General features: G+C 68.8%; 104 protein-coding genes (1 of these 104 running past the window's edge). 66 read left to right on the top strand and 38 right to left on the bottom strand.

Going from position 1 to position 111665, the window contains the following annotated elements:
* The first annotated feature begins 307 nt into the window (after positions 1-307).
* The gene (locus tag ACFWZ4_RS10430) at positions 308-760 is read left to right on the top strand and encodes a DUF192 domain-containing protein (RefSeq protein ID WP_439704619.1); all 453 of its coding nucleotides are present in this window, start codon (positions 308-310) and stop codon (positions 758-760) included.
* 204 nt (positions 761-964) lie between these two features.
* On the opposite strand, the gene ACFWZ4_RS10435 is transcribed toward ACFWZ4_RS10430, so the two are convergent.
* Positions 965-1159, bottom strand: coding sequence for a rubredoxin (locus tag ACFWZ4_RS10435; RefSeq protein WP_439704620.1), 195 nt, complete (start codon positions 1157-1159; stop codon positions 965-967).
* 89 nt (positions 1160-1248) lie between these two features.
* Between ACFWZ4_RS10435 and thiE the strand changes: the two genes are divergently transcribed.
* Genes thiE through ACFWZ4_RS10450 form a run of 3 tightly spaced genes read left to right on the top strand, consistent with a single transcriptional unit; the run spans position 1249 to position 3598 of the window.
* On the top strand, positions 1249-1887 hold the full coding sequence (thiE, locus tag ACFWZ4_RS10440; protein WP_439704621.1) for a thiamine phosphate synthase: 639 nt from the start codon (positions 1249-1251) through the stop codon (positions 1885-1887).
* Positions 1884-3173 carry a glutamate-1-semialdehyde 2,1-aminomutase gene (gene hemL, locus ACFWZ4_RS10445; RefSeq protein ID WP_439704622.1) on the top strand — a complete coding sequence of 430 codons (1290 nt, stop codon included), beginning with the start codon at positions 1884-1886 and terminating at the stop codon, positions 3171-3173. The genes thiE and hemL overlap by 4 nt, the downstream gene beginning before the upstream one ends.
* Positions 3170-3598, top strand: coding sequence for an HAD-IA family hydrolase (locus ACFWZ4_RS10450; RefSeq protein WP_439704623.1), 429 nt, complete (start codon positions 3170-3172; stop codon positions 3596-3598). Before hemL ends, ACFWZ4_RS10450 begins: the two co-directional genes overlap by 4 nt.
* 6 nt (positions 3599-3604) lie before the next feature.
* Here ACFWZ4_RS10450 and ACFWZ4_RS10455 read toward each other — a convergent pair whose 3' ends face one another.
* Together ACFWZ4_RS10455 and ACFWZ4_RS10460 are read right to left on the bottom strand one after the other, a co-directional pair.
* Entirely contained in the window at positions 3605-4024 is a 420-nt protein-coding gene (locus ACFWZ4_RS10455) for a VOC family protein (RefSeq protein ID WP_439704624.1), read from the bottom strand.
* Complete coding sequence (locus ACFWZ4_RS10460) at positions 4021-5265, bottom strand: acetylornithine/succinylornithine family transaminase (protein ID WP_439704625.1); 1245 nt, start codon at positions 5263-5265, stop codon at positions 4021-4023. The genes ACFWZ4_RS10455 and ACFWZ4_RS10460 overlap by 4 nt, the downstream gene beginning before the upstream one ends.
* Positions 5266-5604: 339 nt before the next feature.
* Between ACFWZ4_RS10460 and ACFWZ4_RS10465 the strand changes: the two genes are divergently transcribed.
* The 6 genes from ACFWZ4_RS10465 (at position 5605) to ACFWZ4_RS10490 (ending at position 10735) form a co-directional block, all read left to right on the top strand.
* Positions 5605-6102, top strand: a complete 498-nt coding sequence (locus ACFWZ4_RS10465; protein WP_439704626.1) for a hypothetical protein — start codon at positions 5605-5607, stop codon at positions 6100-6102.
* 5 nt (positions 6103-6107) lie between these two features.
* Positions 6108-6740 (top strand): hypothetical protein, encoded by a 633-nt coding sequence (locus ACFWZ4_RS10470; RefSeq protein WP_439704627.1) that lies wholly within the window; start codon positions 6108-6110, stop codon positions 6738-6740.
* Positions 6741-6768: 28 nt separating this feature from the next.
* Positions 6769-7764 carry a hypothetical protein gene (locus tag ACFWZ4_RS10475; RefSeq protein WP_439704628.1) on the top strand — a complete coding sequence of 332 codons (996 nt, stop codon included), beginning with the start codon at positions 6769-6771 and terminating at the stop codon, positions 7762-7764.
* A 119-nt stretch (positions 7765-7883) separates the two neighbouring features.
* On the top strand, positions 7884-8585 hold the full coding sequence (locus ACFWZ4_RS10480) for a C39 family peptidase (RefSeq protein ID WP_439704629.1): 702 nt from the start codon (positions 7884-7886) through the stop codon (positions 8583-8585).
* A 13-nt stretch (positions 8586-8598) separates the two neighbouring features.
* The gene (locus ACFWZ4_RS10485; protein WP_439704630.1) at positions 8599-9366 is read left to right on the top strand and encodes a hypothetical protein; all 768 of its coding nucleotides are present in this window, start codon (positions 8599-8601) and stop codon (positions 9364-9366) included.
* Between the two features lie 49 nt (positions 9367-9415).
* On the top strand, positions 9416-10735 hold the full coding sequence (locus ACFWZ4_RS10490) for a hypothetical protein (protein WP_439704631.1): 1320 nt from the start codon (positions 9416-9418) through the stop codon (positions 10733-10735).
* A 40-nt stretch (positions 10736-10775) separates the two neighbouring features.
* Here the strand turns inward: ACFWZ4_RS10490 and ACFWZ4_RS10495 are convergent, their stop codons facing one another.
* Positions 10776-12122 (bottom strand): sigma 54-interacting transcriptional regulator, encoded by a 1347-nt coding sequence (locus tag ACFWZ4_RS10495; RefSeq protein ID WP_439704632.1) that lies wholly within the window; start codon positions 12120-12122, stop codon positions 10776-10778.
* Positions 12123-12267: 145 nt separating this feature from the next.
* Complete coding sequence (locus ACFWZ4_RS10500) at positions 12268-13089, bottom strand: SDR family oxidoreductase (RefSeq protein WP_439704633.1); 822 nt, start codon at positions 13087-13089, stop codon at positions 12268-12270.
* A gap of 130 nt (positions 13090-13219) precedes the next feature.
* On the opposite strand from ACFWZ4_RS10500, the gene ACFWZ4_RS10505 reads away from it, so the two are divergent.
* Both ACFWZ4_RS10505 and ACFWZ4_RS10510 read left to right on the top strand, forming a co-directional pair.
* Positions 13220-14143 (top strand): ABC transporter ATP-binding protein, encoded by a 924-nt coding sequence (locus ACFWZ4_RS10505; protein ID WP_439704634.1) that lies wholly within the window; start codon positions 13220-13222, stop codon positions 14141-14143.
* Positions 14140-15543: a hypothetical protein gene (locus tag ACFWZ4_RS10510; RefSeq protein ID WP_439704635.1), complete on the top strand. Its 1404-nt coding sequence runs from the start codon at positions 14140-14142 to the stop codon at positions 15541-15543. The genes ACFWZ4_RS10505 and ACFWZ4_RS10510 overlap by 4 nt, the downstream gene beginning before the upstream one ends.
* A 124-nt stretch (positions 15544-15667) precedes the next feature.
* On the opposite strand, the gene mpl is transcribed toward ACFWZ4_RS10510, so the two are convergent.
* Entirely contained in the window at positions 15668-17038 is a 1371-nt protein-coding gene (mpl, locus tag ACFWZ4_RS10515) for a UDP-N-acetylmuramate:L-alanyl-gamma-D-glutamyl-meso-diaminopimelate ligase (RefSeq protein WP_439704636.1), read from the bottom strand.
* Between the two features lie 188 nt (positions 17039-17226).
* The gene (locus ACFWZ4_RS10520) at positions 17227-17811 is read right to left on the bottom strand and encodes an adenylate kinase (RefSeq protein ID WP_439704637.1); all 585 of its coding nucleotides are present in this window, start codon (positions 17809-17811) and stop codon (positions 17227-17229) included.
* A gap of 171 nt (positions 17812-17982) precedes the next feature.
* Here ACFWZ4_RS10520 and ACFWZ4_RS10525 point away from each other — a divergent pair, with 171 nt between their 5' ends.
* The 6 genes from ACFWZ4_RS10525 (at position 17983) to ppa (ending at position 25804) form a co-directional block, all read left to right on the top strand.
* Entirely contained in the window at positions 17983-19245 is a 1263-nt protein-coding gene (locus ACFWZ4_RS10525; protein ID WP_439704638.1) for a 6-phosphofructokinase, read from the top strand.
* A 129-nt stretch (positions 19246-19374) separates the two neighbouring features.
* Positions 19375-19686, top strand: a complete 312-nt coding sequence (locus ACFWZ4_RS10530; protein ID WP_439704639.1) for an RcnB family protein — start codon at positions 19375-19377, stop codon at positions 19684-19686.
* Between the two features lie 200 nt (positions 19687-19886).
* Complete coding sequence (locus ACFWZ4_RS10535; protein ID WP_439704930.1) at positions 19887-21923, top strand: sodium-translocating pyrophosphatase; 2037 nt, start codon at positions 19887-19889, stop codon at positions 21921-21923.
* 213 nt (positions 21924-22136) lie between these two features.
* Positions 22137-24248: a prolyl oligopeptidase family serine peptidase gene (locus tag ACFWZ4_RS10540; RefSeq protein ID WP_439704640.1), complete on the top strand. Its 2112-nt coding sequence runs from the start codon at positions 22137-22139 to the stop codon at positions 24246-24248.
* A gap of 49 nt (positions 24249-24297) precedes the next feature.
* A complete protein-coding gene (locus ACFWZ4_RS10545; protein ID WP_439704641.1) occupies positions 24298-25128 on the top strand; it encodes a 2OG-Fe(II) oxygenase in 831 nt (276 codons plus the stop codon).
* 142 nt (positions 25129-25270) lie between these two features.
* The gene (gene ppa, locus ACFWZ4_RS10550) at positions 25271-25804 is read left to right on the top strand and encodes an inorganic diphosphatase (RefSeq protein WP_439704642.1); all 534 of its coding nucleotides are present in this window, start codon (positions 25271-25273) and stop codon (positions 25802-25804) included.
* A gap of 45 nt (positions 25805-25849) precedes the next feature.
* Here the strand turns inward: ppa and ACFWZ4_RS10555 are convergent, their stop codons facing one another.
* Positions 25850-26776 carry a LysR family transcriptional regulator gene (locus tag ACFWZ4_RS10555; protein WP_439704643.1) on the bottom strand — a complete coding sequence of 309 codons (927 nt, stop codon included), beginning with the start codon at positions 26774-26776 and terminating at the stop codon, positions 25850-25852.
* Positions 26777-26913: 137 nt separating this feature from the next.
* Between ACFWZ4_RS10555 and ACFWZ4_RS10560 the strand changes: the two genes are divergently transcribed.
* From ACFWZ4_RS10560 to ACFWZ4_RS10570, 3 genes are read left to right on the top strand one after another with little or no spacing between them, the layout of a single operon-like run.
* On the top strand, positions 26914-27321 hold the full coding sequence (locus tag ACFWZ4_RS10560) for a tautomerase family protein (protein ID WP_439704644.1): 408 nt from the start codon (positions 26914-26916) through the stop codon (positions 27319-27321).
* Positions 27322-27329: 8 nt separating this feature from the next.
* Positions 27330-28394 carry an aldo/keto reductase gene (locus ACFWZ4_RS10565; protein WP_439704931.1) on the top strand — a complete coding sequence of 355 codons (1065 nt, stop codon included), beginning with the start codon at positions 27330-27332 and terminating at the stop codon, positions 28392-28394.
* Positions 28391-29407: a zinc-binding alcohol dehydrogenase family protein gene (locus ACFWZ4_RS10570; protein WP_439704645.1), complete on the top strand. Its 1017-nt coding sequence runs from the start codon at positions 28391-28393 to the stop codon at positions 29405-29407. The genes ACFWZ4_RS10565 and ACFWZ4_RS10570 overlap by 4 nt, the downstream gene beginning before the upstream one ends.
* A gap of 1 nt (position 29408) precedes the next feature.
* On the opposite strand, the gene ACFWZ4_RS10575 is transcribed toward ACFWZ4_RS10570, so the two are convergent.
* Positions 29409-30026 (bottom strand): ferritin-like domain-containing protein, encoded by a 618-nt coding sequence (locus tag ACFWZ4_RS10575; protein WP_439704646.1) that lies wholly within the window; start codon positions 30024-30026, stop codon positions 29409-29411.
* A gap of 161 nt (positions 30027-30187) precedes the next feature.
* The gene (locus ACFWZ4_RS10580) at positions 30188-30838 is read right to left on the bottom strand and encodes a TetR/AcrR family transcriptional regulator (RefSeq protein WP_439704647.1); all 651 of its coding nucleotides are present in this window, start codon (positions 30836-30838) and stop codon (positions 30188-30190) included.
* A gap of 356 nt (positions 30839-31194) precedes the next feature.
* Here ACFWZ4_RS10580 and ACFWZ4_RS10585 point away from each other — a divergent pair, with 356 nt between their 5' ends.
* Both ACFWZ4_RS10585 and ACFWZ4_RS10590 read left to right on the top strand, forming a co-directional pair.
* Positions 31195-31854 (top strand): protein-L-isoaspartate O-methyltransferase family protein, encoded by a 660-nt coding sequence (locus ACFWZ4_RS10585; RefSeq protein ID WP_439704648.1) that lies wholly within the window; start codon positions 31195-31197, stop codon positions 31852-31854.
* Between the two features lie 29 nt (positions 31855-31883).
* Entirely contained in the window at positions 31884-33224 is a 1341-nt protein-coding gene (locus ACFWZ4_RS10590) for a TolC family outer membrane protein (protein WP_439704649.1), read from the top strand.
* A gap of 42 nt (positions 33225-33266) precedes the next feature.
* On the opposite strand, the gene waaA is transcribed toward ACFWZ4_RS10590, so the two are convergent.
* Positions 33267-34505: a lipid IV(A) 3-deoxy-D-manno-octulosonic acid transferase gene (gene waaA / locus ACFWZ4_RS10595; RefSeq protein WP_439704932.1), complete on the bottom strand. Its 1239-nt coding sequence runs from the start codon at positions 34503-34505 to the stop codon at positions 33267-33269.
* 127 nt (positions 34506-34632) lie between these two features.
* Here waaA and lpxL point away from each other — a divergent pair, with 127 nt between their 5' ends.
* Complete coding sequence (lpxL, locus tag ACFWZ4_RS10600; protein WP_439704650.1) at positions 34633-35544, top strand: LpxL/LpxP family Kdo(2)-lipid IV(A) lauroyl/palmitoleoyl acyltransferase; 912 nt, start codon at positions 34633-34635, stop codon at positions 35542-35544.
* Here the strand turns inward: lpxL and ACFWZ4_RS10605 are convergent.
* The 4 genes from ACFWZ4_RS10605 to ACFWZ4_RS10620 form a co-directional block, all read right to left on the bottom strand.
* Positions 35535-36314, bottom strand: coding sequence for a glycosyltransferase family 2 protein (locus ACFWZ4_RS10605; RefSeq protein WP_439704651.1), 780 nt, complete (start codon positions 36312-36314; stop codon positions 35535-35537). The genes lpxL and ACFWZ4_RS10605 overlap by 10 nt on opposite strands.
* On the bottom strand, positions 36307-37578 hold the full coding sequence (locus ACFWZ4_RS10610; protein WP_439704652.1) for an O-antigen ligase family protein: 1272 nt from the start codon (positions 37576-37578) through the stop codon (positions 36307-36309). Before ACFWZ4_RS10610 ends, ACFWZ4_RS10605 begins: the two co-directional genes overlap by 8 nt.
* Before the next feature lie 82 nt (positions 37579-37660).
* A complete protein-coding gene (locus tag ACFWZ4_RS10615) occupies positions 37661-38785 on the bottom strand; it encodes a glycosyltransferase (protein ID WP_439704653.1) in 1125 nt (374 codons plus the stop codon).
* Positions 38786-38872: 87 nt separating this feature from the next.
* Positions 38873-39079 (bottom strand): zinc-finger domain-containing protein, encoded by a 207-nt coding sequence (locus tag ACFWZ4_RS10620; RefSeq protein WP_231321774.1) that lies wholly within the window; start codon positions 39077-39079, stop codon positions 38873-38875.
* 250 nt (positions 39080-39329) lie between these two features.
* Here ACFWZ4_RS10620 and ACFWZ4_RS10625 point away from each other — a divergent pair, with 250 nt between their 5' ends.
* Entirely contained in the window at positions 39330-40592 is a 1263-nt protein-coding gene (locus ACFWZ4_RS10625; protein WP_439704654.1) for a YIP1 family protein, read from the top strand.
* A 122-nt stretch (positions 40593-40714) separates the two neighbouring features.
* Here the strand turns inward: ACFWZ4_RS10625 and ACFWZ4_RS10630 are convergent, their stop codons facing one another.
* Entirely contained in the window at positions 40715-41293 is a 579-nt protein-coding gene (locus tag ACFWZ4_RS10630) for a YceI family protein (protein WP_439704655.1), read from the bottom strand.
* A 19-nt stretch (positions 41294-41312) separates the two neighbouring features.
* Complete coding sequence (locus ACFWZ4_RS10635) at positions 41313-41918, bottom strand: malonic semialdehyde reductase (RefSeq protein WP_439704656.1); 606 nt, start codon at positions 41916-41918, stop codon at positions 41313-41315.
* Between the two features lie 136 nt (positions 41919-42054).
* Between ACFWZ4_RS10635 and ACFWZ4_RS10640 the strand changes: the two genes are divergently transcribed.
* Positions 42055-43020, top strand: coding sequence for a mitochondrial fission ELM1 family protein (locus ACFWZ4_RS10640; protein ID WP_439704657.1), 966 nt, complete (start codon positions 42055-42057; stop codon positions 43018-43020).
* Between the two features lie 436 nt (positions 43021-43456).
* Here the strand turns inward: ACFWZ4_RS10640 and glnE are convergent, their stop codons facing one another.
* Positions 43457-46300, bottom strand: a complete 2844-nt coding sequence (gene glnE / locus ACFWZ4_RS10645) for a bifunctional [glutamate--ammonia ligase]-adenylyl-L-tyrosine phosphorylase/[glutamate--ammonia-ligase] adenylyltransferase (protein WP_439704658.1) — start codon at positions 46298-46300, stop codon at positions 43457-43459.
* A gap of 131 nt (positions 46301-46431) precedes the next feature.
* On the opposite strand from glnE, the gene ACFWZ4_RS10650 reads away from it, so the two are divergent.
* The 3 genes from ACFWZ4_RS10650 (at position 46432) to ACFWZ4_RS10660 (ending at position 49602) form a co-directional block, all read left to right on the top strand.
* Positions 46432-48321 carry an LTA synthase family protein gene (locus ACFWZ4_RS10650; protein WP_439704659.1) on the top strand — a complete coding sequence of 630 codons (1890 nt, stop codon included), beginning with the start codon at positions 46432-46434 and terminating at the stop codon, positions 48319-48321.
* Positions 48322-48502: 181 nt separating this feature from the next.
* The gene (locus ACFWZ4_RS10655; protein WP_439704660.1) at positions 48503-49054 is read left to right on the top strand and encodes a hypothetical protein; all 552 of its coding nucleotides are present in this window, start codon (positions 48503-48505) and stop codon (positions 49052-49054) included.
* Between the two features lie 209 nt (positions 49055-49263).
* Entirely contained in the window at positions 49264-49602 is a 339-nt protein-coding gene (locus ACFWZ4_RS10660) for a hypothetical protein (protein WP_439704661.1), read from the top strand.
* 37 nt (positions 49603-49639) lie between these two features.
* On the opposite strand, the gene ACFWZ4_RS10665 is transcribed toward ACFWZ4_RS10660, so the two are convergent.
* The 3 genes from ACFWZ4_RS10665 to groES form a co-directional block, all read right to left on the bottom strand.
* The gene (locus tag ACFWZ4_RS10665) at positions 49640-51484 is read right to left on the bottom strand and encodes an ABC transporter ATP-binding protein (protein ID WP_439704662.1); all 1845 of its coding nucleotides are present in this window, start codon (positions 51482-51484) and stop codon (positions 49640-49642) included.
* A gap of 517 nt (positions 51485-52001) precedes the next feature.
* The gene (gene groL, locus ACFWZ4_RS10670) at positions 52002-53651 is read right to left on the bottom strand and encodes a chaperonin GroEL (protein WP_439704663.1); all 1650 of its coding nucleotides are present in this window, start codon (positions 53649-53651) and stop codon (positions 52002-52004) included.
* A 59-nt stretch (positions 53652-53710) separates the two neighbouring features.
* Positions 53711-54004, bottom strand: coding sequence for a co-chaperone GroES (groES, locus tag ACFWZ4_RS10675; RefSeq protein WP_231321790.1), 294 nt, complete (start codon positions 54002-54004; stop codon positions 53711-53713).
* Between the two features lie 270 nt (positions 54005-54274).
* Here groES and cutA point away from each other — a divergent pair, with 270 nt between their 5' ends.
* From cutA to purH, 11 genes are all read left to right on the top strand, one after another.
* Positions 54275-54616 carry a divalent-cation tolerance protein CutA gene (gene cutA, locus ACFWZ4_RS10680; RefSeq protein WP_439704664.1) on the top strand — a complete coding sequence of 114 codons (342 nt, stop codon included), beginning with the start codon at positions 54275-54277 and terminating at the stop codon, positions 54614-54616.
* A gap of 66 nt (positions 54617-54682) precedes the next feature.
* Complete coding sequence (locus ACFWZ4_RS10685; RefSeq protein ID WP_439704665.1) at positions 54683-55579, top strand: DMT family transporter; 897 nt, start codon at positions 54683-54685, stop codon at positions 55577-55579.
* Between the two features lie 73 nt (positions 55580-55652).
* Entirely contained in the window at positions 55653-57839 is a 2187-nt protein-coding gene (locus tag ACFWZ4_RS10690) for a protein-disulfide reductase DsbD family protein (protein ID WP_439704666.1), read from the top strand.
* Positions 57840-58109: 270 nt separating this feature from the next.
* A complete protein-coding gene (locus tag ACFWZ4_RS10695) occupies positions 58110-58634 on the top strand; it encodes a TlpA family protein disulfide reductase (RefSeq protein WP_439704667.1) in 525 nt (174 codons plus the stop codon).
* A gap of 221 nt (positions 58635-58855) precedes the next feature.
* A complete protein-coding gene (gene aroQ, locus ACFWZ4_RS10700) occupies positions 58856-59299 on the top strand; it encodes a type II 3-dehydroquinate dehydratase (RefSeq protein ID WP_439704668.1) in 444 nt (147 codons plus the stop codon).
* 59 nt (positions 59300-59358) lie between these two features.
* Positions 59359-59820 carry an acetyl-CoA carboxylase biotin carboxyl carrier protein gene (gene accB / locus ACFWZ4_RS10705; protein WP_439704669.1) on the top strand — a complete coding sequence of 154 codons (462 nt, stop codon included), beginning with the start codon at positions 59359-59361 and terminating at the stop codon, positions 59818-59820.
* A gap of 18 nt (positions 59821-59838) precedes the next feature.
* A complete protein-coding gene (gene accC / locus ACFWZ4_RS10710; protein WP_439704670.1) occupies positions 59839-61206 on the top strand; it encodes an acetyl-CoA carboxylase biotin carboxylase subunit in 1368 nt (455 codons plus the stop codon).
* Between the two features lie 99 nt (positions 61207-61305).
* Positions 61306-62208, top strand: a complete 903-nt coding sequence (gene prmA, locus ACFWZ4_RS10715) for a 50S ribosomal protein L11 methyltransferase (RefSeq protein WP_439704671.1) — start codon at positions 61306-61308, stop codon at positions 62206-62208.
* 129 nt (positions 62209-62337) lie between these two features.
* Entirely contained in the window at positions 62338-63117 is a 780-nt protein-coding gene (locus tag ACFWZ4_RS10720; protein WP_439704672.1) for a zinc-ribbon and DUF3426 domain-containing protein, read from the top strand.
* A 158-nt stretch (positions 63118-63275) separates the two neighbouring features.
* Positions 63276-63566 (top strand): helix-turn-helix domain-containing protein, encoded by a 291-nt coding sequence (locus tag ACFWZ4_RS10725; protein ID WP_439704933.1) that lies wholly within the window; start codon positions 63276-63278, stop codon positions 63564-63566.
* 184 nt (positions 63567-63750) lie between these two features.
* Entirely contained in the window at positions 63751-65355 is a 1605-nt protein-coding gene (gene purH, locus ACFWZ4_RS10730; protein ID WP_439704673.1) for a bifunctional phosphoribosylaminoimidazolecarboxamide formyltransferase/IMP cyclohydrolase, read from the top strand.
* A 123-nt stretch (positions 65356-65478) separates the two neighbouring features.
* Here purH and ACFWZ4_RS10735 read toward each other — a convergent pair whose 3' ends face one another.
* Positions 65479-65763 carry a hypothetical protein gene (locus ACFWZ4_RS10735; protein ID WP_439704674.1) on the bottom strand — a complete coding sequence of 95 codons (285 nt, stop codon included), beginning with the start codon at positions 65761-65763 and terminating at the stop codon, positions 65479-65481.
* Between the two features lie 77 nt (positions 65764-65840).
* On the opposite strand from ACFWZ4_RS10735, the gene ACFWZ4_RS10740 reads away from it, so the two are divergent.
* Positions 65841-66548 (top strand): glutathione S-transferase, encoded by a 708-nt coding sequence (locus ACFWZ4_RS10740; RefSeq protein ID WP_439704675.1) that lies wholly within the window; start codon positions 65841-65843, stop codon positions 66546-66548.
* Between the two features lie 37 nt (positions 66549-66585).
* Here ACFWZ4_RS10740 and ACFWZ4_RS10745 read toward each other — a convergent pair whose 3' ends face one another.
* Positions 66586-67017: an EamA family transporter gene (locus ACFWZ4_RS10745; RefSeq protein WP_439704676.1), complete on the bottom strand. Its 432-nt coding sequence runs from the start codon at positions 67015-67017 to the stop codon at positions 66586-66588.
* 7 nt (positions 67018-67024) lie between these two features.
* Positions 67025-67486, bottom strand: coding sequence for a DUF2782 domain-containing protein (locus ACFWZ4_RS10750; RefSeq protein ID WP_439704677.1), 462 nt, complete (start codon positions 67484-67486; stop codon positions 67025-67027).
* A 96-nt stretch (positions 67487-67582) separates the two neighbouring features.
* On the opposite strand from ACFWZ4_RS10750, the gene polA reads away from it, so the two are divergent.
* From polA to ACFWZ4_RS10765, 3 genes are all read left to right on the top strand, one after another.
* Entirely contained in the window at positions 67583-70309 is a 2727-nt protein-coding gene (gene polA / locus ACFWZ4_RS10755; protein ID WP_439704678.1) for a DNA polymerase I, read from the top strand.
* Between the two features lie 391 nt (positions 70310-70700).
* Positions 70701-70919 (top strand): hypothetical protein, encoded by a 219-nt coding sequence (locus ACFWZ4_RS10760; RefSeq protein ID WP_439704679.1) that lies wholly within the window; start codon positions 70701-70703, stop codon positions 70917-70919.
* Between the two features lie 57 nt (positions 70920-70976).
* Positions 70977-73262, top strand: a complete 2286-nt coding sequence (locus ACFWZ4_RS10765; RefSeq protein WP_439704680.1) for an ATP-dependent DNA helicase — start codon at positions 70977-70979, stop codon at positions 73260-73262.
* Between the two features lie 91 nt (positions 73263-73353).
* Here ACFWZ4_RS10765 and ACFWZ4_RS10770 read toward each other — a convergent pair whose 3' ends face one another.
* The 7 genes from ACFWZ4_RS10770 to ACFWZ4_RS10800 all read right to left on the bottom strand — a co-directional run bounded on the left by ACFWZ4_RS10770 (position 73354) and on the right by ACFWZ4_RS10800 (position 79102).
* The gene (locus ACFWZ4_RS10770) at positions 73354-74637 is read right to left on the bottom strand and encodes a S8 family serine peptidase (RefSeq protein ID WP_439704681.1); all 1284 of its coding nucleotides are present in this window, start codon (positions 74635-74637) and stop codon (positions 73354-73356) included.
* Positions 74634-75251, bottom strand: a complete 618-nt coding sequence (locus ACFWZ4_RS10775; protein WP_439704682.1) for an anti-sigma factor family protein — start codon at positions 75249-75251, stop codon at positions 74634-74636. The genes ACFWZ4_RS10770 and ACFWZ4_RS10775 overlap by 4 nt, the downstream gene beginning before the upstream one ends.
* A complete protein-coding gene (locus ACFWZ4_RS10780; RefSeq protein WP_439704683.1) occupies positions 75248-75832 on the bottom strand; it encodes a sigma-70 family RNA polymerase sigma factor in 585 nt (194 codons plus the stop codon). Before ACFWZ4_RS10780 ends, ACFWZ4_RS10775 begins: the two co-directional genes overlap by 4 nt.
* Before the next feature lie 81 nt (positions 75833-75913).
* On the bottom strand, positions 75914-76621 hold the full coding sequence (locus ACFWZ4_RS10785; protein WP_439704684.1) for a hypothetical protein: 708 nt from the start codon (positions 76619-76621) through the stop codon (positions 75914-75916).
* Between the two features lie 46 nt (positions 76622-76667).
* Positions 76668-77060 carry a c-type cytochrome gene (locus ACFWZ4_RS10790; RefSeq protein ID WP_439704934.1) on the bottom strand — a complete coding sequence of 131 codons (393 nt, stop codon included), beginning with the start codon at positions 77058-77060 and terminating at the stop codon, positions 76668-76670.
* Between the two features lie 55 nt (positions 77061-77115).
* Positions 77116-78447, bottom strand: coding sequence for a cytochrome C (locus tag ACFWZ4_RS10795; RefSeq protein WP_439704685.1), 1332 nt, complete (start codon positions 78445-78447; stop codon positions 77116-77118).
* A gap of 43 nt (positions 78448-78490) precedes the next feature.
* Positions 78491-79102, bottom strand: a complete 612-nt coding sequence (locus tag ACFWZ4_RS10800; protein ID WP_439704686.1) for a cytochrome b — start codon at positions 79100-79102, stop codon at positions 78491-78493.
* A gap of 385 nt (positions 79103-79487) precedes the next feature.
* Here ACFWZ4_RS10800 and ACFWZ4_RS10805 point away from each other — a divergent pair, with 385 nt between their 5' ends.
* The 20 genes from ACFWZ4_RS10805 (at position 79488) to ACFWZ4_RS10900 (ending at position 98621) form a co-directional block, all read left to right on the top strand.
* A complete protein-coding gene (locus tag ACFWZ4_RS10805) occupies positions 79488-79925 on the top strand; it encodes a sugar 3,4-ketoisomerase (RefSeq protein ID WP_439704687.1) in 438 nt (145 codons plus the stop codon).
* The gene (locus ACFWZ4_RS10810; RefSeq protein ID WP_439704688.1) at positions 79910-80575 is read left to right on the top strand and encodes an acetyltransferase; all 666 of its coding nucleotides are present in this window, start codon (positions 79910-79912) and stop codon (positions 80573-80575) included. The genes ACFWZ4_RS10805 and ACFWZ4_RS10810 overlap by 16 nt, the downstream gene beginning before the upstream one ends.
* A gap of 2 nt (positions 80576-80577) precedes the next feature.
* Positions 80578-81531: a hypothetical protein gene (locus ACFWZ4_RS10815; protein ID WP_439704689.1), complete on the top strand. Its 954-nt coding sequence runs from the start codon at positions 80578-80580 to the stop codon at positions 81529-81531.
* On the top strand, positions 81518-82450 hold the full coding sequence (locus ACFWZ4_RS10820; protein ID WP_439704690.1) for a GNAT family N-acetyltransferase: 933 nt from the start codon (positions 81518-81520) through the stop codon (positions 82448-82450). The genes ACFWZ4_RS10815 and ACFWZ4_RS10820 overlap by 14 nt, the downstream gene beginning before the upstream one ends.
* On the top strand, positions 82450-83577 hold the full coding sequence (locus ACFWZ4_RS10825) for a DegT/DnrJ/EryC1/StrS family aminotransferase (RefSeq protein WP_439704691.1): 1128 nt from the start codon (positions 82450-82452) through the stop codon (positions 83575-83577). Before ACFWZ4_RS10820 ends, ACFWZ4_RS10825 begins: the two co-directional genes overlap by 1 nt.
* Positions 83574-84824, top strand: coding sequence for an O-antigen translocase (locus tag ACFWZ4_RS10830; protein ID WP_439704692.1), 1251 nt, complete (start codon positions 83574-83576; stop codon positions 84822-84824). Before ACFWZ4_RS10825 ends, ACFWZ4_RS10830 begins: the two co-directional genes overlap by 4 nt.
* The gene (locus ACFWZ4_RS10835) at positions 84821-85741 is read left to right on the top strand and encodes a glycosyltransferase (RefSeq protein ID WP_439704693.1); all 921 of its coding nucleotides are present in this window, start codon (positions 84821-84823) and stop codon (positions 85739-85741) included. The genes ACFWZ4_RS10830 and ACFWZ4_RS10835 overlap by 4 nt, the downstream gene beginning before the upstream one ends.
* A complete protein-coding gene (locus ACFWZ4_RS10840; RefSeq protein WP_439704694.1) occupies positions 85738-86871 on the top strand; it encodes a hypothetical protein in 1134 nt (377 codons plus the stop codon). Before ACFWZ4_RS10835 ends, ACFWZ4_RS10840 begins: the two co-directional genes overlap by 4 nt.
* A gap of 4 nt (positions 86872-86875) precedes the next feature.
* Entirely contained in the window at positions 86876-87763 is an 888-nt protein-coding gene (locus tag ACFWZ4_RS10845; protein ID WP_439704695.1) for a Wzz/FepE/Etk N-terminal domain-containing protein, read from the top strand.
* Between the two features lie 284 nt (positions 87764-88047).
* On the top strand, positions 88048-88899 hold the full coding sequence (locus tag ACFWZ4_RS10850; RefSeq protein ID WP_439704696.1) for a class I SAM-dependent methyltransferase: 852 nt from the start codon (positions 88048-88050) through the stop codon (positions 88897-88899).
* Between the two features lie 10 nt (positions 88900-88909).
* Positions 88910-90127: an amidohydrolase family protein gene (locus ACFWZ4_RS10855; protein WP_439704697.1), complete on the top strand. Its 1218-nt coding sequence runs from the start codon at positions 88910-88912 to the stop codon at positions 90125-90127.
* Positions 90124-90834, top strand: coding sequence for a class I SAM-dependent methyltransferase (locus ACFWZ4_RS10860; RefSeq protein WP_439704698.1), 711 nt, complete (start codon positions 90124-90126; stop codon positions 90832-90834). The genes ACFWZ4_RS10855 and ACFWZ4_RS10860 overlap by 4 nt, the downstream gene beginning before the upstream one ends.
* A complete protein-coding gene (locus ACFWZ4_RS10865) occupies positions 90831-92342 on the top strand; it encodes a B12-binding domain-containing radical SAM protein (protein WP_439704699.1) in 1512 nt (503 codons plus the stop codon). The genes ACFWZ4_RS10860 and ACFWZ4_RS10865 overlap by 4 nt, the downstream gene beginning before the upstream one ends.
* 2 nt (positions 92343-92344) lie before the next feature.
* A complete protein-coding gene (locus ACFWZ4_RS10870; protein WP_439704700.1) occupies positions 92345-93511 on the top strand; it encodes a glycosyltransferase family 4 protein in 1167 nt (388 codons plus the stop codon).
* On the top strand, positions 93508-94632 hold the full coding sequence (locus ACFWZ4_RS10875; protein WP_439704701.1) for a glycosyltransferase family 4 protein: 1125 nt from the start codon (positions 93508-93510) through the stop codon (positions 94630-94632). The genes ACFWZ4_RS10870 and ACFWZ4_RS10875 overlap by 4 nt, the downstream gene beginning before the upstream one ends.
* A 265-nt stretch (positions 94633-94897) precedes the next feature.
* Entirely contained in the window at positions 94898-95713 is an 816-nt protein-coding gene (locus tag ACFWZ4_RS10880) for an Abi-alpha family protein (protein WP_439704702.1), read from the top strand.
* 75 nt (positions 95714-95788) lie between these two features.
* Positions 95789-96529, top strand: coding sequence for a hypothetical protein (locus ACFWZ4_RS10885; protein WP_439704703.1), 741 nt, complete (start codon positions 95789-95791; stop codon positions 96527-96529).
* Between the two features lie 95 nt (positions 96530-96624).
* On the top strand, positions 96625-97017 hold the full coding sequence (locus ACFWZ4_RS10890; protein WP_439704704.1) for a GFA family protein: 393 nt from the start codon (positions 96625-96627) through the stop codon (positions 97015-97017).
* Positions 97018-97106: 89 nt separating this feature from the next.
* The gene (locus tag ACFWZ4_RS10895) at positions 97107-98063 is read left to right on the top strand and encodes an alpha/beta hydrolase (RefSeq protein WP_439704705.1); all 957 of its coding nucleotides are present in this window, start codon (positions 97107-97109) and stop codon (positions 98061-98063) included.
* 57 nt (positions 98064-98120) lie between these two features.
* Positions 98121-98621: a hypothetical protein gene (locus ACFWZ4_RS10900; protein ID WP_439704706.1), complete on the top strand. Its 501-nt coding sequence runs from the start codon at positions 98121-98123 to the stop codon at positions 98619-98621.
* A gap of 27 nt (positions 98622-98648) precedes the next feature.
* On the opposite strand, the gene mddA is transcribed toward ACFWZ4_RS10900, so the two are convergent.
* From mddA to ACFWZ4_RS10930, 6 genes are all read right to left on the bottom strand, one after another.
* On the bottom strand, positions 98649-99455 hold the full coding sequence (gene mddA, locus ACFWZ4_RS10905) for a methanethiol S-methyltransferase (protein WP_439704707.1): 807 nt from the start codon (positions 99453-99455) through the stop codon (positions 98649-98651).
* Between the two features lie 89 nt (positions 99456-99544).
* Positions 99545-100975 (bottom strand): hypothetical protein, encoded by a 1431-nt coding sequence (locus ACFWZ4_RS10910; RefSeq protein WP_439704708.1) that lies wholly within the window; start codon positions 100973-100975, stop codon positions 99545-99547.
* A 243-nt stretch (positions 100976-101218) separates the two neighbouring features.
* Positions 101219-104035 carry a protein kinase domain-containing protein gene (locus ACFWZ4_RS10915; protein ID WP_439704709.1) on the bottom strand — a complete coding sequence of 939 codons (2817 nt, stop codon included), beginning with the start codon at positions 104033-104035 and terminating at the stop codon, positions 101219-101221.
* A 142-nt stretch (positions 104036-104177) separates the two neighbouring features.
* Entirely contained in the window at positions 104178-104702 is a 525-nt protein-coding gene (locus ACFWZ4_RS10920; protein WP_439704710.1) for an ECF-type sigma factor, read from the bottom strand.
* Positions 104703-104933: 231 nt separating this feature from the next.
* Positions 104934-106154: a nucleotidyltransferase family protein gene (locus ACFWZ4_RS10925; protein ID WP_439704711.1), complete on the bottom strand. Its 1221-nt coding sequence runs from the start codon at positions 106152-106154 to the stop codon at positions 104934-104936.
* Positions 106147-107622: a B12-binding domain-containing radical SAM protein gene (locus ACFWZ4_RS10930; protein ID WP_439704712.1), complete on the bottom strand. Its 1476-nt coding sequence runs from the start codon at positions 107620-107622 to the stop codon at positions 106147-106149. The genes ACFWZ4_RS10925 and ACFWZ4_RS10930 overlap by 8 nt, the downstream gene beginning before the upstream one ends.
* A 302-nt stretch (positions 107623-107924) precedes the next feature.
* Here ACFWZ4_RS10930 and ACFWZ4_RS10935 point away from each other — a divergent pair, with 302 nt between their 5' ends.
* Positions 107925-109007, top strand: coding sequence for a serine kinase (locus tag ACFWZ4_RS10935; RefSeq protein WP_439704713.1), 1083 nt, complete (start codon positions 107925-107927; stop codon positions 109005-109007).
* 77 nt (positions 109008-109084) lie between these two features.
* Complete coding sequence (locus ACFWZ4_RS10940; RefSeq protein ID WP_439704935.1) at positions 109085-110830, top strand: ATP-binding cassette domain-containing protein; 1746 nt, start codon at positions 109085-109087, stop codon at positions 110828-110830.
* Between the two features lie 151 nt (positions 110831-110981).
* Here the strand turns inward: ACFWZ4_RS10940 and ACFWZ4_RS10945 are convergent, their stop codons facing one another.
* Positions 110982-111665, bottom strand: the 3' portion of a protein-coding gene (locus tag ACFWZ4_RS10945; protein WP_439704714.1) for a heme biosynthesis HemY N-terminal domain-containing protein. Its footprint extends 573 nt past the window's final position; only the last 684 of its 1257 coding nucleotides appear in the window; the start codon falls outside the window, past its right edge; its stop codon occupies positions 110982-110984.

The following is a 111665-nucleotide window of genomic DNA, read 5'->3' on the forward strand; positions in this document are numbered from 1 at the left end:
ACACAAGTCACCTGCGCACACTGTCAAAGATCAATCACTTGCGACTCTTTCTTTAGAATCGCCCCGAGACGTTTCGTCCCGGGTGAGCCGCCCATTCTACATTCCTTTCTCGGTCCGTCAACACCCTGTGAGAAGAAATTTCATCGCAAGGGAGGGGAGAACTCTTCGCGAGGGCGGCCTCGTCGAAGGGGCGAGAATCATAGCGCCGCAGGATGATCCTGTGAAGGGGGCGTGGACCTTTTTTTGGCTCTGTTGGGGTGCGGTTCAAACGCTACACTCCGGAGCTCACTCTCGACGGATCTGAGCGATGAAACGATTGTCCCTTGTGTTCCTGCTGGTGTCCGCTGCCGGCTGCGTGGGCGCCATGCCGAAGACATCGACGCCAGCGGTGGAACTGCATGGGCATCACTTCACCACCGAACTCGCAACCAACGAAGCCAGCCGCGAACACGGCCTGATGATGCGCACGGAGCTGGCGCCCGACCACAGCATGCTGTTCGTCTTCCCGGACACGCAGCCACGCTGGTTCTGGATGAAGAACACGCTCATCCCGCTGGACATCCTGTACTTCGATGCCGACCGCAAGCTGGTATCGATGCAGCTGGACGTGCCGCCGTGCGAGGTCGACCCCTGCCCAAGTTATCCGAGCGATACGCCAGCGCGCTATGTGCTCGAGCTGCCTGCGGGGACGGCGCGACGCATCGGTGTGGAGTCAGGCGACGAACTGAAGGTCGAAGGCGACATCGGCCCGGTGCGCTGATCGGCGCCCCGCTGGCAGGGCAGTCCCACCTGATAGGGGATTAGCCGCGACGGGTCGAGCCGCTCCAGCACGGCCCAGTCGTCCTCGAACGGAATGAACTGTTTCATGGATGTCTCCTGTGCCTGGTACGGAGACATGAAAGCAGACGGCCCGGTCCGCACGATGACGGAACCGGGCCGTTTGATGACAGGCGCGAGGCGCGCGTCAGTCGATCTCGACCATCTCGAAGTCGTCCTTGGTCGCGCCGCAATCAGGGCACGTCCAGGTGTCGGGCACGTCTTCCCAGCGCGTGCCGGGCTCGATGCCTTCCTCGGGCACGCCTAGCGCCTCGTCGTAGATGAAGCCGCACACCACGCACATCCATTTGCGCGTCGCGGGGGGTTGGGCGTCGGTGCTCATCGGATCGTGTCTTCGTCTGCAGTTGAATGGGTCATTCTCGCAACTCCCCCGCCCGAGCGAAAGCGCGGCGACCTGAAAGAAGGACTTCCATGCCCCATCTCCCTTTGAATGGCTTGTACGCGATCACGGATGGTCCGCGTAGCGACCTGATGCAGGCCGCCCGGGAAGCGCTTGCCGGCGGCGTACGGCTGCTGCAGTACCGCGACCTTGGCGATGACCACGCGCGCCGCCATGCCGAAGCCCATGCGCTCAAGCGCCTGTGCGACGAGCAGGGCGTGCCGCTGCTTATCAACGGCGACGCCACGCTGGCGCAGGCGGTCGGCGCCGCTGGCGTACATCTGGGCGAGACTGCCGAAGACTTGGCCAGCGCGCGCGAACGGCTCGGTGGACAGGCGATCATCGGCGTGTCGTGCTTCGATTCGCTCGAACGAGCACGAGGGATGGTCTCGGCAGGCGCCAACTACGTTTCCTTCGGCGCTTTTTTCCCGTCGTCGACGTTGCCGCATGCGCGCATGGCGCCACTGGAATTGCTGAGGCAGAGCGCCGCACTGGGCGTGCCGCGGGTGGCGATCGGCGGCATCACGCCCGAGAATGGCGCGGCCCTGGTCGAGGCCGGCGCCGACTACCTCGCGGCCATCTCGGCCGTGTTCGGTGCCACCGACGTGCGCGCGGCCGCGCGCCGCCTGGCCGACCTCTACCGTTCCCCTTCCAGCGAGTCCCATCCATGACCACCAACCATGAACTTTTCCAGCGTGCGCAGCGGCTGATGCCCGGCGGGGTCAACTCGCCGGTGCGCGCGTTCAAATCGGTCGGCGGCGAGCCCTTCTTCACCGCGCGCGCCGACGGGGCTTACCTGTGGGACGTGGAAGGCACGCGCTACATCGACTACGTGGGCTCGTGGGGCCCGATGATCGTCGGTCACAACCACGCGCACGTACGCGGAGCCGTCGAGCGCGCCGTGCGCGATGGCCTGTCGTTCGGCACGCCTTCCCCGGCCGAGGTGACCATGGCCGAGACGATCACGCGCCTGGTGCCTTCGGTGGAAATGGTGCGCATGGTCAACTCTGGCACCGAGGCGACGATGTCGGCCGTCCGGGTGGCGCGCGGTGCGACCGGGCGCAACAAGATCGTGAAGTTCGAAGGCTGCTACCACGGCCATGGCGACAGCTTTCTCGTCAAGGCCGGCTCCGGCGCACTGACCTTCGGCGTGCCAACCTCGCCTGGCGTGCCCAAGGTGGCCGCCGACCTGACGCTCACCCTGCCCTACAACGACCTGCCGGCGGCCGAAGCCCTGTTCGCCGAACAGGGGGCCGACATCGCCGGCCTGATCATCGAACCGGTCGCCGGCAACATGAATTGCATCCCGCCGACGGAAGGCTATCTCAAGGGCCTGCGCGACCTGTGCACGCGCCACGGCGCGCTGCTGATCTTCGACGAGGTGATGACCGGCTTCCGCGTGGCGTTGGGTGGTGCGCAGGCGCACTACGACGTGACGCCGGACCTCACCACCTTCGGCAAGGTGATCGGCGGCGGCATGCCTGTCGGCGCCTACGGCGGCCGGCGCGATCTGATGGAACAGGTTGCGCCAGCCGGCCCCATCTACCAGGCCGGCACGCTCTCGGGCAATCCGGTCGCCATGGCGGCAGGCCTGGCGATGCTGGAACTGATTCAGGCCCCGGGCTTCTACGACGCACTCGCCGCACGCACGCGGCTGCTCTGCGACGGCCTGCAGGCGGTGGCGGACGCCGAAGGGGTGCCATTCACCACCAACCGGGTTGGCGGCATGTTCGGGCTGTTCTTCACGGGCGACAGGGTGACAAGCTACGCACAGGCCACGGCGGCCGACACGGCGCTGTTCAACCGGTTCTTCCATGGCATGTTGAAGCGCGGCGTTTACCTGGCGCCGAGCGCGTTCGAGGCGGGGTTCCTGTCCAGCGCGCACAGCGAGCAGGACATTGCCGACACGCTTGAGGCCGCCCGCGGCGCGCTGCGCGAGGCCAGGCAACAGGCGTGAGTGCAGCCATCCGTTGCGATCGCGACGTCGATGCGGACACCTGGGTCGATGCACGCCACACGGCGACCCGGGTCCGGCCACCCATGCTTGAACTGGCCGGCCGGCTCCGCGATCGCGGCGTCGCGGTGGCCTTGCTGAGCAACAACAGCATGCTTATGGCCGAACGCTGGCCAGATATCGTGCCGGGCCTGTTCCCGCTGTTCGAAGGCCGATTCTTCTGTTCGGCCCGGCTGCAGGCGGCGAAACCTTCGCCCGCCACCTACATGCGGTGCCTCCAAGCGCTGGCGATGCCACCCGCGGCCACGCTGTTCGTCGACGACAGCGAGGTGAACGTGGCCGGCGCCCGCAAGGCCGGCCTGGTTGCGCACCGCTTCACGGATCTGCCGCAGTTGCGCCGGACGCTGGTGACCTACGGCCTGGCCTGAGGCCGCCTACCAGCTGCCGGTGTTGGGCATCGACGACCACGGCTCCTGCGGCGGCAGGTGACCGTCCTGCAGCAACTCGATCGAGATCAGGTCGGGCGAGCGCACGAACGCCATGTGCCCGTCGCGCGGCGGGCGATGGATCATGTAGCCCATGTCCATCAGGCGCTGGCAGGTGGCGTAGATATCCTCCACCCGGAAGGCAAGGTGGCCGAAGTTGCGTGCCGAGCCATAGTCTTCCTGCGAGCCCCAGTTGAAAGTGAGCTCTAGCTCCGCCTCGGGGCTGTCCGGCGCGGCAAGGAACACCAAGGTGTATTTGCCTTCCGGAACCTCTTTGCGGCGCGCCTCGCGCAAACCGAGGCCTTCGCAGTAGAAGCGCAGTGACGCATCCAGGTCGCGCACGCGGACCATCGTGTGCAGATACTTCATGGCGTTTCTCCGGCAGGGGCGGCGAGGAAGTCGGTGCATGCGGCGCGCAGGCGTGCGAGACCTTCCGCCAGCTCCTCGTCGGTGATGGTCAATGGCGGCAGCAGGCGCAGCACGTCGGGCCCGGCCTGCAACAACAGCACGCCGTGTGCAGCGGCGACGTCGAGGATGGCGCCGGCCTTGCCGCGATGCGGCCCAGCCAGTGCCGCGCCCAGCATCAGGCCGCGCCCGCGCACTTCCTCGAAAAGACCCAGGTCGGCATCGATGGCCGCCAGGCCGGCACGCAGTTCGTTGGCCTGGCGCTCCACGTTGAGCAGCACCGCGGGCGAACCGAGCTTGGCCAGCGCCACGCGCGCCACGGCCGCGGCCAATGGATTGCCGCCGAACGTGGAACCGTGCGCGCCGACCTGCATGGTCTGGGCGACCTTCGGACCGGCCAGCATGGCGCCGATGGGAAAGCCCGCACCAAGCGCCTTGGCCAGGGTCACGATGTCCGGCATCACGTCGTCCTGCACATGCGCGAACAGGGTGCCGGTGCGGCCCATGCCGCACTGGATCTCATCCAGCACCAACAACGCGCCATGCCGATCGCACTGTTCGCGTACCTGCCTGAGGAAGCCGGGCGCCGCCGGTCGCACGCCGCCCTCGCCCTGCACGGGCTCCACCATTACCGCCGCCACGTCGTCGTGCGCGAAGGCGGCCTCGAGTGCTCCAACATCGTTGAACTCGATGTAGCGGAACCCACCCGGCAACGGCTCGTAGCCTTCCTGGTATTTCGGCTGCGCAGTGGCCGTCACGGTGGCCAGGGTGCGGCCATGGAAAGAGCCACGGAAAGTGACGATGGTGCGCCGCCCGGCATCGCGCCCCTGCGCGGCCGCCCAACGGCGGACCAGCTTGATCGCAGCCTCGTTCGCTTCGGCACCCGAGTTGCACAGGAACACGCGCTCGGCAAAGCCGGATGCCTCGACCAGTTCCTGCGCGAGCTTCAGCGGCGGCTCGGTATAGAACACGTTGCTGCTGTGCCACAGCTTGTGCGCCTGTGCAGTCAGCGCGGCGAGCAGGTCCGGATCCTGGTGGCCCAGGCTGTTGACCGCGATGCCCGCGCCGAAATCGAGATAGTCGCGCCCCTGCGTATCCCACAGCCGCGCGCCGCGACCATGGTCGAGCACGAGCTCGCGCGGACGGTACACCGGCAACCAGTAGCGCCGGGCCAGGTCGATCAGGGGAGCGTCTTGCGGGGACATGGCCTCTCCGGCGGCGCACGGGCGCCTTCGCAACATGCGTGGGAATGCGACCGGGGTGTCGCTCGCACATGCTAGCACCGCGACACTGCCCGCCCGAACGCCTCCAGCTGTAACAGGCGAACAAGGTGTATCGCTTCTGTTACATCCCACGCCAGGCGCGATCCCATGCGGATTGAGCCGGTCGGAAGGGCTCGGCCGCGCAGCCGGCTGTAACAACCCGCGCGGGGATCGTTCGCCCGCATCGGCTCGGAAACCGCGTCCTGGCGCGGCTTGGCAGCTTTCGGAAGCATTGGCACGGCGCTTGCCACCAAGGCTCTCACCGAAGGAACGAGCCGTGCCATGGAATCCGCAGTCGCCCCGCCCCACCGCCTTCTCGCGCTCCGGCCGCTCGCGGCCATGATCGCGTTGCTTGGGATGCCGTTCGCCGGTCATGCGGCGGATGCGCACCGGGCGGTCGACGCCAGGCCGGGCGACATCGTGTTGTTGCGCACTGTCTCCACGCGGCCGGCCGCGCGGCCGGCACCGCCGGGGATGGCGCTGATGGTCTCGCCCTCGCCGCAGCCCGAGATCCTCGCCTCGCTCGGCGGCGGCGAACTTTCCGACGACGACATCGCGAGATTGGGCGCCACGCCCCCGACCTCCGCTCAACTACGGTCGATTGTGAGCCAGGCGCTCGACGGCATGCTCGTCGGCGGCAGCGGCGGCAACACCGTTGCTGGCACCGGCGTGAGCAATACCGTCGCGGCGCCGCTCGGCGCGGTCGGCAACGCGACCCGCGGCATCGGTGACCAGGTGCAGGGCGCGCTGGCGCAAATGCCCTTCGGCCACGGGCATTGATCGCCATGCGCCGCGCGACCGTTCTCACCCTCCTCGCCGCGCTGGCTCTGCTGAGCACCGGCGTCAGCGCCGGCGATGACGACTACGCCGCCATGCTCGGCTACCTCACCAGCAGCCGCCTGGATGGTCATGTCCTGCAGGGTGCCGACGGCAGCGTCGCGGTGAACCTGGCGGCGGGCGACCTCAACAGCCAGGCGAACCTGCGCGCCTTCGCCACCGGACCGGACGCGCAGGCATGGATCGACTCGCGCCAGCGGACGCTCGGCAACCACGCCAGTGCCCCGCTGGAAGCGCAGGCCACCATCGCCGGGAACGTCCTTGCCGGCGCGCACGGACTCGTATCGATCAACCAGGCCAGCGGCACCGCGAACACGCAGCTCAATGCGGTCGCCGCGGCGCTGGCCACCAAGGGCATACGCGAAACGACGGACGGCTCCCTGTCCGCCGCCGTTTCGGCGTCGGCAGGAGTGCAGCCGGGAACGGAAACCGGCGTACCGGGCGAAGGCACGCGCAGCGTGTCGGTCGCCGCGGGCGCCATGCAGGGTTTCCGTGGCGTGCTGCAGCTCAACCAGACCGCGGGATCGGGCAACGCCACGGGCAACGTCCTGTCGTTGTCCGTGTCGGAGCTTCCGCGGTGACCACCATAAGAATCGGAGTGAGGACACCATGAACGCATCCAAGAAAACCCTGATCGCCCTGGCCGTCGCCACGCTGTTCGGCAGCCCGATGGCCTTCGCGAACGACCACGACCATCACCACTCGCCATTCGATTCGGCGGCGGTCGCCACGGTCGACAACAACCAGTCGGTGACCGGCAACGTCACCGCCAACAACAAGGTGAAGAACACCAGCTCCATCGATGACCGCACGGCCGCCCAGGCCTCGGGCAACATTGGCATGAACGTGGCCTCCGGCGACAACAACGCCCAGGACAATGCCGCCGCGCTCGCCGCGACGGACGCCGACTTCGCTTTCGGCCTGGCCGATTCCGAAATCGACGTTGGCCAGTCCGGCACGGGCAACGTCACCGTGAACGAGGGCGTCAAGAACGATGCCTACGTCACCGACAACGCCTTCCGCTGGGCCTCGGGCAACATCGGCGTCAACGTCGCCTCGGGCAACAACAACCAGCAGAAGAACGCACTGGCCGCCTCGGTCGCGACGACCAAGTTCGCCCATGCCGGCGTGAGCGTCGACCAGGCTTCCTCGGGCAACATCGTCAGCAACGCCGGTCGCGTGGAGAAGTACTACGACACCACCACCGTGCACATGAGCGGCACCGTGCAGGGTTACTCGCTGGGGCTGGGCGTGGGCGGGTACCAGGGCCAGACCAGCGGGACCTCCTATGGCGTCGAGGGCGGCCTGTGGACCGTCGGTCCGTTTCCGGCCGGTTTCTACGGCGGCCTGACCGCGAGCGAGTCGCAAGGCCAGGAGCAAGGCCAGCTGGGCTTCGTCGAAGTTTCCGCCAGCGATCTGCTGGCCGACCTGTGCGGCACCGTGCAGACCGCGCGCTACGTGGTGGTCAACGCCACCAACGACGCCAGCCTGTCGGGCAATGCCTTCCAGCATGCCACCGGCAACATCGGCGTGAACGTGGCCTCCGGCACCGGCAACCTGCAGGCCAACAGCCTGTCGCTGGCCGTGGCGCAGCCCAGCCCGTAACACCTTTGGCCAAGGCAGGCCAACGAGGGCGGTACCCGGCTGTCCGCAGCCGGGTTCCTATGGAACCCCCCGGCCCGGCCCCTGCGGGCCGGGGGGACTTCCTCCCAGCGGTGATACCCATGCGACGTACGATCCACACCTTCCTGCTCTGCAGCCTCGCGCTTGGCGCGCTGGCCTCCGCGCGCGCCGGCGAGGTGCGCTTCGGTGGCGTGCTGCCCAACGGCGGCCTGTACATGCATCCGGTGGAAAGCATGCAGGAGGCGCGCTACCGCAACTTGGTGCGGCAGGAAACCGACTACAGCTGCGGCGCCGCCGCGCTGGCCACGATCCTGCGCTACGCCTATCACCTGGACGTAGACGAGGCGATGGTGATCCAGGGCATGCTGGGTCTATCCGACGAGAACCTCGTCAAGCAGCGCGGCTTTTCGCTGCTGGACATCAAGCACTACGTGGAAGCGCTGGGCATGCGCGGACGCGGCTATCGCGTAGACGAATCGCGCCTGCACAGCCTGCGCGTGCCCGGTCTGGTGCTGATGGACGTGCACGGCTTCCGCCATTTCGTGGTGCTCAAACAGGTCCAGGGCGACACGGTGGAATTGGCCGACCCGATGCTCGGCAACCGCAGCATTTCCATCGCCGAATTCCTCCAGGCCTGGCCGTCCCGGGCCGTGTTCGTGGTAATCGGCAACGACTTCGATCGCAACACGGTGCTGCTGCAACCGGAGGGCAAGGCCAGCGCACGCGCCCTGTATGCCCGGCAAGGGCCCGTCACCGATGCCGAACTGCTCGACTTCGGCTTCAGCAGCGCCGATCTGTTTTGAGAGAGACAAAGCCATGTTTCGCCGTACCTTCCCCCTTCTCGTCACCGCGCTGCTGATGGCCACCGCGCTGGGCGCGCGCGCGGCCGACAACGCACCCGGCGCCGGCCTGCACGAACTGCCCGATACCGAGCTCAATGCCATGCGTGGCCGTTACACCGTCGACGACCACACCGTTGCCTGGTTCGGCGTGACCATGATTTCGACCTGGCAGACCGCCAGCGGCCAACTGCTGCAGGGGACGCTGGCGTTCGGCATGGATTTCAGCAACGGAAAAAGCCAACCCACGCTCACCTTCACGCCTAGCGTGACACTAACCAAGGCCAATGCCCCGGTGCCGATGCCCGCCACTGGCACCCGCAGCGTCGACGGCAGCGGGCTGGCCAACGTCGGTGGCCTGCTGCAAAGCGTGCAGGTGGCCGGCGACGGCAACCTCGCCAGCAACGTGGCCCGCCTGACCATCCGCGACGGCAGCGCGCCCACCGCCACGGGTACGGGCACCGGAACCGGCGGCGCCACCATGAGCGACGGCGACGCAAGCGTATCGGTCGGCTTCGACGGTCAGTCCGCCGGTGTGCAGCTGTCCATCGACGGTGAGGGCACGGTGCAGCAATGGATCCGCAACGGCAGCCTCGGCCAGAGCGTGCAGCTCGCCGCGGACGGCCAGAGCGTGAGCAACCGGCTGGAGATCGACCTGGTCCGCCAGGTGTCATCGGCCAACACGCCGCTTGCGCTGAACGTGGCGCAGGCGATCGGCCTCACCCGAGGCATCGCAGGGAACTGAAGCGCGCGCCACCGCCCGGCACGCCTTCGGTCCAGGGGAGCAACACACCATGCACAAGACCTTGTTAGCCACCGCCGTGGCCTGCGGGCTGCTGATCGGCCTGCCCTTCGACCTTGCCGCCCAGGCGGCGCCCATGCCGCAGGACGAAGCCCAGGTGCAGACCTTGCTGGCCCAGCTGCAGGCGCTCAAGGCCAGCTACGCGCAGCAGGTGCGCCAGCTGCGTGAGCTGGACATGCAGGTGCAGGCGCTGCAGGCAAAACTGGCGGGCAAGACCGCGCCACCCTCGCTGCCTGCACCGGGCGGCACGCCACCGCCGGACCAGGTGGCGCGCGCAACGACGCCGCCCGCCGACGAGGGCAGCCGGGCCGGCAGTGCCGCGCAGGCCGAAGCCGCGCGCCAGGAAGCGCCCACGCGCAGCCTGAAAGATGCGCTGCAACAGGAGCACGCGCTGTTCGACCGCAAGTTCACCCTGGAAAACAGCGTCAGCTACGCCCGCTACGACCGCAGCCAGATCACGCTCAACGGCTTCCTGGCCCTGGACGCCATTTTCCTGGGCAACATCGCCATCGAGGACGTCAAGTCCGACTCGCTCACCTACAACCTGGCCGCTCGTTATGGCGCCAGCCCGCGCCTGACATTGAACCTGGACGTGCCCTACCTCTACCGCAAGACGGTCTACCAGAAGGGCGGCGCAGGCGGCTCGGCGGCGGCGGTCGCGGAGGAGGACACTACGGGCGCGGGGCTGGGCGACATCGGCCTGAGCGCCAACTACAAGCTGTTCGACGAAACGGGCTCGCGGCCCGACACGGTACTGACCCTTGGCATCACCGCGCCGACCGGGCAATCGCCCTACGGCATCGACTGGAAGGTGCTGCAGCGCAACGACGATCAGTACATCAGCTTCGCCGTGCCCGACAAGCAGCCGACCGGCAACGGCGTGTGGCAGGCGAACCTCGGACTGTCGGCGGTCAAGACCATGGATCCGGCGATCGTGTTCGCCAACCTCGGCTACATCTATTCGAAATCGCGCGACTTCGACGACATCAATACCGATCCGGAAACGCAGAACCCGGGCACGGTCAAGCTCGGCAACGCCTATTACTTCGGCGCCGGCGTGGCCTTCGCGTTCAACGAGCGCACCAGCCTGAGCCTGTCCTTTGCCGACAAGCTCAGCGCCAAGGCCTCGCTGCGTTACAAGGGCTCGCCCTGGTCGAAGGTGATCGGTTCGGACGCCCATGCCGCCACCTTCAACATGGGCGTGACCCATGCACTGAGCCAGCACACCACGCTGGTTACCCTGCTGGGCATCGGCCTGACGCCGGACGCACCGGACTTCAGCCTGAGCTTCAAGGTTCCCTACATGTTCTAGCCGCGGCAGATCGGGGTCGGGCGACCCCGGTCAAGGCTGCTCAAGGCACGGCCTGCGCCAGCTCGTCCAGCGCCAGGCCGTGTTTCTTGCACAGGCGGTAGACGGTGACCCGGGCGATGCCCAGCCGCCGAGCGCATTCGCTGACGTTGAAGCGAGTCTCGCGCAGGCACGCGACCAGCGCATCGCGCTCGGCCGACACGCGCACGCGTTCCAGCGCGGCCGGCGCGTGGCCCGGACGCACGGGCAAATCCAGGTCGTGCACGCTGATCAGCGAGTCCTCGGCGACCACGGCGGCCCGTTGCACCCGGTTGACCAGCTCGCGCACGTTGCCCGGCCAATGGAATGCGCGCAGCGCGCGGCGTGCGGCCGCGCTGAAGGCAAGTGCGCGGCAGTCGTGGTGCTCGCGGAAGGCGTCCAGGGAATGCTGCGCCAGCAGTTCCATGTCGCCTCCGCGTTCGCGCAGCGCCGGCATCTGCACGCGCAGCACGTTGAGCCGGTAGTAGAGATCCTGGCGGAAACGGCCGGACGCGACCGCCTTTTCCATGTCCACGTGGGTGGCCGCCAGCACGCGCACGTCCGCCTGCAGGCTCTGGCTGCTGCCGACCCGCACGATGGTGCCCTCCTGCAGGAACCGCAGCAGACTGGTCTGCGCGTCCAGCGGAAGGTCGCCGATCTCGTCCAGGAAAACGGTGCCGCCGCTGGCGCTTTCGATGTGACCGACGCGGCGGGTGGTGGCGCCAGTGAACGCGCCGCGTTCGTGGCCGAACAGTTCCGACTGCACCAGGTTGCCCGGCAGTGCACCGCAATTGATCGCCACGAAAGGCTTTGCGGCGCGCGGCGACAACTGGTGGATGACGCGCGCGGCCACCTCCTTGCCCGTGCCGGTTTCGCCGGTGATCAATACCGGCAGGTCCACCGGCGCGTACTTGCGCAAGCCGATCCGTAATGCCCGCATCGCGTCGCTGGTGCCGACGAGCCCGGGCATGTCCGGTTCGCTGCGAGCGGGTATCCCGCCCACCGCCACGCGATCGAGCGCCTCGCGCAAGCGCGGGAAGTCGATGGGGCTGGTGAACACCGCCGTGCAGTCGCGCAGGATCGATGTCACGCGCGGCTCGTGCGCGGGCGTCTCGGGCGAAACCAGCGCGATCCAGGGCACGCCCGGATGCTCGGCGACCATGACCTCCATCGCTCCAAGCGTGTCCAGGTCTCCCTGGCGAAGGTCGGCCAGTGCGACCACGACATCGCCGTTGCGGGCGCCCACGCCGCTGGCCTGTACGTCGGCCACGCGCACCGGCCAGCCTGAACGAGCCAGTCCATTGCGTTCGGCGCCGTCGGGCCGTCCGAACCAGACGACACAGCGCCTGGGTAATGCCAATGCCGCGGTCATCGCCACCTCCGCCCCTGAACGGATGTCCTGTGTCGATCAGCCGGTGATTACCGACTGCGATGCCGCCCCGTCCGGGGGCGGCGGACTGTGATGAATATCACAAAACCGGGTGGAGGACCTAACGACAACTTCCGTGAAGAAGAAGTCAATCCAGAAAGAGATCCGGCAAGAGGGGCGCGCCCGGCTGCACGGCGTAGCGGTCGAAATCGACCATTCCCTGCGCCCGGAGCACGTCCTCGTCGAGGACGAAATGGCCGCTGTAGTCCCGCGCCGGGCGGGTCAGGACGGCATGGGCCGCGTCGGCCACGATCTCGGGCCGGCGGCACTGTTCCGGCCGCACGCCCTCGATCATGCCGATCGCCGCCGTGGCGACCACCGTCCGCGGCCACAAGGCATTGACCGCGATGCCCAGCGGCGCGAATTCGGCGCTCATGCCCAGCACACACAGGCTCATGCCCATCTTGGCGATGGTGTAGGCCGTGTGTGGGGCGAACCATTTGGGATCCAGGCTGGGCGGCGGCGCCAGCATCAGCACGTGCGGATTGGCCGCGCGCTTCAGGAACGGCAGGCAGGCCTGGGTGACCAGGAAGGTACCGCGCGTATTGACCTGGTGCATGAGGTCGAACCGCTTCATCGGCGTGCCTTCCACGCCGGCCAGCCAGATCGCGCTGGCGTTGTTGACCAGGATGTCGATGCTGCCGAAGCATTCGGCCGCCTGTGCCACGGCGTCCCTGACCTGGTCCTCCTCGCGGATGTCCACCTTGAGCGCCAGCGCCTTGCCGCCCGCCTCTTCCACGGCGGCCGCGGCGGTATGGATGGTTCCGGGCAGCCTCGGGTTGGGCACGCCGCTCTTGGCAGCGATGACGATGTTGGCGCCATCCCGCGCCGCACGCAGGGCGATCGCCAGGCCGATGCCGCGCGAGGCACCGGTGATGAACAGGGTTTTGCCGGCCAGCGTGGCGTCCATAGCGATGCATGCTTCCCGAGGGGGAAGGCAGGATACTCCGCCGGCAACGCCGGTCCCGGATGACAACCATCACTGGACGCGCGTGCCACAGGCCTCCACAGTGCGATGGCCTCCACCGGAACTGCCGCCGATGGCCACGCTGTTGCCCTTTCCCGCCCCTCCCGCGGTTGCCGCCGCCACGGCCGCGCCGGTCCTGCGCGTGCACGATCTGCGCAAGGCCTTCGAAGGTCGCGAGGTATTGCGCGGGGTGGACTGGCAAGTGCCGGCCGGGCGCGTGATCGGCCTGCTCGGCCGCAACGGCGCCGGCAAGACCACCCTGTTGCGTTGCCTGCTCGGGCTGGCGCCGATCGACGCGGGCATGATCGAACTGTTCGGCGCGCCGATGACCGAGCCGGGCGGCGAGCGGCTGCACAGGGTCGGCTTCGTGCCACAGAACTTCGAGCTGTTCCCGTGGATGAAGGTGCGCGCGTATCTCGACTTCACCGCCGCTTTCTACGCGCGCTGGAACAACGCGCTGGCGCAGCGCCTGCTGCAGGAGTGGGAGCTGGACTCCAAACAGAAGATCGGCCGGCTCTCGCAGGGGCAACGGCAGAAGCTCGCCATCGTGCGGGCGATCGCGCCGGAACCCGATCTGCTGGTGCTGGACGAGCCGGTCGCGAGCCTCGATCCGCAGGCGCGGCGCGCCTTCATGGCCGAACTGCTCGCGCTGATGCGCGGGCCGGGCAAGACGGTGATCTTTTCCACCCACATCACCGCCGACCTGGAGCGGGCCGAGGCTGACATCGCGTTGCTGCGCGACGGCCATATCCAGTTCACTCGCCCGCTGGCCGAACTCAAGGCGCGGCTCTCCCACGCCGTCCTCAGTCGCCCGGCCGGCTGGGCGACGGCGCCTGCGTTGACCGGCGTGATCAAGTCGCGCATCGCCGGCGCCAGCCTGCACCTGCTGTTGGAAGACGTGCCGGCCGAGCGACTGCACCTGCTTGCCAAGGACGAGGACGCCAGCCTGCGCATCGAGATGCCCACGCTGGAGGACCTGTTCGTGGAACTGGCATGAAGGCGATCGTCCAGCTGTGGCTGCTGCCGAGCCGGCAGATGCCGCTGCTGGGCGTGCTCGCGCATCTCTTGTGGCTGGCGGCGCTGGGCTGCCTGGTGTGGATGACGCCGCACACGGACGGCGCGGCACTGGCTGCCGGACTGCTCGCGATGGGCAGCTGGTTCTGGCACCTGGGGCTGGCCACCACGCTGCGCAGCGCGTGCCAGCCGGAGACCTTCCTGCTGCCGGCGTTCCGCCGCCATCTGGCGGCCTTCGGGCTGCTCGACGCCGTGGCCTGGGTCGGCCTGCCCGCGCTGCTGGCGCTGGCCTTGGACGTGCCGCACATGCTGCTCGGAGGCGCGTTGCTGTTGCTCGCCGGGGCGATGGGTTTCGCGATGGGCGTGGAACGGTGGGTGAGCCTGCTGTTCTGGCCATTGCTGGTGCTCGCCGGCTGGATGCCGGGGCTGGCCGGCGCGATCGTGCACGACGCGTGGCGCTCCCCGCTCACCTTGCCGTTGTTGTTGCTCCTGGCCGTGTTGCTTCTGAGGCTTGCGCTGCATCCCATGCTCCGGGTGACCGACCGGCCGCCGGACAGCTCGCCGCTGGAGGGACTCAGCCTCGGGCGCAACGCCGGCGCCGAAACGACGCCCCGGCGCAGCGCGCTGGGCCGGCGCTTCGAGGGCTGGTTCGACGCGATCGCGCAACGGGCGATGGAGCGCTCGTTGGTCCGTTACCGCGAACAGCCGTCCGCGGCACGGCGGCGCACGCTCGTACGCCGGCTGCTGCTGCCGCACGACAACGTGGCGGCGATCGGGCTGCGCATCGCGATCATGGCGGTATTCGCCACGCTGTACGTGGTGGTCGCGCTGCACCGGAAGCATTTCAACGCCACCGTGGTGGGTGCCTACGCCGTGCTGATCGCGCTGGCGCGCTTCCCACAGATCGGCCGCGGCATGGTCCGCATGCGTCCCAATCTGGCCGACCTGTACCTGACGCTGGCCCCGGTCACGCGCGTCGAGTATCAGCGGGCGATCGTCGATGCCCTGGCGGTGCTGGTTCCGGTCGGCACCGTCACCGCCCTGGCGTACACCGCGCTGGGCATCGTGCTGACCCATGCCGCGCAGCCGGGGTTGATGCTGATGGTGACGTTGATCATCGCCACCAGTGGGGGCCTGGTCGCGCTGGCGGTGCACCTGATCGGACCGCGGAACGCGATTGGCCAGCACCTGGTCAACGCGGTCGTGCTGCTCGGCACCATGGCAACGTATTGGGCTGGCGTCTGGCTGATCGACGCGCTGGGCTACATCTTCGGCGGCGGGCTACTGACGCTGTTGACGCTGGGCTTCGGGCTCGGCGTGTGGTTTGCAGCGCAGCGCGAGTACCAGCGGCGCGAGCCCTGCTTCGACGCACCGCTGGCGTGATGGCTTGCTCCCGGTCCTGTGGAGAGGGTCCGGCAACGGTTGCCCTGGGACTGAACGGCGCGGCTCGCACCACTTCCCCGCAAGCATTGCCCCCAGCAGCCTCCCCGGAAAGACTGGGAACAAGCTAGTTCAGCACGTCGACGAAGCGGCGCGGCGCGTTCTCGAAACCGCCGTTGGACATGAACACGACGTGGTCGCCCGGACGCGCCTGCGCACGCAGGGCCTCGACCAGGGCATCCACCGTCGGCGCGGTCCGGCCGCGGCCCTGCAGCGCCTCGGTCACGCGCGCGGCATCCCACGGCAGCTCCGGGCGGTGCAGGAACACCACTGCGTCCGCATCCGCCAGCGAGGGCGCCAGGCCCGCCGCGTGCGCGCCCAGCCGCATGGAATTGGAGCGCGGCTCCAGCGCGACCAGGATGCGCGCCTTGCCGACCTTGGCGCGCAGGCCGGCCAGCGTGGTCGCGATCGCGGTCGGGTGATGGGCGAAGTCGTCGTAGACCCGCACGCCACCGGCTTCGCCGACCAGTTCCATTCGTCGCTTGACGCTCCGGAAACTGGCGAACGCGGGCAGAAGCGCACGCGCGTCGACGCCGGACGCGCTGGCGGCGGCCAGCGCGGCGAGCGCATTGAGCACGCTGTGGTTGCCCAGCAGCGACCAGCGTACCTCGCCGATCATCTCGCCGCGGTACTGCACGGCGAATACCGAACCATCCGCCTCGACCAGCCGCGCCTGCCAGTCGCCCTGGCCGATGCCGAAAGTCTCCACGGGCGTCCAGCAGCCCATCGCCAGCACTTCGGCGAGGTTCGTGTCGTGTGCGTTGACGACCAGCCGCCCGTTGCCCGGCACGGTGCGCACCAGGTGGTGGAACTGGCGCTGGATCGCGGCCAAATCCGGGAAAATGTCCGCGTGGTCATATTCGAGGTTGTTGAGGATGGCGATGCGCGGGCGGTAGTGCACGAACTTCGAGCGTTTGTCGAAGAAGGCGGTGTCGTATTCGTCTGCCTCGATCACGAACGGCGCGGCCTGGTCGCCCAGCCTTGCCGAGACGCCGAAGTTGCCAGGCACGCCGCCGATCAGGAAGCCGGGCGCCAGCCCTGCCTGATCCTTGGATGCGTGGTCCAGCAGGTGGGCCAGCAGGCTGGTGGTGGTGGTCTTGCCGTGCGTGCCGGCCACCGCCAGCACCTCGCGACCGGCCAGCACGGTCTCGCCCAGCCATTGGGGGCCCGACACGTAGCGCAGGCGCGCATTGAGCATGTGCTCGACCGCCGGGTTGCCGCGGGTCATCGCGTTGCCGACCACGACCAGGTCGGGCGCGGGTGTGAGGTGCGCGGCAATATAGCCGTCCATCAGGCGGATACCGAGGGCTTCGAGCTGAGTGCTCATCGGCGGATAGACAGCGGCATCGGAGCCTTCCACGGTCAGGCCGAGCTCGCGGCCGAGCGCGGCGACGCCGCCCATGAAGGTGCCGCAAATGCCGAGGATGTGCAGACGCATGTGTTTCGAAACCCCTCCCTCTCGCCGGATTGGGCTCCCCTCTCCCGCCGGGAGAGGGCTGGGGGTGAGGGTGTCGGGCTTGCGGGGAGTGGGCTTTCAATACGGCGGCAGGCTATCGCTCCGCGCGGCCCTCACTCCGGTCCTGGGCCCGTGCTTGATCAGAAAAGGGCCAGCGGGAGCAGATTGCGTCAGCCGTTGGCCGCGGCCGACTCGCTTTCCAGCGCGCGCTTGATGCGCGCGGTCACTTCGTCGAGTTCGCCAACGCCGTCGACCACCTGCAGCTTGCCGCGCTTGGCGTAGAAATCGGCCACCGGCGCGGTCTGTTCGGCATAGACGCCCAGGCGTTTACGTACGGTGTCGGGATTGTCGTCAGCGCGGTTCTCGGCCTGAAAGCGGATCTGGCAGCGGCCGACGATCGCCTCGCTGGGCACCTCGAGCTTGACCACCGCATCCAGCGGCTGGCCGATGCGGGAGAGCAGATGGTCCAACGCGTCGGCCTGGGCGAGGTTGCGCGGGTAGCCGTCGAGGATGAACCCGTTGCGCGCATCGTCCTGTGCCAGGCGCTCTTCCAGCATGTCCAGCAGGATGTCGTCGGACACCAGCTGACCCGCATCCATCACCGCCTTGGCCTTGAGACCCAGCGGCGTGCCCGCGGCCACCGCGGCGCGCAGCATGTCGCCGGTGGAGATGTGCGGTACGTTGAGGTCGGCCTTCAGCCGCGCGGCCTGCGTGCCTTTGCCCGAACCGGGTGCACCGAGTAGGACGAGTCGCATAATGCTCCAGGGCGTGTGGTCCGCACGCACGCTGCGGCGGTTCGTCAGATTTCACCCAAGGGGCGTCAAAGTACCGTCTGGACCCGGTAGCGTCAAACCGAGCCAAGGCCGGATGCGCGCCAAGTCGCTGTTTCGCAAGGGCACATGCCCGTGCCTGCCAAGGAGATCGCCATGAGTCCTGCTTCCCGTTCCGGTCGCCTGCTCTACGCCCAGTCCGGCGGGGTCACCGCGGTGATCAACGCCACCGCCGCCGGCGTCATCGAGGCGGCGCGTGCGCAGGGCGTGCCGGTGTACGCGGCGCGCAACGGCATCCTGGGCGCGCTGCGCGAGGACCTCATCGATACGACGAAGGAATCGAAATCCGCGATCGCCGCGCTGCGCCACACGCCCGGCGGCGCTTTCGGCTCCTGCCGCTACAAGCTCAAGTCACTGGAGGACAACCGCGCCGAATACGAACGCCTGATCGAGGTGCTGCGCGCGCACGACATCCGCTGGTTCCTCTACAACGGCGGCAACGACTCGGCCGATACGGCGCTGAAGATCTCGCAGCTCGGCAAGGCGATGGGCTACGACATCCGCTGCATCGGCGTGCCCAAGACGGTGGACAACGACCTGGCGGTGACCGATTGCTGCCCGGGTTTCGGCTCGGTGGCCAAGTACACCGCCGTGTCGGTGCTGGAGGCCAGCCTGGACGTGGCTTCGATGGCCGACACCTCGACCAAGGTCTTCGTGCTGGAGGTGATGGGCCGCCACGCCGGCTGGATCGCGGCCGCCGCGGGCCTGGCCGGCGAAGGTCCGGACGCGCCGCCGCACGTGATCCTGTTCCCGGAAAACGTGTTCGAGGAGGCCGCGTTCCTGGCCAAGGTCAAGGACACGGTCGAGCGCGTGGGCTGGTGCACGGTGGTCGCCTCCGAGGGCGTGCGCGACGCGGCCGGGCGATTTCTCGCCGAGGGCGGCACCCGCGACGCCTTTGGCCACGCCCAGCTGGGCGGCGCGGCCTCGGTGCTGGCGCAGCTGGTCAAGGACAAGCTCAAGTACAAGGTGCACTGGGCTCTCCCCGATTACCTGCAGCGCTCGGCGCGGCATCTCGCCTCGGCCACCGATGCGCTGCAGGCTTATGCCGTCGGCCGCGCCGCGGTGGAGTTCGCGCTGGGCGGAATGAACGCGGTGATGCCGGTGATCGTGCGCACCTCTGAGTCGCCCTATCGCTGGAAGATCGAGCCGGCGGAATTGAAGAAGATCGCCAACCGCGAAAAGAAGCTGCCCAAAGGGTTCATCCGCCGCGACGGCTTCGGCATCACCACCGCCGCGCGCCGTTACCTGTCCCCGCTGATCCGCGGCGAGGCCCCGCCGCCCTACGGCAAGGACGGCCTGCCCGCCTACGCCACCCTGCGCAACGTGGCGGTAGCCAGGCGCCTGCCTGCCTTTCCCTGAGGCGACTGGCGCCGGTTTTCTTGCTGAGCGTCACGTGAAGGCCCTGTGGAGGCGGCTACCATGCGTTCAGTCGCAGCTTCCTACGCTGCGGATCACCCGGGCCACCGAGCCCGGCAAGGGAGAAATACGATGAAATTCCTGCTGAGCGCCCTGTTCGCCCTGCCCCTGCTTGCCGCCAGCGGCGCGGCGCTGGCCGACCACGATCACGGGCACGGCCGTGGAAATGACCACGGGCACCGCGACAACGGCTGGCACGGTCGTGGCCACCACCATTGGGAACGCGGCCACCGCTACGACGGTCCGGTCGTGATCATCCGCGACTACGAGCGCGTCCGCCTGCGTCCCCCGCCGCGGGGCTACCACTGGGTGCGCGACGACAACAACGACTACGTGCTGGTCGCCATCGCCACCGGCATCATCCTGGACTACGTGCTCAACTGAGCTTTCTGAAGTCCTGACGCGGCCGGGGCGTTTCGCCCCGGCCGCGTGCGTTTCCGGCGCCCGCTGCGGCGCACAACGATCAATCACATCTCCCCTGCCTATACTCGCCGAGGCCGCTGTCGAAGCGGCCTGGGGCGAGCTGCCCGTGAGGCAACCCGCCTGTCGCGGTATCCACTCACCTGGGGAGGCACCGAATGCAGATGCAGGACGGTATGTGGTTGTGGATCGCGCTGGGGTGCGCGGTCCTCGCGATTCTCTATGGCTTGGTCTCGGTACGCTGGGTTCTCGGCCGCTCGGCCGGCAACGAACGCATGCAGGCGATCGCCGCAGCCATCCAGGAAGGCGCGCGCGCCTACCTCAATCGCCAGTACGGCACCATCGCGCTGGCGGGCATCGTCCTGCTGGTCCTCATCGGCTTCTTTCTCAGCTGGTACACCGCGATCGGCTTCCTGATCGGCGCGGTGCTTTCCGGTGCCACCGGCTACATCGGCATGAACGTCTCGGTGCGCGCCAACGTGCGCACCGCGGAGGCCGCGCGAAGCGGCATGCGCGCTGCGATGGACGTGGCGTTCCGCGGCGGTGCGATCACCGGCATGCTGGTGGTCGGCCTGGCGCTGCTGGGCGTCACTGGCTACTGGCTGACCCTCAACCACCTGGGCGTGCCCGATCCGCTGCATCCGCTGGTCGGCTTGGCCTTTGGCAGCTCGCTGATCTCGATCTTCGCGCGCCTGGGCGGAGGCATCTTCACCAAGGGCGCGGACGTCGGCGCGGACCTGGTCGGCAAGGTCGAGGCGGGCATTCCCGAGGACGATCCGCGCAACCCGGCGGTGATCGCCGACAACGTGGGCGACAACGTCGGCGACTGCGCCGGCATGGCCGCCGACCTGTTCGAAACCTACGCGGTGACGGTAATCGCCACCATGCTCCTGGGCGGCCTGATGTTCACCGCCGACCCGCACGCGGTGCTCTACCCGCTGGTGCTGGGCGGCGTGTCGATCATCGCCTCGATCATCGCCACCTTCTTCGTCAAGGTGCGCGAGGGCGGTTCCATCATGGGCGCGCTGTACAAGGGCGTGATCGTCTCGGCCGTGCTTTCGGCGGTGGGTTTCTGGTTCGTCACCCGTGAGCTCCTGCCCCAAGGCCTGCCGACGGTCGACGGTCGCATCGACAGCATGTCGATCTTCTGGTGCGCGCTGATCGGGCTGGTGCTGACCGGCCTGATCGTGTGGATCACCGAGTACTACACCGGCACGCAGTACAAGCCGGTGCGGCACATCGCGCAGGCATCCACCACCGGCCACGGCACCAACATCATCGCGGGCCTGGGCGTGTCGATGAAGGCCACCGCCTGGCCGGTGATCGTCGTCTGCCTCGCGATCTGGGGCGCCTTCCACATGGCTGGCCTGTACGGCATCGCCATCGCCGCCACTTCGATGCTGTCGATGGCCGGCATGATCGTGGCGCTGGACGCCTACGGCCCGATCACCGACAACGCCGGCGGCATCGCCGAGATGGCCGACCTGCCGCCGGAAGTGCGCGGCATCACCGATCCGCTGGACGCCGTGGGCAACACCACCAAGGCGGTTACCAAGGGCTATGCGATCGGTTCGGCCGCGCTGGCTGCCCTGGTGCTGTTCGCCGACTACACGCACAACCTGGCGGTGAACAACGCGGGCCAGACCTTCGCCTTCGACCTGTCCGACCACATGGTGATCATCGGTCTGCTGATCGGCGGCCTGATCCCCTACCTGTTCAGCGCCATGGCGATGGAAGCGGTCGGCCGCGCCGCCGGTGCGGTGGTCGAGGAAGTGCGCCGCCAGTTCCGCGACATCCCCGGCATCATGCAGGGCACCGGCAAGCCCGACTACTCGCGCGCGGTGGACATGCTGACCCGCTCGGCGATCCGCGAAATGATCGTGCCCTCGCTGCTGCCGGTGGCGGTGCCGATCGTGATCGGCCTGCTGCTCGGGCCCAAGGCGCTCGGTGGCGTGCTGATCGGCACCATCGTCACCGGCCTGTTCGTGGCCATCTCCATGACCACCGGCGGCGGCGCCTGGGACAACGCCAAGAAGTACATCGAGGACGGCAACCACGGTGGCAAGGGCTCCGAAGCGCACAAGGCGGCGGTCACCGGCGACACCGTGGGCGATCCCTACAAGGACACCGCCGGCCCCGCGGTCAATCCGCTGATCAAGATCATCAACATCGTGGCGCTTTTGTTGATCCCGTTGCTGTAGATCGCCTCAAGCCAACCCTCTTCCCGCCGGGGAGAGGGGCCACGCTTGCGATAGACCCACGACCGAAGGCCCTTCACGGGCCTTCGCTTTTGTTGGACGCACGGGCCTCTCCTCTGACGCCAAGAGGGAGCCCAGCGCTCGCGCTGGCTGCCCTCACAGCACTGCGCCACCCCACCGGCCACACTCACCCGTTGCATAGGGGAAGACACCGACATGACCCACACACGCTGGCTCGCCCTCGCGCTGGGCCTCACACTGGCAGGCATGACACACGCACAGACCTCCGCGCCGATCGGCGCACACGCCACCGACGACGCTTACCTCTGGCTCGAGGACATCGATGGCGTCCGCGCCATGGACTGGGTCAAGCAGCAGGCCGCGGCCACCGTCGCCGACTACGCCCAGTCATCCGAATTCAAGCGGCTCGATGCCCGCCTGCTCGAAGTGCTCGACTCGAACGAGCGGATTCCGTTCGTGGAGAAGCTGGGCGGGCACTACTACAACTTCTGGCGCGACAAGTCCCACCCCAAGGGCCTGTGGCGGCGCACGACGCTGGCCGAATACCGCAAGGCGGAGCCAGCCTGGGAGACGGTGCTGGATCTGGATGCGCTGGCCGCGGCCGAGCACGAGAACTGGGTCTGGCATGGCGCGCAGTGCCTGAAGCCGGACTATCGCCGCTGCCTGCTTTCGCTCTCGCGCGGTGGCGCGGATGCCGACGTCGTGCGCGAGTTCGACCTCCACGACAAGGCGTTCGTCGAGGGCGGCTTCGCATTGCCCGAAGCCAAGAGCCAGGTGGCCTGGGCCGACCAGGACCACATCTTCGTGGGTACGGACTTCGGTCCCGGTTCGATGACCGAGTCGAGCTACCCGCGCATCGCCAAACTGTGGGCCCGCGGCACGCCGCTGGCCGAGGCGAAGACGATCTACGAGGGCAAGCCCGAGGATCTCGCCGTCAGTGCCTACCGCGACCTGGCCCCCGGCTACGAGCGCAGCTTCGTGCAGCGCGCGCTGGCCTTCTACGACAGCGAGAGCTACCTGCTGGGCAAGGACGGCAAGCTCACACGTATCGACGTGCCCACCGACGCCGAAACCAGCGTCGAGCGCGAGTGGCTGCTGATCGAGCCACGCAGCGACTGGGCTGTCGGCGGCCACACCTACAAGGCCGGCTCGCTGCTGGCGGCGAACTTCGATGACTTCATGGCGGGCAAGCGCGACATCAGCGTGCTGTTCGAGCCGACCGATACCACTGCGCTGGACGGCTATTCCTGGACGCGCCACCACCTGATTCTCAACGTGATGGATGACGTGGTGAACCGGCTCGAAGTGCTCACCCCGCAACCGGGCGCATGGAAGCGCCAGCCGTTGGGGGGCGCACCGGCGCTGTCCTCGATCGATGCTGGCGGCATCGACGCGGACGAAAGCGACGACTACTTCCTCACCGTCACCGGCTTCCTGCAGCCGACCACGCTGTATTACGGCACGCTCGGCGACGGCGATGCCGAGGCGATCAAGCATAGCCCGGCCTTCTTCGACGGCTCGAAGTACCAGGTGAGCCAGCATTTCGTGCAGTCGAAAGACGGTACCCGGGTTCCGTACTTCGAGATCGCGCCGAAGGAGCTGAAGTTCGACGGCAGCCATCCCACGCTGCAATACGGTTACGGGGGCTTCGAGATCTCGTTGCAGCCGAGCTACAGCGGCAGCATCGGCCGCGCCTGGCTGGAGCACGGCGGCGTCTACGTGATCGCCAACATCCGCGGCGGCGGCGAATACGGCCCGCGCTGGCACAAGGCCGCGCTCAAGGGCCATCGCCTGCGTGCCTACGAGGACTTCGCGGCGGTGTCGGAAGACCTGATCCGGCGCAAGGTCACCTCGCCGAAACACCTGGCCGCGATGGGCGGCAGCAACGGCGGTCTGCTGATGGGCAACATGCTCACGCTCTATCCGCAGCTCTATGGCGCGATCGTCAGCCAGGTCGCCCTGCTGGACATGAAGCGGTACACGCACCTGTCCGCCGGTGCGTCCTGGATGGCCGAGTACGGCGATCCGGACAAGCCCGCCGAATGGGCCTGGATCAGGACCTTCTCGCCGTACCAGAACGCCGAGCCGGGCAAGCAGTACCCACCGGTGCTGTTCACCACCTCCACCCGCGATGACCGCGTGGGCCCCGCACACGCGCGCAAGATGGCTGCGAAGATGCAGGCGATGGGTTACGACGCGGACTTCTACGAGAACATCGAGGGCGGCCACGGCGGCGCGGCGGACAACAAGCAGTCGGCCTTCATGCACGCGCTCGAGTACACCTGGTTGTGGCAGCACGTAAAATGACGGCCCCGGCGGCGGCCACCCGGCCGCCGCAGCCATCTGCACCCGACGCATGAGAGCTTCTTCCGGCAGCATCAGTCCCCAGTTGCGCGAATGGATCCTGGCCACCGCGCGGGCGGGCCACGGCGTGCCGGAAGTGCTCAGGCTGCTCAAGGACGCCGGCTACCCGCCGGCGCAATGCCGCAGCGCGGTGGCGGAGGTGCTGAAGATCCCGCTGAGCTCGATCAACGCCAACGTTCCCAACGGTCGGCGCACCCGCGCGCCGGCCGCACCGGGGCTGTCCGTCGACGGCCGCGAGGTCCGCGTGAGCGTCGGCATGGAGGCGCCGATCGTGCGCGTACTGGACGGCCTGCTCGATGCCGGCGAATGCGCCGCGCTGATCGACTCGGCGCGACCCAGGCTGGATCGCGCGATGACCGTGGCCGATGACGGCAAGCACCAGGTGGACGAGCGGCGCACCAGCGCCGGGATGTTCTTCAAGCTCGGAGAAACGCCCCTGGTGCGCGACATCGAAGCACGCCTGGCCGGGCTGCTCGACCTTCCGGTCGAGCACGGCGAGGGCCTTCAGGTGCTGCATTACCTGCCCGGCCAGGAATACGAGCCGCATTACGACTGGTTCGACCCCACCCAGCCAGGCTACGCGGCGGTGACCGCGCGGGGTGGCCAGCGCATCGCGAGCGTGGTGATGTACCTCAACACGCCCGAGGAAGGCGGCGGCACCGCGTTCCCGAACGTCGGGCTCACGGTCACCGCGCTGACCGGTTCGGCCGTTTATTTCGCCTACGAAGGCGGCGACACCAGTTCACTGCATGCCGGCCTGCCGGTGATCCGCGGAGAGAAATGGATCGCCACCAAGTGGCTGCGCGAACGGCCTCTGCGATAAGCCCGCCCCAAACCCCAGGCTCGATCCCGAGCATGGCCTCAATGGCCGCTCGCTAAACAGCCGCCGCCGTCTTCGCTGCATTGCAGCAGCGTTTGCCGTATCCTTTCGCGCCTCGCTTTTTCGTTCCCCACGAAGGATTCCCATGGGTCTGCATCACGTCCCCGCCGGCCGCAACGTGCCGGACGAAATCAACGTCGTCATCGAAATCCCGAAGGACGCCGAACCGGTCAAGTACGAGGTGGAGAAGGAAAGCGGGGCGATCTTCGTCGACCGCATCCTGTCCACCCCGATGCGCTATCCGTGCAACTACGGCTACGTGCCGGGCACGCTCGGTGGCGACGGCGACCCGCTCGACGCGCTGGTGATCCTGCCGCTGCCGCTGATCCCGGGCTCGGTGATCCGCTGCATCCCGGTCGGCATGCTCAAGATGTCCGACGAGGCCGGCAGCGACGAGAAGCTGATCGTGCTTCCGGCGCCGAAGATCTTCCCCGGCTACGCGCACATCAGCGACATCAAGGGCGTCTCGCCGCACTGGCTCGAGCGCATCGGCCACTTCTTCGAGCACTACAAAGACCTGGAGAAGGGCAAGTGGGTGAAGGTCGATGGCTGGGTCGGCGCCGATGAGGCAAAGGCCGAGATCCTCGCGGGCGTCGAGCGCTACAACGCCGCGAAGTAAACCGCTCTGCCCGAGGCGCGCCGCCAACGATGGCGGCGCGCCTTTTCATGTCCCGCGCGACGGGACACGCTCCCACGGCGGCACCTCGCCCAGGTGCTCGGCCAGGAAATCCACGAACGCGCGCACCCGCGGCGGCACCAGCCGGCGTTGCGGCATCACCGCCCAGATCGCGCTTTCCGGCAGGGAGTAATCGGGCAGCACCGCTTCCAGGCGACCGCTACGAAGCGCCTCGTGCACATGCCAGTGCGAATGCAGCGCGATGCCCTGCCCGGCCAGCGCGGCATCGCGGACCAGTTCGCCCAGCGTGCTTTCGAAGCGCCCCTGCACGCGAACCACGTGTTCCTGGCCCTGCGCGTCGGTCAGCCGCCAGGTGTCCTGCCGTCCGTTGCGACCGGCCAGCAGCACGCATTCGTGATCGGCCAGTTCCACCGGCGTGCGGGGCCGACCGTGTCGAGCCAGGTACGCGGGCGAGGCGCACAGCAGGCGGCGGTTGGAGGCGAGCCTGCGCGCAATCAGGCTGGAATCGTCCAGCGCGCCGATGCGGATCGCCAGGTCGTAACCGGCGCCCACCAGGTCCTGCATCTCGTCGCTCAGGTGCGCGGACAGACGCAGCTTCGGATGGCGCGCCAGGAATTCCGGCAACAGTGGCGAGAGGTACTGGCGGCCGAACGCGGCCGGCAGGGTCATGCGCAACGTACCCGAAACGCTCACGGCGCTCTGGCGCAGGTCGGTGGTCAACGCGTCCAGGTCCTCCACCAGCGCGCGCCCCTGCTCGGCCAGCAGCCGGCCTTCCGGCGTGGGGTGCAGGCGGCGGGTGGTCCGCTGCAATAACCGCACGCCGAGTCCGCATTCCAGGCGTTTCAGGCGCTGGCTGGCGACCGCCACCGAAAGGCCGAGGCTGCGTGCGGCAGCGCTGATCGAACCGAGGTCGAGCACGCGCAGGAACAGGGTCAGGTCGTCCAGTCGATCCACGATATTCAATCATTAGTTGAAAGCGATTCGCCATCGTGCTGCTTTCTGTCGAAAGTGCAAGCGCCTAGCCTGCGCACTCGCTGCCGTGGTGGCCAAAGACCCGGCACCCGATTTCGGTCTCAGCCGCAGGAGCCTTCATGCCATTCACCCACGTTGCCATCCCCGCCGGGACGCCACCCGCCCACAAGGCCGCCATCGCCCGCGGCGTGCACGAAGCGATGGTCGCGGCCCTCGGTATTCCCGACGACGATTTCTTCCAGCTGATCTGCGAATACCAGCCTGGCGATTTCCTGTTCGACCGCGGCTTCTTGGGCGTACAGCGCTCCGATCGCGTGGTCGTCGTCCGGATCACGCTGCGGCGGGGACGCAGCGATGCGATGAAGCGCGACCTCTACGCCCGTCTCGCCGCCAGCCTCGGGCGGGACGCGGAGATCCGCCCGCAGGACGTGTTCGTCTACCTCGTCGAGAACGACTTTTCCGACTGGTCGGTCGGCGGCGGGCGGATGAGCATGGAGATTGCCGTGCAGCGGGAGGCCGACGCATGAACGGAAGCATGGAATACCGCGCCCTGGGCGCGTCGGGCTTCATGGTTCCCTCGCTGGGTTTCGGCGCCGGCACCTTCGGCGGCAAGGGCCCGCTGTTCTCCGCGTGGGGCGCCACCGACGCCACCGAAGCGCGCCGCCTGGTGGACATCTGCCTGGAGGCCGGCGCCAACCTCTTCGACACCGCGGACGTCTATTCCGACGGCGCCTCCGAAGAGATCCTCGGCGCCGCGCTGAAGGGTCGGCGCGGGCGGGCGATCATATCGACCAAGCTGACGCTGCGCGCAGGCGCCGGACCGAACGACGTCGGCGCCTCGCGCCACCATCTGGTCGGCGGCGTGGAACGCTCGCTGAAGCGGCTCGGCACCGACTACATCGACCTCCTGCAATTGCACCACTTCGACGCGATGACTCCGGTCGAGAGCGTCATGGCAACGCTGGACGACCTGGTGCGCGCCGGCAAGGTGCGTTATCTCGGCGCTTCCAACTTCTCCGGCTGGCAACTGATGAAGTCGCAGGCCGCCGCCGACCGGCATGGCCGTGCGCGTTTCGTCGCCAACCAGGCTTATTACTCGCTGGTCGGCCGCGACTACGAGTGGGAGCTGATGCCGCTGGGGCGGGATCAGGGCCTGGGCGCGGTGGTTTGGAGCCCGCTGGGCTGGGGCCGGCTCACCGGGAAGGTCCGCCGCGGCCAGCCGCTCCCGGCCGGCAGCCGGCTGCACGACACCGCGCAGTACGCGCCGCCGGTGGACGAGCAGCGGCTCTACCGCGTCGTCGATGCGCTGGAGTCGATCGCCGCGGAGACCGGCCGCAGCGTGCCGCAGGTAGCGATCCGCTGGTTGTTGCAACGTCCGACCGTATCCACCGTGCTGATCGGCGCGCGCAACGAGGCGCAGTTGAGGGACAACCTGGGCGCAGTCGGCTGGTCGCTGGACGACTCGCAGATGGCCCGCCTCGACACCTCCAGCGCGGTGATGCCGCCCTACCCCTACTACCCGTACTGGAACGGCATGTTCGCCGAGCGCAATCCACCGCCGGTGCCCGCCGTGTTGCCGGTCTCCGGAGATGCCGCATGAAAGCGGTCGCCCTGACCCGCTACCTGCCGCTCGACGAGCCGGATGCGCTCCGGGACGTGGAGTTGCCCAGGCCCGTGCATGGCGGGCACGACTTGCTGGTGCGCGTGGAGGCGGTGTCGGCCAACCCGGTCGACGCGAAGCTGCGCGCGCCCCGGCCCGGGATCGAGTCCCCGCCCCGCGTGCTCGGCTTCGATGCGGCCGGCACCGTGGAAGCAGTGGGCGACCGTACGCAGGGATTCGTGCAGGGCGATCGCGTGTACTACGCCGGCGATGCCACCCGGCCCGGCAGCAACGCGCAATGGCAGGCAGTCGATGCGCGCATCGTGGCCCATGCACCCCGTACGCTGGATGCCGCGCAGGCGGCCGCGCTGCCGCTGGTCTCGCTGACCGCCTGGGAACTGTTGTTCCAGCGCATGCCTTTCGACAGCGAGCAAGGCGGCCGTGGCCGCACGCTGCTGGTGATCGCGGGTGCGGGCGGGGTCGGTTCGATGGCCATCCAGCTTGCGCGGCGGGCAGGCTTCCGCGTGATCGCCACCACCTCGCGGCCGGAAACGACGGCGTGGTGCCGCGAGCTTGGTGCGACCGCGACGATCGATCACCGTCAGCCGCTGGCACCCCAGCTCGCCGCGCTTGGTCACCCTCGCATCGACGCCGCGATCAACCTTGCCGACACCGACCGTTACTGGGAAACCCTTGGCGAGTTGCTCGCGCCGCAGGGGCATGTCGGGCTGATCGTGGAGCCGCAGGGACCGGTGTCGCTCGGTGGTGCGTACAAGGCCAAGTCGATCGGCATTCACTGGGAATCGATGTTCACCCGCTCGCGCGCCGGCACGTCGGACTTGGCCGAACAGGGCCGCATCCTCGCGCGCGTGGCGGAACTGGTCGATGCCGGCGAACTGCGCGGCATCGCGCGGGAGACGCTATCGCCCATCAATGCGGCGAACCTGCGCGAAGCGCACCGTCGCATCGAGTCCGGCAGCAGCATCGGCAAGCTGGTGCTCGCCGGCTGGTAAATCAGTGTTGCCAGCCGGAACCGGCGTTCGAGGATGGTTTAGCCGCAGGCTGGGGTTGCGCCGGTCGCGCCGGCTCACCCTTCTCGCCCAGTTGCGCCAGCAGGGTGGCCATGTCCTCGGCGTGCTCTTCCTCCTGCGCCAGCACCTCTTCCATGATGCGGCGAGTGGTCGGATCGTCCGCGCCGATGTACTCGATGATCGCGCGATAGGTGTCGATCGCGATGCGTTCGGCGACCAGGTCCTCCTTGATCATGTCCACCAGGTCGGCGCCTTCGGCGTAGTCCGCGTGGGCTCGGCTGAGCAGGCCATCGGGATTGAAGTTCGGCCTGCCGTCCAGCTGCGTGATGCGCTCGGCGATGCGGTCGGCGTGTTCCTGCTCCTGCTGCGCGTGCTCGCGGAACTCGGCCTTGACCGCCTGGGAGTGGATCCCCGATGCCATGAAGTAGTGGTACTTGTAGCGCAGCGTGCAGACGATCTCGGTGGCCAGCGCCTCGTTGAGCAGCTTGATCACGGTCTCGCGGTCGGCGGTGTAGCCGGCGGTGATCGCACCCTGGTCGATGTGCTCGCGGGCGCGTTTGCGGATGGCCTCGATGTCGGTCAGGAACGGCTTGCTTGCCATGTCGGTCCCTCGGTGGTGGGTACCGGCGCAAGCTAGTGGAGGCGGCGCGAAACGTCAGTGAAGCGCGGCCCGCCGCATATCTCGCAGAGAGGGTTCGGCCAACCGTGGTGCGGGCAAGTTCGATGGTGGGGCGAAGCCCACGCTGCGCTCAGCCGGTGCGCTCAGCGCGGCAGGTAGGCGCGCAGGAACATCTTCACGCCGGAGCGCGCGGTCGCCTCGATCTCGGCGGCGTAGCTGTCCGGGCATTCGCAGCAGCCGAACATCTGCCGCATCATCAAATTGCCCTTGATCAGCGTGAGGAACTGCACGCAGGCGCGCGGCACGTCGTCGATCTGGAGCTTGCCGGCGTCAACCGCCTGCTGCAGCAGGCGTTCCATCAGGCCATGCGTGCGCGTGGCGCCCTCTTCCCACATCAGTCGGCCGTAGCGGGGATTACCCTGGCGGCAGTCGGAGAGGATCGCGCGGAAGGTGCCGACGGTCTCGGCATTGCAGTCGAGCCTCGCGTGGGTCAGCGCGACGCGCAGCAGCGTGTCGGCGATGTCTTCGTGCGGATCGAAATGGTAGGTCTCTTCCGGCAGGAGGTCGTTCACGCGGGCGCGAATGACTTCGCGGAAGAGATTGTCCTTGTCGCCGAAGTGGCTGTAGACGGTGAGCTTGGACACACCCGCCTCGGCCGCAACGGCGTCCATGCTGGTACCGGCGAAGGCATTGCGGATGAACAACGCCTTGGCCGCCTCCAGGATCGCCGCGCGCTTCTCCATGTCCTTCGGACGACCGGGGCCGGGAGTCTTGGCGTGGGCGGGACAATTCATGGTGACACCTTGGGCGGGAACAGCTTCACAAGAACGAGCAGGAACTTTATTATACGGATCGGTTTACTTATTTCCAGTTTCCTTGGAAGCGGTCCTGCGTTGAACCGCTCTTTCGTCCTTGTGCGCAGTGTACCGCCATGCAGGGCGCGTGCCGGGCGGTGGGCAACGACGCGCTTGCCTGGATACAGGTGGCCAGTGTCCGCGGACACCGCGCCGGGCATGACTTCCGTCAATCCGGCGCGGTGACTTCCGGCACTTCGGGCACCCGCCACAAGGCCGCACGCTAAACATCACTGTCGCGGCGGCCTCCGAACGCTTATCCTTTTGATCTTTTTGATTCTTGCGGACGTTAGACCATGGCGATGAATTTCGAACAGGCACGGCAGAACATGGTCGAGAACCAGGTGCGCCCCTGGGACGTGCTCGATGCACGCGTGCTCGATGCGCTGGCGCAGGTGCGACGCGAGGATTTCGTGGCGCCGGAGCACCGCCAGCTGGCGTTCGCCGACCTGTGCCTGCCGATCGGCCATGGCCAGGTGATGATGAAACCGGTGATCGAGGGTCGCGTGCTGCAGGCGCTCGACCTGAGGCCCACCGACCGCGTGCTTGAGATCGGCTCCGGTTCGGGTTTCCTGACCGCCTGCATCGCCATGCTCGCCGAGCACGTGACGAGCGTCGACGTGCATGGCGATTTCACCACGGCCGCACGGTCGCGTCTGGACACGGCCGGCATTGCCAATGCCACCCTGGTGACCGCCGACGCGGTGCAGGACTGGCAGCCGCAGGACAGGTTCGACGCCATCGTGATTACCGGCGCCGTGTGGCAGATCCCGCAGCGTTTCCTGGGCTGGCTCAAGCCGGGCGGCCGCCTGCTGGCGATCCGCGGCGAGTCGCCCGTGCAGCAGGCCGTCCTGCTGACCCAGGCCGGCGCCGGCGGCTTCCGCGAGGAGTACCTGTTCGAGACCGACCTGCCGTACCTGGCTCACGCCGAGCCGCCGCGCCGTTTCGTTTTCTGACTTCCTATCGATTGCATGAGGCAACCCCGATGCGCTTGAAGCTGCTGACCCTCGCCCTGGCCCTGTCGGCGATCTCGCTGCCCGGTCACGGCGAGGACCTGATGGACGCCTACCGCCAAGCGCGCGCCAATGACCCGGTGCTCTCCCAGGCCGAGGCGCAGCGCCTTTCGGTGGGCGAGAACGTGACGCAGACGCGCGCCCTGCTGTTGCCGCAGCTGTCCGGCCGCGCCACCTTCAGCCAGTCCAGCGGCGCCAATGCGCAGACCGTCACCGAGGGCGGCGCGCCAATCAACGCCGGCCACCTGCGCAGCCGCGACGAATCGCTGGAACTGAGCCAGACCATCCTGGACCTCAGCAAGATCGCCGATCTGCACGCGGCCGAGTCCCAGGCCGATTCGCAGACCGCCCAATACGATGCCGCGCAGCAGGAACTGCTGGTGCGCGTCACCGCCGCCTACTTCGGCGTGCTGACCAGCCAGGACGAGCTGGCCTACGCCAAGGCCAACGAGGACGCCTTCCGGCAGTCCTACGAACAGGCCGAGCAGCGCTTCAACGTGGGCCTGTCGGCGGTCACCGACGTGTACCAGGCCAAGTCGTATTACGAGCTGGCCAAGGCGCAGACGGTTGCCGCCAACAACGCGCTGAACGATGCGCGCGAGGCATTGGCGCAGATCACCGGCAAGCCGGTGGGCGACCTGAAGCAACTGCGCGACGACCTGCCGATGGTGCCGCCCAAGCCGGCTGATCCGAACGCCTGGGTGCAGCAGGCGCAGAAGAGCAATCCCAACGTGATCGCCCAGCAGTACAACGTCGAAGCGGCCTCGCACTCGGTCAACTCCGCCCGTGCCGGCCACCTGCCGACGATCAACGCATCGGTCAGCCGCGGCACGTCGTCCAACTGGCTTGAGAACATGGGCGGCGCCTTCGCCGATCGCAACGGCCGCTATGGCACCACCGTGGGCATCACGCTCAACGTGCCGATCTTCTCCGGTTTCGCCACGCAGTCGCGCGTGCGCCAGTCGATCTACCAGCGCGATGCCGCCGAGGATTCGCTGGAAGCCCAGCGCCGCCAGGTCACCCGCGACACGCTCAACTTCTACCGCTCGGTGATCGCCGGCATCAGCCAGGTGGAGGCCAACAAGGCCTCGGTCGAATCCGGCCAGAAGGCGCTGGAAGCCACCCGCGCCGGCTTCGACGTCGGCACGCAGACCATGCTCAACGTGCTCAACGCGATCCAGACCCTCACCCAGGCCGAGAGCAGCTACTCGCAGTCGCGCCACGCGCTGATCCTTGACCAGCTGCAGCTCAAGCAGGCCGCCGGCACGATCGACGTGAAGGACATCGAGGCAGTCAACTCGCTGCTCCAGTAACGCCCATCCCTGCAGGAGCCCGCGCGTGAGCTCCTGCAGGGATCATTCCTCCAGCACGCGATCGACCAGTTCCATGACCCGCCCCACGGCGCCCCGCTCGCTGTCGAACACGCGACGCGCCTGACGCCCCATCCGCTCGCGCTGGCGTTCGTCACGCAACAGGTCGAGCACGGCGTGGCCCAGCTGGTCCACGTGTTCGACGCGGCTGGCACCGCCCTCGCGGATCAGAGTGAGGGTGATCTCCTCGAAATTGAACGTATGTGGACCGACCAGCACCGGCCGCGCCAGCGCCGCCGGTTCCAGCACGTTGTGCCCGCCGATCGGCACCAGGCTGCCGCCGACGAAGGCCAGGTCCGCGGCCGCGTAGAACGGCATCAGTTGTCCCATCGCATCGATCACGAACACCTGGTGCGGACCGGGCACCTGCTCGACGCTGCGCGTGGCGACGGTGAAACCCAGGCTGCGCGCCGAGTGTTCCACCAGCTTGAAACGCTCCGGGTGCCGCGGCGCGATCAGCAGCAAGGCGTCGGGCAGCCGGCGCAACACGTCCAGGTGCGCTTCCAGCACCGCCAGTTCCTCGCCCTCGTGCGTGCTGGCGGCGATCCATACCGGACGACGCGAGCCCCATTGCGCGCGCAGCGCAGCGCCCTTGTCCACCGCGCCGTCGGGCACCGGCATGTCGAACTTCAAATTGCCGCTGACCACCAGTTGCGCAGGGTCGGCGCCCAGCAGGCGGTAGCGCGCGGCGTCGGTGCGCGACTGGGCCGCGATCTGTCGGACCGTGCGCAGCGCCGAACGCACCAGCGAGCGCAGCGGCCGGTAGCCACGCATCGAACGCTCGGACAACCGCGCGTTGACGATCATGAGCGGAATGCCGCGACGGCGGCAGGCGAAATAGAGATTCGGCCAGATCTCCGTTTCCACGATCAACGCCAGTCGCGGACGCACCCGCTTCAGGAAGCGATGGACCGCGAAGGGCAGGTCGTAGGGCAGGTAGACATGGAACACGCTGTCGCCGAACAACTGGTGCACGCGCGCCGAACCCGTCGGCGTGACCGTGGTGACCACGAGCGGCGCGTCGGGATAATCGCGCCTGAGCGCCTTGATCAGCGGTTCGGCCGCGTTGACCTCGCCGACCGACACTGCGTGCACCCACAGGCTTCCGCTGAACTGCGGCCGCTGGAACAGGCCGAAACGCTCGGGCCAGCGCCGGTGGTAATTGCCGTAGCGCGCGCCACGGATCATCAGGCGCAGCACGATCAGCGGCGTCGCCAGGTACATTACGAAGGTGTAGAGGTAGCGCAACGGAAGGCCAGGCCGGAGGGACGGTGGGAATTATAGGGCCCTGCCTGCACCCGCTCCCCCGAGGAGAGCGGGCTTGGACGCTACAATCCTCCGGATGCCCGGCATGCCCCGCCCCTCCTTCGATCGCGCCCTGCTCGCCCCGCGCCACTGGCCGGCCTGGCTGGGCGTGGGGGTGATCTGGCTGATCGCGCGTTTGCCCTATCCGCTGCTGCTGCGGCTGGGTCGCCTGCTCGGCGCGCTGATCCGCCACGTGCCCTCGCGCCGCCGCCGCGTCGCCGAGGCCAACGTCGCGTTGTGCTTCCCCGAGCTGGACGCCCGCGCGCAGGCGGCACTGGTCGATGCGCACCTGACCGACATCGGCCTGATGCTGGTGGAGTTCGCGCTCGGCTGGATGGGATCCGATCGCGCGGTCGCACGCATCCCCACGCGCATCGAAGGCCTGGAGTACCTGGAGGCCGCGCACGCGCAGGACCAGGGCGTGCTGCTCGTAGGCGGGCATTTTTCGCATCTGGAGTTGTGCGCGCGGCTGATCTCCCGACGCATCCCGATCGCCGGCATGTACCGGCGCATGGATTCGGCCGTGTTCGAATGGACCGTGCTGCGCGCGCGGCTGCACTACGCGGCGGGCATGTTCGAGAAGGACGACATCCGCGGCACGGTGAAGTACCTGCGCGGCGGCGGCACGCTCTGGTATGCCCCGGACCAGGACATGCGCAGCAAGGACAGCGTGTTCGTGCCGTTCTTCGGCGTGCCCGCCGCGACCATCACCGCGACCCACCATCTTGCGCGGATGGGCCAGGCGCAGGTGATCCCGTTTTTCCACCACCGCCTGCCCGCGGGCGGCTATGCCATGCGGCTGGGCGCGCCGCTGCCGATGGACGGCGACGCAGCCACCGATACCGCGCGGGTCAACGCCAGCATCGAGCAGATGGTGCGCGAGGCGCCCGCGCAGTACCTGTGGGTGCACAAGCGCTTCAAGACCCGACCGCCCGGCGCACCGGCGGTCTACCGCTGACGCGGGTGGCGCAGCGCCCCGGGCGCGTTGCGCACGCGTGCCTCGTGCAGCTTGGCGTACTTGAGGAAGGCGTAGAAGGCGTGCACCCGCGCCGCGATGAAGCCCGCCCAGCCGGCGCGCCAGTGACCGCGCAGCAGGTAGAAGCGCAGGAAGGCGATCGTCGGATAGGCGACCAGGCGCCAACCCAGCCAGGTGCGACGCCGGCGCGCTTCGTCGGCCGCCTGCAACGTGGAGTAGCGGTTGGCCTTGTCCACGCGTCCGGCGATATCCGGTTCGCCGAAATGGTCGAGCACCACGTCGAGCTTGCCGACCGGCCCGTTCACCTGGACCGCTTCGTGCACGCTGTGCCCACTCATGTGCGCGCGCTCGCGATCGAACAGCCGCACGTAGTGATTCAGCCTCGCGCGCGGCGACTGCCAGCGCCAGAACACCCATTCGCGCCGCCACAGCTGGTACCCGGCGCAGGCCGGAGCCTCCAGCGCGCGCAGCATGGGCGCGGCGGCATCCGGCGGCAACGCCTCGTCCGAGTCCAGCAGCAGCACCCAGCGGTGCCGGGCCAGGTCGATCGCGGCCTGCTTCTGCGCGCTGTAGCCGGCGAACGCCTGTTCGTGCAGGCGCGCGCCGTGGCGCCGCGCGATCGCCGCGGTGGCGTCGGTGGAACCCGAATCGAGTACGACGATGTCCTGGGCCCACTTCACCGATTCCAGGCAGGCATCCAGCGTGTCCGCGCTGTTGAAGGTGGTGACGACCACCGATAACGGCTCACGCATCACCATCCTCCATGACGACATCCTCGATCACGTACAGCGCTGCGCACCAAAGCCCGAGCAGCCAGGCGAACAACAGTCCCCACCACGCCGAGTAGAAGGCCAGGTGGGTGTTGAGCGGGAACAGCATCACGGCCAGCGCGACCGTGGCGGGGAACGCCCGCGCGCGTGCCTCCGCGCCCTGCCGTCGCCATGCACGAAGCGCCCAGAAGGCCGCGGCCAGCCAGAGCACCAGCCCGCTCGCGCCAGTCTCGCTCAGCACCTCCAGCACCAGCTGGTGCGCGTGGCAGGCGCCCTCGCCCACGCCACAGGCCTCATCGACCAGAAAGTGGTCGTTGGCCGGCGCATAGTCGGGATAGGCGTAGCGGAAGCCGCGCACGCCCACGCCGTTCCAGGGATGGTCCGCGACCATCCGCACGCTGGCGCGCCAGATCGCCGGCCGGCCCGTGAGCGCCTCGTCCAGCCCCTGGGGTTCGTCCGCGAACACCGCCAGGGTCTGTTCCATGCGGCCCTGGAAGCGACTGGACGTGCGCCAGGCCACCGTGCCGGCCAGCGCCACCAGCACCGCGCCCAGCGCGCACCAGAGCGCGAATCGGTACGCCGAGCCGGCCTCGCGCCAGGCAAATGCGAGCGCGACCAGGCCGTAGCAGAGCCAGCCTGCGCGCGAGCCGGCCAGCAGCACCGGCCCCAGCACCAGCAGGAAAGCCAGCATCAGGCCCGTGCGTCCCCAGCGCTCGCGCGCCGCCCACAGCGCGAACGGTGCGAGCACCGCCAGCGTCGGCCCGAGCTTGAGGTTGTCCGCGCCGAAGATGCCCGACACGCGCTCGGCATCGGCTGGGCCGCCCAGGCTGAAGCCGGTGAGCGCCTGCAGCCAGGCGTCGGCCACCCACACGGCGACAACGGTGGCGACTGCGAAGAACAGCGTGCGCAGCCTGGCATCACGGCGGATCGCGAAGCAGGCGTACAACCCCAGCGGTACGTAACGCAGCAGGCCGGCCGTGGCGCCCCAGCTCTTGCCCGGCGCCACCGCATCGAACGAGGACAGCAGCGCCGCGCCGACGTAGCAGGCCAGCAACACCAGCAGCAGGCGCGCACCGGCGTGCCCGTCCAGCGCCCGCGGATGGCGCACGAACAAGAGGATGGTGCCGATCAGGCACAGCAAGGTCCCCAGTTCCGAACTTCGCCCGACCGGCAGCAACGCGATCACCAGCCAGAACGGCAGCAGGGGCGAACGCAGGGCGGCGGCTATCGGTCGGATCGTGGGCATCCGCCGATTGTATGGGACGGCGGCGGCTTCACCGCTGAGGTTGCCGGATCGTCCGCGGGGCGGCCGAAACGGCGGCGGTCGGTCAGCCTGCCACTTCCCCGTACAGCGCCAGCACCGCCTGCTGCATGTCCGACAGCCGGTAGCTCTGCAGCATCGGGATCGGCGGCGCCACGCGCAGCAATTCCGCGGCGCGTTCTACCAGCTTCTGGCGGTCGCCCAGCGGCACGCGGCCCGCCGGATACAGCTCGGCCAGCAGTTCGCCGACGCCACCGTGGGCGTAGCCAAGCACGGGGCGGCACAGCGAGAGCGCCTCGACCACGGTGCGCCCGAACGACTCGGGTTTGGTCGACAGCTGCAGGATCAGCGCGGACACCGCGTAGATGTCGCGCACGTCGTTGCGGGGCGCCGTCAACACCACCTGCGCCTCGACGCCGCGCTCGCGGATCAGCTGCCGGAGTTCTTCCACGTAGGCCTCGCGGCCCGGCTCGATCACGCCCAGCAGCAACAGGCGCGCCTCGATGCCGCGGCGCTTGAGCTCGGCCATCAGCTCGATCGCCTCGTGATGGCCCTTCAGGCGCGTGCCGCGCCCGGGCAGGGTCAGCAGGGGCGCGCCGGCCAGCTGCGGGTACTCGGCGAAGAAGGTCTTTTGCCAGGCGTCGTCCGGCCGGTGGCCGTAAGGAAACGCCTCCGGATCGATGCCGCGCGGTATCACTTTCACGCGCGCCGGATCCAGCCACGGGTAGTGGCTCAGGGCGTAGTCGCGCATCGTCTGCGAGACGGCGATGACCCGCTCGCCGCGCAGCAGGATCGAGCTGTAGCGGCCGGGCGAGTTGAGCCCGTGCACGGTGGTGACGAAATGCGGACGCGGGTTCATCCCGCGCAAGGCCCACCAGCCCATCCAGCCGGGCAGGCGCGAGCGGGCATGCACGATGTCGGGCCTCAGTTCGCGCAGCCGACGACGCAGCGCGCCCAGGTGCAACAGCGTGCGCGGCGACTTGGTGCCGATATCCAGGGTGATGTGCTCGCTGCCCTCGGCTTCCAGCTGCGCCACCAGGCGGCCCCCGGAGGAGATCACGATCGAGCGGTGCCCCGCTTCCACCAGCGCCCGGCCCACCTCCAGCGTCGAACGCTCCGCCCCGCCCGTATGCAACGCCGGGATCAGCTGGACGACAACCAGGCGCCGGGTGGGGGTGACGACGGCAGACATGAGGGGTTGTTGGGTGGCCTTCATCCACCTGGGCAAGCAGCGATCGTGCCGAATGCCGCCGTTCAGGAACCGGCCGGCGGCCCTGGTTCAGTCGCGCAGGACGTAATGCGCGCCACAGTAAGGACAGACGGACTCCCCGCCATCCTCGACGATCGGCAGGTACACCTTCGGATGCGAGTTCCACAGGGACATCGCCGGCATCGGGCAGGACAGCGGCAGGTCGTTGCGCGTCACTTCGTAACGATTTTCGGCATTCGCCGGGATCGGCGCGGCCTCGGGCAGGGGGCGCGACATGGCAGGCTCCAGGAAGGGGACGTCGAGCCGCCCATGGTAGCAGGGGCAAACCCCGGCAACGCGCGGGCGACCACCGCGCCGGCGCTGCACTGGACTTCGTCGCGCCGTTGCCATCAACTGTGCGCCGGCGTCGCCCGAAGGGGCGGGCGACGCATCGAAGGGGGACGACCGTGGATGGGACGTGGCCGGGCGCCGCGACCCTGACGATGGCCATCCGTCGCCGCATTCATACGTCGCAAGGGGAATTACCATGGATTTTGGAAAAGCCATCGCGCGCGCAAAGGCCATCCTGGCCTCGCCCAGGACCGAATGGCCGGTCGCGGCCGCCGAACCGGCCAGCATCGGCAGCCTGTACACCACCTACATCGTCTGGATCGCCGCATTGCCGGCGATCGCCGGCTTCATCAAGAGCAGCCTGATCGGCACCGGGTTCATGGGCGTGCACGTACGCACGCCAATTGGCGCGGGCATCGGCGGCATGGTGCTGCAATACCTGTTGTCGCTGGCCCTCGCCTACGTCATGGCGCTGGTGATCAATGCCCTGGCCGGCACCTTCAATGGCCAGAAGGACATGGTGCAGGCGCTCAAGACGGTCGCCTATTCCTGGACCGCCTCATGGGTCGCGGGCATCGCGGTGATCATTCCGTGGCTCGGCTGGCTGATCGCGATCGCCGGCGCAATCTACGGCATCTACCTGCTCTACCTGGGCTTGCCCTTCACCATGAAGTGCCCGCCCGAAAAGGCCGGCGGCTACACGGCGCTGGCCGTGATCGTCGCCATCGTGCTGAGCTGGATCGTCGGGCTGATCGTGGCGGGCGTGATCGGCACCGCTGCCTACACCGGCGCGGCCATGACCGGCACCCACCTGGGCAGCACCAGCGACAACGTCACCGTCGATCCGGACAGCGCGCTCGGCAAGCTCGCCGCCATGGGCGAGCGCGCCGAACAGGCGAGCAAGGAAATGGACGCGGCGCAGAAGTCCGGCGACACCGCCGCCCAGCAGGCCGCCATGAACAAGATGATGGGTGCGGCCATGGGCAACGACGGCGACGTGCAGGCGCTGTCCACCGAGCAGGTCAAGGCCTTCCTGCCCGAGACCCTGCTCGGCCTCAAGCGCACCAGCAGCTCGGCCCAGCGCAGCAACGCGATGGGCATGCAGGTCACCGAGGCGCACGCCGAGTACGGCGACGGCAACGGTCGCACGCTCACGCTGGAAGTCACCGACACGGGCACCGCCAAGGGCCTGATGGCGATGGCCGGCGCGATGGCCCCGGAGGAAGAGCGCAGCACCGACCACGGCTACGAGAAGACCTATACCGCCGACGGCCGCCTTACCCACGAAGCGTGGGATACCGAATCCAAGAGCGGCGAGTACAGCGTGGTGGTCGGCCAGCGCTTCACGGTCAAGGCCAACGGCAATGCCGGCAGCATCGATGAACTGAAGCAGGCCGTGGCCAGCGTCGACCTGAGCAAGCTCGAGGCAATGCGCGAGGAAGGCGTAACCCGGCACTGAAGGCAGGATGGACTCCAGCCCATCATCCGGAGCCAGCGTGGCGGGCTGAAGCCCACCCTGCGAAAAAAGAAGCCCGCGCCATCACGCGCGGGCTTCTTTTTTTGGATCGGATGAAGGCGCCGTTACTTGGCCGCCGAACCCTCGGTCGTGATGCGGAGGCTGATCTCGTCGCTGACGTTGGGCACGTACGCCGATACGCCGAAATCCGAACGCTTGAGCGTGCCGGTCGCATCGAAGCCGATCGACGGATCGCCACTCATCGGATGCTTGCCGATCCTGTTGAGCGTGGCATCGAGCACCACCGGCTTGGTCACGCCATGCACGGTGAGGTTGCCGGTGATGCGGAAATGGTCCTTGCCCAGCGGCTCGGCCTTCGTGCTCTTGTAGGTCACGGTCGGGTACTTGGCCACGTCGAGGAAATCAGGCTTGGCCAGGTGCTTGTCAAGCGCCGGCACGTGCGTGTCCAGCCCGGCCATCGGCAAGGTCACCTCCACGCTGGCCTGCTCCGGATGATCCGGATCGAACACCAGCGTGCCCTGCCCCAGGCCCAGTTCGGCGGTCGGGTGGGAGAAACCGAAATGGCTCCAGCTGAACAGCACCATCGTGTGGTGCGGATCCAGCTGGTACGTGACCGGTGCGGCCTGGGCGAGCGCCGCGGCGCCGAACAGGCCGGCGAAAAGTACAGCTTTGAACGTGCGCATGCGTAACTCCCGTGGGGTTTCAGACGATCCGGCAGGCTTCGTCGAACGCGAAGCGGTCTTCGCGCGGACGCAGCACGGCGGGGTTGCCGTAGCCGATGTTGATCAGGAAATTCGAGCGGACCTGCGTGCCGGCGAAAAAGGTCTCGTCCACCAGCGCGTTGTTGAAGCCGGACATCGGGCCGCAATCGAGCCCCAACGCGCGTGCGGCCATGATGAGGTAGGCGCCCTGCAGGCTTGAGTTGCGGAACGCCGTCGCCTCGATCGCGGCCGGCTTGCCGGCGAACCAGTCGATCGCGTCCGGCGATTCCTTGTAGAGCCGCGGCAGGTGCTCGTAGAAGGCATGGTCCGCCGCCACGATCACGGTGACCGGCGCGGCCATGCTCTGGTCGCGGTTGCCCCGGTCCAGCGCAGGCTCGAGCCTGGCCTTGGCTTCCGGCGAGCGCACGAACACGAAGCGCGCGGGCGAGGCATTCGCGCTGGTCGGCGCGAGCCTGGCGAGGTCGTAGATCGCATGCAGCTGCGCGTCGCTGACCGGCTTGTCCAGCCACGCCTCGGCCGAACGGCGGTAGGTGCGCGCGGCGCGGAACAACTGGTCGAGGGCGGCCTCGGAAAGCACTTCGCTCATGGGTATCCTTTGCGTTCTTGGCGCGCCATCCGGCGCGGGCGATCCACAAGTGTAAGCCCAAGGGCGTGGATGGTCGGGTGAGGAACGGGGAACCCAGCGTGCAGAATCCGACAACAATCGAGCGAGCGGCGATCGCGTGAGCGCAGTGCGCGAGGAATGCTGGGTCATCACCGACGCCGCCGCCGGCAACCAGCGCCAGGCGCTGGCCCTGGCCGAGCGCCTGGGCCTGCCGGTCCGGCCTTGGGTGATCGAGCCGCGCGGACCGTGGGCCTGGCTGGCGCCGCGGCTGGTGATGGGCGCCGAACTTGCGCTGCCATCCGCCGAGCGGGCGCGCCTGGCACCGCCGTGGCCGCGCGTGGCGGTCGGCTGCGGGCGCGCCGCGGCGCTGTTCACGCGCGTGCTTCGTACCTGGTCCGGCGGGCTTTGCCGCACCGTGCAGATCCTCGATCCGCGGATCGGCCCGAAACACTGGGACATCGTCATCGCGCCGCGCCATGACGGCATCGCCGGACCGAACGTGCTCACGCCATCGGGTTCGCTCAACCCCATCGATGACGAATGGCTGGCCGACGCACGCGACGCCTGGCCGCGCCTGGCCGAACTGCCCGGGCCACGCGTGGGCGTACTACTGGGTGGTCCACGCCACGGCATCGCGCTGGACGAGGCCTGGACCCGCGCCTTCATCGGCGGCCTGCGTACGGTGCATGAGCGTGATGGCGGCAGCCTGCTCGTCCTCGCCTCCCGGCGCACGCCGCACACCCTTGCGGCGGCGCTGCGCAAGGCGTTCGATGGCGTCCCGGGCCTGTACTGGTACGGCGCGGCCGACGGCCCCAATCCCTATCCGGGCGTCCTGGCCTGGGCCGATCGCCTGGTGGTCACGCCCGATTCGGTCAACATGCTCTCCGAAGCCTGCGCCGTCGGCTGTCCGGTGCACACCTTCGCGCCCACACCACTGCCGGACAAGCTCGCCCGTTTCCACCAGGCACTGCGCGACGGCGGGCTGCTGCACGACCTCCAGGCCGATGCGCCGACGCGCCAGCCACCGTTGCGCGAAACCGAGCGCATCGCCGCGACCGTGCGACGGCGGCTTGGGTTGCGCTGAGCCACATCATCGGGCTCCTACTCCCGATCCTCTGCTGGAGAAATGGGAAGACCGTTCGCAGCAAGCCCACGCCGCCCGCACTTGCACTTGGCACTTGCACTTGGCACTTGCCCTGGCTCCTCCGAAAAGTGCGCGCGGCAAGCGCGCTGCTCTTCCGGGTCCCCTATGGCGCCGCCGGCGGATGGCGGATCAGCCCGCAGGGTGGCCGGCAGGACGCCGGCCAGTTTTTCGTCGGGACAAAAGTCCCGTCGAAAAACCCCGCCGTCCGCACGCGTACCCGAAGGGCGCGCCATCGGGGTGCCCTTCTCTTTGGTTACTTTCTCTTGGGCAAGCAAGAGAAAGTGACTCGGGCGCCGGAGGCGTCCGAAAGCTCTTGCTCTGAAACCTCAAGGCGAACCCCGGCCCTCGCCCCTTCTCCGGGAAGAGGGAGCAGAGATCAGGCGAAGTCGAAACCCAGCGTCGCAGTCACGTTGCGCACCTCGGCGCACATAGCCTCCAGCGCCGGCTCGCGCGGCGCGATGCGGGGCCGCAGATCGAGCGTGCAGGTCAGCGCCCGCTGCAACAGGTCGGCATGCACGCGCGCAAGCGTCTGCGCCTGGCCGTCATCGAGCAGGCCGACACGCCGACACGCATCGATCAGCGATGCATTGGCCGTGTTTGCCAGCAACTGCGGGCACGCCGCCGCATGCGCGAGCACCAGCCCCTGCAACGCGAACTCGATGTCCAGCAGGGCGCCATGCCCCTGCTTGAGATCCAGCCGCGCCTCGTCCGAACGATCCCGCTCCGCCCGCCAGCGCTGGCGCATCTGGCTCACCTCCGCCAGCACCGCACCGCGCTCGCGCGGCACCGCGAGCACCTCGCGTCGAACCTCGCCCAACGCATGGCCCAGGCCCGCGTCGCCCGCCACCGCGCGTGCGCGCAACAAGGCCTGGTGCTCCCAGGTCCACGCACGGCTGCGCTGGTAGGCATCGAAGGCCTCCAGGCTGCTCACCAGCAGGCCTTTCGAACCGTCGGGCCGCAGCCGCGTGTCGACTTCGTACAGGCGCCCGGCGCGAGTCAGCAGGGATAACCAGTTCATTACGCGCTGCGCAAGGCGCTGGTACCAGCGCGACCCGTCGATGGGGCGCGCGCCATCGCTGGTGAGTTGCGCGCGCGCGCCGTCGAACACGAACACCAGGTCCAGGTCCGAGGCAAATCCCAGCTCGTCGCCACCGAGGCTGCCGTAGCCGAAGACGGCAAAGCCCGAGCCCTCCCCCGGCAACCGCCCATGCTGCGCGGCCAGTTCGCGCTCGGCCAGCGCGGTGACCGCCTCGACCACCGAGGCGGCCAGCGCGGCCAGCCGCCGCGAGGTGGCCACGGCGTCAGCGCGCCCATCGTTGAAGGCCAGGCCCAGGCGAAAGGCGATGCTCGCCTTGAACTCGTTGATGCGCTCCAGCTCCGCTTCCGCCTCGCGCTCGTCCAGCGTACCGAGCACGCGGCTGATCTCGGCGCTGATGTCGGCGCGCTTGAGCGGCAACTGGTCGATGCGCGGATCGAGCACGTCGTCCAGCAATAACGGCTGGGCGATCACCCGTTCGGCCAGGAACGCGCTGTCGGCGAACAGCCGCGCCAGGCGCGCGCGTGCGGCCGGTTGTTCCTCCAGCAGGGCGAGGTAGGCCGAGCGGCGCGCCACTGCCTGCACCAGCCGGCACAGCCGCAGCAGGCACGGCAACGGCGCGGCGCTGGCGCGGGCGGCGGCGATCAGGTGTGGCATCAAATGATCGAGGCGCTCGCGCGAGCGCTGCGACATGGCGCGCACCGAAGCGGCCTGCGGCAGCTTGGCCAGGGCCTCGGCCGCCTCGATGCCGGGCAAGAAGCCGGCCGCCTCCAGTGCGCCCGGCTCCGGCGTGCCGTGGCAGGCCTGCTGCCACAGCGTGGTGTCAGCAACCGCCACGCGGGCGGCGCGTCCGCCGGCGGGCATCAACACGCTGGCGAAGTCTTCGCTGACGACGGCGCGGTGATGCGCCAGTTCGATCTCCAGCGCTTCCCAGTGCTCGTGGCCCAGGCCACGGGCGAGACGCTCGCGGCTCAGGGCGTCCTCGGGCAGGTCGTGGGTCTGCGCGTCACGCAGCATCTGCACGCGATTCTCGACCTGGCGCAGGCAACGGTAGGCCTGGCGCAACGCCTTGGCGCGCGCCGCGCCGATGTGCCCGCGCGCCTCGCAGGCAGCCAGCGCCGGCAACAGGCCACGCACGCGCAAGGACGGTTCGCGGCCGCCACGGATCAGTTGCTCCAACTGCACGATGAACTCGATCTCGCGTATCCCGCCGGGACCGAGCTTGAGGTTGTCGGCCAGGTCCTTGCGCGCCACCTCGGCGTCGATCAACGCCTTCATCTCGCGCAGACCGGCAAAAGCGGTGTAGTCGAGATACTTGCGGTAGACGAACGGGCGCAGCAGTTCCTGCAGCTGCTTGCCCGCCGCGCGGTCGCCGGCCACCGGGCGCGCCTTGATCCAGGCATAGCGCTCCCAGTCGCGGCCTTCGCTCTGGTAGTACTGCTCCATCGCGGCGAACGACAGCGCCAGGCGCCCGGCGTTGCCGAACGGACGCAGGCGCAGGTCCACCCGCGCGCAGATGCCATCGTCGGTAGGTTCGTTGAGCAGGCGCACCAGGTGGCGGCCCAGCCGCACGAAGTATTCGCTGTTGTCGAGCGAACGCGCGCCATCGCTGTGGCCGGCCTGCGGGTAGGTCAGCACCAGATCGATGTCGGAGGAGAAGTTGAGCTCGGCCCCGCCGAGCTTGCCGAAGCCGATCACCACCAGCCGCTGCAGCCCGCCGTCCTCGCCGCGCGCGTGACCGTAGCGCGCGGCCAGCGCGCGCTCGGACCAGCCCAGCGCGGCGCCCAGCAGCGCCTCGTACAGCACGCTGGTGGCCGAGAGCGTCTCGGCCAGGTCGTCCAGGTCGTTGACGTCGCGGAACACCAGCCGCAAGGCCTCGGCGTGCCGGAACCGGCGCAGCGCGGCGAGCGTGGCGACCTCGTCCTCCGGCAGGACCAGCGTGCCGATGCGGGTGCCGGCGTCGCCGGCCGAACGCAGGCGATCCAGGCCGGCCGGCGCCAGCAGTTGTGGTTGCCGTCGCCATACCTCGAAGGCGAAGTCGCTGGCCGCCAGCGTGCGGCGGATCCGCTCGGCCACGCCGGCATCGTCGTGCAGCGCGACGCCGGCCGCGCGGCAGCGGGCGGCCAGTTCGGCGTAGCGGTCGTCGACCAGGGCGCGCAGCGCGGGGCTTTCGGGGACGCTCATCCGGCCATTGTGCCGTAGCGCGGGGCCGCATGAACCGGCAGCAACCACCCGCGGGACGGCGAACGCATAGTTCATTTCCGCGCGATTACAGTCACCATCCCGTAACACAACGCCAGCGGACCATCCCTTTCATGATCCTCCTCGACCACCCCGCCACGCACTGGCGCGCGCTTGCCGCGCGTGTCCTTGCCGTGGTGCTGATGAGCCTGGCGTTCGTATTGCTGACCGGCCTGATGGATGGCGGCGTGGGCGTGACGCCGCTGCGCATGTTCGACCAGCCGCGCTACCTCCTGGCCAACGCACTTCCCGGGCTGCTGGCGTCGTGGGCGCTACTGGCGTTCACCCGGCGGCTGGTGTTTTCGTTCGGGCTGGTGTTCCTGTTCGAGGCGCTGCTCTATCAGATCAACGCACTGAAAGTCGCCAACCTGGGCAACCCGCTGATGCCGGCGGATTTCCTGATGGTCGACCAGCTCAGCAAGGGCGGCGCGCACCTGCTGGTCGGCTACCTGCCCCACAGCCCGTGGCCGTACCTGGGGCTGCTCGCGGGCATCGTCCTGATCGTGGCGATGTGGCGCCTGGAACCGCCGCTGTTCCCGCGCCGCAACTACGGCAAGCGCTTGCTCGGCGGTGCCGTCGCGGTCGTGCTGCTGGGCAGCCTGCTCGGCGGCGTGACCACGTGGGGCAAGCTCTACAACCAGCGCGTGCTGTGGCTGGAACCCTGGTCGCCCACGGTGACGGCCAACCATTCGGGCCTGGTCAGCTCGCTGCTGCTGTTCCACCAGCAGTACGGGCACGGCGGGCACAAGGCCGATCCGGATGCCGCCAAGGCGCTGATCGCGCAGACCCAAAAGGCGCTGCAAGCGCGCCTCGGTGCCGCATCGCCCAGCGGCGAGCGACCCGACATCGTGGTGGTGCAGAGCGAGTCGTTCTTCGATCCGAGCATCATGCGCGGCTATCAGGACAGTCACTTCACGCCCAACCTCGACCGGCTGGAAAAGCGTGGCGTCAGCGGTCCGCTGCACGTGCCGACCTTCGGCGGCGGCACGATCCGCACCGAGTTCGAGGTGCTCTCCGGTCTGTCGCTGCGCTACTTCGACGAGTTGCAGTTCCCCTACCTGACGCTCGAGCAGAAGGTGGTGCCCAGCGTGGTGCGCACGCTGCGCGCGCATGGCTACAGCACCACCGCGATCCACGGCAACGACCCGGCGTTCTGGAACCGCGCCGCGGCCTTCCGCAAGATCGGCTTCGACAACTTCGTCTCGCAGTCCGCGTTCCCGAAGGATTCGCCCAACGACGGCAAGTACATGGCCGACAGCGCGATGACCGACGAGATCATGCGCCAGCTCAAGGACTCAGGCCCGCCGCAGTTCCTGTTCGCGATCAGCATCGAGGCGCATGGTCCCTACGACGTGCCGCCGACGGACGTCGCCGCGCGTGATGCCATCCCGGTCCCGCCCGGCATCAGCGGTCGCGACAAGCAGGAGCTGCAGACCTACCTCTATCACGCCGAACACGCCGACGCGGAGTTGGGCCGGCTGGCAAAGCTGCTGGCCAGGCGCGACCGCCCGACGCTGCTGCTGTTCTACGGCGACCACCTGCCGGCGCTGACCAACAGCTACAACGTCACCGGCTTCGTCGATGGCGGCGACATGCTGAGCGAACCCGGCGTCTGGCTGCTGCTCGACCCGCGCAATCCGGAACCGGCCAGGCGCGAGAGCCTGGCCGCCTGGATGCTGCCGGGCAAGCTGCTGGACGCGGCCGGCATCCACGGCGATCCGTACTTCGCGCTGAGCCAGGTGCTGGCCCCGCAGCTGGCCGAACTCACCCGCGCGCCGGGTGCGCCGCAGCCGGAGATGACCGCCGAGCAGAAAGTGGTCGACCGCGACATGGCCAGCGTCGCGATGCTGCGCCTGAAGGGCAAGCTGGATGCGCTGATGCCGCAGCAACTGGCCGCGGCGAGCCATCCGCTGCCACACCCGCAAGCGCCATCACCCACAGGCGCCTACGGCGCGCGCCCTTGAGCGCCGTGGGATGTCCAGACGTCCACCGCGCGTTCACTACGCATCGACAGCGGAGCATTCAGCCATCTGTCCGGTCGCTTAAGCGGGCGCAGGCGTATTCAGATTGAGGTCGGGAAAGCCTGCCTAGGGTCGTGGCTACCACGGAGAACATTCCGCGGTTTTCCCACACTGGAGGCATCTCATGCATAAGACTCTGCTTGCTGCTTTGATCGGTGCCAGCGTGTTCGCCGTCCTGCCTGCCCTGGCGCAGGTCGATCTCGGTGCCGCCGGCAGGGCCGGCGCGGGCGTGAGCGCCGGCGCCAGCGGAGCCGTGCGTGGCGCGCCCGGCCAGCTTGGCGCCCAGCCGGGCCAGACCCTGCAGCGTGCCGACCGTGACGCGCGCCATGCCACGCGTCGCGCGACGGAGCGCACCGACCGCACGCTCGACCGCCACGGCAGGGCCGAGGTCGACACGTCCGCCAACGGCTCGACGGGCGTTCGCGCAGGCGATCAACGCGCAGACGCCAACGCCGGCATCCGCGCAGGAGCCACCGTCGATGCCGGCGCGACGGCCAACCGGGCTGAAGGTACGGCGCGAGGCGTAGGCGACCAGGTCAGTGACAGTGCCCATGCGGCCATCGACAGCACCAGCCGGACGGCGGGTTCCGTCGGCGACGCCGCAAGCACCGCGACCGGAGCTTCGGTAGGTGCCGACGCCAAGGTGCGCGCCAAGGCGGATGCCCACGGTCATTGATGGCCCTCGCAGGGTCGGCTCCAACCGGCGCCCGTCCATGGGGACCGCGGGATTGGAGCCGCCCTGCCGTTCCAACGACCTCGACCGTCCCGTTCAGCCATCTGTCTGGCCGCTTAAGCGTCATCAGGCCAGTTCGGAACGCGCTGGGCAAACCGCTCTAGTGTCGCCCTGACCGCGAGATCCGCGGCAAGACTTCGATGGAGGATCCCATGCAAAAGACCCTGCTTGCCGCTTTCATCGGCGCCAGCGTGTTCGCCGTCCCTGCCTTTGCGCAGGTCATCCCGGGCGGGGCTGCCCAGACGACAGCTCATGGTTCGACCCAGGCCGGCGCCACCGCACCGGGCATGAACCCGAATGCGGGTGCCGGCTTGGGTGCCACCGCGCCAACGACCGGCGCCTCGGGCACGCAACCGCTCGGCCTGGGAGGCCTGCTCAAGCAAACGCAGGCGGCCGATGCGACGGTCGACACGCCCACCGAAGGGGCCGGCCCGACCGGTGACCTCAACGCAAAGGCCCGCGAGAAACTGCGCGCCGCGCGCGGACATTGACCCCGGGCGGGCAATCCCGCTTGCCGGGATTGCCCGCTCAGGCGAGCGCATCCTCCACCGCGACGAAGCCGCCGGTCTGGCGCTCCCACAAACGCGCGTACAGACCACCCTGCGCGATCAACTGGGCGTGCGTGCCGCTCTCCACGATGCGGCCCTTGTCCAGCACGACCAGGCGGTCCATTCGCGCGATCGTCGACAGACGGTGCGCGATGGCAATCACTGTCTTGCCCTGCATGAGCAGATCCAGGCTCTCCTGGATCGCCGCCTCGGCCTCGGAGTCCAACGCGCTCGTGGCCTCGTCCAGGATCAGGATCGGCGCATCCTTAAGCAGCACGCGCGCGATCGCGATGCGCTGGCGCTGGCCGCCGGACAGCTTCACGCCGCGCTCGCCCACGTAGGCATCGTAGCCGCGGCGTCCTTCACCATCGGACAGCGTCGGGATGAACTCGTCCGCGCGCGCCTTGCGCACCGCCTCGGCGATCCGGGCTTCGCTGGCGTCGGGCCGGCCGTAGAGCAGGTTGTCACGGATCGAGCGATGCAGCAGCGAGGTGTCCTGGGTGACCACGCCGACCTGCGAGCGCAGGCTTTCCTGGGTGACGCGGGCGATGTCCTGGCCGTCGACGAGGATGCGTCCACCCTCCAGGTCGTACAGCCGCAGCAGCACGTTCACCAGCGTCGACTTGCCCGCGCCGGAAGGCCCGACCAGGCCGATCTTCTCACCGGCGCGCACGGCGAGGTCGAGACCCGAGATGACGCCGCCAGCCTTGCCGTAGTGGAAGTGGATATCCTCGAAGCGCACCTCGCCGCGCGTGACGTCCAGCGGCATCGCGCCCGGCGCATCCTGCACCGCGCGCGGCTGCGCGATGGTCGCCATGCCGTCCTGCACCGTGCCGATGTTCTCGAAGATGCCGTTGACCACCCACATGATCCAGCCGGACATGTTGTTGATGCGAATCACCAGTCCGGTGGAGAGTGCGATCGCGCCGACGGTCACCTTCCCATGGCTCCATAACCACAGCGCCAGGCCCGAGGTGCCCACGATCAGGAAGCCGTTGAGCGTGGTGATGGTGGCGTCCATCGCGGTGGTCTGGCGCGTCATGGCGCGCGTCTTGTCGACCTGCTCGCGCAGTGCGTCGGCGACATAGGCCTCCTCGCGCCGCGTGTGCGCGAACAGCTTGAGCGTGAGCACGTTGCTGTAGCCGTCGACGATGCGCCCCATCAGCTTCGAGCGCGCTTCCGAGGCCTTCCACGAACGCTGCCGCGTGCGCGGGATGAAGAACGCCAGCGTGGCGATGTAGAGCAGCAGCCACAGCACCAGCGGCGCCGCCAGCCAGACATCGGCCTGGGCGAACATCACGATGGCGCTGCCGGTGTAGATCGCCACGTACCAGATCGCATCGACGATCTGCACCGCCGATTCGCGCAACGAACTGCCGGTCTGCATGATGCGGTTGGCGATGCGCCCGGCGAAGTCGTTCTGGAAGAACGCCAGGCTCTGGCGGATCACGTAGCGGTGGTTCTGCCAGCGGATGCGGGCGGTCACGTTGGGCACGATCGCCTGGTTGACCAGCAGGTCGTGCATGGCGTTGAACAGCGGGCGCGCGATGAGCGCCACGAACGCCATCCAGGCCAGTTCCCGCCTGTGCTGGCGGAAGAACGCCACGCCTTCGGCCGCCTTGGCCATGTCCACCAGCCTGCCGATGAAGGCGAACAGCGAGACTTCGATGATCGAGACGAAGAAACCCACCACCAGCACCGCGGCGAACATCGGCCACACCTGGCGCAGGTAGAAGAGGTAGAAGCGCCCGGGCGTCGCGGGCGGCATGACGTCGACCGGCTCCTTGAACGGGTCGATCAGGGATTCGAACCAGCGGAAGAGCATGGGGAGACTGCCGCCTTTGGGGGAAAGACCATTGTGGACCAGCCACCGGCACGGTTGCAGTGAACGCCCATTCTCGCGGCCATCCCCGCCAGCCCCGCCCCTCAACCCGACCCTCTCCCGGACAGGAGAGGGAGCCAGGCGCGTGCCACCCGCACAACTCGCGCGTACCCTCTCTTGCCCCGGCTCCCGAGCGCCCGTCGGTAAAGCGGCGGCAGCTCCACTATGAGCAAGAGACCGACCCGGCAGGGCGTGATGGCGCCTGGCTCTTATCTCACCCCGGGCTGCGCAAGGGCGTTTCTTTTGGTTACTTTTCCTTGGGCCCGCAAAGAAAAGTGACCCGCCGACAGGCGATCGGAAGCCCGCGGCAGGCGAGCCCAGTCGCGGAGGGCCCACCACTGGCCCACCCAAAAAGTTGACGCCCCCGGCCGCGCACAGGTGCGCTCCCATGGCCCCGCGGCAAAAAAAGAAAACCCCGCACGAGGCGGGGTTCTCTCAAGTACTGCAGTGCAAGCCGGACTTAGAAGTCCATGCCGCCCATGCCGCCCATGCCGCCGCCCATGCCACCGGCAGCGCCGTGGCCTTCGTCCTTCTTCGGCAGCTCGGCCACGATCGCCTCGGTGGTGATCGCCAGGCCGGCAACCGACGAAGCGTGCTGCAGCGCGGTGCGGGTCACCTTGGTCGGATCCAGGATGCCCATGCCGACCATGTCGCCGAACTCGCCGGTGGCCGCGTTGTAGCCGAAGTTGCCCGAGCCGTCCTTGACCTTGTTGAGGATCACGGAGGGCTCTTCGCCGGCGTTGGCGACGATCGCGCGCAGCGGCGCTTCCAGCGCGCGGCGGGTGATCGCGATGCCGAGGTTCTGGTCCTCGTTGTCACCCTTGAGGCCTTCGACGGCCTTGAGCGCACGGATCAGGGCGACGCCGCCGCCCGGCACCACGCCTTCCTCGACGGCCGCACGGGTGGCGTGCAGGGCGTCTTCGACGCGGGCCTTCTTCTCCTTCATCTCGACCTCGGTGGCGGCACCGACCTTGATGACGGCCACGCCGCCGGCCAGCTTGGCCACGCGCTCCTGCAGCTTCTCGCGGTCGTAGTCGGAGGAAGTCTCCTCGATCTGCGCCTTGATCTGGCCGATGCGCGACTGGATGCGCTCGGCTTCGCCGGCGCCGTCGATGATCGTGGTGTTTTCCTTGGTGATCACCACGCGCTTGGCGCGGCCCAGGTCGTTGATCGTGGCCTTCTCCAGCTGCAGGCCCACTTCCTCGGAAATCACCTGGCCGTTGGTCAGGATCGCGATGTCTTCCAGGATCGCCTTGCGACGGTCACCGAAGCCCGGCGCCTTGACGGCGGCGACCTTGACGATGCCGCGGATGGTGTTGACCACCAGCGTGGCCAGCGCCTCGCCCTCGACTTCCTCGGCGACGATCAGCAGCGGCTTGCCGGCCTTGGCGACGGCCTCCAGCACGGGCAGCAGCTCGCGGACGTTCGACACCTTCTTGTCGTGGATCAGGATGTACGGATCGTCCAACTCGACCTGCTGGCTGGCCTGGTTGTTGATGAAGTACGGCGACAGATAGCCGCGGTCGAACTGCATGCCCTCGACCACGTCCAGCTCGTTCTCCAGGCCCGAGCCTTCCTCGACGGTGATCACGCCTTCCTTGCCGACCTTCTTCATCGCGGTGGCGATGATGTCGCCGATGTTGGAATCGGAGTTGGCCGAGATGGTGCCAACCTGCGCGATCGCCTTGTCGTCGGCGGTCGGGTTGGAGAGCTTCTTCAGTTCGCCCACGGCCGCGACCACGGCCTTGTCGATGCCGCGCTTGAGGTCCATCGGGTTCATGCCGGCGGCGACGGCCTTGAGGCCTTCCTGGATGAACGCCTGGGCCAGCACGGTGGCGGTGGTGGTGCCGTCACCGGCGACGTCGGAGGTCTTGGAGGCGGCTTCCTTGACGATCTGCGCGCCGAGGTTCTCGTACTTGTCGGCCAGTTCGATCTCCTTGGCGACGGACACGCCGTCCTTGGTGATCGTCGGGGCGCCGAAGCTCTTCTCGAGCACGACGTTGCGGCCCTTGGGGCCCAGCGTGACCTTGACCGCGTTGGCCAGGGTGTTCACGCCCTTCAAGATGCGCGAGCGGGCGTCTTCGCCGAAGCGGACTTCTTTGGCTGCCATGTGTCTTTATCCTTCGAATTCGATGGGTGGATTGCGGAGAGTCGGGCGGGAGAGGCTGATCAGCCTTCGATCACCGCGACGATGTCGTCTTCCTTCAGGAAGACCAGCTCTTCGCCGTCGATCTTGATTTCCTGGCCGGCGTACTTGCCGAACAGCACGGTGTCGCCTTCCTTCAGGCTCATCGGACGAACGTTGCCGTCCTCGAGGATGCGGCCGGTGCCGGCGGCAATGACCTTGCCGCGGGTCGGCTTCTCGGTGGCGCTGTCGGGGATGACGATGCCGCCGGCGGAGACGCGCTCCTCTTCCAGGCGCTTGACGATGACGCGATCGTGCAGCGGACGCAGTTTGCTCATGGATGGGACTCCACAGTTCGGGTTGAAAGAAGGTGAGGATCACCGGGGTGCTGTTAGCACTCGGTGATGGTGAGTGCCAATTCTAGCGACGCAATCCGCCCCTGCAAGAGGGTGAAGCGCGAATGGCACTGCACGTGGGGTGGTGCGGACGGGGTTTCAAGGGTTGCCCGCTCATCGGTCGGGAGCGCTACAGGCTTTCGGCAAAAGGGAGGGATGCGGTGCCGTGCCTCGATCCATTTCCGCGCAGGAGAGGGGCTACCATCTCGCGCCATGCCCGGCACCTCCGTCCTGCTCTGCTACTGCACCTGTCCCGACGCCGACAGCGCCCGGCGCATCGCCGAGGCGCTGGTGGCCGAGCGTCTGGCCGCCTGCGTGAACCGCCTGCCCGGCATCGCCTCGACCTACCGCTGGCAGGGCGAGGTCACCACCGACAGCGAGCAGCTTCTGCTGATCAAGACGACGGACGCGCGCTTCGACGCCCTGCGCACGCGCCTGCTGGCGCTGCATCCATACGACCTGCCCGAACTCATCGCCGTGCCCATCGCGCACGCCCATGCTCCGTACCTGGACTGGATCCGCGACGCCACTGACGAAGCGGCGCAAGACTGCTGACAGCCCTTGTCAGTGGTATCCCGGCAAACTTGGCTCCCCCCCGTTCCCCGCTCCCTGCTCCCCGAGATGAAAAAGACCGATCTCGCCGTCCTGCTGTCGCTGGGCGCCCTGTGGGGCGGCTCGTTCCTGTTCATGCGCATGGGAGCGGGCGCCTTCGGCGCGCTGCCGCTGGCGGGCCTGCGCGCCATCGGCGCAGCGCTGTGCTTCCTGCCGCTGCTGGCCTCGCGTCGGCGGCTGGCCGAATGGCGCGCCCATTGGTGGCCGATCGCCGTGGTTGGCCTGACCAACTCGGCGCTGCCCTTCCTGCTGTTCACCTTCGCCACGCGCAGCCTGCCGGCCGGATTGGCTTCGATCATCGACGGCATGACGCCGATGTTCGCCGCATTGATCGGCTGGCTGTGGCTGGGCCAGCGGCTGGATGCCTGGCGCGGGGCCGGGCTCGTGGCCGGTTTTGCCGGCATCCTCTGGCTGGCCCAGGGCAGCCTGGCGTTGGCGCCGGGCGCGGGGCTCGCGCTGCTTGCCTGCGTCGCGGCCACCGTGCTGTACGGCTACGCGGTGCACTACACGCACCTGCGCCTGGCCGGCGTCACACCGCTGGTGGTGACGGTCGGCAGCCACATGGTCGCCGCGCTCGCGCTGCTGCCGACGACGGTGCTGGCCTGGCCGGACAAGGCGCCGCCGATGCAGGCGTGGCTGGCGGCCGCGGGACTGGCCGTGCTGTGCACCGCGCTGGCCTACGTGCTGTTCTTCTGGGTGCTGGCCCGGGTCGGCGCCGTGCGGATCATGGTGATCCCCTACCTGATTCCCGCCTTCGGCGTGTTGTGGGGCGCGCTGCTGCTGGACGAACCGGTGACTGCCCGCATGCTCGGCGGCTGTGCGGTGATCCTGCTGGGCACCGCGCTCACCACCGGACTGGTGCGTCCGCGCCGCCCGCTTTCGCCGCTGGCGGTCGAGGAGACATAAGGCCGCAACGCCGGCAGGCCCGGGGCGCGATGGGTCCATAATGGATCTCCTTCCCCGTGCCGCTGGAGACGCGATGCGCCCGATGACCGGCCGCCTGGCCGCCCGCTTGCCGCTGTTGCTGGTGCTGTTCTGCCTGGCCGCGCTGGCGCGTCCGTCGTTCGCACAGGAAGAGGACGGCCTGCTGCCCGTCACCCAGGCCTACCGGCTCTCCACCGACGCCTCCACCCCGGGGGTGCTCAAGCTGCACTGGGACATCGCGCCGGACTATTACCTCTACCGCGGCCGCATGAAGTTCAAGCCCGCCGATGGGATGACCCTGGGCGCACCGACGTTCCCGGACGGCGAAAGGCACCACGACGAATACCTGGGCGACGTGGAGATCTATCACCACGCGATCGATGCCAGCGTGCCGTACACGCTCGCGCCAGGCAGCACGCGGCTGCGGCTGGGTGTGCAGTTCCAGGGTTGCCACGAGGTCGATCCGAAGATCTGCTACCCCCCGCATACCGAGCAACTGGACCTGCCGCTGCCGATGGCCACCGCCGCCAGCGGCGGCGGATCGCTCGGCGCCGCGCTGCAAAGCCTGGGCGCAACCCATGGCTCCGCGGGCAGCGATGCCCCGTTGCCGGCCGAGCAGGCCTTCAGGCTTGAGGCACTGGCACAGGATCCGCACCACCTGCTGCTGCGCTGGACCATGCCACCCGGCTACTACCTCTACCGCGACCAGACCCGGCTGCAGCTGCGTGACGGCCAGGGCCTGACGCTCACCCCGCAGTGGCCGGCCGGCACCCGTAAGGATGATCCGCACTTCGGCAGCGTCACCGTCTACTTCAACGAGCTGGAGCTGCCGGTCACCGTCGCAGGTGACGTCGGCGGCCGCACGCGGCTGGCGCTGGAAGCCAGCTTCCAGGGCTGCCAGGACGGCGGGCTGTGCTATCCGATGATGACGCGCGCGCTGGACGTCGACCTCGGCGGCGCGCGACCCGCGACCGGCATGCCCACGGTCATCGCACCCGAGGCTCCGCCGGCTACCGCCGGGCAAGGCCCACTGCAAACCAGCCTGTGGCTTGCGCTGCTGCTTGCACTTGGCGGCGGCCTGGTGCTCAACCTGATGCCTTGCGTGCTGCCGGTGCTGTCGATCAAGGCGGTCGGCCTGCTGGAGAGCGGCGAGAGCCCGGCCCGCGCGCGGGCCCACGCGATCGCCTACACCGCCGGCGTGCTGCTGAGCTTCGTGGCACTGGGCCTGGGCATCCTCGCCCTGCGCTCGGCAGGCCATGCGCTGGGCTGGGGCACGCAGCTTCAGCAGCCGCTGCTGGTCGGCATGCTGGCGTTGGTGATGCTGGTGGTGGGCCTGTCGATGTCCGGGCTGGTGCAATTCGGCGCGTCGCTGGGCAATACCGGCGCCGGGCTCGCCTCGCGCAGCGGCATGGCAGGCGACTTCTTCACGGGCGTGCTGGCCGTGGTGGTGGCCAGCCCCTGCACGGCGCCGTTCATGGGCAGCGCGCTGGCGTTTGCCTTCGCCGCGCCGGCCGCATACGCACTGCTGGTGTTCGTGGCGCTCGGTCTCGGCCTGGCGCTGCCGTTCCTGGCGGTCGGTTTCGTGCCGGCACTCGCGCGGCGGCTGCCACGGCCGGGCCGCTGGATGGAAACGCTCAAGCAGCTGCTGGCCTTCCCGATGTATCTCACCGCCGCCTGGCTGGCGTGGGTGCTCGCCAACCAGCGCGGCGCCGACGCGGTAGGCCTGCTGCTGGTCGCGGCGGTGTTCCTGGCGCTGACCCTGTGGTGGTTCGAGCGCAGCCGCGGCCGCGCCGGCCTGGTGCGCGCGCCGGTGCTGCTGGCGCTGCTGGCCACCGCGGCGCCGCTGTACGTACTGGCACAGCTGCCGCCGCCGGTGCGCGCGGCACAGGCCGACACCGGCACGGTCGCCTACAGCCCGGAGAAGCTGGCCGAACTGCGTGCCGCCGGCACCCCGGTGTTCGTCGACATGACCGCCGACTGGTGCGTCACCTGCAAGGCCAACGAGCACACGGTGCTGGACACCTCCGCCTTCCGCGCGCTGCTGGAGCGGACCGGCGCGGTCTACATGAAGGGCGACTGGACCGACGTCAACCCCACCATTGCCGCTTTCCTGGAGCACTACCACTCGCCGGGCGTGCCCCTGTACGTGGTGTTCCCGCGCGGTGGCGGCGAGGGACGCAAGCTGCCGACGGTGCTCACTTCCGGGCTGGTCGAACAAGCCCTGACCGAGGCGGCGCGCTAGGAGCCTGCTCATGACCTCCAAGTACCCCGCGTTGTCATCGAGTGGTCGTCAGGTGGTAGTGCGTGGCGCCGGCCTGCCTGGCTGGCAGGCCAAGCCACGCGCTGCCGCATGGCGGCCATTCGATGGCAACCCATCCGGGCCGGAACTGTTTGCCCACAGGCCGGCGTCATCACTCAGTCGTGGACGGACGTCCACTCCTTCGTTCTTCCTTGGCCTGCGCGCAAACAGTTCCCGGCGCGGGGCACTTGGAGATCATGAGCAGGCTCCCCGATGACCCGCGCGAGCTGGCTGATCCTCGCCCTGGCGGTGCTCGCCGCCGCAGCCGGCGGCTGGCTGCAGCACGCTTCGCGCGAACGGCGCGGGTCGGACTTGGTCGGTCAGCCGGCGCCGGTCGTGCACCTGCCCGACCTGGACGGGCGCACGCACACCCTCGCCGACTTCGCCGGTCGCCGCGTGCTGGTCAATTTCTGGGCCAGCTGGTGCGGCCCGTGCCTGAAAGAGATGCCGGCGCTGGCCGCGGCGCAGGCGCGCTTTGGCGGCGATCATCCGGCCGTGGTGGGCATCGCCATGGATACGCCGGAGAACGTGAGCGCCTACCTGAAGGCGTACCCGGTCAACTACCCGATCCTGATCGGCCGACTGGAGGACCCCGACACCGCGCGCCAGCTGGGCGATCACGCCAGCGTGCTGCCTTACAGCGTGCTGCTCGATGCCGACGGCACGGTGCTGGCCAGCCATGCCGGCGTGCTGGATACGGCGACGCTTGAGCGCTGGTTGGGCAAGCAAGACCCGTAGGACCGCACGCCGTGCGCGCCCGGGCGCTCGACGCATCGGTAACCCGCGGTCGCGCATGGATGCGCGCTCCTGCAACGGCTGGCGTACATACGCCTACGCACGGTTCGTGCGCCAGTTCTCCGTCAAACATCGCCGATCTGCGCCGAACTGGACAACATAAGTCGGGGCGCGCACACTTCGCTCCCTCGCCGGACCGCTCCGGCTGGCTGCCAAGGTGTCGCGTGGCGAAACTGCTGGTCCTGCATGGGCCCAACCTCAACCTGCTGGGCTCGCGCGAGCCGGAGGTCTACGGGCGTGACACGCTCGTGGACATCGACGCGCGGCTCGTGGCGCAGGCGCAGGCGGCCGGGCACCAGCTGTCGAGCTTCCAGTCCAACGCCGAGCACGCCCTGGTCGAACGCGTCCAGCAGGCGCGTGGCGAGGGCATCGACTGGATCCTGATCAACCCGGCCGCGTTCACCCACACCAGCATTGCCCTGCGGGACGCCCTGGCGGCGGTGGCGATCCCGTTCATCGAGGTGCACCTGTCCAACGTGCACGCGCGCGAACCGTTTCGCCGTCACTCCTACCTGTCCGACCTGGCGGTGGGCGTGATCTGCGGCTTCGGCGCGAACAGCTATGCGCTGGCGCTCGAGGCCGCCCTGCAGCGGCTCGCGCCGGCCTGATTTTCCCTTTCAAAGACCCGACCGGCCGCCCGCGCGGCCCCGAACAAGAAGGCACTCCCATGGATCTGCGCAAGATCAAGAAGCTGATCGACCTGCTCGAGGAATCCAACCTCGCGGAACTGGAAATCAAGGAAGGCGAGGAAGTGGTCCGCCTCTCGCGCGTGCCGACCGGCGGCATGGCGGTCGCCGCCCCGGTGGCGTTGCAGGCGGCACCGGTCGCCGCTCCCGCGCCGGTCGCCGTACCCGTTGCCGCCGACGCCGCGCCCGCCGCCAACGCCCTGCCCGACGGTCATGTCGTGAAGGCGCCGATGGTCGGCACCTTCTATGCCTCGGCCACGCCGGGCGCCGCCGCTTTCGTCAAGGTCGGCCAGCAGGTCAAGGCCGGCGAGACGCTGGGCATCATCGAAGCGATGAAGATGTTCAACCAGATCGAGGCCGACGTCTCCGGCACCGTGCAGGCGATCCTCATCGAGAACGGTCAGCCGGTCGAATTCGACCAGCCGATGTTCGTGATTGCCTGATCCGGCGGGACTCATCCGATGCTAGAAAAAGTCGTTATTGCCAACCGCGGCGAGATCGCGCTGCGCGTGTTGCGCGCGTGCCACAGCCTCGGCATCAAGACGGTTGCGGTGCATTCCACCGCCGATCGCAATCTCAAGCACGTGGGCCTGGCCGACGAGGCGATCTGCATCGGCCCGGCGCCCTCGGTCGACAGCTACCTCAACATCCCGCGCATCATCGCGGCAGCCGAGATCACCGACGCCCAAGCGATCCATCCCGGCTACGGCTTCCTCTCCGAGCGCGCCGATTTCGCCGAGCAGGTGGAGCAGTCCGGCTTCATCTTCATCGGCCCGACCGCCGACGTTATCCGCCTGATGGGGGACAAGGTCGAGGCGATCCGCGCGATGAAGGCCGCTGGCGTGCCTTGCGTGCCGGGCTCCGGCGGCCCGCTGGGCGACGACATCGAGACCAACCTCAAGATCGCCCGCGAGATCGGCTACCCGGTGATCATCAAGGCCGCCGGCGGCGGCGGCGGCCGCGGCATGCGCGTGGTGCGCACCGAGGCGCACCTGGCCAACGCCATCACCATGACCAAGTCCGAGGCCAAGGCGGCCTTCGGCAACGATCAGGTGTACATGGAGAAGTTCCTGGAGAACCCGCGCCACGTGGAGATCCAGGTACTCGCCGACGGCCAGGGCAACGCGATCCACCTGGGCGAGCGCGACTGCTCGATGCAGCGTCGTCACCAGAAGGTGGTCGAGGAAGCGCCGGCGCCGGGCATCACGCCGGAAGTGCGCGCGCAGATCGGCAAGGTCTGCGTGGACGCCTGCATCCGCATCGGCTACCGCGGCGCCGGCACCTTCGAGTTCCTCTACGAGAACGGCCGGTTCTATTTCATCGAGATGAACACCCGCATCCAGGTGGAGCACCCGGTGACCGAGCTGATCACCGGCATCGACCTGGTGCGCGAGCAGTTGCTGATCGCCGGCGGCGAGAAGCTCTCGATCAGGCAGGAAGACGTGCAGATCCGCGGCCATGCCATCGAGTGCCGCATCAACGCCGAGGACCCGGACACCTTCATGCCCAGCCCCGGCACGGTCAAGCGCTTCGAGGCACCCGGCGGCCCGGGCGTGCGCGTGGATACGCACCTGTACGACGGCTACCGCATCCCGCCCAACTACGATTCGATGATCGGCAAGCTGATCGTCTACGGCCCCGACCGCGAGACCGCGATCTGCCGCATGCGCCTGGCCCTGGCCGAGACCGTGATCGAGGGCGTCAAGTGCAACGTCCCGCTGCAGCAGCGCATCATGGCCGACGCCGGCTTCCAGCACGGCGGCCAGAACATCCATTACCTGGAAAAGCGCATGGCCGAGCAGAAGGAACAGAAGGCCAGCGGCGAGTAAGCCAACCTCGCCAGCAGTACGCGGCGAACAGGCGGCGTCATTCCGGCGGCATCGGAATGGCGCCGCGCTCGTTTTGACACACCCCTGCAAGAACTCCCCATGCCCTTCCTCGAACTCGCCCTCACCCTCCGCGCCGAACAGCAACCGCGCGTGGAGGAAGCCCTGGAAGACCTCGGCGCCCTGTCGATCACCCTGCGCGATGCCGACGCCGAGACGCCCGACGAACAGGCGATCTTCGAGCCGGGCGTGGGCGAGCTTCCGTTGTGGCCCACGCTCACGCTGGACGCGCTGTTCGAGGCCGGCACCGACCGCCGCGGGCTGGTCGAGGCGCTGGGCGAACTGTTGCCCTGGCTCGAACCGGACCAGCTCGCCTTTCGCGACGTCGGCGACCAGGACTGGGAACGCGCCTGGATGGACCAGTTCAAGCCGATGCCGTTCGGCCGACGGCTGTGGATCTACCCGTGGAACATCGAGCCGCCCGCCGACCCGGAGATCGTGGTCGTGCGCCTGGACCCCGGCTTGGCCTTCGGCAGCGGCACCCACCCGACCACCGCGCTGTGCCTGGAATGGCTCGACCACCTCGACCTGGCCGGCAAGCAGGCCACCGACTACGGCTGCGGCTCGGGCATTCTCGCCATTGCCGCGCTCAAACTCGGCGCCGCCGGCGCGACCGGTGTCGACAATGATCCGCAGGCGCTGACCGCTTCCAACGACAACGCCGAACGCAATGGCGTGGCCGATCGGCTCGCCGTCTTCCTGCCCGGCGAGGAACCGAAGGCGCCGGCCGACGTCTTCGTCGCCAACATCCTGGCCGGCCCGCTCGCCGAGCTCGCCCCGACGTTCGCCGCCGCCTGCAAGAGCGGCGCGCCCTTTGCCATCTCCGGCATCCTGGCCGGTCAGCAGGACGAGCTGCTGGCGCGCTACGCCGAATGGTTCGACGACCTGCGCGTGGACGCGCGCGAGGACTGGATCCGCATCAGCGGCCACCGTCGCCACACCTGATCCTTTCCCCGCGGCGAGGGGGAGGTTAGGCAGGGAACAACGCGTCAGCCGGGCCATTGCTCCTTATCGCATCGTGCAACGTGCGCTTGCGCTCCGACAAACGCCGGCTTTCCCTTTACTCTTGCCGGCATGTACACCCAGTGCCCCGACTGCCGCACGGTCTTCTCGCTCGACGCGAGCGTGCTGGCGCATGCGCGCGGGGCGGTGATATGCGGCAATTGCGAAACCCTGTTCGACGCGCTGGACACGCTCGCCGACCAGTTGCCGCCCGAACCCTTCCGGCAGCTCCCGGGCACCACCCGCTCCGAAGAAGCACCCAAGCTCGACGTGGCGATCTACCGTCCGCGCGAAGACGTGCCCGTCGCCGCCGTCGAACCGGCGCCGGCGGCGCCCGCGTTCACCCCGCGCTTCGTCAACGAACGGCGCGCCCCGCGCCAGCGCCCGCGACGCTGGCCATGGCTGCTCACCTGCATGCTGCTGGCGCTGTTGCTGGCGGCGCAGGTGGCCTGGGCCAAGCGCGACGTGCTGATCGCAAACCCGTCCATCGGTGCGTGGTTGCGCCAGGCCTGTACCTCGCTGGGCTGCCAGCTGCCGCTGGTTCGCGACGTGCATCGCCTGCACCTGGTCGCACGCGACGTGCAGGCGCATCCCAGCGTGCCCGGCGCGTTGATGATCAGCGCCAACGTCCGCAACGACGCACCGTTCGCGCAGCCCTACCCGGTGGTTTCGCTGACGCTCTCCGACGCCGATGGACACCGCGTGGCGATGCGCCGCCTGCACCCGTCCGAATACCTGGACGATGACGCGGTGCTGCGCGCCGGCCTGGCGCCTGGCGCCAGTGCAGCGCTGTTGATCGAAGTCGCCGACCCCGGCAATCGCGCGGTCGCATTCGAATTCGGTTTCGAATGAAACGAAAAGTCGCGGGCGCCAGCACTTAAAATTATCGGCCGTCGCCGGTACACTCGCCCCCTCGCGCATGCGGTCATCGCATGCCAAGCGCGCCATGCCGGCGAGATCCACCACCACCCTTGCAGCGGCCACGCAGCCGCCGCGTCGCTCGTGAGGTACTGCCTGTGAACGCCGTCCGATTGCCTGTCAACGAGGCCATCCGGGAGCCCCAGTCGTCGCAGAGCGCGCTGGGCGAGTGCGTCAGCCGTACCGTGCGCCGCTACCTGGCCGACATTGGCGACACCGAATGCGACGAAGGCCTGCACGCACTGGTGATCCGTGAAGTCGAAGGACCGCTGCTGCGCGAAGTGCTGGCGTTCCATGACGGCAACCAGAGCCGCGCCGCGGCCGTGCTGGGCATCAACCGCGCCACGCTGCGCAAGAAGCTCTCCGCGCACGGCCTGCTGTAATCCCTTGTTCCCCCGTGGGAGCCCGCATGTGGGCGTCGCCGTTAGGGGAATCGCGAAAAGGTATCGCCCGCAATCGGGTTTCCATGCAAACCCGTTCGCGTGCGTTTGGACGTTTGGCCGTCCAAAACGACATGCCCTCCCGCCCGCGTTATAATCGACGGCTTCCCCCACCCTGGAAGCCGCCATGCCCGCCGTCACCCCGATCCGCCGCGCCCTGCTCAGCGTCTCCGACAAGACCGGGCTGATCGAACTCGGCCGGCGCCTTGCCGCCAAGGGCGTGCAACTGCTTTCCACCGGCGGCAGCGCCAAGGCGCTGCGCGAAGCCGGTATCGCGGTGACCGACGTCAGCGAGCTGACCAGCTTCCCCGAGATCATGGACGGCCGCGTCAAGACGCTGCATCCGAAGGTGCATGGCGGCCTGCTCGGCCGGCGCGGAACCGACGACGCGGTGATGGCCGAACTCGGCATCGCGCCGATCGATCTGCTGGTGCTCAACCTCTATCCGTTCGAGCAGACCGTCGCCAAGCCCGGCTGCACGCTGGAGCAGGCGATCGAGAACATCGACATCGGCGGCCCGGCGATGCTGCGTTCGGCGGCGAAGAACTGGGCAGACGTTGCCGTTCTGACCGCGCCGGAACAATACGAGGAGGCGCTCGCCGAGATCGAGCGCGACGGCGGCCTTTCACGCGCCAGCCGCTTCAAGCTGGCGGTGGCCGCGTTCAACCGCGTGTCCGACTATGACGGCGCGATCAGCGACTATCTCTCGTCCCTCAAGCTCAACGAAGCGCACGACGCGATCGCCGGCCACGAAGCCTTCGGGGGCCAGGCCAACGGCCGCTTCGTCAAGCTCATGGACCTGCGCTATGGCGAGAATCCGCACCAGAGCGCCGCGTTCTATCGCGACCTGTATCCGGCGCCGGGTACGCTCGCGACCTTCCGCCAGTTGCAGGGCAAGGAACTGTCGTTCAACAACATCGCCGACGCCGACGCGGCGTGGGAATGCGTGCGCAGCTTCGTCAAGCCGGCCTGCGTGATCGTCAAGCACGCCAACCCGTGCGGCGTGGCGGTGAGCCTGGACGGCATCGGCACGGCTTACGACCTTGCGTTCCAGACCGATCCGACCTCGGCTTTCGGCGGCATCATCGCGTTCAACCGCGAGGTCGACGGTGCCACCGCGCGCGCCATCGTCGAGCGCCAGTTCGTCGAGGTGGTGCTGGCGCCGGGTTATGCCGACGAGGCACTGAAGGCGTTCGCGAAAAAGGGCAACGTGCGTGTGCTGGAAATCCCGGCGCCGGCCGACGGCGACCTGCGCGCTCCGCACCCGGGCATGAACGTCAAGCGCGTGGGCTCGGGCCTGCTGATCCAGACCGCCGACACCGGGATGATCGGCGCGGCCGACCTCAAGGTCGTCACGAAGCGTGCGCCCACGCCCGAGCAGATCGACGACCTGATCTTCGCCTGGAAGGTGGCCAAGTTCGTCAAGTCCAACGCGATCGTCTACGCGAAGAACCGGCAGACCATCGGCATCGGCGCCGGCCAGATGAGCCGTGTGTACAGCGCGAAGATCGCCGGCATCAAGGCGGCCGACGAGAAGCTCGAAGTGCGCGGATCGGTGATGGCCTCGGACGCCTTCTTCCCGTTCCGCGACGGCATCGATGCGGCGGCCGAGGCGGGCATCGCGGCGGTCATCCAGCCCGGCGGCTCGATGCGCGATGCCGAGGTCATCGCCGCGGCGGACGAGCACGACATGGCGATGGTGTTCACCGGCGTGCGGCACTTCCGCCATTGAGTTTTGGAACCCCTCTCCCGCCGGGACAGGGGTTCGTGGCGAGGGTCCGGGCGAACGCGTTCCGCGGCGAGATCGAACCCTCATCCGTCGCTGCGCGTCGCCTTCTCACGGACGAAGAGGAAACTACACGAAGCGCTGCACCAACCGCCGCCACTCCTGCTCCGGAGCATCGTTGCAGAACGGCAGCCCGGCCCGCCCATACCAGTAGCGGGCATTGTCCAGATCGCCTTCGAGCCGGTGCACGTGCGCGTGGATCGCGGCGGCGCCGGAGTCATCCAGCAGCTGCACCAGATGGTGCGCACGCTCGGGCTCGCCGTGGCCCAGCCACCACAGCGGCTGCAGATGGTCGGACAGGCCGGCGGGCGGCATGCCGCCGGCGAGCGACGCTTCGAACCGGGCCTGGTCCATACGGGTGCCGATTGTGCGCCCTCACGGCGCCTTGTGGTATCGATTGCGAGGCTTGGCCTATACGCGGAGGCCAAGCGATGACCTACGAGCTTTACTACTGGACCGGCATCCAGGGGCGCGGCGAGTTCGTCCGCCTCGCACTGGAAGATGCCGGCGCGGACTACATCGACGTCGCCCGCCATCGCGGCGATGCGGTGATGGATCCCTTCCTCAGCGGCGAGAGCACCGAGGACGCACTGCCCTTCGCCCCACCCTTCCTCCGCGCCGGTCACCTGCTGATCGCGCAGACCGCCGCCATCCTGGCCTACCTGGGCCAGCACCTGCGGCTGGTGCCCGAGGGCGAGGCGCGGCGCATCCACGCCAACCAGCTGCAGCTGACCATCGCCGACCTGGTGGCGGAGATCCACGACAGCCACCATCCCATCGCCGCCAGCCTCTACTACGAGGACCAGCGGCAGGAAGCGAAACGCCGCGCCGCCGACCTGCGCAAGCACCGGCTGCCGAAGTACCTGGGCTATTTCGAGCAGGTGCTGGCGCGCTCGGATGGCCGCCACGCGCTGGGCGAGCACTCCTACGTCGACCTGTCGCTGTTCCAGCTGATGGCCGGCCTGGACTACGCATTCCCCAACACCATGCGCGGCCTGCGCAAGGATCTGCCGCGACTGTGCGCGCTGGCCGAAGAGATTGCGCAACGCCCGCGCATCGCCGCCTACCTCGCTTCGCCGCGACGCCTGCCGTTCAACGACCAGGGCATCTTCCGCCATTACCCCGAGCTGGACGGTTAGCCCGAGAATCCCCTTGCAGGAGCGGCCATCGCGATGTTCAGAACAACGCGATGACAACGGCACCGGCGACGATCAGCCCCCCGCCGACCAGCATCGGCGCGCTCGGCTTCTCGCCCAGGAACACCAGCCCGAGCACGATCACCATCGCCACGCTGAGCTTGTCGATCGGCGCGACCTTGCTCACCGGTCCGAGCTGCAGTGCGCGGTAGTAGCAAAGCCACGACAGACCGGTGGCCACGCCGGAGAGGACCAGGAACATCCAGCTGTGCCACGGCAGTCCCGCCGGGCGAGCCCACTCGCCGCGCAGGCTAAGGATGCCGGCGGTGACGGCGAGGATCACCAGCGTGCGGATGAAGGTGGCCAGGTTGGAGTTGATCCCGGCCACGCCAAGCTTGCCGAACAGCGCGGTGAGCGCCGCGAAGAACGCCGAGCCCAGCGCGAACAGCAGCCAGCTCTGGCGCGGGTCCATGGCCGGATCAGTCACCCGTGGAGGACGCCGGCGCGGGCTTGGACTTGCCCCACTCCAGGATCTTGTACATCACCGGGCGCGTCGGCTTCTGGCCGTGCTCGTCGACCAGCCGGCCGCTCGGGTCGACCATGTAGGTCTGCGCGATGCCGTTCGGCGGCGTGACCACCACCATGTAGAGCTGGCCGCTGCGGCGGTATTCCTGCACCACGTTCTCACCCTGCTGATGCACGCTGACCTCGGGCATCGGCTCGCCCGAGCGGATCGGCGCGGGTTTGCGCGGCAGCAGCGAGGTATTGGCCGGCGCCGGCGTCGCAGCCGGCTTCTGGGCCGGCGCCGGCGCGGTCGCCTTGACGCCCGGATCGTTCATCCCCGGCGGCGGCGGCACGTTCACCGGCGGCGGGGTGGACTGGGCAAAAGCAGGCGCGGCCAGGAGCGCGGGGACGAAAACGAGCGCGGCGGAGAGCTTCATGGCTTCGGGTCCGGGGATGTGTGCCGCGAGCATAGCAGCGGCCCTGGCGCGGCCCGGTGAACCGCGACCTCATGGCACGCGTGCGAGAATGGTCCGATGGCACAGCTCATCCTGATCGACGGCTCCTCCTACCTCTACCGCGCCTTCCATGCGCTGCCGCCGCTGACCAACGCGCGCGGCGAACCGACCGGAGCGCTGTTCGGCGTGGTCAACATGCTGCGCGCGACGCTGAAAGCGCAGCCGGAGTACCTGGCCTTCGTCTGCGACGCGCCCGGGCGCACGTTCCGCGACGAGATCTACGCCGAGTACAAGGCCAACCGCGCGGCGATGCCCGACGACCTGCGCGCGCAGGTCGAGCCGATGATGGCGATCGTCGGCGCGCTCGGTTTCCCGATCCTGTGCGTGCCCGGCGTGGAGGCCGACGACGTGATCGGCACGCTGGCGCTGGCGGCCGCGGCGCAGGGCATCGACGTGACGATCTCCACCGGCGACAAGGACCTGGCCCAGCTGGTCGGCCCGCACGTCAAGCTGATCAACACGATGACCAGCACCACGCTGGACATCACCGGCGTCACCGACAAGTTCGGCGTGCCGCCGGAACGCATCGTCGACTTCCTCTCGCTCACCGGCGACAGCATCGACAACGTACCTGGCGTGACCAAGTGCGGCCCCAAGACCGCAGCCAAGTGGCTGGCCGAGTACGGCACGCTGGACGGCGTGATCGCCAACGCCGACAAAATCGGGGGCAAGATCGGTGAATACCTGCGCGAAGCGCTGCCCAAGCTGCCGCTTTCGCGCGAGCTGGTCACCATCCGCACCGACCTTGAACTCGAGCACGGCCCGACCGATCTCACCTTGCGAGAGCGCGAAACCTCCACGTTGCGCGAGCTCTTCACCCGCTACGAATTCAAGGCGGCGCTCAGGGAACTGGACGCCGAAACGCTCGGCGAACCGGGTCCCGCGCCGGCCGCGGCGGCCGCTTCCGCACCAGCCACGCCGCCGCCTGCTGCCGCGAAGCCCGGCGACTACGAGCTGGTCACCTCGCCGGAGCGCTTCGAGCACTGGCTGCAGCAGCTGCGCGACGCGCCGCTGATCGCCTTCGACACCGAAACCAGCGACATCGACGCCATGCGCGCCGAGCTGATCGGCCTGTCCTTCGCGGTGGAGTCCGGCAAGGCCTGCTACATCCCGGTCGCGCACGATTACCCCGGCGCGCCATGGCAACTGGATCGCGAACAGGTGCTGCATGCGGTCAAGCCGCTGTTCGAGGATCCCTCGCGGCCGAAGCTGGGCCAGCACGCGAAGTACGACATCAACGTGCTGTCGCACTACGGCATCAGCGTGCAGGGCCTGCAGCACGATTCGATGCTGGCCTCCTATATCTGGAACGCCACCGCCACGCGCCACGACATGGATTCGCTGGCCAGCCGCTACCTCAACTACCAGACCATCCGGTACGAAGACGTCGCCGGCAAGGGCGCCAAGCAGATCCCGTTCTCGCAGGTCGACCTGGACACCGCCTGCCGCTACGCCGCCGAGGACGCCGACATCACCCTGCGGCTGCACGAGGCGCTGCAGCCGATGCTCGACTCCGTGCCGGCGCTCAAGCGTGTCTACGAGGAGATCGAGGTGCCGCTCGCACCCATCCTCGCCGGGATGGAACGCAAGGGCGTGCTGATCGACATCGACGAACTGCGCAAGCAGAGCCAGGAGCTGGGCAAGCGCATGCACGAGCTGCAGCAGCAGGCCTACGCCGAGGCCGGCTGCGCGTTCAGCCTGGACTCGCCGAAGCAGCTGCAGGCGATCCTGTTCGACCAGCTGGGCTTGCGCGCGAAGCTCAAGACGCCCAAGCGCCAGCCCTCGACCAACGAGGAGGCGCTGGAGGCGATCGCCGACGACCACGCGCTGCCGCGACTGATCCTGGACTACCGCGGCCTGGCCAAGCTGCGTTCCACCTATACCGACAAGCTGGCGCAGATGGTCAACCCGCGCACCGGCCGCGTGCACACCTGTTACCACCAGGCCGCGGTGGCGACCGGGCGCATTTCCTCCTCCGATCCGAACCTGCAGAACATCCCGGTGCGCACCGACGAGGGCCGGCGCATCCGCGCGGCCTTCATCGCGCCGCCGGGCTGGCTGGTGATGGCGGCCGACTACTCGCAGATCGAGCTGCGCATCATGGCGCACCTGTCTGGCGACGAAGCGTTGCTGCGCGCCTTCAAGAGCGGCGGCGACGTGCACCGCGCTACCGCCGCCGAAGTGTTCGGCGTGGCGCCCGAGGACATCACGCTCAACCAGCGCCGCGCCGCCAAGGCGATCAACTTCGGCCTGATGTACGGCATGAGCGCATTCGGCCTGGCGCGGCAGCTGGGCATCGACCGCGGCGAGGCGAGCGACTACATGGCGCGCTACTTCTCGCGCTTCGCCGGCGTGCGCGCCTTCATGGACGCCACCCGCGAGCAGGCCCATCGGGACGGCTACGTGGAAACCATCTTCGGGCGGCGGCTCTACTTGGAGAACCTCAAGGCCCGCAACCAGGCGCTGCGTTCCGGCGCCGAGCGGGCGGCGGTGAACGCGCCGATGCAGGGCAGCGCGGCAGACATCATCAAGCGCGCGATGATCGCCATGGGTTCCTATCTCCGCGATCGCACCGACGCGCACATGCTCATGCAGGTGCACGACGAACTGGTCTTCGAGGTGCAGGAAGATGCCGTCGACACGATGCGCCAGGCGGTGATCGAGCGGATGTCCGGCGCCGCCGAGCTGGCCGTGCCGCTGGTCGTGGACGTTGGCGTCGGGTCGAACTGGGAGCAGGCGCACTAGCAACCTGCTTTCGAGTCCTCTGCGTCCGGGGAGAGGGTTGGCTGAGGACCGGGGCTCGCGTGACAGTTAAAAATGCGTCTGGCCGAATCTGCTCCTCCCCAACGGCAGCGGAGCAGGATCTTGCGAATGAACGAACCCTGACCTGTTCCGGTCCTCGCCGGCGGGCTCCTTGAAACTTTCCTACCCCGGACGCATCCAATGTTCCGGATGCACGCAACGGCATCCACCGACCCGTCCACCTCCCTGAGCGGGTCATCCGGATGCGAACCTCTCCCCTGGGCTTCGCATCCAACCCCGGCCCCGAAGGTTCCCCCTAGCCTTCGGGGCTTTTTTTCGCCCGTTCACGGCCGAGCCCGCTAAGATCGGCCGAACTCAAACGAGGAGGCGGCTCATGCGTGCAGGACTCATCATCGTCGGCATCATCCTGTTGGTCGCGGGCATCTGGGTGACCCTTGGCAACGGCAGCTATTCGCAGACCGATACCGTGGCCCAGCTGGGGCCGGCCAAGATCTCGGCCACGCACGAGAAGGCGGTGCCGCAGTGGGTGGGCATCGCGGGCATCGTGGTCGGCGGTTTGCTAACCATCGGCGGTTTCGTCAAGAAGGGATGATCCCCTGCCGCGCCGCGTTCGCGCGGCGCACTTGACCGGCGCCGGTACAATGGGTCGATGGATGTTTCGTACCTGATCGACTCGTTGAACGACGCGCAGCGCGAAGCCGTCTGCGCCCCGCCCGGCCACTACCTGGTGCTGGCCGGCGCCGGCTCCGGCAAGACCCGCGTGCTGACCCACCGCATCGGCTGGCTGACCCAGGTCGAGCGCGTGCCGCCGTGGGCCATCCTGGCGGTCACGTTCACCAACAAGGCCGCCGGCGAGATGCGCGCGCGGCTGGATTCGCTGATCCCCGGCGGCACCACCGGCCTCACCGTCGGCACCTTCCATGGCATCGCCCACCGCCTGTTGCGCCGGCATTGGCGCGAGGCCGGTCTGCCGGAAGGTTTCCAGATCCTCGATGCCGATGACCAGCAGCGGCTGGTCAAACGCGTCGTCGCGGGCCTTGGACTGGACGAGGCAAAGTTCCCGCCGCGCCAAGCGACCTGGCAGATCAACGGCTGGAAAGACGAGGGCAAGCGCCCGGACACCATCGAACACGGCAACCACCCGGTCACCCGCACGCTGGTGCCGATCTACCAGGCTTATGAAGATGCCTGCCGACGCGCCGGCCTGGTCGACTTTGCCGAACTGCTGCTGCGCGCGCACGAGCTGTGGCTGAAGAACCCCGCCGTGCTGGAGCATTACCAGCAGCGCTGGCGCCACCTGCTGATTGACGAGTTCCAGGACACCAACGCGCTGCAGTACGCATGGATCCGCGTGCTGGCCGGCAACGTCGGCAAGGTGTTCGCCGTCGGCGACGACGACCAGTCGATCTATGGCTGGCGCGGCGCGAAGGTGGAGAACATGCAGCAGTTCCTGCGTGACTTCCCCGGCGCGCGCACGATCAAGCTGGAGCAGAACTACCGCTCGACCGCCACGATCCTGAAGGCTGCCAACAGCGTGATCGCGCGCAACGGCGGCCGGCTGGGCAAGCAGTTGTGGACCGCGGGGGAGGACGGCGAGCGCATTGCGCTCTATGCCGCCTACAACGAACAGGACGAGGCGCGCTTCGTGATCGAGCGCATCCGCGAATACGTCAACGAGCACGGCAGCGCGAAGGACTGCGCGATCCTGTACCGCTCCAACGCGCAGTCGCGCAACTTCGAGGAACAGCTCAGCCAGCGCAGCATTCCCTACCGCGTCTACGGCGGCCTGCGCTTCTTTGAGCGCGCCGAGATCAAGGACGCTCTCGCCTACCTGCGCCTGACCGCCAACCGGCACGACGACGCTGCCTTCGAGCGCGCAGTGAACACTCCGCCGCGCGGCATCGGCGACCGCACGCTGGACGTGCTGCGCCGCCGCGCGCGGGCCGAGGGCAGCTCGATGTGGGAAGCGGCGCTGGGCGAGTTGACCGACGGGCGCGAGCTGGCTGGCCGCGCGAAGAACGCGGTGAAAGCCTTCCTGGCGCTGATCGACCAGATGGCCAAGGCCTTCGCTCCCTCTCCCCTCCGGGGAGAGGGCTGGGGTGAGGGGTCGGGCTTGCCGGAAGTCGCCGCTCCGAACGGCCCCTCACCCAACCCTCTCCCCGGAGGGGAGGCAGATCAAAGCGGCCTCACCCTCGCCGAGCAGATGGACCATGCCATCACCCACACCGGCCTGCGCGATCACTACGAAAAGGACAGCCGCGGCAACGGCGAAGCGCGCGTTGAAAACCTGGACGAGCTGGTCAACGTCGCCAGCCGCTTCGCCATGACTCCCGAAGACGTCGAGGCAGGCCTCACCGAACTGTCCGCCTTCCTCTCCCACGCCGCGCTCGAGGCCGGCGAAGGCCAGGGCGAAGCCTGGGACGACTGCGTGCAGTTGATGACGCTGCATTCGGCCAAGGGCCTGGAGTTCCCGCTGGTGTTCCTGGTCGGCATGGAGGAAGGCCTGTTTCCCAGCCAGCGTTCGACCGAGGACGAGAGCCGGCTGGAGGAGGAACGCCGCCTCGCCTACGTCGGCATCACCCGCGCACGCGAACGGCTGGTGGTCACCCACGCCGAATCGCGCCGCATGCACGGCACCGAGATGCTCGCCCGTCCCTCGCGCTTCCTGGCCGAGATGCCGCCGGATCTGGTCGATGAAGTGCGCCCGCGCGTGCAGGTCAGCCGGCCGATGTACGCCGGCCGCTACACCGAGCCCGCCTCGCTGCAGGAAGACCTGCCGGTCAAGCTCGGCCAGCGCGTCAGCCACCCGAGCTTCGGCGAGGGCGTGGTGGTCAGCGCCGAAGGCAGCGGTGCGCACACGCGGCTGCAGGTCAACTTCGCCGGCAGCGGCAGCAAGTGGCTGGTCGCCGCCTACGCCAACCTCACGCCGTTGTAGCCGCAAGTGTCCTTGCAGGAGCGCACCTGTGCGTGCCCACCCTCGCGGTGAAGCGCAGGCGCAGGCGCACGGCGCGCGCGCTTTGTTGGGCTCAACGCCGCAGCCGCGCGACGGCTGCCGCGGCGTCCACCTGCAGTCCTCCGGGCGTGTGCTTGCTGCTGTCGAGCAGGATCCGGTGCACCGCCTGCGCGCTCAGCCGTGGATCGAGGGAAAGCAGCAACGCGACGATGCCGCTCACGTGCGCGGCGGCCATCGAGGAGCCTGAGCTGAAGTCGTAGCCCCCGCCCGGTTCGGTGCTGAGGATGTCGTGTCCTGGCGCACCGAGCACGCCGGCCGGCGCGGGCGTGTCGGCGGTGACGCGCACCACCAGCACGCCGGGTGTGCCGTCGGGAAAGCCGCCCAGGTTGCCGCTCGGCGGCAGTGCCGCCACCACGATGCGTCCTTCTTCCAGCAATTGCCCGAGCAATTGCCCCAGCAACGGATCGGCCGGGCCGCCCAGGCTCAGGTTGATGACGCGGGTATCGGTGTCGATGATCGCCGCCAGCGCCTTGGCCAAAGTGAAGGAGTTGCAGCGCGCGCCGCGGGCGTCCGCGCCGGCGTACCAGCAGGCCTTGTACACGCTGATCGCCGCATCGGGCGCGATGCCAACGATGCCCTGCCGATTGTTGGCGGTCGCCGCGATGATCCCGGCCACCTCGGTGCCGTGGCGGTCCTCGCGAAAGGCCCGCGCGTCGTCGTTGACCAGGTTCTGCGTGGCGACCACGCGCCCCTCGAGGTCCGGATGGGCAACGTCCACGCCGGTGTCGACCACGGCGACGCGCGTGTCCTGCCCCTGGCTCGCGCTGTGCGCGAGCGCGGCGTCCGTCTCGACGAAGCCGCGCTGCAGGTCCGCATAGGGATCGTTGTAGCGCTGCGGCTGCGCGGACTGGTCCGCATAGGTGTCGTACTCGTGCAGCGGTTCGGCCAGTGCCACGCGCCCGTCTTTCGCCAGCGCCTGCAGCATCGCCTCGCGGGTGGTGCCCGGCGGCGGCTGCAGCACGATGCAGTAGAGCTTGAGCGCCCTGATCGGCCAGCCGGCGACTTCCGTCCAGCCGTAATGCTGCTGGAGGTCGGTCAGCATGGCCGAGGCGCGCCGCCCGGCGCCGTAATGCGCCGGCGCCGCGTAGCCGAGCAGGCTCGAACCGGCATGCATCGGCGGCGGATCGAGCGGATTGGCCACGGCCAGGACGATGTCGCGCCCGCTGTCCATCGAGGCGACGCCAGTCGTCGTGGCGACATCGCCCTGCGCGCGCGCCACGCGCCTCGTCGACGCACAGCCGGCCAGGCCGAGCGCGAGTGCGGCCAGCACGAACACACCGGCGTTGCGCAATGTCATGGCCGGGCGTCGGCGGGCTCGGCCAGGCGGATGCCGCGTGCTGCGCGCAGGCGCTCGAGCGTGTCCTGCGCCGAGCCACGGGCCGCCACTACCGTGTAGGCGCCGACATCGTTGGGCCCGTCGACCACCTTCAGGTCCAGGCCGCGCAGCAGCGCGTCCCAGTCGGCCAGTTTCATGCCGGCATCGGGCACCACGTGGATCGAACCCCGCGCCACCGGCGCGATGTCCTGGCTCAGCGTGCGGTAGACCGGCACCGGGTTTTCCGACCAAAGCTTCGCGCCGAGGATGCCGATGCCGACCGCCTGCACCAGCACCGCCGCGACCAGCGCCCGGCTCAGCCAGGGGCTGGCGCGCGCGGGCCGCGAAACCTCCGCCGGTTCGGGCTGGTCCAGCCGCGCCATCAGGCGATCGAGCCCCGCGTTGGGGTCGAGCCCGACCTCGGCCGGCAGCGTCAGCGCCAGCCGCAGCCGGCTCTGCTGTTCGAATTCGGTGCGGCAGGCCTCGCAGTGTGCGAGGTGATCGGCCAGCCACTCATTGTCTTGCGGTGTCGCGTTGCCCTGCAAAACCCAGGGCATGGCCTCCCAGGCACGGGCGCACCTGTTCGGAAAGGTCATGGCATGTTCTCTTGATGCGTGATCGATTCGCCCGCCAGCGCCGGCAGCACGTTGCGCAGTTTCACCCGCGCATAGAAAAGACGCGCCTTCACCGTCCCCACCGGGCATTGCATGATGACCGCCACGTCGTCGAGGCTGTGGCCCACGCCGTAGACCAGCTCGACCACCACGCGCTGGTCGACCGACAGACGTTCCAGGCCCTTGGCGAGCCAGTCGCGCAATTCGCGGTCATCGCCGGGGTCGTGCGCGGAGGCGCGCTCGTCGCGCACCGGGTCGTCCTCGATCGGCTCATCGCCGTGCTGGCGCAGGGCCTTCAGCCCGCAGCGGTAGGCGATGCCCATGATCCAGGTCGACACGCGCGAGTCGCCGCGAAAGCCGGCGGCTTTCTGCCAGGCGATCCAGAAGCAGTCGTTGATGACTTCCTCGATCACGTCCGGCCGTCGGGTCAGCCGCGACAGGAAGCGGCACAGCCGGCCGTGGTAACTGCGATAGAGCACCGCCAGTGCGCCGCGATCGCCCGCGGCCATGCGCTGGAGCAGCATGCGGTCGGTGTCGTCGTCGTGGGTGTCGGTGTCGTTCATGGGACGGCTCAGGCTCCGGTGCGAAGGCGGCCATTTGCCCGGTAGGTGCCCATGCGGGCGGAAAAGGTTGCTCCAGGGATGTCAGAACGACCAGGACACCGTGGCCATCCAGGGCGACAGGCCGCCGGTGCCGCGCCGGGCGCGGGGTGCATCGTCGGTGGCGATGCGGTCGAGCTCGACACGCCAGCGGTCCCCGCTCCACGCCAGTCCGGCCTGGCCGTAACGGTAATACGCCGAGCCTTCGCCGTAGTAGCGGTAATAGCCGTAGCCCCGCTGGAACCGCGCCACGCCGGCCCCCGCCAGCAGCGAGACATGGCGTGTCAGTGGCCAGCGCAGGTTGGCCTCGGCCACCGGGTTGGTGCGTGCGTCGGGGCTGCCGACCGGGCGCCGCGCGGCCAGGTTGAGGGTGAGGATGTCGCGGTAGATCCACGCCAGGTCGGCCTCCGCCCGCCGATAGCCGCGCGCGCGTTCGCGCCGGGGGGCGTCGTAGTAGAGGGCACTCGCCTGCATCTGCCAGTTGGTCGACAAGGGCCAGGAATACGCCACGTGCAGCAAGCTTTCGGCCAGCCGCGTCGAACGCAGCTCGCTGGCCGCCGCCACGCCGAAGGACCAGCCGCTCGGCGCATCCCAGCGCAGCTCGCCCTGCAGGACCGGCCGGGTGGAGGTGAGCGGCAGGCCGCGATCGACCAGTTGCGAGGTCAGCGCCACCGTGCCGCCGAACGGGGCGGCCTGGGCATGCAGCGGAGCGCGAGGGAGCGCCAGCGCAAGTGCAGCGAGACCGACCGGCAACACACGGCCCGGCCGCGAAAACGCAACGAGCCGGCCCTGGCCCCGGTCAGTGCACCGTGCCCAGGAAGCGGATGAGATCGTCGCGCTGCTCGGCGTCATCCAGGCCATCGTATTTCATTTTCGTACCCGGATTGGCCTGCTTCGCCGGCTGCGAGAGGTACCACTGCAGCTTGTCCGGCGTCCATGTCCAGTCCGCGCGTTCGAGCGCGTCCGAATAGCGGTAGTCCGGCAGCGCGCCGGCATGGCGCCCGACGATGCCGGCCAGGCTGGGCCCTTTCTTGTTGCGTCCCGCGCGGATGCTGTGGCATTCGCTGCATTCGGAACGGAACACGTCCCTGCCCGCGTCGGCGTCGCCGGCGAGCACCGGCCGCGGGCCCGCGAGCGGGCCCAGCAGCAGCCAACCCACGGCGATGAGCGGCAGGCGGCGCCGCTGGAACAGCTTGGTCACGTTGCACTCCCGATGTTTCGCTTGCGCTCGCCCGTGGCATGCCGCGCTAGAACATGACGCTGGCGGAAACGAAGAACGCGTCCAGGTCCGACGCGTCCGTGCCCGGCGTACCCGGCGGCGCGCCGAAAATGTTGGAACGGCGGCCATTGAACCGGGTGAAGCGGAACCAGCTGACCGCCAGCTTGAGGTTGGCGGCGGTGGTCCAGGCGTCGTCCTTGCCCCACGGCGTCCAGTACAGGCTGAACAGGTTGCTGGTCGTGGCCGGGTCGCCCGGCGGTCCATAACGCACCGGATCGCGCGAGCCGGTGCTCATCAGATGGGTGGCGCTGATGCCATAGCTTTGCCGGAAGGTGTACGTGGCCGTCAGCACCTGGTCGTGCGCCGTGGCATGCGAGGGCGCGCCGGGAACCGCCACCGCACCGCCGTAATGGCGCCGCTCCAGGATGTTCGCGTAGTTCAGCTGGACGATGTGCTCGCGGTTGCCCAGGTACTGCCAGGTCAGGTCGTAGCCGAGATCGGTGATGTCGTCCGCCAATGCGCTGCGCGGCCGGCGTCGCTGGGTGTTCAACGCCACCACGCCGGCAGAGAAGAACTGTCGCTTCAGATCCTTCATCCACGCCAGGCGGAAGTAACCGGTGCCGCTCAGCCGGCCCGGATCGCCCGAGCGCGAGTAGCCCAGGTCGTCCTGCTGCGAGACCGCCAGCGAGCGGTAGCTGCCGATCTCGGCGTACCACTGCGCGTCGTAGAAACCGTAGACGCCTCCCCCGATCACGCGATGGGCAAGCGAACCCGGGCTGGACGGATTGAGCAGCGTCCCGGTGACGCCGGGCGGGCCCAGGTAGGCCGGCGCCGGGAGCGCACCGACCGGGTCGTCGAAGCCCGGGTTGTTGTTCAGGCTCACGCCCAGCACCAGGTCGCGCCCGTCCAGTTCGAGGTCGTGCGCCACGTAACGCAGGTCGACGTTGCTCAGCCTGGTGTCGTAGCCGCCATCACTCTGGTGGTCGGCCTCGATCTTGACGAAACCGCCCACGTGCTCGGTCAGCCGGCCGGCAAGGTAAAGGTCTGCCTCGGTGAGGTTGGTCGAGCTGTCGCCGCGTCTGGGGTCGCTGTACTGGGCGATCAGCTGTCCGGCGAGCGGCACCTTCGTACCCTCGCCGTCAGTCTCGGTGAAGCCATTGATCTTGAAGCGCATGCCGTAGGGCGTGAGTGCCGGGCCGTAGGCGGCCGCATGGCAGTCCGCGCAGGCCGAGCCGGTCTGCCGCGCGAACGCCGCGGTCGCCTGCACCGACGTGCTGGCCGAAAGCAGCAACAGCACCACGAGCCAACCCGCGAGAGCCGGTGCGCGCCGCTGTGTCGGTCGATCGGAATGGAACGGCATGGATACTCCTTGTTTGCGGAACAGGCGAAGGTCGTGCTGCCGATCAACGGCGTTTCGGCCACATGCCGCGAAGCACCGCATCGCGCAGCACGAAGTGGTGCCAGAGCGCGGCCGACACGTGCAGCAGCGCCAGCGCGAGCAGGACCCAGGCCGCGTCCTGGTGCCACGCCAGCAACTGGTCGGCCAGGTCGAAATCGGGTGCCACCAGGCGCGGCAGGGGCAGCCCGAGGAAATGCACCCGCTTGCCCTGCGCATCGCTGAGCAGCCAGCCGAGCAGGGGCAGGGCCAGCACCGCGGCATACAGCGACGCGTGGGTGAGCCCGGCTGCGGCGCGCATGGATTCGCTGGAGCGGGCGAGTTCCGGCAACGGTCCCAACCAGAAGCGCAGCACGATACGCACGGCGAAAAGGCCAAGCACGCAGAGGCCAAGGTGGCGATGGACGTCCAGCAGTCCATTGCGCAAGGGACGGGCGTCGACCTGGGTGCGGGCCAGGATCACGGCCGCCGCCAGCACGAGGCACAGCACGGTGAGCCAGTGCAGTCCCACCAGTGCGCGCGGCCGGGCCGGCGTCGGAACTGTCGTGTCGGGCCCGGTCTGGATCGGGCCCGCGATACCACCACCGTCGATGCCGGCCTTGTCGTCTGCCGCTGCCATGCGCCCTGTTTCGTGTTGCGGTTTGTCGTGAAAGGCCAGTCGCGGCAACACCGCGAGGCGGGAGGTTTCAGGCGAATGAGTGCGCGGCCACGCGCGAAAGGTTGTCGCGCTCGCTTATCGCGGCAGGCAGAACCTCAGCGCGCGAAGTCCACGAAAGAGCGGCCGCCCTGCTCCCTCTCCCCTCCGGGGAGAGGGCTGGGGTGAGGGCCGCTCTTGCGACAAACCTTCCACGAAGCATGGGCTGCCCGCGATGCAGGGACGCACGAGCCAGCTTCCCCGCGAGCCCCGCCCCTCACCCACTTCCCTCCCCGGACCCAACCTTCCACCAACCGGCCGGCACTTAAGCGAGGTGAGTCGTCCACGACGCATCCGTTGGCCGAAGGACATGGACATCAAGCGCATCCAGTTGCAGTCGCACGGGGACCACCGGGGCATGCTCATTGCCCTGGAGCCGGAGCGGAACGTGCCGTTCCCGATCCGCCGCGTGTACTACCTGTTCGCCACCCGCCAGAACGTGCATCGCGGGCGCCACGCACACCGCCACCTCAACCAGTTGGCGATCACCGTGCGCGGCTCGGTGAAATTCATGCTCGACGACGGCAGCGGCCCGACCGAAGTGGTGCTGGACGATCCCTCGCAGGGGCTGCTGCTCGGGCGCATGGTCTGGCGCGAGCTGTACGACTTCAGCGACGACTGCGTGCTGATGGTGCTGGCCGACCAGCCCTACGACCCGGACGACTACATCACCGACTACGACCTCTTCCTCAAAGAGGTCAACGCCGAGCTCTACCCGGCGGGGCTGGTGGCATGTCTCGACCGCTAGTCCTCGTCGGCGCCGGCGAGTTCGCGCAGATCGCCTGCGAATACTTCCAGCACGACAGCGACTACGACGTGCTGGCCTTCAGCGTGGAGCGCGATTACCTCGTGCAGCCGCAGCTGGCCGACCGCCCGGTACTGCCCTGGGAAACGCTGGAACAGCACTACCCGCCCGGCGAGGTGGAACTGTTCGTGGCGATCCCGGCCAGCCAGCTCAACCGGTTGCGCCGGCGTTTCTACCTGGAAGCCAAACACCGCGGCTATAAGCTGGCGACCTACGTCAGCTCGCACGCCTTCGTCTGGCGCAACGCCGAGGTCGGCGAGAACTGCTTCATCTTCGAGAACAACGTGATCCAGCCGTTCGTGCGCGTGGGCGACGACTGCGTGCTGTGGAGCGGCAACCACGTAGGCCACCGCACGGTGATCGAGGACCACGTGTTCGTGTCCTCCCACGCGGTGATCTCCGGCTACTGCCGCATCGGCGAAGGCAGCTTCATCGGCGTCAACGCGACCTTCAACGACGGCGTGAAGGTCGCCCCCTACAACGTCATCGGCGCGGGCGCGCTGGTCACCCGCGATACCGAACCGGGACGGGTCTACGTCGGCTCGCCGGCGAAGGCGATGCCCAACCGCGCCAGCTTCGGCGTGAGCCTGTAGCCATGTTCGCCTGGCAGAAGAAGGGGCTGGTGTTCGACACCGCGCGGCGCAGCATGGGCGCCTGGATGCGCCACTCCGCGCTGACGCCGACGCCGGTCGCGCTCGATGACGAACGCATCCGCGTCTACGCCGGCTTCCGAGACCTCGAGGGCGTCAGCCGCATCGGCTACGTCGACCTGCGCGCGGACGATCCGACCCGGGTGATCGGTGTCAGCCGCGAGCCGGTGCTGGACATCGGCCGCGGCGGCTGCTTCGACGACAACGGCATGATCCTGGGCGACGTCGTGCACGGCCCGGGCGGGCTGCACCTGTTCTACGTCGGCTTCCAGCGCGTGGCGCGGGCCAAGTTCCTGGCCTTCACCGGACTGGCGCTGTCCAGCGACGGCGGCGAGCACTTCCGCCGCGTACAGGAGACGCCGATCCTCGACCGCGCACCCGGCCGCAGCACGATCGCCGCCGTGCACTCGGCGCACTACGACCAAGGGCGCTGGCGGCTCTGGTATGCGGCCGGCGACGACTGGGAGCAGATCGACGGCAAGCCCTTCCCGCGCTACCACATCCGCTGCGCGGAAGCGGCCAGCCTCGACGCGATCCCGCGCGCCGACCACGCCTGCCTGCTGCCGCGCGGCAGCGAATACCGCATCGGCCGTCCGCGGGTGTACCGCCTGGACGGCCGCTACGTCATGTATTTCACCCGCGGCAACCGCAGCGGCGACTACTTCCCCGGCGTGGCGGCAAGCGGGGACGGCCTGACGTGGGCGCGCCACGACGAAAGCCTGGGCCTTGCACTGTCGGAGCACGGCTGGGACTCGCGCACCCTCTGCTACCCGGCGCTGCTGTTCCAGCGCGACCGCGTGCTGATGTTTTACAACGGCAACGACATGGGCGTGGACGGCTTCGGCGTGGCCGAGGCACGCCTGCATGTGCGTGCAGGTGCCGCCCATGTTCAGGCTTAGGCCCTACGCGCCCTCCGACGCGGCGGCATGGGACGCGCTGGTGGCGCGCTCGCGCACCGGCAATCTGCTGCACCGGCGCGGCTACATGGACTACCACGCGGAGCGCTTCACCGACTGCTCGCTCATCGTCGAGCGCGACGGCGAACCGGTCGCCGTTTTTCCCGCCAGTCGCAACGGCCGGGTGGTCACCAGCCACGGCGGCCTCACCTACGCCGGCCTGCTGTCGACCGCCGCGCTGCGCGCCGAGCCGACGCTGGCGGTGTTCACGCAGATGGCCGCGCATTTCCGCGCCGCCGGCATGCGCCGCGTGCTCTACAAGGCGGTGCCGTCGATCTTCCACGCCTATCCCGCCGAGGAGGATCTGTACGCCCTGCATCGCCTGGGCGCCCACCTGGTGCGGCGCGACCTCTCCTCGGTGATCGCGCTGCGCGAGGGCTACCGCTTCTCCGCCGAGCGGCGGCGCGACATCCGCCACGCGCGCGAGGCCGGCGTGCGGATGGAAGCCGGCGGCGACCTGGCTGCGTTCCACGCACTGCTCACCGAGGTGCTGAAGCGGCACGAGGCAACCCCGACGCACAGCCTGGACGAACTGCGCCTGCTGCAGTCGCGCTTCCCGCGGCAGATCCTGCTGTACACCGCACACGTCGGCAGCGAGCTGCAAGCCGGCGCGCTGGTCTACGACTTCGGCCGCGTAGTGCACACGCAATACCTGGCCGCCTCCGAGGCGGGCCGGCACAGCTGTGCGCTCAGCCTGCTGCTGGGCGAACTGATCGGCAACGTCTACGCCGACCGCCACTGCTTCAGCTTCGGCATCTCCACCGAGCAGGAAGGCCGCGTCCTCAACGGCGGCCTGGTGACGCAGAAGGAGCGCTTCGGCGCGCGCGCCGTGGTGCATGACTTCTACGAGTGGCCGCTGTGATGGAAATGCCGCGCATCGACGTGCCGTTCCTGAGCCTCAAGGCGGTCAACGCCCGCCACGCCGACGAGCTGAAGGCTGCGGCCGCGCGCGTGATCGACTCGGGCTGGTACGTGCTGGGCGAGGAGCTGGCCGCGTTCGAGCGCGAGTTCGCCGCCTGGTGCGGCGTGCGCCACGCGATCGGCGTGGGCAACGGGCTGGATGCGCTGGCGCTGCTGCTGCGCGGCTACATCGAGCTGGGCCGGCTGGCCGAGGGCGACGAGGTGATCGTGCCCGGCAACACCTTCATCGCCAGCTTCCTGGCGATCACCGGCAACCGGCTGGCGGCGATCCCGGTGGAACCGGACCCGGCCAGCTTCAACCTCGATCCGGCGTGCGTGGAAGCGGCGATCGGTCCGCGCACGCGGGCGATCATGGCGGTGCACCTGTACGGCCAACTCGCCGACATGCCGGCGCTGCGCGCGCTCACCGAGCGGCACCATCTGCTGCTGATCGAGGACGCCGCGCAGGCGCATGGCGCCGCGCTTGACGGCCGCCGTGCCGGCGCCCTCGGCGATGCGGCCGGCTTCAGTTTTTTCCCCACCAAGAACCTGGGCGCACTGGGCGACGCCGGCGCCGTCACCACCGATGACAACGCCCTCGCGCACTGCGTGCGGGCGCTGCGCAACTACGGCTCCGAGGAGAAGTACCGGCACCGCCTGCGCGGCACCAACTCGCGGCTGGACGAACTGCAGGCCGCGCTGCTGCGGGTGAAGCTCCGGTACGTCGACGAAGACACCCGCCTGCGCCGGCAGGTCGCGCGGCGCTATCTCGACGGCATCCGCCATCCGGGCATCGCCCTGCCGTTCGTGGCGCGCGACGACGCCCACGCCTGGCACCTGTTTGTGGTGCGCTGCCGCCATCGCGACGCGCTGCAGCGCCACCTGCTCGCCTGCGGCATCCAGACCCAGGCGCACTATCCGGTGCCGCCGCATCGGCAACCGGCCTATGCCGGACTGCTCGACGTCCACCTGCCGCTGACCGAGCGCCTGCACGAGGAAGTGCTCAGCCTACCGCTCGGCCCGACGCTGGTCGATGCCGATGTCGAACGCGTGATCGCCGCGGTCAACGCGTTCCGGAGCCCGGCATGAACATCGCGCGGGCCAGCCTGTATTCCACCGCCGCCACCGCGGCGCGGCTGGTCGCGGCGCTGGTGGTGGTCAAGCTGGTCGCATCGTTCGCAGGGCCCGAGGGAATCGGCAAGCTGGGCCAGTTCATGAGCCTGATGTCGCTGCTGGCCGTGCTCGCCGGCGGCGGCATCAGCGCCGGGCTGGTGAAGTACGTGGCCGAGTACCGCGAGGACCCGGCCAGACTCTCGCGGCTGCTCGCCTCGGCGCTGTGGTACGCGCTGTGCACCTCCTGCCTGATCGGCTGCCTGGCCCTGCTGTGCAGCCGGCCGCTGGCGCTGTGGCTGCTGGACGACGCGCGCTACCAGGGCCTGATCCGCACGCTGGCCGTGGCGCAGCTGGGCATCGCGCTGGTCAACTACCTGTTGGCCGTGATCAACGGCTTCATGGACGTGCGACGCCTCGCGCTGGTGCAGGTCGCGGGCTCGGCGATCAGCATCACCGTGGCGCTGGTGCTGTCGGCGTGGCTGCACCTGTACGGCGCGCTGCTGGCGCTGATCCTGGGCCAGGTGCTGTGGCTGGCGATCGGGCTGCCGGTGTTCCGGCGCAGCCCGTACTTCCGACCCGGCATGTGGAAGGCGCGCTTCGACGGCGAGATGACCGCGCGGCTGGCGACCTTCTCGATCATGACGCTGAGCTCGGCGGTGCTTTCGCCGCTGGTCAACATCGCGGTGCGCTCCCACCTGGCCGCGCAGTTCGGCTGGGTGGACACCGGCTACTGGCAGGCGGTGACGCGGGTATCGGACGCCTACCTGCTGTTCCTCACCGCGGCGATCAACATCTACTACCTGCCCAAGCTCGCCGCCACCCATGAGCGCGACGCGCTGGCACGCGAGCTGGTCCAGGGCTGGCGCTTCCTGCTGCCGGTCGTGGTCGCGCTGGCGTTGGCGATCTGGCTCGCGCGCGGCTGGATCACCCGCTTCCTGTTCACCAGCGATTTTTCGCTGGCCAACACGCTGTACGGGCCGCAGCTGATCGGCGACGTGATCAAGATCGCCTCGTTCGTGCCCTCCTACGTGATGCTGGCCAAGGCGATGACGCGAGTGTTCGTCGCGTCCGAATGCGTGTTCGCGCTGACCTACCTGGTGCTGGTGCACCTGCTCACCGCGCGCTTCGGGCTGGTCGGCGCGGTGTACGCCTTCACCGCCAACTACGCGCTGTACCTGGGCTTCACCCTGGTGGTGGCGCGGCGCTACCTGGAGCGCCTATGAGCGCGCCGCTGGTCTCGGTCCTGATCCCCGCGTTCAACCACGAGCGCTTCGTGCAGCGCTGCCTGGACAGCGTGCTGGAAGACCCGTGGCCGGACAAGGAACTGGTGATCATCGACGACGGCTCGACCGACGGCACCGGCGAGCGCATAGCGACCTGGGTGTCCCAGCACGCGCGCGAGATCCCGGTGCGCTTCCTGCGTCGCCCGAACAGGGGCGTGGCCGCCACGCTCAACGAACTGGCCGCGCTGGCACAGGGCGAGTTCCTGCGGCTGGGCGCCAGCGACGACTATTTCCTGCCCGGCGGGCTGGAAGCGCAGGTGCGCTACCTGCAGGCCCACCCGGGCAAGCAGGCCGTGGTCGGCGACTCGATCGTCATCGACCAGCACGACCGGTGCCTGCACGAAAGCGGCATGTGCGGACTGCACCGCGCCGACAAGCGGCTCTACCGCACCGATGCCGGCATCCGTCGCGCGGTGATCGGCCAGTGGGCGGTCGGCGGCGCGGTGGTGCTGCTGCGTCGGGACGCGCTGCAACGCTTCGGTGGCTGGACCGAGGGCCTGCGCATCGACGACTGGGATTTCTTCCTGCGCCTGGCCGCGCGCGACGCGCTGGGCTTCATCGACGTGCGCGTGTGCGCCTACCGCATGCACGAGGCCAACCTGAGCAAGACCCGGCATGTCGCCACGCGCGTGTCCAACCTGGTCGAATCGCGCCACGTCGCGCTGCGCCACGCGCGCTTGTTCGAGGGCGCGGACCGCATCCTGCTCAAAGCCCAGGCGCACTACATCGGCGCCAAGATCGCGTTCCTGCGTCGGCGGCCCGTTGCGCTCGCCTGGCACATGGCCGCCTACCTCGCCCTGGCCGCGTTCGCCCGTACCGGCCTGCCCGCGTCACCGACCCTCGCGAGGCACGCATGACACTGCTGCGCTTCCCTTCCCTCTGGCTCGCGTTGCCGCTGCTGTTCGCCTGCGCGGTGACGCTGCTTACCTACGACCTGCCCGAAGGCTACGGCGAGGGCATCACGCTCCTGGCCAGCTGCGCCGGCGCGGTGCTACTGCTGGACCTCATGGTGGGCAACCGGCTGCCGCCGCTGGCGCGCTTCCGCCTGCGCGAATACGCCGGCACGCGCGAGGGGTTCGTCGCGCTGGCCTTCGCGCTCGCCGTGCTGGCGTTCTGCCTGCTGGACCTGCTGCTGTTCCCGGTCGCGCTGGTGGACGATCCGCACGCCTACGCCACGATGGAAGGCGGCCGCGAGCACATCCGGCACATCTCGGACATGTGCTGGGTGCTGCCGCCGGTGGGCCTGCTGTGCGCGCGCAAGCGCTGGCTGCGCCGGTCGCTGGTGGTCGCGGGCCTGGTCTTCCCGATCCTGGTGATCGACCGCAACCGCCTGCTCAACGGCCTGTTCGCGCTGGCGCTGGTGATCGTGCTGCGGCGGGACGAACACGCGCCGCTGCCGTGGAAGCGCATCGTGCTGATCGTGCTGGCCGGCGCCACCGTGTTCTCGGTGCTGGGCATGCTGCGTTCCGGTCCCCTCGAGGGCCTGACGCTGCCTTTCGGCGACCTCTATCGCGCCTCGCCGCAGGGCATCAAGTGGCTGCTGCTCTACATCAGCGCCGGGCCGTACAACTTCGGCGCGATCGAGGCGAAGCACTACCTCGACGCCAGCTTCCTGCTCCACCAGACGGTGCCGCTGAGCGGCTCGGTGGCGACCGCCGGCACGTCCATTCCGCTGGATTCGCCGACGGTCAACGTCGGCACGGAGTTCTTCCCGTTCCTGATGGCCTGGGGCCCCGCCGGCGCCGCGGCGGCGGTGTTCGCGCTGTACCTGTGGCTGCAGTGGAGCGTGCGCCGGCTGTGGCCGAACGTGTCGCTGTTCGGGCTGCTGGTCTTCCTGCGCATGGCCTACGTCTGCCTGATGGCGCCGTTCGCGCCGCAGGCGTTCATCTGGACCAACGTCGACTTCATCGCGCTGTGCCTGCTGCTGCAGCTGTTCGCCGCGTGGCTGCCGGTGCGCGCCCCCACGCTTTCGACCCACCCGACCTGAGTGCATGCCCATGGAACACGACGAGATCTACCTGATCGACCTGTGGCGGATCCTGCGCCGCGAATGGCGCTGGTTCGTCGCCGTGGCGGTGGTGGTGGTGGCCGCCGCGGTGTTCTTCGCGCAGACGGCGCGCCCGCGCTGGGAGGCGACGGCCTGGATCCGCCCCGGCCAGCTTGGGGAGGCACCAGGGGGGCTGGACCCGCGCATCGAGCCGTTCCAGCGGGTGATCGAGCGCATGGACACGCGCGAGTTCCAGGACGCGGTGCTGCAAGACCTTGGCCTGTCGCCGCGGTCGGCCGAGGCGCACCTGTACCGGGGCAGTTTCGATCTCGAACCCTCGCCCTACGCCGGGTTGCTCAAGCTGACCCTGCGCGGCTATTCGCAGCAGCAGGCGCAGCGCTTCGTGCGGGTCACGTTCGAGCACCTGCAACGGGTGCACGAGGGGTTGATGGCCGAGCCGCTGGAGCTGGCGCAGGCCCGGCTGAAACAGGCCGAGGCACAGCTGCGCGATGCGACCGCCGAGCGCGACCGGCTGCGGCAGGCCCTCGAAGGATCGCGCGAGCGCCAGGACCTGATGCTCGCCAGCATGGTGCTGAACAGCAGCAACCAGGAGGTGCGCCAGCTGCAGCAGACCGTCGGCGACCTGAAGGCGCGGTTGACCGCCAGCTACTCCTACCAGACCACACTGGCATGGCCGATCTACACGCCCGACCACCCGGTGTATCCCAACCGCGTGCTGATCTGGGGCGCCGGGCTGGTGCTCGGCTTTGGCCTGGGACTCGTGGCGGCAGTGGCGCGCAATGCGGCGCGGCAGGCGCGGGTCGCGGGCGGCGCTTCGACGCCGGCGCTGGGCGCCTACGCTCAGGGCGAGCGAGGGGTGGGGAACCGCTAGCGATCCGGCCCCGCTCGGCGCTGCAAAAAAGGTCCGTTCGCGCTGGGCGTAGCCCGCAGCGCGAAGTCGAGGCGACCCTCAAATCCCACCCTGAAGTTCCCTCTCCCAAAGGGCGATGAGGGTCGGGCCGAGCGCGGCATCCGGCGCCACCGACCCCCCTCCCCAAGTTCTTTCCCGAAGGGAGAAGGCTCAACTCCCCATTCAACCCCACCCCCTACACCCGGCACTCACACCTCGAGCCATGGAACGCAGGCGGCATCCGCATGGCGCCACGCGAGGACAGCATGAACCACCCACTCCCGCTCGCTCCGCCCGACGCATCGCACGGTGCGATCAACGAGGCACAACTGCTCGACACCCAGCGCGCCTTCGACAGCGTGGCGCCCGACTACGACGGCCCGCGCGGCAACAACGAGCTGATCCAGCGCATGCGCGTGCAACTGTGGGACACCGTGCAGCGCGAACTCCCCATCGGCTCGCGCCTGCTCGACCTCGGCTGCGGCACCGGCCTGGACGCGATCGAATTCGCCCGCCGCGGCTACGGCGTGCTGGCCACCGACTGGGCGCCGCAGATGGTCGAACGCACCCGCGCGCGCGCCGCCGCCAGCGGCCTGGCCAGCCAGGTCGCCACCGCCCACCTCGGCGTGCAGCAGCTCGACCGCCTCAGCGGCGAGTTCGACGGCATCTACTCCAACTTCGGCCCGCTCAACTGCGCCCCCGACCTCGCCGCCGTCGCCACCGAATGCGCCCGCCTGCTCCGCCCGGGCGGCAAGCTGGTGTTCTCCGTGATCGGCCGGCTCTGCCCCTGGGAGCTGGGCCACTACGCGATCCGCGGGCGCTTCCGCCGCGCTGCCGTGCGCTGGGCGCGCAAGCCGATGGCGGTGGGCATGAACCGCCACGTCATCTGGACCCGCTATTACCTGCCGCGCGAATTCCACCGCGCCTTCGCCTCACACTTCGCGCTCTCCTCCTACCGCGCGCTCAGCCTGTTCCTGCCGCCGCCCTACCTGGTGGAGTTCTATCGCCGCCACACGAAAGGCTGCGAACGACTTGGCCGCCTAGACGACCGCTTCGGCGGCTGGCCCTTGCTGCGCGACATGGGCGATCACTTCCTGATCGTGATGCAGCGCCGCTGAAGCCATGGACATGCACGCCCGCCCCGACACGCTCCTGCTCGCCGCCGGCTGGTGGAGCGGCAGCGGCGTGGCGCGCGGCGCGCTGGCGATCCACCGCGACAGGATGGCGCCGGCCGCGTGGACGACCGCGCTGCGCATCGACCTGCGCGATCACCTGGTCTTTCCCGCCCTGATCAACGCGCACGACCACCTGCACGTCAACGCCGTGCCGCCCCTTCGCACCGGCGCGCCCTTCCCCAACAGCTACGCCTGGATCGAGGCCTTCCAGGCGCACTTCGCCGAGCCGTCGGTGGTCGCCGCGCTGGCCCGGCCCAAGGCGCTGCGCCTGCGCCACGGCGCGCTGAAGAACCTGCTCGCCGGCACGACCTGCGTGGTCCACCACGACCCCTGGCACCCGTCACTCGACGAGCCGGACTTCCCGGTCGCCCTGCTGCGCGACTTCGAATGGAGCTACGCGCTCGCCGGCCCCAGCTACGGCCCGCCGGTGCGCGCGAGCTTCGCCGCCACGCCGCCGCAGCGGCCCTGGATGATCCACCTGGCCGAAGGCACCGACGCCACCGCCCGCGCGGAACTGGCCGAACTGGACCGCCTCGGCTGCCTCGCCGCCAACAGCGTGCTGGTGCATGGCGTGGGCCTGGGTCCGCGCGATATCGAGCGCGTCATCGCCAGCGGCGCCGCGGTGGTGTGGTGCCCAGGCAGCAACCGCGCCCTGCTCGGGCGCACGCTCGATCCGCGCCGGCTGTGCCACGCCGGCCGCCTGCTGCTGGGCAGCGATTCGCGCCTGAGCGGCGAGCGCGACCTGCTGGACGAACTGCGCCTCGCGCTCGACCGCTACGGCCTCACGCCCACGCAACTGCTCGGCCTGGTCACGCGCGACGCCGCGCGCATCCTGCGCCTTGCCGGCCGCGGCCGCCTGTCGCCCGGCGCGCATGCGGACCTGCTCGTGGTCGAGGACCGCGGCGGCGATCCGACGCGTAGCCTGCTCGGCCTCGCGCGCAGCGACCTCCGCGCGATCGTGCGCGACGGTCTCCCGCGCATCGCCGATCCGGACTTCGCCGATTGGTTCGCCGCCTTCGGCATCGACACCGTGCCGGTCACGCTGGACGGCCGCCCCAAGCTTATCGACCGCCGCCTGGCCGACGACGCGCTGCTCGCGCTCGAACCGGGCCTGGCCGCCGACGCCATGGCCGGCGCGCTGTTCCTCGCCGCCGCGGGAGCGCACGGATGACCCTGCCCCCCGTGCTCGATCCGCTGGCCGCCTACGACCTGTGGGCGCCCGACTATCCCGCCCACGCGCACAACCCGGTGATGCAGGCCGAAGAGCGCGCGATGCTCGAACTGATGCCGACCGACCTCACCGGCCTCACCGTGCTCGACGCCGGCTGCGGCAGCGGCCGCTACATGCGCCACGCGCTGCACCGCGGCGCCGCCCGCGTGACCGGCGTCGATCTCTCCCCGGCGATGCTGCACCGCGCCGCCGCGGCGCCGTATGGCGGCGCTGCGCTGCCGGTGGCCCAGGCCCGCCTCACCGCCCTGCCGCTGCCCGACGCGATGGCCGATATCACTGTCTGCGGCCTGGTCATCGGCCACCTCGAAGCCCTCGGCCCCGCGTTGGCCGAACTGCGCCGCGTGACCCGCCCCGGCGGCGCGCTGCTGATCAGCGACATCCATCCGATCGGCCCCGCGCTCGGCTGGCTGCGCGACTTCAAGGCCGGCGGCCAGCGCTACGCCGTGCGCCACACGCAACACCTCTACAGCCATTGGCACGCCGCCTGCGCCGCGCTGGACCTGGGCATCGACGAAGTGCGCGAACCCATGCTCGATCCCACGCTCATCCCCGACGGCGCGCACTTCGACCGCGTCGCGCTGGAGGTGCCGGTGGCGCTGGTGTTCCGCCTTCGCCGCCCCGCCTTTCGAACGGTGACCGCGCCATGACCCGCCGACCCCGCACGCTGCTGATCAACCCCACCATCGCCTCGCGCCACAGCGCGCGCTTCCCGCTCGCGCTGCTGAACCTGGCCGCGGCGCTGGACCGCCACGGCGAAAGCCGGATCATCGACGGCAACATCGACCGCGACACCGTCGCCGAGGTGCTGCGCGTGCTCGACCACGAATCGTTCGATGCGGTGGGCATGACCGTGATGGGCGGCCCGCACGTGCCCGAAGCGATCCGGTTGTCCAAGGCGATCCGTGAGCACTCGCCCGGCCTGCCGATCGTCTGGGGCAGCTACTTCCCCACGCTATTCACCGACGCGGCGCTCAATGCGCCCTACGTCGACTACGCGGTGCGCGGCCAGGGCGAGGACACGCTGGTCGAGCTGGTCCGCGCGCTGACCGGCGAAGGGCCGCCGCTGTCCGCCATCGCCGGCCTCTCGTGGAAAGACGGCGAGCGCATCGTGCACAACCCGGCGCGCCCGTTCTCGCGCGGCAACCCGCCGCCGCTGCTGCCCTACCAAAAGCTCGGCGACCCGCGCAAATACCTTTCGCGCACCTTCCTGGGCCATCGCACCGTCGCGCACCAGGCCGCGCTCGGCTGCCGCTACCACTGCACCTTCTGCGGCGTGGCGGCGATGTTCGGCGGCGCCACCGCGCTACCCACCGCGGCGCGGCTGGAGCGCGAGCTCGGTTACCTGAAGCACGAAGTCGGTGCGGACTCGGTGCAGTTCTTCGACCATAACTTCTTCGACCGCGAGGCGGAGATGGTGCCGCTGCTCGAAGTGCTGGCGCGGCTGGAACTGCCGTGGTGGTGCTTCGCCCGCGCCGACGCGTTGATCAACCTGTCCGAGGAAAGCTGGAAGCTGGTGCGCAGGAGCCGCCTGCGCATGGCCTACATCGGCGCCGAGTCGCCCGACGGGCAGATGCTCAAGGAAATCCGCAAGGGCACGCGTCCCGACCAGACGCTCGAGGTCGCGGAGGTCTGCCGCCGCCACGGCGTGATCCCCGAGTTCTCCTTCATGGTCGCGCCGCCCACGCATACCGAGGCCGAGACCGAGCAGACCTTCGACTTCATCCGCCAGTTGAAGCGCGTGAACCCGGCCTGCGAGATCGTCATCTACATCTACACGCCGCTGCCCGAGAGCTCGATGCACGCGAAGGACCGCGGCCGCCACCGCGCCACGCCGCTGTTCGACCTGCATGGCGAGCCGGTGGTGTTTCCCGCCACGCCCGAGGAGTGGGCGCAGCCGCAGTGGGTGAACTACGCCTGCCACGCCGATGCGCCGTGGCTGGATGCGCGCCTGCGCCGGCGCATCGACGATTTCGTGACCGTGCTGCGCTGCCGCTATCCCACCGTGCAGGACATGCGCGCCCCACACTGGGCCAAGCAGGCGCTGAGCGCGATGGCCGGGTGGCGCTACCGCATCGGCCACTACGACCGCCCGTGGGAGCTGCGCCTGGCCAACCGCTTCGTGCAGTTGCGCCTGCCGCAGGTGCAGGGGTTGTAGCGATGACCCCGCACGTGGCGCAGGTCAGCTTCCTGCCCGCGCCGGCGGGGCTTGCCGGCGCGCAGGTGCTGGAGCGCTGGCCGTCGCTGGCCGACATCGCCGAGGCGGCGGCCAGCGCCGGCACGCGCATCTCGGTGATCCAGGCGGCCGCGCACGCGGAGCGGCTGACCCGCCACGGCGTGGACTACCACTTCGTCGACGTGCGCGGCACGCGCCGGCGCGAGCGCGGCCGGCGCGTGGCGACCCTGCTCGCCGCGCTCGGCGTGGAGCTTGCGCACGTGCACAGCCTGGGCTTCCCGGAAGAGTCCCACGCGCTGGCGCAACATCTGCCGCGCGTGCCGCTGCTGTTCCAGGACCACGCCGACCGCGCGCCCCGACGCTGGTGGCGTCGCTGGCAATGGCGCCAGCGCTACCGCGCGATGGCCGGCGTGGCGTTCACCGCACCGGAACTGGCCTGGCCGTTCGCCGCCGCCGGCGTGCTGCAGCCGTCCACGCGACTGTTCGCGATCCCCGAATCGAGCAGCCGCTTCCAGCCCGGCGATCGCGAACGCGCGCGCATCGAAACCGGCCTGTACGGTCATCCGGCGGTGCTGTGGGTGGGCCACCTGCAGCCTGGCAAGGATCCGCTCACCGCCCTCGACGGCATCGCGCTCGCCGCGCAGAAACTGCCGGGGCTGCAGCTGTGGTGCGCCTACGGCCACGCGCCGCTGATCGCGAAGCTGCAAGCGCGCATCGAACGCGACCCGTGGCTTGCCGGCCGCGTGCACCTGCTGGGCAAGGTTCCGCACACGCGCATCCAGACCCTGATGCAGGCCGCCGACCTGTTCCTCTCCGCCAGCCATGCCGAGAGCTGCGGCTTCGCCGCGCTGGAGGCGATGGCCTGCGGCACCGTGCCTGTGCTCAGCGACATTCCCTCCTTCCGCGCGCTCACCGGCGACGGCAAGGTCGGCCGGCTGTGGCGCTGCGGCGATGCCCGCGCGCTGGCCCGGGCACTGGTCGCCGCCGCACTCGAGCGCATGCCGCCCGAACCGGTACGCGCCCACTTCGATGCCACGCTCTCCTTCGCCGCGGTCGGCCAACGCTGGCGCGAGGCCTACCTGCAGCTCCTGCAGAGCCGCCGCGACGCCTACGCCGACGCCCTGGAGAACCGGCCCGGGAGTCTCGCGTGAAACTCGCCCTCGTCGTGCCCGGTGGCGTCGACCGCAGCGGCGAAAGCCGCGTCATCCCCGCCCTGCTGGCCCTCATCAAGCGGCTGGCGCAGGCACACGAGGTGCACGTCTTCGCGCTGCGCCAGGAAGCGGCCCCCGCCACCTGGCCACTGGCCGGCGCCACCGTTCACAACATCGGCGACGGCTGGCAACGCTGGCGCGCCTTCCGCACCATCGCCGCCGAACACCGCCGCGCCCCGTTCGACCGCGTCCACGCCATCTTCTCCGGCCGCTGCGGACAGGTCGCCGCAGCCGCCGGCCTGTGGCTGCACTGCCCGACCCTCGTCCACGTCGCCGGCGGCGAACTCGTCGCCCTGCGCGACATCCACTACGGCGGCCGCCTGAACTGGCGCGGCCGCCTGAGCGAAGCGATCGTCCTGCGCTGCGCCGACCAGGTCACCGCCGCCAGCGCCCCGGCGATCGACTCGCTCCGCACGCTGGGCATCCAGGCCCAACGCGTTCCCCTCGGCGTCGACCTCACCACCTGGCCCCCGCAATCCCCCCGCCGCCGCGGCCCCGGCCCCGCCCGCCTGCTCCACGTCGCCAGCCTCAACCGCGTCAAGGACCAGCCCACCCTGCTGCGCGCGCTGGCGGAGCTGGCCAAGCGCGGCGTCGACTTCCGCATGGACATCGTCGGCGTCGACACGCTCGATGGCGAAATGCAGCGCCTCGCCACCCAATTGGGCCTGGACGAGCACGTCCGCTTCCTCGGCTTCCGCACGCAGCGCGAACTGCATCCGCTCATGAGCGCCGCGCATCTGCTCGTCATGTCCTCGCGCCACGAAACCGGACCACTCGTGTTTCTTGAAGCCGCGATCGCCGGAGTACCTACTGCCGGCACCGTCGTGGGCCACCTCGCCGAATGGGCACCCGCCGCCGCTCTCGCCACTCCGATCGGCGACGGCATGGCCCTCGCCGATGCGATTAAACGCCTGTTGGACTACGAAGACCTGCGGCTGCAACTAGCCTGGTCCGCACAACGCCGCGCCATGCGCGAGGACGCCGATCACACGGCGAGAGCGTTCGAAGCCTTGTACTTATCACTCCATGAAGTGCCCGCGACACCAGCCAGGCTGCCTTAGGCGCCAACGCAGAACGCGGCACCGATCCTGCGCCCGCGCGCGCTCCATACGATTTATTTCTCCACATCCGGGGTGTATCGGATAGCCCCCGTTTCCCTCGATTTGCAACGGCCGATCTACCCGGCCGCACCGCACCGCGGGGCCACTAAACAATTGAGACGAGGCCCATTTCACGGGTTGACGCAAGCGTCTCCGACGGGAGACGATCGGCGATATGCCCCAATTTGGGACCTACCAAGCGTTAGGCTCACAAGGGAATTGCGATATGAATGGGATCGACAAGGCCAAAACCGGAATTGAGATCGTCGGTGAAGCCATTCGACTGGCAGGCGACGAGCCAAATGTGAGAGCGTCAGCCGGGGAACTGGGGAAAACAGCCCTCACTCTGACCAAGACGATCAACAACGCTCTCTTGCCGCTAGCAGCTGTGAACTTCGCTTTTGACAAAGCCCGAAAGTACTTTGCTGAGCGATTTGAGCAAGACCTGAAAGAGAAGGCGGATAAAATCCCACCGGAAAGCATTGTTGAACCTAAAGCTTCGGTAGCCGGGCCCGCACTTCAGGCCTTAGCGTTCGCTCATGAGGAACCCACGCTTCGAGACCTGTTTCTTGAACTTCTCGCCGGTTCGATGGATAAAAATCGAGAGAAGCTGGCTCATCCTGCTTTCGTTGAGATCTTGAAGCAACTAGAGTCAGAAGAAGCACGCCTCATCAAGTCCGTACTGCCATCCGATATTCTTCCGATCGCCTCGATTGCCCGCGTGCACAAGAATAATGGAGGCCAAGTTGTGCTTGTGCGCCACATTCTTAACATGCGTAATCAACTTACTAAGGCGCCATCGATCGTTGAAAACCTATCAACGATGATCGATAACTGGATTAGGCTTGGACTTGTAGTTGTCGACTACCAATCCCATTTAACCGATGAGTCTAAATACGGCTGGCTATCCGACCGACCTGAGATGAAGGCTCGGACTCCGGAACCAGATGAATCAGAGTTCAAACTAGACTGGCTCAAAGGCATCATGTTCCCCACAGACCTTGGCAAACAGTTCGCTAAAGCCGTGGCGATCATCAAGTGATGTCGAACAACTCGTTCAGGGCGGACTGCTTCGCCGCTGCTTAACTTAGCGTTATGCGTACAGAGGGGAGATTTCATGTGGTATCACGCAATCGGCTACTACGGAACCAAGCGCCGATACTGGTGGAATCGAAAAAGAGATGATTTGATACAAGACATCATTGTCCCGTTTATTTCCAAGCAAGTTCGCGTCCTTACACGCGAAGGAACACCCTCTCTTTTCAATTTTGGCTCGGCTGATTACATTACCATTGTCAGAACCGAGGACAAGTTGTCTGCAAAAAAAGGAGCTATGCCGGCATCTCTAACAAACTCCCAATTCGTTGCTCAGCACTGCGCAACTAAGGAGTTTATAAAGGACATGCAGGTGCTCTCTTCTTCACCGCGCATCAAATCCCTTCTCGAGCAAGCAGCCGCTCCTCTCAAAACGCAGATCTTTGTGATCATGCAATTCGGTAACGACGAACTAGATTCAGCATACACGGGCGTAATCAAGCCTGTCGGCGAATCTTTCGGGTTTAACGTCTTGCGCGTCGACGAGATTCAAGATGGCGGCAGCATAAATCAACAAATGCTAGAAGAACTTTCCTCTAGCGCCATAGTACTGGCTGACCTCAGTGGAGAGCGCCCCAACTGTTACTACGAAGCGGGATTCGCTCATGCCATTGGAAAGGAGATTATTTTCTCCATCAAACATGGTTCAGCAATTCACTTTGACCTTGCGGGCAATCGCTTCATTACTTGGCGCACCGAGGCGGAGTATCGAAAAAAGCTAAAGGAACGCCTAGAGTCAATAACAGCCAAGGGCGGGGCTTGAACGTATGACAATTCGTTCAAGCCAAAGCCGCTTCACGGCTCGGCTTAATTCAGGCGTTAGATCCCACAATGGATTCCGTGGCAACGGAGACAAAGATGGAGCGGGTCGCCTCCTGCAGTTGTGGTCAGCTCACGGCTCGCGTTGTGGGTGAGCCGGTCCGTGTCTCGATCTGCCATTGCCTGGCATGCCAGCGCCGCACCGGCAGTCCATTCAGCGAACAGGCGCGGTTTCCTCGCGCGAACGTCGCGCCCATTGGCGTGTCTTCCGAATACGTACAGGCGGGAGATGAAGGCCCGGGCGCTCGTTTCCATTTCTGCCCCAGGTGTGGCGCAACGGTGTTCTACGAGCCGCTCGGTCTGCCTGACTACGTGAGCATTCCGGTTGGTGCGTTCGCAGATCCTGGCTTCGCCGCTCCCACAGTTTCCGTGTACGAAGGGCGCAAGCACGGTTGGGTGATTCCACCGGCGGCGGCGGAGCACTTTCCGTGAGCCCGTCGAGTCCCGCCGCGGTGGGCCCCGGAAACGGGGTAGGGTTCATTTCCAGCGTCTGATTTAGTCGATCATCTCCGTCCGAGCCGATGCCTAAGCCAACACTCCCGCTCCTCTTGCTCGCGCTGGCTTTCACACACGCGCAGGCGCGCCCCGCCGTCTGGCAACCCTCTCCCGGCCACATGCAGGTGCCGATCTGGCCCGGCACGGTGCCGGATGCGCTGCCCCACCCGAAGCCGGAGGCAGTGGCCGCGGACTGGGCCAAGGTCACCAACGTCAGCCATCCGACGATGACCATGTACGCCCCCAAGGGCCACAACACCGGCGTGGCCGTGGTGGTGTTTCCTGGTGGCGGTTACCAGATGCTGGCGATGGATCTGGAGGGGACGGAGATCTGCGACTGGCTGACCTCGCGCGGGATCACCTGCGTGCTGCTGAAGTACCGCGTGCCCGATTCGGGTCCAACTTGGAAGGACGGCCACCGCTACTACCCGAAGGTGCAGACGGCGCTGCAGGACGCGCAGCGTACGCTGGGGCTGGTGCGCCAGCACGCGGCGCAGTGGCATGTCGATTCGCACAAGGTGGGCGTGATGGGCTTTTCCGCCGGCGGGCATCTGGTGGCCGCGGTCAGCACGCATTTCGAGCGGCGCACGTATCCGCCGGTGGATGCGGCCGACCGGCTTAGCTCCCGTCCTGACTTCGCCATCGCTCTCTACCCCGGCCACCTGTGGGCGCATGAGGATGAAGACCACGCCACGCGCGACGAGACGGACCTGAAGCTGCGTCCGGACATCCACGTCACCGCCGACACGCCGCCGACGTTCCTGCTGCAGGCCGAGGACGATCACGTGGACGGCGTGGAGCAGTCGCTGGCCTATTACGTCGCGCTGCAGAAGGCCGGCGTGCCCACGGAGCTGCACCTGTACGCGCAGGGCGGCCACGCTTTCGGCCTGCGCCCCAGCAAGCTGCCGATCCGCCATTGGCCCGAGCTCGTCGAGCAGTGGCTGCATACGATCGGCGTGCTCGGCTCCGCGGACGGTGGCTAAGCGATAGAGACGCGGGTTTCAGTTTCCAACGCCAACCAACCCAGGCACGGGCTGCCCATGTACCCAGCCGAATTCGCGGAAACCTACAGTCGTAGCGAGCGCATCCGCTTCGCCCTGATCGGCATCGTCGTGGGCGCGCTCGCTCTTGGCGCCTGGAAGCTGTGGGCGCTCCCATGGATCGCCGGGTTCGCGGACACGGCACCGTGCCGTACCGTCTTGGGCATCAACGGCGCCACCGCCTTGTGGTTCGGTCTGTTCGTCGGCCTGCCGATGCTGTTTGCGATCGTCCTGGCCATCGAGCCTGGTCGCCATGGCCTGGCGATCCTGCGCGATGGCCAGTACCCGCCGCGCGGCGCGAAGGCCCTCCGGCCGATCCGCATCCGGCGCGGTACGACCGCGAGATGGATCGGCTACCTGCACGTCCTGGCGTGCGTGCCTTTCATCGCGATAGCCCTCTGGGGATACGGGCAGGCCGCGGCCCTTTCCGGCATGAAAGGTACGATCCAGTGCCCGGGCCAGCCCCACGCGATCGCCGCGGCGCCCGGTGACCGTGGCTGAGTGGTTGTACGTCCTGGGTTCGGCGGCTCAGCGCGGCATGCGCTCCGATCCGCTCGCGGCATGGCCCAGCGGACAGCCGGCCGTCGGGGCGCCCTGACCGCGCGCGAATCGCCACGGCACCAGCATGGGCACGTCGCGCTGGTAGGCGCGGTAGGTGTCGCCGTACTGGGCCACCAGGTCGCGCTCCTCGAGAAACTTCACCGCGACCAGGATGTAGCCGGTGGTCATCAGGGCGAACAACAGGTGGCCGGCGCTCATGTCCGGCGTGGACCAGAACGCGATCAGGAAGCCGAGCATCAGCGGGTGGCGCACGATGCGGTAGTAGGCGCGGGTGACGAACGGTGCGTCGCTTTCCGGCCCTCGGTGGCGGGCGTAGAACCACACCTGGCGCAGGCCGAACAGGTCGAAATGGTTGATGACGAAGGTGCCGGTGAGCACCAGCATCCAGCCGAGCGCGGCCAGGGCGTAGAGCACCCAGCGCGCCGGTTCGCTGTCCACCTGCCAGATCGAAAGCGGCAGCGTGCGCCACTGCCAGAACAACACGACCAACGCGAGGCTGCTGGCGAGCACGTAGGTGCTGCGCTCGATCGGCGCGGGGACGTAGCGCGTCCACCAGCGCTTGAACGCGGGGCGCGCCATGCCGCTGTGCTGCACGGCGAACAGGCCAAGCAGGACAAGGTCGATCGCCAGCGCAACGGCGGTCGGACCGGTCGGGCCGTCGTCGATGGTGCGCGGCACGCCAAGGCCGCTGACGAAGCCGATCGCGTAGAGGAAGCTGAGCAGGAAGATCGTGTAGGCGACGGCGCCGTAGAGCAGTGCGAGCAGGCGGGACATGGCGAGCCTCGTGGTGGTTGCAGGGCCAGATGGATTCCCGCTTTCGCGGGAATGACGTCCGGCCAGGTGGGCGTTGGCGGTATCGCTTTTCACAGCGCGGACAGGAAGGCCACCAGATCGCGCTTCTGCTGCGCGCTCATGTGGATCTTGAAGCGGGTGTCGTAGAAGTCGACGACGTCGTTGAGGGTGGCGGCCGAGCCGTTGTGGAAGTACGGCGCGCGCGCCGCCAGGCCGCGCAGGATCGGGCCCTTGAACTTGCCGATGTCGGCCCATTTGCCGGTGATCATGGCCAGGCCCGGGTCGGTGGTCTGCATGCTCTTGCCGGTGGCGATGTTGGTGAGCGTGTACAGCGGCAGGTCGGGCGTGCGCCGGCTGGCGTCGGCGATGCCGATGTTCACCGGCAGCGCGACCGAGTGGTTGCCGATGTTCGGCGCGTTGTGGCAACTGCTGCAGCTGCCGCGGATGACGGACTTGCCGGTGGCGTCGTTCAATCCCGCCACGCCGCTGATGTTGATGCGCATCGAGTTGAACAGCTTCTCGCCGCGGGCGATGGCCGCACGGGCGCGGCCGCGACGATCGCGGTTGAACTGGTTGGAGTCGTCCCAGCTGTCGAACAGGCGCATGGCGTTCTCGTCGAAAGCATCGCCGGTCGGGTCGTTGCCGAGCGTGTCGTTGATGCCGATCCAGAAACGCTGCAGCGCGAGAATGGCCGGCCCGCCCAGCGCATCGGACTCGTTGAGGCGGCCAGCGGCGTTGTCCTCCACCTGCGCGGTGACCAGGTGCAGTTCGAACTCGACGATGCTGTCGATGATCGCGTCGGACGGCGCACGCGCGGCCTGCTCGTGGCCGAGGATGGCGTTGCGCGCCTGCTGGGCCAGGCTGCTGCGCAGGTCCTGCATGTTGATGCCCGCGTCCATCGGCGGGTTGAACGGGGTGAAGGTCTCGCGCGCGTCCCACATGACGGCGGTCAGCCAGATCAGGTTGGTCGAGGGCAGCGGGCGTCGGAACAGCGACAGCTCATGCGCGCTGGCGTAGCCGTAGGGATCGTCGACCGCGCTCAAGCGGAACTGGGCGTTGTCCGGGATCGGCCTGCCGATGCGGATCAGGCCGCGGTTGAGCAGCATGGCGTAGGCGCTGCGGCGGGCTTCCACGGACGAGACGTCGGCCAGTGGCGAGACCGCGCCGTCGACCAGCGCGAAGATCGGATCCATGCCGCTGGTGCGGGCGAAGCGTTGCCGCAGCTCCTGCGGCGTGACCGACCAGCCCTGCGCCTGGCGGTGGCAGGAATCGCAGCTGCGACCGTTGCTGCCGAAGCCCTGGAAGAACGCGTTGTCGTGGTCGATGCGGCCGGTGGGCGTGGTGGTCTGCATCGAGCCGGACGCATCGGATGTCACCAGCGGATTGCCGCGCGAGGCGTCGACCTGCTGGGCATGGATGGCGCCGGTGCCGAGCAGGAGCGCGGCGAGCGTGATGGCCAGTCGCCGGATAGCGGTGGCGCGGAAGATGCGGTGATCGGACATGCGAGGTTCCCCGTGGCAGCGGTGCGTCCTTCGGACTTCGGCTTCGACCTGCAAGGTCGTGGCACGGACGGGGAACACTGGCCGGGGGCGAAGTGCGACATGGGGGTTGGCGCGGCGCGGCACGGGCGGCGCGAATCCGCAAGGAGACGAACAGGAGAGCGCGCGATCGTTGGACACGCGTCACCCGCCGGGAACCGGGCCCCTCGTTGCAGGAGCGCAATTGGCCGCGACGCCCCGCCGGGGTCAGTTCGACAGCACGCCGCAGGAACCGATCGAGCGGCGCAGCAGCGCCTCGGCATCGGCCAGCTCCGGATGCGTGGCAAGGCCGTTGGCTTCGACGGTCGCCTGTGCACCACGGACCTGCGCCGCGGCATGTGCACAGTCGCCTCCACGCGCCGCGGCGACGGCAAGCCACAGCTGCGCGGCGAGCCGGCGCGGATGGGCCGGCGGCAGCTCATGGCTGGCACGCGGGATCGCCGCAGCGAGCCTTGATCTCGCCTTGTCCGGCTCGCCCTTCGCGAGTTCGACCTGCGCCAGCAGGGTCTGCGCCCACAGCAGCTGCGGATCGTTGCGGGAGGCGACTGCGGCGAGGTCGCGGTCGACCGTCGCCTGAAGCGCGTCCGGACATTGCGGACCGGGCGATTGGCGGCAGGCCAGCAACAATCGCGCCTCGGCGATCAGCGGCGGCACCCGGTACGTGCGCGTGCGCAGGCCGGCGATGGCGTCGGGCAGCCGTTCGCGCGCCCGCGCCGGCTGGCCTTCGAGCAGATCGATGCCGGCCAGTTCGCTGTCCACGCGGCCGATCCGCATGCGGTTGGCCGGATCGGTGCCGTACAGGCGGCGTGCTTCGCCGAAGAGCTTGCGCGCGCCGGCGAGATCGCCCGCTTCCACCGTGCCGAAGGCGGTGGCTTCCAGCGAATCGCCGTGCAACGCGCTCTGCGCGCCGAAGCCGCCGGCCGACCACGCCTGTGCCTGCCGGCAGCGCGACTGCGCGCTGGCGAAATCCCCCCGCAATCCTTCCAGCACGCAGGCTTTTTGCGCGGCGTAGACCTGGGTGAGCTGCGGCTTGATGCCGTTGCGCGCGTACATCGCCAGCGCCTGGTCGAACAACGCGTGCGCCTGCGTCCAGTGGCCGGCGCGGTACGCGGACGAGGCCAGGCCTGCCAGCGCCAGCGTGGTTTCGTTGCTGGACGCACCGAAGTGCGCCAGGTCGAACTGCCAGGTCTTGCGCCACATCGCCATCGCTTCGTCGTAGCGCTCCAGCCCTTCCAGCGCGGAGGCGACGTCGTTGTAGCCGATACCGACGCGCGCATCGTCCGGTCCCCAGGTGGCGATCCGTTCGGCCAGTGCTTCGCGGGCGAGGGCCAGCGAGGTCTCGCCATGCCCTTCGCTGTTCTCGACCGCGCCCAGCGGTCCGAGCAGGTCGATCAGCGCCTCGCCGTGGATGCCCTGGGCCCGCATGCGCTGGTGGGCCAGCCGCAGGTCGGCCGCGCCCGCCGCGAAGTCCTCCATGCGCACCTCGGCGTAGCCGCGCGCGGTGAGCGCGTGGATGGCCTCGATGTCGGACGGCGCCAGCGCCCGCTCGGACAGCGCAACGGCCCGGTTCGCGAGCTTGCGCGACTGCGCGGTGTTGCCCAGGTTCTCGTACAGGCGCGAAAACATCGCCAGCAGGTCCACGCGGCCGCCGTCGTCCATCTCGGGCGAGTTGTCCAATTTCGCCACGCCATGCGCCACCAGCTCGTCCAGGCTGGGTTGCCGGGAGGCGGCGACACCGTAGCGGATCGGCGCGAACAGGCTCTCGACGAACGCCCGCACCATGTTGGCGCGCTCGGCCTGGCGTCGCGCGACCTGCGCCTGCCATAGCGCCAGCGACAGCGACACCAGGATGGCCAGCACGAACGTCGCGGTGATCACCACGCCACCGCGATGCCGCGCCGCGAACTTGCCCGCGCGATACCAGCGCGAGGGCGGGTGCGCCTGCACCGGCTCGCTGTCGAGGTGTCGCGCGATGTCTTCGGCCAACGCGCCGGCGGAGGCGTAGCGCCGCTCCGGCTCCGGGCAGGCGGCTTTCAGCACGATGTTGTCGAGGTCGCCGCGCAGCTTGCGCCGGATCGGCGCGACCGTCGCCGCCGACCGCGCCAGGCCGTAGGCCGTGGCGAGGGTCGGCGTGGCGGTGTGCGAGGGTGGCGTGGTGGCATCGCCGGTGGCGCGCCGGTGGCCGCTGATCAGTTCCTCCAGCAGGATGCCCAGCGCGTAGACGTCGGTGGCGGTGGTGATCGGCTGCTGGGCGAACTGTTCCGGCGCGGCGTAGGCCGGGGTGAGCGCGCGGTGCTGGGTGCGCGTGGCGCTGTCGAAGTCCTCGTCGAGCAGCCTGGCGATGCCGAAGTCCAGCAGCTTCACGTCGCCCTCGGGCGTGACCAGCACGTTGGAAGGCTTGAGGTCGCGATGCACGATCAACGCGCGATGGGCGGTCTCGACCGCGCGGCAGACCATCAGGAACAGCACCAGCCGCTGGCGCAGGGAGAGCCCGCGCTCGCGCGCGTAGTCGGTGATCGGCTGGCCGTCGACCAGTTCCAGCGCGATGTAGGCCTGGCCGCTCTCCGTCACGCCGCCCTCGATCAGCCGCGCGATACCCGGATGGCGCAGGCGTGCCAGCGCCTCGCGCTCGCGGCGGAACTGGCGCTGCGCCTCGACGGTGTAGAGCCCGCGTGCGAGCAGCTTGACCGCCACTTCCTGGCGCACGCCCTCGCTGTCGCGGAAGGCGCGGAACACGGTGGAGGAACCGCCTTCGCCGAGCACCTCGACCAGTTCGAACGGGCCGATCGTGCTGCCGGCGGGGAGCGCGTCGCTGACGCTGGTTTCCCCGATCGCCTGCGCGGCGCGGGCGGCGTCACCGGTGGCGAGCAGTTCGCCCTCGGTGGCGTCGGCGGCGAGCATGCGTTCGAGCTGCGCGCGCAGGTCCAGGTCGGGGCAGCGCTCGGTGAGCAGGCGCGCACGTGCGGGCGCCGCCAGCGGCAGGGCCGCTTCGAACAGCTCGCGCAACGACGGTATGGATGCCATGACGCCTCTCCTCGCCCTGCCTCTTCCATAAACCCCGGATGGATGCGGTTTGCGACCATGTTGCCCGGGTGATGCGCGGAATTTCGCGCAAGGCCCTAACCCTTTCCCCTGCCCTTTCCCGCGAAGAGGACTTGCGTGCGCGCTAGTCCATGCGGGCCTTGATAAAGGCGCGCGCGAAGCGCCAGTCGCGGTCGATGGTGCGCCGGCACAGACCCAGCGTTTCGCCCACCTGTTCCAGGCTGAGGCCGGCGAAGAAGCGCAGTTCGACCACCTGCGCGGCGCGCGCGTCGGCCAATTCGAGTTCGTCCAGCGCGGCGTCCAGCGCGAGTGCCTGTTCGGCGGTGTCGAGCGCGAGTTTCAGCGACTGGTCGTCCAGCGTGACGCGCTGCCACTGCCCGCCGGCGCACAGGCGCAGGCGGTCGCGGGCGCGGTTGATCAGCAGGTGCCGCATGGCGCGCGCGGCGTAGCTGAAGAACTGCGCTGGATGGTCGAACTGCAGGCCTTCGCGCTGGCCCATGCGCAGGTACAACTCGTGCACCAGCTCGGTGGTGTCCAGCGTGGCATTGCGACGGCTGGCCAGCTGTTTGGCGGCCATCGCCTTCAGGCGCGCGTAGACCGTGACGAACAACGCCTCGGCCGACTGGTCGAGCGGCATGGGTTCGGTCATCGCGAAGCACCCCGCTGGGCAGGTCTTCAACGGGGGGATGGTACGCCTGCGCGGGATGGGTGGAACGGATCGCAGCGATCCGTCGGGTACTTGCCCGTTCTCCCCCGCGGGCAGAGGGCTGGGGTGAGGGGCCACTCTTGCGAAAGGCCGCCTACAGGGACGGTCGCTCTGGTTACTTCCCCGCAAGCCCCGGCCCCTCACCCAAACCCTCTTTCCGGAGGGGAGACCACTTCAACTTTCGGCGGAGCGCGACTCCAGCGCCGCCCGCACCACGTACAACGTATCCATCCGCGGCACCGGGCGGGTCAGCCAGGCAAGAATGCGCCGTCGTTGCGACGAAACGACCCAGCTTTGCCCCTGCAGCCACAGTTGCGTGCGCACCATGTCCGCCCGCTCGCGCCGCGCCTCGTCGGTGGGCCTGAGCCGGTTGTGCAGGTAGCGCGCGACCTCGCCGGGCGAGCGGCACCATTCCATGCCGGCCAGGCCGTGCAGCCACAGGTCCGAGCAGGAGACCGCACTCAGCGTCCAGCGGCTGGAGACCGCGCGCAGCAGCGGCGGGCAGTCGCGCTCGAGCCGTTCGAGCACGGCGTCCGGCACCGCATGGCGGTAATAGCGCGCCACCAGGCGCAGCGGCGGCAGCGCCCACCACGGCGGTTCGTGCGCGTGCCACAGCACGTCCCAGTCGCGCAGGGTCATGCGCGTGGCCAGCAGCGAGATGTCGTTGAGGTGCAGCAGGCGCAGGCTGCGGCCGCAGAGGTTGCCGGCCGCGTGCAGCAGCAGGTGGCCCATCAGCGCCGCGTGCGACGGGTAAGCGTTGAGCCCGGGTTGCGCGTCGCGCGGATACACCGTGGCGGTGAGGTCGACGGTGGCCAGCGGCAGGCGCTCGTGGATGTGCGTGTGCAGCTCGATGTTGACCGGGGTGTCACGGTGCTCGCCCAGCGCATTCACCGGCGCCTGTGCGACCGGCTTGAACACCTGGTGCTTCCACTGGGTGAAGGAGCTCTCGTAGCCAAGTTCCTGGAGCAGGCCGGCCGCGCGTTGCGCGTCGCCCGGATGGACGAGCAGGTCGATGTCCGCCATCGGCCGTTCGCCCGCCGCGTACAGGCCCAGCGCGTGCAGGGCCGCGCCCTTCAGCGGCACCAGCGGCACGCCGGCCGCGCGGGCGGCGGCGTCCAGCCGGTGCAGCAGGTCGACGATGCGCTGGTGGCGCAGCGCCACGTGTTCGTGCTGGTCGGCGAGGAAGCGCTTCCACGGCGCGTGCTGCCAGCTGGGACGGCGGTCGAGCAGCGGTGAGACGCCGTGCGCGGCGGCCGCGGCCATGGCCAGGCGCCATTCCAGCGCGGTCCAGTCGGGCGTGCCGCCGCCGGGCAACGCCAGTTCGGCGGCGAGCGCTTCGGTGGCGCGGCGCAGGCCGGCGCGGATGGTGCGTAGCGGCGGCAGGTGGTCAGGCATGGCTGAAAGAGGCCGTGGCCGCGGGGCAGGCCTGTTCGGTGCGGTGCGCCTGCTCGCTGGCGATCAACGCGTTCCAGCGCGCGTCCAGCGCGGCGCGGGCCAGCCCGTGGTGTTCGGTGGACAGCTGCGATGCCGACTGCTGCAGCTCCACTTGCGCGTGCAGCAAGTCGCGCACGTGGCGGTAGAAGTCCGAGTCGTAGGCACCGCGGAACATCATCGCCAGGTCGTTGCTTTCCTCCCAGTGCGTCTTGCGGCCGAGCTGGGCTTTGACCTTTTCGTAGAACTTGGTGCCGGGCAGCGGATAGGACACGCTGACGCCGATGTCGTCCGGCGCGGCGCGCGCGATCAGTTCGCGCGTGGCGAGCAGGTCTTCCAGTTCCTCGCCGAGATAGCCCAGCTGGACGAAGAAGCCGACGCGGATGCCGTGGCGCCCGAGCCGTTCGCGGGCGCCGATCAGGTCGGCCACGTGGGTGCCCTTGCTCATGGCGTCGAGCACGCGCTGGCTGCCGCTTTCGGCGCCGATCCACACCTCGACGCAGCCGGCCTGCGCCAGCGCATCGGCCATCGCCTCGCTGCACAGGTCGGCGCGCGCCTGGATGGTGAACGGCACCGGGCCGGCGCTCGCGTGCAGGTGTTCAGCGAAGGCCTGCACCCAATCGACGTAGAAGCCGAAGATGTCGTCGGCCATCCAGATGTGGTCGGGCGCGAACGTGTGCTTCAGGTGCGCCATTTCGGCGGCCACGTCCAGTGCGTCGCGCTGGCGGTAGTGGTTGCCCCAGATCGGCTTGGCGCACCAGTTGCAGCGGAACGGGCAGCCGCGCGAGGCGGCCATGTTGAGGCTGAAGTAGCCGTGCCGCTCCTTCCAGAACGCGCGGTAGCGCTCGATGTCGATCAGGTCCCATGCCGGATGGCCGACCAGCCGCGCGTCCGGCGGCTGGATGCCGATGCGCTGCAGTTGCGTCTGGCCGTCCGCGCGGAAGGCGACACCGGCCAGGCCGGCGGTCCAGTCGCGATGGTCGATGGCGCGGTCGCGGTCGAGCCGCTCGACCAGCGCCGACAACGCGCCGACGCCCTCGCCCAGCAGCACCACGTCGGCGCCGGCGGCGAGAAAGGCATCGGGCTGATCGGAGGCGTCCGAGCCGGCCACGATCACGCGGGCGCCGCTGGCATGCGCCTCGCGGATCATCTGGCAGGCCGCCTCGCGCATGCGGCTCAAGCACATCTTGGTGAGGAAGTTGAAGTTGTCCTCGTACAGCACCACCAGCTCTGGCGCGGCGGCGTGCAGGGCGTCGGCGTAGGCCTCCACGCCGTCGGCGAGCATGGTGTCGAACAGCGTGACCTCGTGCCCGTGCTGGCGCAGGAACGCGGCGACCTGGATCGTCGCCAACGGGGGATAGGGCTTGCCACGTTCCCACTGCTTGCGGTCGTACTGCAGGTAGTAGGAGTGGCTGACCTGGATCTTGAGCATGGATGTCGGCCCGGCCGTTGGCGAAGGAGGCCGCGCGGGGCGGCCGTCGGCGTGCATGCGGGTATGTGCCGGACGGGGGGATCGAGGTTGCGTAGCCTTGGCGGTCTCTCCCGGTCAGGGAGCTGATGCGTGCGGCGTGGGCGCGCGAAGACATGACAGGCGCGCGATCTGAAGCCCTCTACCCTCTGGGGAGGCAGATTCGTCGCAAGAACGACCCCTCACCCCAGCCCTCTCCCCGAAGGAGAGAGGGGCCATTTGCGGCGAGCAAAACCTCTACCTCCCGCAAGCGCACTCACGCCGGCATGACCCCGCCCTCCTCCCCTGCCACCGTCGCCGATCCGTTCGGCGAGCGCACCGCCTGCGGTTTCGGGCTGCAGCGCAGGGTGCTGGGTGGACGCTTCCACTTCGCCAGCGACAACGAAGCATTGTTGAAGCTGGTCGAGGTCGCCTATGGCGGGCTTCCCGCGTACGAGCTGCCGCGCGCGGAGGACTTCCACATCGAGCTGCGCCTGCTGCCCGCCCGCACCCGGTACCGCCGCGAGCCACCGCCGGTGCGGCATCAGGCGGGCGCGGGGCTCCTGTGCGGCGTGATGGACGAGTACAACTATGCCGTGCTCGACCCGCGTGGCCGTCGTGCGCTGGTGGCCGCTTCGCAGGCGATGCTCCGGCGGCCTTATCACCTGCGCTACGAGCTTATCGAGTTCGCCGTGTTTACCCTGGCCACGCGCGGCATGGGCCTGGTGCCGCTGCATGGCGCGTGCGTGGGACATGGCGGGCGCGGCCTGCTGTTGCTGGGTGACAGCGGCGCGGGCAAGTCCACGCTGGCGCTGCACAGCCTGTTGCACGGTCTGGATTTCCTCGCCGAGGACGCCGTGTTCGTGCAGCCGCACACCCTGCTCGCCACCGGCGTACCCAATTTCCTGCACCTGCGCCCGGACGCGCTCGAGTTGCTTCCCGAGGGCGCCATGCGCGATTGGTTGCAACGCTCGCCACGGATCCGCCGGCGCAGCGGCGTGGAGAAGATCGAGGCCGATCTTCGCCACGGTGCGGGCCGGCTGGCGGGCAAACCGCTGGAACTGGCCGGCGCGGTGATGGTGACCGGGGAGCGTGCCGACGGCGAGTTGCTGACGCCCGTGGATACCGACGCCGCCGCGGCCTGGCTGGTGGCCAACCAGCCCTACGCGGCGGGCCAGCCGGGCTGGCAGGCGTTCGCGCGGGCGCTGGTGGGCCGTGGCGTGTACCGGCTGCGGCGCGGACGCGATCCGCGGGCATCGGTCGAGGCACTGCGGCGGCTGCTTGATACCGGCGCACACCCCGTCTCCCGCGAGGAAGTGCGCGGGAGCGGGCCAACTTTTCCCGAAACCGCCTGCACTCAGGAAAGATGAGCACGATCCCCGGCAAAGACGCGACCCTGGACCGCCGCGAAGGCCTGACGGCGCCCTGGTACCAGCGCGTCACGACGATGCTGTTGCGTGCGCTGCCGGCCTCGCGCTTCTGGCGCGCCTTCGCGCTCACGCTCGGCCGCCGGGATGCGCTGCAGATAGCGAGCTACGTGGCGCTGTCGCTCGGCGCGGCGCTGGCCGGCAGCATCGCGGCGATCTGCCTGGTGCCACTGGTACAGCCGGGTTCGTCGTCGCCGTTCGTCGGCTACGACAGCGTGCCGATGCAGGCGCTCGCCTTTGCCGTGGCCACCGGCAGTTTCGCGCTGATGCGCTGGCAGGTCGCGCGGCTGGGCGCCGACCTGGTCAGCCGCTGCGGCATGAACCTGCGGCGGATGGTGCACGCGCGCCTGGTCGATGCGCCGCTGGGCGAACTGGCCGATGCGAGCTCGGCCGAGATCGCCAACGTGCTGACCTACAACATCGAGATCCTGGTGCAGGGCTTCAGTGCGCTGCTGCAATTGGCGGTGATCGGACTCACCACCGCGGTGAGCCTGGCGTTCGTGTTCTGGGTATCGCCGGCGCTGCTGTTCATCACGCCGGTGCTGGTGGCGCTCGGGCTGTTCGCCGCGCGCGCCTACGGCCGCGAGCAGTCGGCGGTGAGCCGGCAGTACGTGGCCGACATGACGCGGCTGTTCTGGCTCAGCGAGGATTTTCCAAGGCGCCTGCGCTATGTGCGCTCGTTCGAGCGGCAGAGCGCGGAAAAGGCGGGCTACGGTGCGATCTCCGCGCGACTGGGCCTTGGCTACCGGCGCCAGATGGAGCTGGTCGCCGCCGGTCGGCTGATGCTGGAACTGGCCGCCGCCGCGGGGATCGCCGGCATGTTCGTGCTCGCCCATCGCTGGCACGGCATCGACAGTGCGTCGCTGATCGCGGTGAGCCTGCTGCTCGGTCGCCTGCTGCCGTACCTGGTGTCGACCCGGCAAAGCTGCCAGCAATTGCGTTCGGCCTCGCCGGCGCTGGAGCTGTGGCAACGCCACATGCGGCACCGGCACGACGCACTGCCGGCGGTGCCCGCGCGTGCGCTGGCGGTCGGCGACGTGCTGGCCATCGGCCAGTTGCGCCTGCGCGCGCCGCTGGAGGCGCTGTGCGTGCGCCATCTGGTGCTCTCGCCCGGCGAGCTGACGCTGATCTCGGGCGACTCCGGCATCGGCAAGAGCAGCCTGGTCGACGTGCTGGCCGGCATGCTCCTGCCATCCGAATTCACCGCATCGATCGGCGATCACCCGATCGACTTCGACGGCTACCGCGCGCTGGTGCGCAATGGCGCCTACGTCAGCCAGAGCGTGCGCCCGTGGCAGCACACGGTGCGCGACTGCCTGGCCTGGGCGGCACCGGCGGCGAGCGACGACACCATGCTCGGCGTGCTGGAGGATGTCGGCCTCGGCCGCTGGCTGGCCGCGTCGCGCGAGGGCCTGGATGCGCCGCTCTACGGCAGTTCCAGCCGTCTGTCCGGCGGCGAACTGCAGCGACTGATGCTGGCCCAGGTGATCCTGCGCCAGCCGCTGCTGGCGGTGCTGGACGAGGCCACCGGCGCGCTGGATGCCGCGTCGGAGCTGGCCGTGCTGGCCGCGCTCAAGCGGCACTTGCCGCGCTCGATCCTGGTGGTGGTGTCGCATCGCGAAGGCGTGGCGGCGATGGCCGACCAGCATCTGCTGATCGGCAGGGATCTGATGGCGGGCGTGACACGTCCTGCGAGTCCATCGTCATCGCGCGCTGCTGCTCCCTCTCCGGGCCGGGGAGAGGGCTGGGGTGAGGGGTCGCCCTAGCGACGGACTCCCCATTGCGTTCACGTTTCCCGCGGCGTCCAAGGCGCCGATTGCCTTTCCCCGCAAGCCCCGCCCCTCACCCAAACCCTCTCCCCGGAGGGGAGAGGGCTTCAGATCGCGGGGAACATCAGCTCGACGGGAAAGCCGACGGCTACTTCCGCAGCCGCGGCACGCCGTGCTCGTCGCGCTCTTCCACCGCCAGCGAGCGCGTGTCCGGGTGCGACAGGCGGCTGTCGCGCGGCAGGTCGAGGGTGGGCTCGCCGCGGGTGAGGGCCAGCGCGTTGCGGTAGCAGCGCTGGGCGAGCGGGACATCCCCCTGGCCGATGCAGGCGTCGCCCATCGCTTCCCAGGCGCCAGGGCTGGGGGCGATGGCGAGGGAGCGTTCGAGGTAGGTGCGTGCCTTGCCCCACAGTTGCTGGCGCAGGCACATGCGGCCGAGCGCGAGCAGCAGGCCGGGGTCGTTGGGGTGGGCCTCGAGCCAGCCTTCGGCACGGCGAAGGCGGGCGTCGAGGTCGTCACCGTCGAGCGTGCCCCAGGTTTCAGCCAGTTGCGGCGACCACTCGCGGCGCAGGGCGGACTCCAGTTCGTCCATCGCCGGCAGCGCCAGGCCGAAGGCGGCGGCGCGGCGGGCGTAGGCGTCGATCACCGCGGGCGCGCGGCGCTGGCCCTTGGGCAGTTGCGACCACAGTCCATTGAGCGCCTGGCCGTCGGGAGTGGCGAGGATGGCCGCCACCAGTACCTGCGTTTCCAGCGCGGCATAGCGGGGTGTGCCAAGCGCGCCGCTTTTCTGCAGCGGCTCCAGCGCAGCCAGCGCGCGGCGGGGTTCGCCGGCGGC

Source organism: Frateuria sp. GZRe12 (genome assembly GCF_051900535.1).
In the GTDB taxonomy this organism is placed as follows: domain Bacteria; phylum Pseudomonadota; class Gammaproteobacteria; order Xanthomonadales; family Rhodanobacteraceae; genus Frateuria_A.

Coding starts and splice junctions, on each gene's coding strand:
- ACFWZ4_RS10690 (WP_439704666.1), top strand. CDS start 55,653: ATGCGCCCGATGACCGGCCGCCTGGCCGCCCGCTTGCCGCTGTTGCTG.
- ACFWZ4_RS10475 (WP_439704628.1), top strand. CDS start 6,769: ATGAACGCATCCAAGAAAACCCTGATCGCCCTGGCCGTCGCCACGCTG.
- ACFWZ4_RS10915 (WP_439704709.1), bottom strand. CDS start 104,035: ATGGCATCCATACCGTCGTTGCGCGAGCTGTTCGAAGCGGCCCTGCCG.
- ACFWZ4_RS10575 (WP_439704646.1), bottom strand. CDS start 30,026: ATGGCAAGCAAGCCGTTCCTGACCGACATCGAGGCCATCCGCAAACGC.
- ACFWZ4_RS10775 (WP_439704682.1), bottom strand. CDS start 75,251: ATGACCTTTCCGAACAGGTGCGCCCGTGCCTGGGAGGCCATGCCCTGG.
- ACFWZ4_RS10845 (WP_439704695.1), top strand. CDS start 86,876: ATGCCCATGGAACACGACGAGATCTACCTGATCGACCTGTGGCGGATC.
- ACFWZ4_RS10660 (WP_439704661.1), top strand. CDS start 49,264: ATGCAAAAGACCCTGCTTGCCGCTTTCATCGGCGCCAGCGTGTTCGCC.
- accC (WP_439704670.1), top strand. CDS start 59,839: ATGCTAGAAAAAGTCGTTATTGCCAACCGCGGCGAGATCGCGCTGCGC.
- ACFWZ4_RS10885 (WP_439704703.1), top strand. CDS start 95,789: ATGTGGTATCACGCAATCGGCTACTACGGAACCAAGCGCCGATACTGG.
- ACFWZ4_RS10630 (WP_439704655.1), bottom strand. CDS start 41,293: ATGCGCACGTTCAAAGCTGTACTTTTCGCCGGCCTGTTCGGCGCCGCG.
- ACFWZ4_RS10505 (WP_439704634.1), top strand. CDS start 13,220: ATGGCCACGCTGTTGCCCTTTCCCGCCCCTCCCGCGGTTGCCGCCGCC.
- ACFWZ4_RS10655 (WP_439704660.1), top strand. CDS start 48,503: ATGCATAAGACTCTGCTTGCTGCTTTGATCGGTGCCAGCGTGTTCGCC.
- ACFWZ4_RS10695 (WP_439704667.1), top strand. CDS start 58,110: ATGACCCGCGCGAGCTGGCTGATCCTCGCCCTGGCGGTGCTCGCCGCC.
- ACFWZ4_RS10810 (WP_439704688.1), top strand. CDS start 79,910: ATGTCTCGACCGCTAGTCCTCGTCGGCGCCGGCGAGTTCGCGCAGATC.
- ACFWZ4_RS10890 (WP_439704704.1), top strand. CDS start 96,625: ATGGAGCGGGTCGCCTCCTGCAGTTGTGGTCAGCTCACGGCTCGCGTT.
- ACFWZ4_RS10650 (WP_439704659.1), top strand. CDS start 46,432: ATGATCCTCCTCGACCACCCCGCCACGCACTGGCGCGCGCTTGCCGCG.
- ACFWZ4_RS10430 (WP_439704619.1), top strand. CDS start 308: ATGAAACGATTGTCCCTTGTGTTCCTGCTGGTGTCCGCTGCCGGCTGC.
- purH (WP_439704673.1), top strand. CDS start 63,751: ATGCCCGCCGTCACCCCGATCCGCCGCGCCCTGCTCAGCGTCTCCGAC.
- ACFWZ4_RS10880 (WP_439704702.1), top strand. CDS start 94,898: ATGAATGGGATCGACAAGGCCAAAACCGGAATTGAGATCGTCGGTGAA.
- ACFWZ4_RS10740 (WP_439704675.1), top strand. CDS start 65,841: ATGACCTACGAGCTTTACTACTGGACCGGCATCCAGGGGCGCGGCGAG.
- ACFWZ4_RS10855 (WP_439704697.1), top strand. CDS start 88,910: ATGCACGCCCGCCCCGACACGCTCCTGCTCGCCGCCGGCTGGTGGAGC.
- ACFWZ4_RS10815 (WP_439704689.1), top strand. CDS start 80,578: ATGTTCGCCTGGCAGAAGAAGGGGCTGGTGTTCGACACCGCGCGGCGC.
- ACFWZ4_RS10760 (WP_439704679.1), top strand. CDS start 70,701: ATGCGTGCAGGACTCATCATCGTCGGCATCATCCTGTTGGTCGCGGGC.
- ACFWZ4_RS10685 (WP_439704665.1), top strand. CDS start 54,683: ATGAAAAAGACCGATCTCGCCGTCCTGCTGTCGCTGGGCGCCCTGTGG.
- ACFWZ4_RS10795 (WP_439704685.1), bottom strand. CDS start 78,447: ATGCCGTTCCATTCCGATCGACCGACACAGCGGCGCGCACCGGCTCTC.
- ACFWZ4_RS10455 (WP_439704624.1), bottom strand. CDS start 4,024: ATGAAGTATCTGCACACGATGGTCCGCGTGCGCGACCTGGATGCGTCA.
- ACFWZ4_RS10860 (WP_439704698.1), top strand. CDS start 90,124: ATGACCCTGCCCCCCGTGCTCGATCCGCTGGCCGCCTACGACCTGTGG.
- ACFWZ4_RS10820 (WP_439704690.1), top strand. CDS start 81,518: ATGTTCAGGCTTAGGCCCTACGCGCCCTCCGACGCGGCGGCATGGGAC.
- ACFWZ4_RS10510 (WP_439704635.1), top strand. CDS start 14,140: ATGAAGGCGATCGTCCAGCTGTGGCTGCTGCCGAGCCGGCAGATGCCG.
- ACFWZ4_RS10535 (WP_439704930.1), top strand. CDS start 19,887: ATGCAGGACGGTATGTGGTTGTGGATCGCGCTGGGGTGCGCGGTCCTC.
- ACFWZ4_RS10570 (WP_439704645.1), top strand. CDS start 28,391: ATGAAAGCGGTCGCCCTGACCCGCTACCTGCCGCTCGACGAGCCGGAT.
- ACFWZ4_RS10480 (WP_439704629.1), top strand. CDS start 7,884: ATGCGACGTACGATCCACACCTTCCTGCTCTGCAGCCTCGCGCTTGGC.
- ACFWZ4_RS10935 (WP_439704713.1), top strand. CDS start 107,925: ATGACCCCGCCCTCCTCCCCTGCCACCGTCGCCGATCCGTTCGGCGAG.
- ACFWZ4_RS10865 (WP_439704699.1), top strand. CDS start 90,831: ATGACCCGCCGACCCCGCACGCTGCTGATCAACCCCACCATCGCCTCG.
- ACFWZ4_RS10585 (WP_439704648.1), top strand. CDS start 31,195: ATGGCGATGAATTTCGAACAGGCACGGCAGAACATGGTCGAGAACCAG.
- ACFWZ4_RS10520 (WP_439704637.1), bottom strand. CDS start 17,811: ATGCGACTCGTCCTACTCGGTGCACCCGGTTCGGGCAAAGGCACGCAG.
- ACFWZ4_RS10830 (WP_439704692.1), top strand. CDS start 83,574: ATGAACATCGCGCGGGCCAGCCTGTATTCCACCGCCGCCACCGCGGCG.
- hemL (WP_439704622.1), top strand. CDS start 1,884: ATGACCACCAACCATGAACTTTTCCAGCGTGCGCAGCGGCTGATGCCC.
- groES (WP_231321790.1), bottom strand. CDS start 54,004: ATGAGCAAACTGCGTCCGCTGCACGATCGCGTCATCGTCAAGCGCCTG.
- ACFWZ4_RS10895 (WP_439704705.1), top strand. CDS start 97,107: ATGCCTAAGCCAACACTCCCGCTCCTCTTGCTCGCGCTGGCTTTCACA.
- ACFWZ4_RS10580 (WP_439704647.1), bottom strand. CDS start 30,838: ATGAATTGTCCCGCCCACGCCAAGACTCCCGGCCCCGGTCGTCCGAAG.
- ACFWZ4_RS10825 (WP_439704691.1), top strand. CDS start 82,450: ATGGAAATGCCGCGCATCGACGTGCCGTTCCTGAGCCTCAAGGCGGTC.
- ACFWZ4_RS10920 (WP_439704710.1), bottom strand. CDS start 104,702: ATGACCGAACCCATGCCGCTCGACCAGTCGGCCGAGGCGTTGTTCGTC.
- cutA (WP_439704664.1), top strand. CDS start 54,275: ATGCCCGGCACCTCCGTCCTGCTCTGCTACTGCACCTGTCCCGACGCC.
- ACFWZ4_RS10850 (WP_439704696.1), top strand. CDS start 88,048: ATGAACCACCCACTCCCGCTCGCTCCGCCCGACGCATCGCACGGTGCG.
- ACFWZ4_RS10485 (WP_439704630.1), top strand. CDS start 8,599: ATGTTTCGCCGTACCTTCCCCCTTCTCGTCACCGCGCTGCTGATGGCC.
- ACFWZ4_RS10560 (WP_439704644.1), top strand. CDS start 26,914: ATGCCATTCACCCACGTTGCCATCCCCGCCGGGACGCCACCCGCCCAC.
- waaA (WP_439704932.1), bottom strand. CDS start 34,505: ATGTACCTGGCGACGCCGCTGATCGTGCTGCGCCTGATGATCCGTGGC.
- ACFWZ4_RS10605 (WP_439704651.1), bottom strand. CDS start 36,314: ATGCGTGAGCCGTTATCGGTGGTCGTCACCACCTTCAACAGCGCGGAC.
- ACFWZ4_RS10735 (WP_439704674.1), bottom strand. CDS start 65,763: ATGGACCAGGCCCGGTTCGAAGCGTCGCTCGCCGGCGGCATGCCGCCC.
- thiE (WP_439704621.1), top strand. CDS start 1,249: ATGCCCCATCTCCCTTTGAATGGCTTGTACGCGATCACGGATGGTCCG.
- ACFWZ4_RS10930 (WP_439704712.1), bottom strand. CDS start 107,622: ATGCTCAAGATCCAGGTCAGCCACTCCTACTACCTGCAGTACGACCGC.
- ACFWZ4_RS10750 (WP_439704677.1), bottom strand. CDS start 67,486: ATGAAGCTCTCCGCCGCGCTCGTTTTCGTCCCCGCGCTCCTGGCCGCG.
- ACFWZ4_RS10490 (WP_439704631.1), top strand. CDS start 9,416: ATGCACAAGACCTTGTTAGCCACCGCCGTGGCCTGCGGGCTGCTGATC.
- ACFWZ4_RS10500 (WP_439704633.1), bottom strand. CDS start 13,089: ATGGACGCCACGCTGGCCGGCAAAACCCTGTTCATCACCGGTGCCTCG.
- ACFWZ4_RS10745 (WP_439704676.1), bottom strand. CDS start 67,017: ATGGACCCGCGCCAGAGCTGGCTGCTGTTCGCGCTGGGCTCGGCGTTC.
- ACFWZ4_RS10495 (WP_439704632.1), bottom strand. CDS start 12,122: ATGACCGCGGCATTGGCATTACCCAGGCGCTGTGTCGTCTGGTTCGGA.
- ACFWZ4_RS10770 (WP_439704681.1), bottom strand. CDS start 74,637: ATGACATTGCGCAACGCCGGTGTGTTCGTGCTGGCCGCACTCGCGCTC.
- ACFWZ4_RS10525 (WP_439704638.1), top strand. CDS start 17,983: ATGAGTCCTGCTTCCCGTTCCGGTCGCCTGCTCTACGCCCAGTCCGGC.
- lpxL (WP_439704650.1), top strand. CDS start 34,633: ATGCCCCGCCCCTCCTTCGATCGCGCCCTGCTCGCCCCGCGCCACTGG.
- ACFWZ4_RS10635 (WP_439704656.1), bottom strand. CDS start 41,918: ATGAGCGAAGTGCTTTCCGAGGCCGCCCTCGACCAGTTGTTCCGCGCC.
- ACFWZ4_RS10900 (WP_439704706.1), top strand. CDS start 98,121: ATGTACCCAGCCGAATTCGCGGAAACCTACAGTCGTAGCGAGCGCATC.
- prmA (WP_439704671.1), top strand. CDS start 61,306: ATGCCCTTCCTCGAACTCGCCCTCACCCTCCGCGCCGAACAGCAACCG.
- ACFWZ4_RS10940 (WP_439704935.1), top strand. CDS start 109,085: ATGCTGTTGCGTGCGCTGCCGGCCTCGCGCTTCTGGCGCGCCTTCGCG.
- ACFWZ4_RS10590 (WP_439704649.1), top strand. CDS start 31,884: ATGCGCTTGAAGCTGCTGACCCTCGCCCTGGCCCTGTCGGCGATCTCG.
- ACFWZ4_RS10805 (WP_439704687.1), top strand. CDS start 79,488: ATGGACATCAAGCGCATCCAGTTGCAGTCGCACGGGGACCACCGGGGC.
- ACFWZ4_RS10625 (WP_439704654.1), top strand. CDS start 39,330: ATGGATTTTGGAAAAGCCATCGCGCGCGCAAAGGCCATCCTGGCCTCG.
- groL (WP_439704663.1), bottom strand. CDS start 53,651: ATGGCAGCCAAAGAAGTCCGCTTCGGCGAAGACGCCCGCTCGCGCATC.
- ACFWZ4_RS10720 (WP_439704672.1), top strand. CDS start 62,338: ATGTACACCCAGTGCCCCGACTGCCGCACGGTCTTCTCGCTCGACGCG.
- mddA (WP_439704707.1), bottom strand. CDS start 99,455: ATGTCCCGCCTGCTCGCACTGCTCTACGGCGCCGTCGCCTACACGATC.
- ACFWZ4_RS10610 (WP_439704652.1), bottom strand. CDS start 37,578: ATGCCCACGATCCGACCGATAGCCGCCGCCCTGCGTTCGCCCCTGCTG.
- ACFWZ4_RS10665 (WP_439704662.1), bottom strand. CDS start 51,484: ATGCTCTTCCGCTGGTTCGAATCCCTGATCGACCCGTTCAAGGAGCCG.
- ppa (WP_439704642.1), top strand. CDS start 25,271: ATGGGTCTGCATCACGTCCCCGCCGGCCGCAACGTGCCGGACGAAATC.
- ACFWZ4_RS10840 (WP_439704694.1), top strand. CDS start 85,738: ATGACACTGCTGCGCTTCCCTTCCCTCTGGCTCGCGTTGCCGCTGCTG.
- ACFWZ4_RS10460 (WP_439704625.1), bottom strand. CDS start 5,265: ATGTCCCCGCAAGACGCTCCCCTGATCGACCTGGCCCGGCGCTACTGG.
- ACFWZ4_RS10545 (WP_439704641.1), top strand. CDS start 24,298: ATGAGAGCTTCTTCCGGCAGCATCAGTCCCCAGTTGCGCGAATGGATC.
- glnE (WP_439704658.1), bottom strand. CDS start 46,300: ATGAGCGTCCCCGAAAGCCCCGCGCTGCGCGCCCTGGTCGACGACCGC.
- ACFWZ4_RS10870 (WP_439704700.1), top strand. CDS start 92,345: ATGACCCCGCACGTGGCGCAGGTCAGCTTCCTGCCCGCGCCGGCGGGG.
- accB (WP_439704669.1), top strand. CDS start 59,359: ATGGATCTGCGCAAGATCAAGAAGCTGATCGACCTGCTCGAGGAATCC.
- ACFWZ4_RS10780 (WP_439704683.1), bottom strand. CDS start 75,832: ATGAACGACACCGACACCCACGACGACGACACCGACCGCATGCTGCTC.
- ACFWZ4_RS10470 (WP_439704627.1), top strand. CDS start 6,108: ATGCGCCGCGCGACCGTTCTCACCCTCCTCGCCGCGCTGGCTCTGCTG.
- ACFWZ4_RS10530 (WP_439704639.1), top strand. CDS start 19,375: ATGAAATTCCTGCTGAGCGCCCTGTTCGCCCTGCCCCTGCTTGCCGCC.
- ACFWZ4_RS10765 (WP_439704680.1), top strand. CDS start 70,977: ATGGATGTTTCGTACCTGATCGACTCGTTGAACGACGCGCAGCGCGAA.
- ACFWZ4_RS10910 (WP_439704708.1), bottom strand. CDS start 100,975: ATGTCCGATCACCGCATCTTCCGCGCCACCGCTATCCGGCGACTGGCC.
- mpl (WP_439704636.1), bottom strand. CDS start 17,038: ATGCGTCTGCACATCCTCGGCATTTGCGGCACCTTCATGGGCGGCGTC.
- polA (WP_439704678.1), top strand. CDS start 67,583: ATGGCACAGCTCATCCTGATCGACGGCTCCTCCTACCTCTACCGCGCC.
- ACFWZ4_RS10620 (WP_231321774.1), bottom strand. CDS start 39,079: ATGTCGCGCCCCCTGCCCGAGGCCGCGCCGATCCCGGCGAATGCCGAA.
- ACFWZ4_RS10435 (WP_439704620.1), bottom strand. CDS start 1,159: ATGAGCACCGACGCCCAACCCCCCGCGACGCGCAAATGGATGTGCGTG.
- ACFWZ4_RS10615 (WP_439704653.1), bottom strand. CDS start 38,785: ATGTCTGCCGTCGTCACCCCCACCCGGCGCCTGGTTGTCGTCCAGCTG.
- ACFWZ4_RS10835 (WP_439704693.1), top strand. CDS start 84,821: ATGAGCGCGCCGCTGGTCTCGGTCCTGATCCCCGCGTTCAACCACGAG.
- ACFWZ4_RS10925 (WP_439704711.1), bottom strand. CDS start 106,154: ATGCCTGACCACCTGCCGCCGCTACGCACCATCCGCGCCGGCCTGCGC.
- ACFWZ4_RS10465 (WP_439704626.1), top strand. CDS start 5,605: ATGGAATCCGCAGTCGCCCCGCCCCACCGCCTTCTCGCGCTCCGGCCG.
- ACFWZ4_RS10800 (WP_439704686.1), bottom strand. CDS start 79,102: ATGGCAGCGGCAGACGACAAGGCCGGCATCGACGGTGGTGGTATCGCG.
- ACFWZ4_RS10540 (WP_439704640.1), top strand. CDS start 22,137: ATGACCCACACACGCTGGCTCGCCCTCGCGCTGGGCCTCACACTGGCA.
- ACFWZ4_RS10565 (WP_439704931.1), top strand. CDS start 27,330: ATGGAATACCGCGCCCTGGGCGCGTCGGGCTTCATGGTTCCCTCGCTG.